The organism is Streptomyces sp. NPDC091377 (assembly GCF_044757045.1).
In the GTDB taxonomy this organism is placed as follows: Bacteria; Actinomycetota; Actinomycetes; order Streptomycetales; family Streptomycetaceae; genus Streptomyces.
The window spans coordinates 1-109,410 of the sequence record NZ_JBIVUE010000024.1 but is presented as its reverse complement, the minus strand read 5'-3'; the positions used below and the strand labels follow the sequence as shown (position 1 = coordinate 109,410).

Genomic DNA, 109,410 nt, shown 5'->3' with positions numbered 1-109,410 from the left:
GGGGGGCCCCGGGGCGGGGGGGGGCCGGGGCCCCCCCCCCCCCCCGGGGGGGGGTTCCCGGGGGGGGGGGGGGGGGGGGGCGGCCCCCCCCCCCCGGGGGGGGGCCCCCCCCCCCCACCAGGCCCCCAGCAGGCACGACGCCCTCAAGGCCCACGACGTCCCTCAGAACCGAGCGCAATGGCCCTCAAGAAGACCGAGCGCAAGGGCCTCAAGCAAGCGCGATGAAGTCCGCGCGCCCAGTCTGTGCGACCGCACCCAGGCGCCTGTCGGCACGGCTGAGACCCAGACCATGACGGCGACCCGGCGCACATCACGTCAAGGCGGAGTCAGGAACAGCACAGGGCCCCGGAACCGGCGCAGGGGTCCCGGGGCCCGGTCAGGGAAGCGGGCCGTGTCGTGCCCGCCCGCCGCGATGTTCACACGCGGCGCAGTACGGCCACGACCTTGCCGAGGATGGTCGCGTCGTCGCCCGGGATGGGCTCGTACGCGGCGTTGTGCGGCAGCAGCCACACATGCCCGTCCTCCCGCTTGAAGCGCTTGACGGTCGCCTCGCCGTCGAGCATCGCGGCGACGATGTCACCGTTCTCGGCGACCGGCTGACGGCGGACCGTCACCCAGTCCCCGTCGCAGATCGCGGCCTCGATCATGGAGTCACCCACGACCTTCAGCACGAACAGCTCACCGTCACCGACGAGCTGGCGGGGGAGGGGGAAGACGTCCTCGACCGACTCCTCGGCGAGGATCGGTCCACCGGCGGCGATCCGGCCGACCAGCGGGACGTACGACGCGGCGGGCTTGCCCGCGGTGTCCGTCGGCTGCGCGGACGTGGCCTGGTCGGAGCCACGTACCTCGTACGCGCGCGGGCGGTGCGGGTCGCGGCGCAAGAAGCCCTTGCGCTCCAGGGCCATCAGTTGGTGTGCCACGGACGAGGTGCTGGACAGACCGACCGCCTGGCCGATCTCCCGCATCGACGGCGGGTAGCCGCGGCGCTGCACCGAGTCCCGGATGACCTCGATCACCCGGCGCTGCCGGTCGGTCAGCCCCGAGCTGTCCGCCCGGATGCCTGGAGGTCGGCCAGGCAGGGAGCGCTTTTGCCCCTCGGGATTCGTGGCTTCGTTCATCGCATGCACCGGCTCGAGTCGGCCCTGGGAGCGGTCCTGGGCGGTGATGATGGCACTGTCTGCGGTGGTGGTCACGGCGGCCCCTCTCGATGGTCTCCCTGCTGCACAACGGTAGTTGCTTTCGAAAGGTTGCGCCAAACACACGTTCGAGTGAAAAACGTTGAAGCACCGGACGTGATCTCGCAACGGGGTGTATGGCTGGCGCGTTCACCGGCAGACAAAGAGGTGTATTGCTGTACGCTTCACCGCCGGGTCGTGACCCTTGTGGGATCGCCCCAGTCTGCCAGTCGGCGTCCCGTCGACAGGGCAGGGGCCTCCGCTTGCGCGAGAGTCCCACGCCACCTCCTTGTGGCGCTCACGGTATCTCCCCACCCGCGCCCGGTGGTGCGGGTTCGCGCATCTGTGTCCGCTGTGCCTGTCGTGACGGTGCGCGCGCGAGGCGCGACGGTGCGCACGCGTGGCGGATTGTCGCCACCGCCACGACACACGGTTCGGCGTGTTTGTATGAGCCAATCCCCACATCTAGTGGTTGGATTGCATCAGCGGCCCAGAAGTTGTGGTCCCCCGGGTCTTCGGGCCCCCGGCGATCGCCTATGCTGGTGGCTGCTTCGAGGGGCCCGATGGGCCCCGCGAGGCCAATGAGTCTGCTGTGAGGAGGGTTGGGAGATCATGCACTGTCCCTTCTGCAGGCACTCCGACAGCCGCGTCGTCGACAGTCGTACGACCGACGACGGCACGTCGATCCGCAGGCGCCGCCAGTGCCCTGACTGCTCCCGTCGTTTCACGACCGTGGAGACGTGCTCGCTCATGGTGGTGAAGCGGTCCGGAGTCACCGAACCCTTCAGCCGTACCAAGGTCATCAACGGTGTGCGCAAGGCATGCCAGGGGCGGCCTGTCACGGAGGACGCACTCGCTCAGCTCGGTCAGCGGGTCGAGGAGGCGGTGCGGGCCACCGGAAGCGCCGAGCTGACCACCCACGACGTGGGTCTGGCCATACTCGGCCCCTTGCAGGAGCTCGATCTCGTCGCCTATCTGCGGTTCGCTTCCGTCTACCGGGCCTTCGACTCGCTTGAGGACTTCGAGGCGGCGATCACGGAACTCAGGGAGACGGGCGACTCCGCCGCGGACGACGAGGACCGCGGCAACGGTGAGGACGCTGACGCGGGGGGCCGAGAAGACCACCGCGGGCCCGGCGGGACCGCTGAGGTCCCCGAGCCCGCTCCTGCCGCCGGCTGACAGGCGGGCCGGAACCGGACCGCGGGATACCGAGGCCGGCCGGACGGCGGTAATCGAACATTTGTTGCGGGCGGCAGCGTGAGGGTGCCCCCGCAGAACCAGACAGAACAATGTGTCGCGGGAACATCGTGGCATTTCAGGGCGTTTTTGCCCGTACAGGGAGGCGGCATGACAGAGACGGCGAGCGGTCCGGCACGAGGTTCCCGAGCCAAGGGGGCCAAGGCGAGCAAGGGCCTGCGTATCGAGCGCATCCACACCACCCCGGGCGTGCACCCGTACGACGAGGTGGCCTGGGAGCGCCGTGACGTCGTCATGACCAATTGGCGCGACGGCTCGGTCAATTTCGAGCAGCGTGGCGTCGAGTTCCCCGACTTCTGGTCGGTGAACGCGGTCAACATCGTCACCAGCAAGTACTTCCGGGGTGCCGTCGGCACCCCGCAGCGAGAGACCGGCCTCAAGCAGCTGATCGACCGCATCGTGAAGACGTACCGCAAGGCCGGTGAGGACTACAAGTACTTCGCCTCGCCCGCTGACGCCGAGATCTTCGAGCACGAGCTGGCCTACGCCCTCCTGCACCAGATCTTCAGCTTCAACAGCCCCGTGTGGTTCAACGTGGGCACCGCCCAGCCGCAGCAGGTCTCCGCCTGCTTCATCCTGTCCGTCGACGACTCCATGGAGTCGATCCTCGACTGGTACAAGGAAGAGGGCATGATCTTCAAGGGCGGCTCCGGCGCCGGCCTGAACCTCTCCCGGATCCGCTCCTCCAAGGAACTGCTGTCCTCCGGCGGCAACGCCTCCGGCCCGGTCTCCTTCATGCGTGGCGCCGACGCCTCCGCCGGAACGATCAAGTCCGGTGGCGCCACCCGCCGCGCCGCGAAGATGGTCATCCTCGACGTCGACCACCCCGACATCGAGGACTTCATCCAGACCAAGGTCAAGGAAGAGGAGAAGATCCGCGCCCTGCGCGACGCGGGCTTCGACATGGACCTGGGCGGCGACGACATCACGTCCGTCCAGTACCAGAACGCGAACAACTCGGTCCGGGTGAACGACGAGTTCATGAAGGCCGTGGAGAGCGGCGAGAAGTTCGGCCTGCGCGCCCGTATGACCGGCGAGATCATCGAGGAGGTCGACGCCAAGGCGCTCTTCCGCAAGATGGCCGAGGCCGCCTGGGCCTGCGCCGACCCGGGCATCCAGTACGACGACACCATCAACCACTGGCACACCTGCCCGGAATCGGGCCGGATCAATGGCTCGAACCCCTGCAGCGAGTACATGCACCTGGACAACACGTCCTGCAACCTCGCCTCGCTGAACCTCATGAAGTTCCTCAAGGACGACGGCGAGGGCAGCCAGTCCTTCGAGGCCGAGCGCTTCGCCAAGGTCGTCGAGCTGGTCATCACGGCGATGGACATCTCCATCTGCTTCGCGGACTTCCCGACCCAGAAGATCGGCGAGAACACACGCGCGTTCCGCCAGCTCGGCATCGGCTACGCCAACCTCGGCGCCCTGCTGATGGCGACCGGACACGCCTACGACTCCAACGGCGGCCGTGCCCTCGCCGGTGCCGTCACCTCCCTGATGACCGGCACCGCCTACCGCCGTTCCGCCGAGCTGGCGGCCGTGGTCGGCCCGTACGACGGCTACGCGCGCAATGCCGACGCCCACAACCGCGTCATGAAGCAGCACGCCGACGCCAACGGCAAGGCCGTCCGCGTGGACGACCTCGACACGCCGATCTGGGCCGCCGCCACCGAGGCGTGGCAGGACGTCCAGCGGCTCGGCGAGAGGAACGGGTTCCGCAACTCCCAGGCGTCCGTCATCGCCCCCACCGGCACCATCGGTCTGGCGATGTCCTGCGACACCACCGGCCTGGAGCCCGACCTCGCGCTGGTCAAGTTCAAGAAGCTGGTCGGCGGCGGCTCGATGCAGATCGTCAACGGCACCGTCCCGCAGGCCCTGCGCCGCCTGGGCTACCAGGAGGAGCAGATCGAGGCGATCGTCGCCCACATCGCCGACAACGGCAATGTGATCGACGCCCCCAGCCTCAAGCCCGACCACTACGAGGTCTTCGACTGCGCCATGGGCGAGCGCTCCATCTCCCCGATGGGTCACGTCCGCATGATGGCCGCCATCCAGCCCTGGATCTCCGGCGCCCTGTCCAAGACGGTCAACATGCCGGAGACGGCGACCGTCGAGGAGGTCGAGGAGATCTACTTCGAGGCATGGAAACTGGGCATCAAGGCCCTCGCCATCTACCGCGACAACTGCAAGGTCGGCCAGCCGCTCTCCGCCAAGAAGAAGGAGCCGGCGGAGAAGCCGGCCGAGCAGTCCGCCGCGGAGCCCAAGGTCGAGAAGATCGTGGAGTACCGCCCGGTCCGCAAGCGCCTTCCCAAGGGCCGCCCCGGGATCACGACGTCCTTCACGGTCGGCGGCGCCGAGGGTTACATGACCGCCAATTCCTACCCGGACGACGGTCTCGGCGAGGTCTTCCTCAAGATGTCCAAGCAGGGGTCGACCCTCGCGGGCATGATGGACGCCTTCTCGATCGCCGTGTCGGTGGGCCTGCAGTACGGCGTGCCGCTGGAGACGTACGTCTCGAAGTTCACCAACATGCGCTTCGAGCCGGCCGGTATGACGGACGACCCCGATGTCCGCATGGCCCAGTCGATCGTGGACTACATCTTCCGCCGCCTGGCGCTCGACTTCCTGCCCTTCGAGACGCGTTCCGCCCTCGGTATCCACTCCGCCGAGGAGCGCCAGCGTCACCTGGAGACGGGGTCCTACGAGCCGCTGGACGACGACGTCGACGTCGAGGGCCTCGCCCAGTCGGCACCGCGCGCCCAGGAACTCAAGGCCGTCGCCACGCCCCGGGCCGAGGTCGAGGCACCCAAGCCCGCCCAGCAGCAGGCGCACACCAGCGCCGAACTGGTCGAGATGCAACTCGGCATCCAGGCCGACGCGCCGCTCTGCTTCTCCTGCGGCACGAAGATGCAGCGGGCCGGGTCCTGCTACATCTGCGAGGGCTGCGGCTCGACCAGCGGTTGCAGCTGAGCAGCGGGCACACGGCGCCGGGGCGTGCACCCCGGCGCTCTGTCTGAGCGCAGCTGACCTGCGATTTCCGAGGGGACCGGCCTAGGGTCGGTCCCCTCGGTGCGTGTTCAAGTGCGTCGGCGGGGGCTGGTACAGAGGAGGCAGGGGTAGGGGAAGAACGGTCAGGGGCGTGTGACGGTTCCCATGATCCTGGCGAAGTCCCCGGGGTCGTCCTCGTATCCATGAACGCCCGGGTGGAAGTCCCAGGCCCCCGAGTCGGAACGGAGGAACTCGCCGACTGTCGCCGCCGTGGCACCGAGGACGGCGCCGAATTCGTCGGCGGCCAGGTCGGTGTAGCCCTCACGGATCTGGAGCTTCGGGTTGCCGACGCTGACGAAGGTCCGGCGGCCCGGACGCTGCTGGATGGCGACACCGACCACTACGCGCGCGTAGCGGGCGTCCAGGCGCTCCAGCTCCACCGTCAGCACCTCGTCCCAGCCGAAGCCCTTGCCGTCCTTGCTGTCCCGGCTGAGGGTGATCGTGCCGTCGGGGGAGCGGCTGTCGAAGTGCACGACATAGGCGGGATCGCCCTCGGGAGCGTCGGCGAAGTACGTCGCCGCCACCAGGTCGAGATCGGTCGGCGGCTGCCCTGCCGGACTCGGATCCCACTTCACCGAGATCTCGACCTTGCGGATGCCCTTGGCGAGATTGTTCACCGGCTGTACCCCTTCCCCGCGCTGCCCCGTGCTGTCCGTGCTTCTCGTGCTTCTCGTGCTTCCCGTCCGGGCCCACCCCGAACTGCCCAGGGAACAGGGCCGGTTGTCCATCCTGCCATGCGAAGGCCCCGCCGTGCGCGTGTGCGCTCCCGCTGACCGGGACCGCCGTAGGGCTTCGGGCCGTACGATGGCGCGGTGCTGGTCAAGTGGATTCGCTGCACCGTGGAGGACCGTCGGGGCTTCGAGCGGGGGCAGCGGAAGTGGGCGGGGCTTCTGGGGGAGCCGGGGTTTCGGGGACAGGGCGGAGGCTGGAGCCGGGGACGCACGTCGGTGGCGCACATCTTCTCCTTCTGGGAGACCCGCGCCTTCTACGACTCCTTCATGGCGCGCTCCCACGACCGGCTCGCCTCGGCCCAGTCCGGGACGTTCACGGACGCCCAGGTACGGCTGTTCGACCACCGCTTCGACGTGAAGACCGGCTTCGAGCCGCGGTTCACCGACGCCGACCTGATCCGTGTGGCCCTGGCCCGCATCCATGAAGAGCGCGTCGACAACTTCACGCTCATGCAGGAGAAGGTCTGGAACCCCGCCATGGCCGGCTCCCCGGGAATGGTCAGGGGTCTGTTCGCCGAGGCGCCCGGACATGAGTTCATGGTGCTCTCCATGTGGCAGTCGGCCGCCGAGCACGGCAAATACCGCACCGAGCGGATCGAGCGGCTGGCGCTGCGTGCCCAGATCGAGGCCGACGTCGCCGCCCTCACCGGGGACATCGTGGAGATGGAGCCCTCCTGGACGGTCTGACCGGTCCGACCGTCCAGACCGGTCGCGCCGGACAGCGGCACAGCGGCAACCAGCGGTATCCAGTGGCAACCGGGGGCCCTGCTGCCCACGGGAGTCGTGCGCCGTGTGTGACCGGGGGTGCAGAAAATGTGTGACGTACGCCGTATGGAGCCGGTGGGAGTGCTCGGTACGGCGTGACCCGATCTAGGGTTTCGGCATGGCACGACCACGGCGCATCGTCCTTGTCCGCCACGGAGAGTCAACGGGCAATGTTGATGACACCGTGTACGAGCGCGAGCCCGACCACGCGCTCGCCCTGACCGAGCGAGGCTGGCGGCAGGCCGAGGAGGCGGGCAAAGGGCTGCGTGACGTGCTCGGGAGGGAGCGCGTCAGCGTCTACGTCTCCCCGTACCGGCGCACCCACGAGACCCTGCGCGCCTTCCACCTCGACCCCGGGCTGATACGGGTGCGGGAGGAACCCAGGCTGCGCGAGCAGGACTGGGGCAACTGGCAGGACCGCGACGACGTACGCCTGCAGAAGGCGTACCGGGACGCCTACGGACACTTCTTCTACCGCTTCGCCCAAGGGGAGAGCGGCGCCGACGTGTACGACCGGGTCGGGGGTTTCCTGGAGAGCCTCTACCGCAGCTTCGAGGCGCCCGACCACCCGCCGAACGTGCTGCTGGTGACCCATGGCCTCGCGATGCGGCTGTTCTGCATGCGCTGGTTCCACTGGACGGTCGACGAATTCGAGTCACTGTCCAATCCCGGGAACGGTGAGGTGAGGATGCTCGTTCTCGGAAACGACGGCAAATACACCCTGGACCGCCCTTTCGACCGTTGGCGCGATCCGGAACCATACAAAATGACCGATTAGACGAAATCACTGGATAGAGTGACAGAGCGATGACCGCTGACACCTCCTCCGACGGGCGCTTGGGGCGCGCCCTGGCCAGCCTGCGCGGACTGGCGGTGGGTGACGCGCTGGGCTCCCAGTTCTTCGTCCCGGTGAACCATCCGCTGCTCAAGCGCCGCGAGCTGCCCGACGGAACCTGGCAATGGACCGACGACACGGAGATGGCCTGCTCCGTCGTCACCGTCCTCGCCGCGCACCACCGCATCGACCAGGACGCCCTCGCGGCGTCCTTCGCCCGGCGCCACGACTTCGACCGCGGATACGGCCCCGCCGTCAACCGCCTCCTGCGGCTGGTCAGAGAAGGCGGCGACTGGCGGGAGCTGTCGGCCGCGCTCTTCAACGGGCAGGGGTCGTGGGGCAATGGTGCGGCGATGCGGATCGCGCCGCTCGGCGCCTGGTACGCCGACGACCCCGAGCAGGCCACTCACCAAGCCGAGATCTCCGCCTACCCGACGCACCAGCACCGTGAGGCCGTGGTCGGTGCCATGGCGGTCGCCGCGGCTGCCGCCCTGGCCGCCGCTCCCGACGGTCCGCCCGCTCCCGAGGCACTCCTCGACGGCGTCGTCGCCCTGATCCCCAGAAGCGCGGTGGGCGCCGGACTGCGGCGGGCCCGCGACATGCTCGACTACGCTGACGCGGCCACCGTCGCCGCGGTACTCGGCTGCGGACGGCGTACGACGGCCCACGACACCGTGCCCTTCGCCCTGTGGTCCGCCGCGCGCTCCCTCGGCGATTACGAGCAGGCGTTCTGGACGACCGCCCAGGTCGGGGGCGATGTGGACACGACCTGCGCCATCGTGGGCGGCGTGCTGGCCGCGGGCACGGCGGGCGCCCCACCGGCGGACTGGGCCGGGCGGGTGGAGACGCTGCCCGAGTGGGTCCCGGGGGCGGCCTGACGGGTGTCGGCCTGATGGGGACGGCCTGACGGGTTGCCTCACGGTGTCGGCCTGTCGGGTGTCGGCCTGTCGGCCTGACGGGTGTTGCCTCGCGGGTGTCGGCCTGATGGGTGTTGCCGCACGGTGTCGGCCGCCCGCTCTCCCGGCCGGGTTCGCTCCGCGCCCGGTGATGTACGAATGCGACCCCGGACAGGCCGATCACTTCCCTGCCGTGACTTCGGCGAAGTGGTCGAGCCCGCGATCAAGCTGATGAGGGACGTGATCGCCCGTGGAACGAAGCGGGCGAGGCGCGCCCCCGGACGATGAACGGCCCTGCCCCGGACATCATCCCGGCCAAGGCGATGTGCCGCGCAAAGATTCGTGCGAGCGAACGGCCGGACCGGGATCTCGGCACCACGACCGGCCAGTTGATGATGCCGCCGCCGGGACAAGGCGGCCGGTGAGGCCGGTTTCCGTCGGTCGTACGGGCCGTTGGGGGAGCCGGGGTGTCACACGGTGAGCCGGGCGGCGTACGCTAAGGACGCCATGCCGTACGAACCGCCTACTCACACCGTCGAGCGCTCACTCCGCGCCACGACCGGAGCGAAGATCATTGCCGGTGTCGACGAGGTCGGGCGGGGTGCGTGGGCCGGTCCCGTCACCGTCTGCGCGGCGATCACCGGACTGCGTCGACCGCCCGACGGGCTCACCGACTCCAAGCTGCTCACCGTCAAACGACGCACCGCGCTCGCGCGGGAACTGCACACCTGGGTGCGGTCCTACGCCCTCGGGCACGCCTCTCCCGAGGAGATCGACGAGCGGGGCATGACAGCCGCGCTGCGCCTGGCCGCCGTACGCGCGCTGGAAGCACTGCCCGAGCGGCCCGACGCGGTGATACTCGACGGCAAGCACGACTACCTCGGGACGCCATGGCGGGTGCGCACGGTGATCAAGGGTGACCAGTCGTGTGTGGCCGTCGCGGCGGCCTCGGTGATCGCCAAGGTTCAGCGCGACAAAATGATGGCCGAACTGGGTATCGACCATGCAGACTTCGGTTTTGCGGACAATGCCGGGTATCCCTCACCCGTCCACAAGGCCGCATTGGAGGAGCGGGGACCCACCCCGTACCACCGGTTGTCGTGGGCGTATCTTGATGCGCTGCCCCAGTGGCGGCACCTCAAGAAGGCCCGCGACTGGGCGGAAGGAAGCGTTCCGAGGATCGAAGGTCAGCTCGGCTTCGACTTCTGACGACTCCGCTCGCACATATGTGCCACCCGCCTGTGTGTGCCGTACCAGCGTTTGATAAAAATCAGCTCATGCCTCTCATCCCCGAGGAGCCTCAGATTCACGAGAGTGCCCAGGGTCCCCGCGCCACGCCGGCCACCGGCCGTACCGCGCCGACCCCCCGTCCTGTACCTGGGCCCCGCCCCGCGGCTCCGTCGCGCCCCGGTCGTCCCGGCCCGGTCCGGCCGGCGCCGCCCGTGCAACGCGCGCCGCGTGAGGTGGCCCCCGCCAAGCCCGGAACGTCGGGCCCCGCTGCCCCCGCCGCCCCGTCCCAGACGTCGGCGACCCCGCAGATCCAGCTGATCCCGGCCTCGGTGGAAGGCGCTCTCGACGCCGCCGAGGAGGCCGTGGACCTGCTGCTCGACTCGGGCCGCGCCCCCGGTGACGTCCTGGTGCTCACCACCGGTGAACGCCATCCGTGGGCCACGCACGAGCTGACCTTCGGGGAAGCCTCGTACTGGGCGCAGCACGACGCACGCGACGACGTCTTCTACGCAGACGCCGCCGTGGCGAGTCGTGCCGCGTCCCGCCCCGTCGTCGTGGTCGCCGTCAACGGTGACTCCGACGACACCGCCGCCACCGTGCTGCCGCTGGCGCTCAGCAGGGCGAGTGCCCTTCTGATCGTCTGCGGCGATCTGAAGAAGATCAACACAGTGCTGGGCACGGACGCCTGAGTCCGGCCCGGCACCCCGCGGGGCGCGGAGGCGGCGACTGTCGCCCCCGTGGTGGCGCAAGTGCACGGAGGACGCACCGGCTTTTGCCCTGAACGGGCAGCACAAGGCCGGTGCTTCGGTCTGCCGGAGGACCGGCGCGCGATGCGGTCGTCCGGCCCGGGCCCGCTGGGGACCGGGCGGGCCGAGGCCGTGGTGTGTGGCGTGCCGCAGGTCCTGTGCGGGACGGCACGAGGTCCCGGGAGTCGACCGGGAATCCCGTGCCGTCGGGACTCAGCGGGCCGCCGCGCGGCTCAGGATCTCCGACGCGACTCCTCCGGTGCGCGGCAGCGGAGGGGGTGCCTCGGCGGTGGCGAAGGGCTCGGGCGTCGAGCCGATGCTGGGGCGTCGCCCACCCCGCCCCTCTCCGAGGACCTGCCAGCCGTCCCGGGTCAAGGTGATGTACGCCCCGCAGCGCAGTCCGTGCAGCGTGCAGGCGTCACGCAGCCCCCACATCCAGGCCCCGTCCTCTTCCGTCCAACGGGCGTCGCCCTCCCGGCAGTAGAGCAGCACCGCCGTACGTACCGGGGTGCGGCGGCGCAGGTCGTGCGGGATGACCCGGCGCAGCTGGGAGAGCAGGGAGTTGCGCAGCATCCAGCCGTCCGCCGGCACCGATCGCCGCTTGAACGACGCGCTGGCCAGCAGCCGCTCGTCGGGATCGAGCACCGCCACGACGGCGGTGAGCGGTATCGGGCGGTGGCGGGAGTACAGCCCGCTGACGACTTCCCTCGGACTGCGAAGGAGGGGGATGCCCGCGGCGGCCCACTCCGCCGGTTCCAGTGTGCGGGCCAAGGGGTTGGTGGAGGCGGCGGACAGGTCTGCCGAGGACGACGTAGATGCTGCGGAGGACGGAGCGAATCCGAAGGTCACGATCCTCCCTTCGGCTACGCGCCCGCACTGCGGGCGGGGTCTGGTCGGGGGAGCGCACACCGCAGCGAAGCCCTTCCGGACCACGGCCGGGCCGTGCGGGGAGCGGACTTCAATTCTTCCTGTCGAACTGGGATGCGGCAACGAGCAAATGGGGCCACCGACCCGTATCTGCTGCTGCGTGGCTTATATCCCTACCCAATGGGTCACCTGGTGACGCATGGTGCGGGGGCTCGCTGCCGGGGCCGCCCCCACCGCCCGCGCCGATCACCCGGCGCCCCACAGGCACCGCACCCGCCGCCGTCCCGTCCGCTCGGTCCGCACAGGGCGCGGCAGACCCGCGCGAGGGGCCGTGCAGGCCCCGGTGAGGCCGGTGCCGGACCAGGTGAGGGCCGGTGCAGGCCAGGGTGAGGGTCGGTGTTGGCCCGCGTGAGGCCGGTGCAGGCCAGGGTGAGGTCTGGTGCTGGCCCGCGTGAGGCCGGCACCGGCCTGGCCCGCGCGAGGGCTGAGGCAGACCCGCTGGGTGGCGCCGGTGGGGACGCCGAGCCCACTCCACCCGGAACCGTCCGGAGCCGGACCGCTCGCGGGGGCGCGGGTGGCCGAGTGTCGGTCCCATCGGGTTGCATGGAGGCATGGACGATCTGGAACTCCGCGCCGAAGCCGATGCCATCCTCGCCGAGCTGGTCGGTGACCCCGGCGGCTCGGCGCGGCTGCGGGAGGACCAGTGGCAGGCGGTGGCGGCACTGGTCCGGGAGGGCCGCCGCGCGCTGGTGGTGCAACGCACCGGCTGGGGCAAGTCGGCCGTGTACTTCGTCGCGACCGCGCTGCTGCGCCGGCGCGGTGCCGGTCCTACGGTGATCGTCTCGCCGCTCCTGGCGCTGATGCGCAACCAGGTGGAGTCGGCGGCACGCGCCGGGATCCGCGCGCGCACGATCAACTCGGCCAACCCGGAGGAGTGGGACACGATCCACGAGGAGGTCGGCCGCGGCGAGACCGACGTGCTCCTCGTCAGCCCGGAGCGTCTGAATTCCGTCGACTTCCGGGAGCACATGCTGCCCAAACTCGCGGCCACGACCGGGCTGCTGGTGGTCGACGAGGCGCACTGCATCTCCGACTGGGGACACGACTTCCGCCCCGACTACCGTCGGCTGCGGGCCATGCTCACCGAGCTGGCCCCCGGCGTGCCGGTACTGGCCACGACGGCGACCGCCAACGCGCGCGTCACCGCGGACGTGGCCGAGCAACTGGGGACCGGCGCGGGCGAGGCGCTGGTGCTGCGGGGATCGCTGGACCGCGAGAGCCTCAGGCTCGGTGTGATCGAACTCCCGGACGCCGCTCACCGCCTCGCCTGGCTGGCCGAGCACCTCAACGAACTGCCGGGCTCGGGGATCATCTACACGCTCACCGTGGCGGCGGCCGAGGAGGCCACGGCGTTCCTGCGACAGCGCGGCTTCACGGTCGCGTCGTACACGGGCCGTACGGAGAACGCGGACCGGCTCCAGGCCGAGAACGACCTGCTGGAGAACCGGGTCAAGGCGCTCGTCGCGACCTCCGCACTCGGCATGGGGTTCGACAAGCCCGACCTGGGCTTCGTGGTCCACCTCGGCTCACCTTCCTCACCGATCGCCTACTACCAGCAGGTGGGGCGCGCGGGGCGCGGTGTGCGCCACGCCGACGTCCTGATGCTGCCAGGGAAGGAGGACGAGGCGATCTGGCGCTACTTCGCCGATACCGCCTTCCCGCGCGAGGAACTGGTCCGCCAGACCCTCGCCACCCTCGCCGAGGCGGGCCGACCGCTGTCCGTACCCGCCCTGGAAGCGGCGGTGGACCTGCGGCGCACCCGGCTGGAGACCATGTTGAAGGTGCTCGACGTGGACGGGGCCGTCAAGCGGGTCAAGGGCGGCTGGATCTCCACCGGGGAGGCATGGGCGTACGACTCGGAGCGGTACGCGCGCGTGGCACGGCAGCGGGCGGGTGAGCAGCAGGCCATGCGCGCATACGTGACAACGGACGGGTGCCGGATGGAGTTCCTGCGGCGCCAACTGGACGACCCGGACGCCGCCCCCTGCGGACGCTGCGACATCTGCGCGGGGGCCTGGATCGCCTCCTCCGTCTCCGCGGAGGCGCTGACCGGGGCGGAGAAGGAACTGGACCGGCCGGGCGTGGAGGTCGAGCCCCGCCGGATGTGGCCGACGGGGATGCCCGCGCTCGGCGTCGACCTCAAGGGCCGTATCCCGGCCGGCGAACAGGGCGCCACCGGCCGCGCCCTGGGCCGCCTCTCGGACATCGGCTGGGGCAACCGCCTGCGCCCGCTCCTCGCCGTGAACGCGCCCGACGGACCCGTCCCCGACGACGTCCTACGCGCCGCTGTGGCCGTTCTCGCCGACTGGGCGCGCTCCCCGGGCGGCTGGGCGACCACCGGGCCGGACGCAGCGGCCAGGCCCGTGGGCGTCGTCGCCGTGCCGTCACTGAGCCGCCCGCGCCTGGTGTCGTCCCTCGCCGAGGGCATCGCGCGCGTAGGGCAACTGCCACTGCTGGGCTCCCTGACCTACGTCGGACAGAGCGACGCGCACGTCGTCCGACGCAGCAACTCCGCGCAGCGTCTGAAGGCGCTGTCCGACGCGTTCACCGTCTCCGAGGAACTGGCCGGTGCGCTGGCCCGGGTCCCGGGGCCCGTCCTGCTCGTGGACGACTACACCGAGTCGGGCTGGACCCTCGCAGTCGCGGCCCGGCTGCTGCGTCGGGCGGGCAGCGGGAACGTACTGCCACTCGTGCTCGCTTCATCGGCGTGAGCTGAGCAGAGGGGTGTGACGGCACCGTGGAGGCTCGCTCTACGGCAGCGCCCTACAGGCGGTCACCTCGATCTCGATCATCAGCCCTGGGACGAGAAGCTGGTTGACCTGGACCGTCGTGGAGGTGGGGAAGGGGCCGGCACCGTAGATGCCTCTGCGATACGGCAGGGCCTCGACCAGGGCGGGCATGTCGGTGACGTACATGTTCTCCCGTACGACATGCCGGAAGTCGAGGCCGTACTTGGCGAGGCTCTCCCTGATGCGTCGGTAGACGAAGGCCATCTGGTCGGGCAGGTCGCCCGGCGAGACGGGAGTGAATTCCCTGTCCAGGGCGGCGGTACCCGATATCCAGACCGTGTCGTCGACCCGGACGCCCTGTGAGTAGCCGAGGGATCTCTGCTGGGTCTCCCAGTAGTGGAAGAGGTCGGTGCGCCGCGTGGCCGCCGAGGCTCCGGGCGCGGCGAGTTGGGCGGCCACGGCTGCCGCCCCCGTGGCTCCGGCGCCGGTCAGAAGGCGACGACGGGCCATTCTTCTGCTCTTGGCCTTGCTTGAAGTCAACTCGCTGTGGGTGCTCATCTAACGCGGCCTCCTGCACCGAACTCGAAATCAGCTGGTCGGGGTGGTGGTTCTGGCGCGATGGGGGTGGGAAGAGCCGACGGCCGTGGGACGACGGTTGACGCTGAATGATGTGTCCCTGATCGGAGTTATCCACAGGCCCAAGCGGAAGATTGGAATCCGCGAGATCGTCGAGACATGACGAACCACGGGGAATCCACTGGACCTTTCGACAACCACGACATCAACCACCGGATCAACCACGCACGCAGGCAAGGAGACAACGGCGACATCACCGCGTACATGGGACACGGCTCCTCCCAACAGGTCACCCTTCGCTCGCCCGCCGAACTGGCCGACGCACTGCCGTACCTGCTCGGGTACCGGCCCGAGGACAGCATCGTGCTCGTCGCCCTGCACGACAAGAACGGACGGGGACGGTTCGGCGGCCGGGCCCGGCTCGGCATCCCGACCAACCCCGACGACTGGGCGTCCGTCGCCAAGCAACTGGCCCACGGGCTGATCACGGCCGGCGAACGCCGAGGCGCCCGGCCCGAACAGATCGTCGCCTACGTCTGTCAGGAGCCCGCGCCGGGCGAGACGGGCCAGGAGGTGAGGAACAGGCTGCACGACCTCGCCCAGCACCTGCGTGTGGAGTGCGGCAACCTGGACGTACCGGTCATCGAGGCACTCTGCGTCTCCGACGGCCGATTCTGGTCCTACTGCTGCGAGACACCGCGCTGTTGCCCGCCCGAAGGGACGGCCATGGGGCTGCCGGGCACCTCGGTCCTGGCCGCCGCGGCGACCTACGCGGGGCTCCAGGTGCGCGGCACACTGCGCGAAATGCGGGCCAGGCTCCAACCCCTGGAGTCGGCCGCCGCACTGGCGCAGGAGGCGGCGCTGGACAAGGCCGGCGCGGCCCTGGTCCCCAGGCTCCTCGACAACTCCAGCCGCGCGACCGTGGCGGCCGAGACCCTGCACCGCGCCGAAGACGTCATGCGCCGACTCGCCGAGGCCCCCGGCGTGTCGGGGACGCTCCTGGCCGACCTGCGCGACGACGAACTGCTCACCCACGAGGAAGCCGCAACTCTCATCCTCGGCCTCCAGGACCGCACGACGCGTGACCACGCGGCGGAATGGATGGAGGGCGACGAGGCCGCACCCGCGCTGCGGCTCTGGCGCGCCCTCGCCCGGCGCTGCGTGGGCGCCTACACCGAACACGCCGCCGCCCCCCTCACTCTGGCCGGCTGGGTCGCCTGGTCCACGGGCGACGACCTGGAGGCCCGCGAGGCTTTGGCCATGGCCCTCGGTGCCGACATCGACTACCTGTTCGCCCGCCTGCTGCACCAAGCGATCAGCGAGGAACTCGACCCGGAGGCCATCCGACGCTGCCTGCGCGGTCAGCGCACGGGCCGAACGCTCACGGGGAACACCGAGGCAGCGGCCGATGAAGGAGGGTCTGCCAGTGAGACCGCTGGTGGGCAGGGCGCGGTGATCGTCCCGGCGGCATCTGGAGGTGGCTCGGCTCCGGGCGACGCCGAGGCCGCTGGCCATGGCGAGGCTCGTGGAAATGGCGGAGCCGCTGGCAGTGGCGGGGCTCCTGGCAACGGCGGGGCCTCCCGGCACGCCGGGACTCCTCACAAGGACGAGGATCCCCGCCATGCGGGAACTCCCGGAGACGCGCCGGTGGCCGACCACGCCACGAACTCCGCCGACCTCACCGCACCAGTCGTCGAGCCGGGGCCATCGCCTCATCCGGCCGGTCCGGCTGGCCCGGACCTGTCCGGCCCTTCCGACGCCACATCCGCCCGACGCCGCAGGCGCCCCCGTTCCGTCGGCGGGGCCACCGGCCCCTCGCACACCGCGCGCCCGGACGGCCGTACCGCGGAGCGCGGTGCCCGTCGGCCCCCTGCCGCGGCGAGCCTGACGCGTCCGGCAGCGACGCCGGCACGCGTGACACGGCCCCGCACGTTCACGGGCGGGACCACCCCTGGCACCCGCCCCTGCACCGGCGGCGCCCAGCCCGGAAACGGCGGCACCGATGCCGCGGAGTGAACGGTCTTGGCTGAAGCGCTTACGGAATCTGCTGCTGAGGACCGACCACCGGTCGGCAACCGCGTGTCCCGCGCGAAGTACGCCACCCCATCAGCGCGCATGCACGGCTGCCGCCCTGTCCCACGGCGCCCGACGGGCAGGCGCGTCGAAGACCGACGCGCGTTCGCTCCGATCGGCCTTGCTTTTGGTCAGGTTGTCCGATCACGGGCGTGACCACGGCGACCCCCGCCCCGTTCACCTGAGTGGCGGAGCGCCTGGAGGGGAGGTGCCGCCGCGCCGCCCCTGCCGATCGGCGCTCCGCCACCTGCCGCCGAACCCGAACGAGGCGCACCGCGCGCGGAAGAAGCCGCCCATGCATCGACCGATCCCGCCGTCGGACACCGACGACCACGCCGACTTCTCCGACCCCTCCGGCCTCTCCGACCTCGCCGACGCCCGCCGCCGACCACGGACCCCGGCGGCCTCGCCGCCCCGCAACCCCTTCCCGGTGACACCGCCGGGAAAGGACCGGCTCCCACCACTTCCACGCCAGCTACGGGACTCTCCGGCCGTTCTCCCCGGAGCGCCACGCGCCGTACCGGCACACGAGGCCGCAATGCCGCACGAGGCCGCCACGCCCCATGAGGCCGTACCACCACGACGAGCCGCCCCGTCTCAGCGGGCTGCCCCGTCACAGCGAGCCGCATCACCGCCCGTACAGGCAGCGCCGCCGTCGCAGCCCCGCCGCCCGTTCGGCCTCCCTCCCGCCCACCGCATCCTCACCTGCGTCAGCCTCCCCGGTATGGCGATCTCCACGGAGCACGGGCAGTTGACCGGACACGGCCTGGACGGCTTCTACCTGGCCGGTCGGCGTCTGCTCTCCCGCTGCCGGCTTCGGATCGCGGGCCGTGAACCCCTCGCGGTGCAGGCCAGGATGCTCACCGCCGACAGCGCGCGTTTCACGGGAACCCTGCGGGTCTCACCGGTCCCGGGTCCGCACCCGGGACCGGACCCGGATGTCCTGGTGGAACGGACGCGGCACGCGGACGGCAGAGAGTCGATCACCCTGCGGAGCGCGGCGGCACGACCACTGAAGCTGCCCGTCGAGGTGGCTCTCGCCACGGACCTCGCCACCCTGGGCGCCATAGCGTCAGGCACCTCCGGCCCCGAACTGGCCGCCGCCGTCCACGACTCCGGCCTGCGCTGGTCCTCCACGACAGGGGCCGCCTCCGTCACCGCGGACCCACCACCCTCGGACGCGTTGGCATCCGCCGGACTGCTGCGCTGGGAACTCGTGCTCCCGCCCGGCGCCAGCACCACCCTGGAGCTACGGATACGCCTCGACGGCAAGGGCCCGATACGGCCGGTGGGGCGAGCGCGAGCGGCGACGAGCCCACTGGCCCCGGCGCGGGCGACAGGCGACGACCCCAGGCCGGGTCCGCTTCTGAGGACCAGCGTGGACGACCTCCAGGCCCTGCTCCTGCGCGACCCCGACCATCCCTCGGACGTGTATCTCGCGGCAGGAGCACCCTGGCGCTGCGGACCGGCCCCGGCCGAGGCGCTGGCCGCCGCCAGAATGACGCTGCCCCTCGGCACACGGCTGGCCGTCGGCACCTTGCGCAGCCTCGCCCGCACCCAACTCGCCGGACCGGCACGGCAGTCCGGCATGATCCCGGGCCCGCTTCGCGACGCCGGCGTGCACCTGCCACCCGCCTGCACAGGCACGGAAGCCACCCTCCTCTTCCCCGTCCTCCTCGCGGAGGCCCGCCGCTGGGGCATACCCGAGCAGGACACCGAGGAACTGCTGCCCGCGGCACAGCGCTGTCTGACCTGGCTGCGGACAACCGTCGGCCAGGGCACCTTCCTGCCCGACCCATCACCCGGCGGCCTGCTCCGCTGCGAAACACAGGCCCACGCCCACCGGGCCGCGACACTCGGCGCGGATCTGCTCGACTCCTACGGGAGACCGGGCGGAGGCGAGCTACGCGAATGGGCCCACCGGCTGCGCACGGAATTCAGGGAACGGTTCTGGATCGATGACATGGGCAGCGGACGTCCAGCGGTCGCGGCCACGGCCCGTACGGCGGGGCCCATCCCGGACGGAAGCCCCGTCCCGCACCCACGGTCCGTCCCGCACCCACGGCCCGTCCCGCGCCCACGGTCCGTCCCGCGCCCATGGCCCGCCCCGCACCCACGGCCCGGCCCGCACTTGAGCGCGGCATTCGCGCACCTGCTCGACACCGGCCTGCTCGGCGGGGGAGAGCAGGCGCCGGGGCTGCTGGACAAGGTGCGGACGCAGCAGGTCGCACGGCTCCTGGGCAGCCCGGTCATGGACTCCGGGTGGGGACTGCGCGGGCTCGGCACCAAGGACGTCGGCTACAACCCGTTCGGGCACCGCAGCGGGGCCGTACGCGTCCATGAGACGGCGGTCGCCGTCGCGGGCCTGGCCGCCGCGGGCCACGAGAAGGAGGCGACAGCGCTGCTCAGAGGCGTACTGTCCGCCGCCGAGTCCTTCGACCACCGGCTGCCCGAGATGTACGCCGGGGAGCAGCGCACGGAAGGGAGCGCGCCCCTGCCGCACCCGGCGGCGTGCCGACCCGCCGCCACCGCGGGCGCGGCCGTGGTCCTGCTCCTGACCACGCTCGCCGGAATCCGCCCCGACGCCCCCGCCGGGACGGTGCGGCTGCGCCCGCTGCGCGGCGCACCCCTGGGCGAGATCGTCCTCACCGACCTCCGGGTGGCGGGCGCCCCGTTCTCCCTACGCGTCAGCCGCCTCGGCCTCGCCATGGTCGAAGCGGCGGCCGACGGCCTCCAACTGGGGGTGTGACCCCGTACGACTCGATCGCTCCCACGCGGAGCGGAAGGACGGAGCCGCAGGTGCGACCCCTTGCGAAGACAGTACGACCCCTTGCGGAAGGAACCGGGCCGGCCGGTGATGCGGCCGACGAAGGGCGTGTTTATCGTCAGGCAGACGACTATGATCACCGCATGTCCTACGACCCGTCAGCGTTTCCGCCGTTCGCCGTCACCGTGGACCTGGTCGTACTGACCGTACGACGTCATGCCCTCTGTGCGCTGGCGGTACGCAGGGGCGAGGCGCCGTTCCGAGGACGGTGGGCGCTGCCCGGCGGATTCGTACGGGCCGACGAGGACCTGGCACAGGCGGCCGCGCGCGAACTGTCCGAGGAGACAGGGCTGTGCGTGCACGACCCGGACGTCCCGGCCACAGAGACCGGCGCCCACCTGGAGCAGCTCGCCACCTACGGCGACCCCGGGCGTGACCCCCGGATGCGGGTGGTCAGCGTCGCGCACCTCGCCCTCGCCCCCGACCTTCCCGCGCCACGAGCGGGCGGCGACGCCAGCAACGCACGCTGGGCCCCGGTCGGGGAACTGCTCCAACAGGGCGGCTTCGGACGCGACGACGACCCGGTCGCGCCGCTCGCCTTCGACCACGCCCAGATCCTCTCGGACGGGGTGGAGCGGGCCCGGTCGAAGATCGAGTACTCGTCGCTGGCCACAGCCTTCTGCACACCCGAATTCACGGTCGGTGAGCTGCGACGGGTGTACGAGGCGGTGTGGGGCGTAGCCCTCGACCCGCGCAATTTCCACCGGAAGGTCACCGGCACCCCCGGGTTCCTGGTCCCGACCGGAGGCACGACCACCCGCCAGGGCGGACGCCCGGCCCAGTTGTTCCGAGCGGGCGGTGCCACGCTGCTCAATCCGCCGATGCTGCGCCCCGAGGTGTGACGCACTGCCGCCCCGATCCCTGACGCACCTCCACCCCGATGCCTGACGGCGAGCCGGGCGCTGGCGGTCACCGCTCGGCGGAGCGAGCCTCCCAGTGCCCAAAAAAACGGACATAGCGCGCTATCTTGCTTCGGGTGATCCAGGCGTTCGGACTGACCAGCATTCCCCGCAAGGGCCTTCCGCCCACCGTCGACGACGTCTCCCTTGAGGCGCGGGCGGGCCGGGTCACCGCGCTGCTCGGAGGAGAGGGCGCGGGCAAGACGACGGTGCTCCGGCTGATGCTCGCACTTCAACACGGACGCGGAGCCACCTACTTCCGAGGCCGACCACTGCACCGCCTCACCCATCCCTCGCGCGAGGTCGGCGTCCTGCTCGGCGATGTCCCCGGGCACCCCGCCCGGACCGTGCGCGGTCATCTGCGGATGCTGTGCGCCGCGGCGGGAGTACCGGTCCGACGGGCCGACGAGGTACTGGAGGCGGTCGGCCTGATCAGCCTGCGCGACGAGCGGCTCGGCATGCTCGCCCGCGGCATGGACCGTCGGCTCGGCCTGGCCTGCGCCCTCCTCTCCGACCCGCACACCCTCCTCCTGGACGAACCCGCCGCCGGGCTCTCCGGCCGCGAGAACCGCTGGTTGTACGGCGCGCTGCGGGCCCACGCCCGCCAGGGCGGCACGGTCCTGCTCACCGTCGCCGACCCGAAAGAGGCCGCGGCACAGGCCGACCGGGTCGTCACCCTGGAGCGGGGACGGGTCGTCGCCGACCAGACCGCGACCGAGTTCGCCCGCACCCGGCTCCGCCCCCGCGTCGCCGTCCGCAGCCCGCACGCGGGCCGTCTCGCCGCGCTGCTGACCAGAGAGGCCCGCACCGCCCACCGCTCCGTCGAGGTCGTACGGGAAGGCGGCAGCCGCCTCTCGGTGTACGGCAGCACCTGCGCCGACGTCGGAGAGGCCGCCTTCCGGCACGGCATCCTCGTACACCAACTCGCCGACGAGATCGGCGACATGGGGCCAGGGACGGGCGCTCATGCCTTGCCGGGGGCCGATACGCCGAACGGGGAGAGCGGGCCGCCCCCGGCGGTGGTGGCAACGCGGCAGGAGCCCCCCTCCGAGGCGACGAGGACGCCCTCCGAGGAGGAGACCTCGCACGCAGCGGCGGAGGACTCGCACTCCGCGCCGGACGGCAAGCCGTCAACGACCCCCGCCCCGACCTCGGCGAGGGCCATGCCGGTCGGCCACGACCCCGCCCCCGCCGACCCGAACGGCGTAGCCCTGAGCGAAGGCCCGCCCGCCCCACAGGGTGCCGACGAGCACCCCCCGCCCCCCGTCGAGCCGTCCTCCAGCGCCGCCCAGACCCCTCCGTGTTCCGCAGAAACGCCCTCCGCCCCCGACGAGCCCTCTCCCACCGGTACGGCACCTCCCCCCCTCCGCCCCCCCTCCCCCCACCCCCTCCCCGACCTCCCGCCCCCCATCTCCGTGCGCCCCGCCCCCAGCCCCCTGCGCCCCCTCCGCTACGAACTGCGGCGGGCCGCCGGGATCGGTACGGGGTTTCTCACTGCCGCCGCCGTGCTCGTGCTGTCGGCGCTGACCGCTGTCGTGCTGGCCCGCATCGGGCACACCCCGTACGCGCGGCTGCTGGTGGCCTGGCCGCGCGAGCTGCCGCTGCCCCCGGCCGCCCTCGGCGCCGGGCTGCTGGGCGCGCTCGCGTTCGGCGACGAGTTCCGCCACCCCGCCCTGGCGGCGGACCGCGGCACCGTGCCCCGCCGCCTGGGGCTGCTCGCGGCCAAGCTCCTCGTCTCCGCCGCCACCGCGCTGGCCCTGGCCGCCCTCACGGTCGGTGTCGACGCCGAAGTGCTGTATCTCGTATACGGACCGGAGCTGGCACAAGTTCCCACGGACTGGGTGTCGCTGGGCGCGAGTTGGTTCGGGCTCGTGATCGGCTGCGCCTGGGCCGGGGTGCTCGCCGCCGGAGTCTTCAGGTCGACGACCGCGGGGCTCGCCGCCGTGCTCGCCGTGCCGGTGGTGGTCGTACCGCTCGTACAGAAAGTCTTCGAGGGACCGTCCGTGCGAACGGCCGCCGGGTTCCCGATGAGGGTGCGGGAGGTGCTCCTGACGCAGTGGCCCTTGGGCGGGGAGCGCTATCTGACCGCCGCGGCGAAGGTGATCGCCCAACCTGTCGGCAGCGCGCTGGCGTTGTCCCTCACCGCGCTGCTCTGCGCGTATCTGCTCACGACGATGCGCAGCCGGGTCCGATGACGACCGTGCGAGCCCTTCCAGGACCGGGATGTGCACAACTCCCCGAGGAAAGCCCATTTCTTTCCGATAAGGCGTCAATTGCGACGGGGTGAGCGATCACCCTTTCGTGTGCTTTTCACCAAAGCCCTCAAGGCAGTTGGAGCCAACGCCGACAAAGGATCCGTGAGTACCCTTGCGCACACCATGATGACCTCCGCCCGTTCCGTGGACTCCGCTCTGTCCGGTCCGGGCGACCTCGACCGCTACCCGTACGCGGAGGCCCCCGCCGCCGACCGCGTCGTGGCCCCCTCCTGGGAGAGCGCGGAACCTGAGCTGGGCCGTGTGGGCCGACGTGCCGCGGGCAGCCGCGGACGCGGCCTGCACGGCCAACTCGTCCAACAACTCGGCCAGATGATCGTCTCCGGCGACCTGGGCGCCGACCGCCCGCTGGTCCCCGAGGAGATCGGCCAGCGATTCGAGGTCTCCCGCACCGTCGTCCGCGAGTCCCTTCGCGTCCTTGAGGCCAAGGGCCTGGTCAGCGCGCGGCCGAATGTCGGCACCCGCGTACGCCCGGTCAGCGACTGGAACCTTCTGGATCCCGACATCATCGAATGGCGCGCCTTCGGGCCACAGCGCGACGACCAGCGTCGCGAGCTGAGCGAGCTGCGCTGGACGATCGAGCCGCTCGCCGCGCGGCTCGCCGCCGGACACGGCCGGGAGGACGTGCAGCAGCGCCTCGGCGACATGGTCGAGATCATGGGTCACGCCATGAGCCAGGGTGACGCGCTGACGTTCTCGCGCGCGGACGCCGAGTTCCACTCGCTGCTCATCCAGGTCGCCGGCAACCGCATGCTGGAGCACCTCTCCGGGATCGTCTCCGCCGCGCTCCAGGTGTCCGGGAGCCCCGTCACCGGGTGCGACCGGCCGAACGACGCCTCCCTGGCGCACCACGCCCGGATCGCCGAGGCGCTCGCCGCGGGCGACGGTACGGCCGCCGAGACGGCCATGCGCCAACTGCTCACCGTCCACCCCGAGGTGGAGCGCGTGGTGCCCGCCCCGCGCGAGCACTGAGGCGCTCCGCGCGGGCGGGGCGGCCTGGGGACGCGCCCGCCCTCCGTGTGGCACCGCCCGGCCGGGAGACCCGGCGCCCGTCGGACCCCGTGGGATCCCACCCGGATCCGCGGGGTCCGACGGCAAAACGGCCCGGCTGACCGAATCGGCCTGCCGCCGAGCGGCTGAGACGGATCGGCCTCCCGCCGAGCGGCTGACACAGATCGGTCCGCCTCCGAGCGACAGACACCGATCGGCCCGTCTCCGAACGGGCTGACACGGATCGGCCCGTCCCGAACGGCTGGCACCGATCGGCCTGGCTTCGAGCGGCTGATCCGAATCGGTTCGGCGCCGAGCGGCTGACGCGTATCGGTTCGCCGCCGAGTGGCTGACGTGGATCCGTCCGTCGTCCAGCGACTGACCCCGATCGCTCCGTCGTCCAGCGGTTGACCCCGATCGCTCCGTCGCCCAGCGGTTGACGCCGATCGCTCCGTCGTCCAGCGGTTGACGCCGATCGCTCCGTCGTCCAGCGGTTGACGCCGATCGCTCCGTCGTCCAGCGGTTGACGCCGATCGCTCCGTCGCCCGGCGACTGACACGGATTGGTCCGTCGCCCGGCGACTGGCTCCGATCGGTCCGTCCAGCCGCCGTGATCCGGATCGCCCCGTCTCCGAACGGCTGATCCGGAATCGACCCGGAGGCCACCGGTTGCCCCGAATCGGCCCGGAGTCGACCGGTCGATGACCTCCTCTGCACACGTCTGACCTCTTTTGCGCGTGTACGGGGTGTGACTCGGGCCACGCAGATTGGGCGTAACGCTCGCGGTAACAGCGCGATGACCTAAGAGGTGACAGCCGCGGAGGGAATACGGACGCCGTTCATGGCGCTGTGCATCTCCCCGGCACCCGCCCGCGCCGTCGGCCCACTCCCAAGCCGGTGGTCGGCTCCTGTCCGTCGTGGACGGGGCCGGAAGCCGTTTTCCAACGTTCCGAGAGGTTGTTCGTGTCGGCCAGCACATCCCGTACGCTCCCGCCGGAGATCGCCGAGTCCGTCTCTGTCATGGCGCTCATTGAGCGGGGAAAGGCTGAGGGGCAGATCGCCGGCGATGACGTGCGTCGGGCCTTCGAAGCTGACCAGATTCCGGCCACTCAGTGGAAGAACGTACTGCGCAGCCTCAACCAGATCCTCGAGGAAGAGGGTGTGACGCTGATGGTCAGTGCCGCAGAGCCCAAGCGCACCCGCAAGAGCGTCGCAGCGAAGAGCCCGGCCAAGCGCACCGCCACCAAGACGGTCGCGGCCAAGACGGTGACCACCCGGAAGGCATCCGCCACCACGGCCGCCGCTCCGGCGGCGACCGCCGACGCCTCCGTGTCCGCCGAGGAGGCCGCGCCCGCCAAGAAGGCCGCTGCGAAGAAGGCGACGACCGCCAAGAAGGCAGCCGCGAAGAAGGCGACGACCGCCAAGAAGACGGCGGCGAAGAAGACCACGGCCAAGAAGGACGACGCCGAGCTGGTCGAGGACGAGGCGCTCGAAGAGGCCAAGGGCGGTACGGAGGAGCCCGAGGGCGCCGAGAGCGCGGGCTTCGTCCTCTCCGACGAGGACGAGGACGACGCGCCCGCCCAGCAGGTCGCCGCCGCCGGTGCCACCGCCGACCCGGTCAAGGACTACCTCAAGCAGATCGGCAAGGTCCCCCTGCTCAACGCCGAGCAGGAGGTGGAGCTGGCCAAGCGCATCGAGGCGGGTCTGTTCGCCGAGGACAAGCTGGCCAACGCCGACAAGCTGGCGCCCAAGCTCAAGCGCGAGCTGGAGATCATCGCCGAGGACGGCCGCCGCGCCAAGAACCACCTCCTGGAGGCCAACCTCCGACTGGTGGTCTCCCTGGCCAAGCGCTACACCGGCCGCGGCATGCTCTTCCTGGACCTGATCCAGGAGGGCAACCTCGGTCTGATCCGCGCGGTGGAGAAGTTCGACTACACCAAGGGCTACAAGTTCTCCACGTACGCCACCTGGTGGATCCGGCAGGCGATCACCCGCGCGATGGCCGACCAGGCCCGCACCATCCGTATCCCGGTGCACATGGTCGAGGTCATCAACAAGCTCGCGCGCGTACAGCGCCAGATGCTCCAGGACCTGGGCCGCGAGCCCACCCCGGAGGAGCTGGCCAAGGAACTCGACATGACCCCGGAGAAGGTCATCGAGGTCCAGAAGTACGGCCGTGAGCCCATCTCGCTGCACACGCCGCTCGGTGAGGACGGCGACAGCGAGTTCGGTGACCTCATCGAGGACTCCGAGGCCGTGGTCCCCGCCGATGCGGTCAGCTTCACGCTTCTGCAGGAGCAGCTGCACTCGGTCCTCGACACGCTGTCCGAGCGCGAGGCGGGCGTCGTCTCCATGCGGTTCGGTCTCACCGACGGTCAGCCGAAGACCCTGGACGAGATCGGCAAGGTCTACGGCGTCACGCGCGAGCGCATCCGCCAGATCGAGTCGAAGACCATGTCGAAGCTCCGCCACCCGTCCCGCTCCCAGGTTCTGCGCGACTACCTCGACTAGGTCACGCCACCGGCCCGCCGGCCGCCGTCGGCAGTCCGCCACGGACACCGGTCGTACGCCACGCAAGGCCCGGTTCCACGCTCAGGGAACCGGGCCTTCGTGCTGCCCGCGCGCATGCGGGGTGCCTCGTGGTGGATCACTCTGGGTGTTCCACCCGACCCCGAGAGTGAGGTGCGCACATGCGTCGTCCCGTTGTCCGGGCACTGGCCCGGCCGCTGGTACTGATGGCCGCCGCGACCGCGATACCGCTGATGTCCGCCGCCCCCGTCTCCGCCGACAGCGTGGTGATCGGCGGCTTCCCTGTCGACGCGGCGGACAGTCCCTGGACGGTGGCGGTGTCCAGCCGTGACCGGTTCGGAGGTACCCGCTCGGGCCAGTTCTGCGGGGGTGTCGCGGTCGGCCGTACGACCGTGCTCACGGCCGCCCACTGCCTGGGCGAGGAGGTTCTGGGGGCACCTCCGGACCAGATCCCGGATCTCAAGGTCATCGCGGGCCGTACGGATCTGCGTTCGACCGAGGGGGAGGAGGTTCCGGTCAGCGACACCTGGGTGAATCCCGACTACGACGCCGCCGACAACGCCGGTGACTTCGCCGTCCTGACCCTGGCCGAGCCGCTCGCCGACCGCGCGGTCGTCGGCATGGCCGGAACAGGAGACTCCGCCTACGACGCCGGCACCGCGGCCCTGGTCTACGGCTGGGGCGATGTCACCGGTGCCGGGGACTACGCCACCGCGCTGCGCGCCTCGCGGGTGCACGTACTGGCCGACGCCGAGTGTGAGGACGCGTATCCGGGGGGTGCGGTCGGCACGTACCGCGCGAAGAGCATGCTGTGCGCGGGGGAGCGGCGGGGCGGACGGGACGCCTGTCAGGGCGACAGCGGAGGGCCGCTGATCGCCGAGGGGCGGCTGATCGGCCTGGTGTCCTGGGGTAGTGGCTGCGGCCGGGCGGGAAGCCCCGGTGTCTACACCCGGGTCTCCGACCTCGTGCAGCGACTCGGCTGGGGCGAGGTGGCCACCGGGAGCGCCCAGGAGGCCGCACCGCGGGCCCCGGAGGCGGGCTGACGGCAGGAGCCCGCCGGTCGGCGACAGGCGGGCCTACGGGCGGTGAGAGGGACTGAGGGCCCTCTCGGAAGGCTGTCTACGGGTGTACGGGTTGTGGGGGCCCTCTCAGGGGGCCTGAACGGGCCCAGAGGGCCTGAACGGACCCAGAGGGCCTGAACCGGCCCAGAGGGCCTGAACGGGCCCGGAAGTCCTCCCGGGGGTCCTCCCGAAGGGTTTGTGCGCCCCCGGAGTCCTCCGGAGGCGTCGGAGGAAGGCTCGGGCGGCTGTACGGCTGTATGGCCCCGTCAGCGGCCCTCTGCGGGCCCGGCTGGGACGCCCACGAGTACGGGCGACCGACCCTCCTGGGTGAGGGTCGGTCGCCCGTGGGCCGGCCTGTGCCGGCACTGGCTCGTCGTGGGACGCGAGGTCTCAGCGCTCTTCTTCGGAGGCGGTCTCGGGAACGGACGTGAGCCGCTCCGTCTCATCCTGTATTTCAGCGGCGATCTTCTTGAGTTCCGGCTCGAACTTGCGACCGTGATGGGCGCAGAAGAGCAGTTCTCCACCGCTCAGCAGGACGACGCGCACGTACGCCTGGGCGCCGCACCGGTCGCAGCGATCAGCCGCCGTCAGCGGGCTCGCGGGGGTCAGAACAGTAGTCACGTCGCCTCTTCTCTAGCTCGACGAGCTGTCGTACCAGGGTCAACATCCAACCAGCCCGAAAACGTTCCCGCTCGTGGCTTCTCCTCGAAAAAATCTTCCGAGGCGGCTGTTTGCTGCCGGTTTGGCGGCGAATGTGCCGTAGTGCGTGGTGCTCATGTCTTACGGTTTCGCGCTGTCGGTCAGGGGTCGGTCCTCCCGGCTGGGTTGCCGGTTTGTTCATGAGGACGTGCCCGGAGCCTAAATGGTTCATGCCTGGAAGGGAACGTGATATGTACTTCACTCCATCGAGGGATCGAACACGTATGCGACCCTCGACTAGTCTGAGATGAGGAGAGGGTGGCGTTACAACGGCTCTATCTGGCCTCGGTACCCTCTGAGCGGCAACAGAAGCCGCGCCCTTACCCACTTGGGCATCATCTGAAATTCAGCGAGGAGCGAACCGCGTGACCGCCGACACGTCCGTGCCGTCCACAGCGCTGCTGGCAGGAGCAGACCGGGACGGTTCCAACTACACCGCGCGGCACCTGCTCGTCCTCGAAGGGCTTGAGGCCGTACGCAAGCGCCCTGGCATGTACATCGGCTCGACGGACAGTCGTGGCCTGATGCACTGCCTCTGGGAGATCATCGACAACTCCGTGGACGAGGCCCTGGGGGGGTACTGCGACCACATCGAAGTGATCCTCCACGACGACGGGTCCGTGGAAGTCCGTGACAACGGCCGCGGCATCCCGGTCGACGTCGAGCCCAAGACGGGTCTGTCCGGCATCGAGGTCGTGATGACCAAGCTGCACGCCGGCGGCAAGTTCGGCGGCGGCTCCTACGCCGCGTCCGGCGGCCTGCACGGCGTGGGTGCCTCCGTGGTGAACGCCCTGTCCGCGCGCCTGGACGTCGAGGTCGACCGCGGCGGCCACACCCACGCGATCAGCTTCCGGCGCGGTGTCCCCGGAGCCTTCGCCGCCGCCGGGCCGGACGCCAAGTTCGAGGCCAAGAGCGGACTGCGCAAGACGAAGAAGGTCCCCAAGACGCGCAGCGGCGCGCGCGTGCGCTACTGGGCCGACCGCCAGATCTTCCTCAAGGACGCCCGGCTCTCCCTGGAGAACCTGCACCAGCGCGCCCGCCAGACCGCCTTCCTGGTGCCCGGCCTGACCATCGTCGTACGCGACGAGTTCGGCCTCGGCGAGGGCGGCAGCAAGGGCGAGGAGTCGTTCCGCTTCGACGGCGGCATCAGTGAGTTCTGCGAGTACCTGGCCACCGACAAGGCCATCTGCGACACCCTCCGCTTCACCGGACAGGGCACCTTCAAGGAGACCGTCCCCGTCCTGGACGAGCACGGCCAGATGACCCCCACCGAGGTCACCCGCGAACTCGGCGTCGACGTGGCCCTGCGCTGGGGCACCGGCTACGACACCACGCTCCGGTCGTTCGTCAACATCATCGCCACGCCCAAGGGCGGCACCCACATGGCCGGCTTCGAGCAGGCCGTCGCCAAGACCATGAACGAGGCGCTGCGGGCCAAGAAGCTCCTGCGCGTCGCCGAGGGCGACGTCGTCAAGGACGACGCCCTGGAGGGCCTCACCGCGGTCGTCACGGTCCGACTCGCCGAGCCGCAGTTCGAGGGGCAGACCAAGGAGGTGCTCGGCACCTCGGCGGCCCGCCGCATTGTGAACAACGTGATCACCAAGGAGCTGAAGGCGTTCCTGACCGCCACCAAGCGGGACGCCGCCCAGCAGGCCCGCGTGGTCATGGAGAAGGTCGTCGCCGCCGCGCGGACGCGGATCGCGGCCCGCCAGCACAAGGACGCGCAGCGCCGGAAGACGGCGCTGGAGTCCTCGTCCCTGCCCGCCAAACTGGCCGACTGCCGCAGCGACGACGTCGACCGCAGCGAGTTGTTCATCGTCGAGGGGGACTCCGCGCTCGGCACCGCCAAGCTCGCCCGGAACTCCGAGTTCCAGGCGCTGCTGCCGATCCGCGGCAAGATCCTCAATGTGCAGAAGTCGTCCGTGACGGACATGCTCAAGAACGCCGAGTGCGGTGCGATCATCCAGGTGATAGGAGCTGGATCCGGGCGTACGTTCGATATCGACACCGCCCGCTACGGCAAGATCATCATGATGACCGACGCCGACGTGGACGGCTCCCACATCAGGACCCTGCTGCTGACGCTCTTCCACCGCTACATGCGGCCCATGGTCGAGGCCGGTCGGGTGTTCGCCGCGGTGCCGCCGCTGCACCGGGTGGAACTCGTCCAGCCCAAGAAGGGCCAGGACAAGTACGTGTACACCTACTCCGACCGGGAGCTGCGGGACACACTCATGGAGTTCCAGAGCAAGGGCGTCCGCTACAAGGACGCCATCCAGCGCTACAAGGGCCTCGGCGAGATGGACGCCGACCAGCTGGCCGAGACCACGATGGACCCGCGCCACCGCACCCTGCGCCGGATCAACCTCTCCGACCTGGAGAGCGCCGAAGGGGTCTTCGACCTCCTGATGGGCAACGACGTGGCCCCGCGCAAGGAGTTCATCTCCAGCAGCGCGGCCACGCTGGACCGGTCACGGATCGACGCGTAGGCGCTGCGCGCCGGCTTGGATCGCCTCGGCGTTGCTCGGTGTGCCTCCGGGGGTCCCCGGAGGTCCTGGGGGTCCCCGGTGGTTCCGGGGATCTCGGGTGATCCTGGTGGTCCCTGGATGGTCCCCCGGGGTCCCCGGGGAGCGTGATGGCGGTCCGGGTCAGGTGCGGGTCGCCCAGACGTAGCGGTGTTCGGGGCGGCCCGCGTCGCCGTACTTGAGGGTCAGGGTGGCGCGTCCGGTGCGTTCCAGGAGCTTGAGATAGCGCTGGGCGGTCTGGCGGCTTACGCCGGTGCGCTCGGCGATCTCCTGGGCCGACAGGGGGCCCTCGGCGTGCATCAGGGACTGGCGGACCAGTTCGGCGGTGGTGGGGGAGTGGCCCTTGGGGAGGTCGGATTCGGACCCGGCCGACAGGGCGCCGAAGATCCGGTCGACCTGGGCCTGCTCGGCCTCGCCGCCGCCGTCCAGAGTGCGGCGCAGTTGCGCGTACGCCTCCAGCTTGGCGCGCAGGCCCGCGAAGGCGAACGGCTTGACCAGGTACTGCAGCGCCCCGTGCCGCATCGCCTCCTGCACCGTCGAGATGTCCCGCGCCGCCGTCACCATGATCACGTCGGTCTGGTGGCCGCGGCGGCGCATCTCCCGTACGACCGCGAGACCCGTGTCGTCGGGCAGGTAGTGGTCCATCAGGACCAGATCCAGCCGGGGCAGCGCCTCCAGTCGGCTCAGCGCCTCGGCCGCGCTGTGCGCCTCGCCGGCCACATGGAAGCCCGGCACCTTCTCCACGTACGCGGCGTTGACCCGCGCGACCCGCGTGTCGTCGTCCACGACCAGGACCTCGATCATCGCGACTCCTCCTCGGCGGGGACCGGCGGGACAGCCGTCCGCACGGCGGCGTTCGGTACGGCGGCGTTCGGCACAGTGGTGCTCGGTCCAGTGGCCAGGGCCTGCTCCGGCCCCCGCCCCGGTCCCAGGTCCGGTCCCGGTTCCGGTCCCAGGTGCGGTCTCGGTTCTGGTTCGGCCAGGGCCTCGGGCAGGACGACGGTGAACTCCGCTCCGCCGCCGTGGGCCTGCGCCACGGTCGCGGTGCCACCCTGCCGTTCGGCCAGCTTACGGACCACGGACAGCCCGATACCGCGTTCGCGGTGGGCGGGCGGCTGCTTGGTCGACCAGCCGTCCTCGAAGATCAACTCCCGTTGCTCCGCCGGAACCCCCGGACCCGTGTCCCGCACCTTGAGGACGACCGTACGGCCCTCGGCGAGCAGTTCGATCTCCACGCGCGCGTCACGGGTGCCGGCCGTGGCGTCGAGCGCGTTGTCCACCAGGTTGCCCACGACGGTGACCAGACCCCGCGGATCGATCAACCGGTCCGTCAGCCAGGTGCGGTCCGAGATGCCGAGGGCCACCCCGCGCTCGGCGGCGACGGTCGCCTTGCCGACCAGCAATGCCGACAGCAGCGGGTCCCGTACCTTCTCGGTCACCTGCTCCGACGTGGCCCGGTGACCGCCGACCACCTCACCGACGAATTCCACGGCATCGTCGTACATCTCCAGCTCCAGCAGCCCCAGAAGGGTGTGCATCCGGTTGGCGTGCTCGTGGTCCTGCGCGCGTAGGGCGTCGATGAGGCCGCGTGTGGAGTCGAGTTCCCGGCCGAGCTGATCCAGCTCCGTACGGTCACGCAGCGTGGCGACCGCGCCACCGTCGTCCGTGGGCATCCGGTTGGCGACCAGCACCCGGTGGCCGCGCACCGTGAGCAGATCGGTGCCGTCCACCCGCCCCGCCAGCACATCGGCCGTACGTCCCCTGCCGAGCGCCTCGTCCGGCGAACGGCCCACGGCCTCCTCACCGATGCCCAGCAGCCGCTGCGCCTCGTCGTTCAGCAGCCGGACCCGTCCCGAGCGGTCCAGCGCGACCACGCCCTCACGGATGCCGTGCAGCATCGCCTCACGCTCCGACAGCAGTGCCGAGATATCGGAGAACGCCAGGTCACGCGTCTGCCGCTGCACCCGGCGGGAGATCACCCAGGCGGCCAGCGCGCCGACCGCCAGCGCGCCGCCCGCGTACGCGAGCAGGCCCGGGATCGCGTGGATCAACCGCGCCCGCACACTGTCGTACGCGATACCGACCGACACCGCGCCCACGATCGTGCCGTCGTCGGCCCTCAGCGGCACCTTGCCGCGCGCGGAACGGCCCAGTGTGCCCTCGTCGATCTCCATGACGTCCCGGCCCGCCAGCGCGTCACTGGGGTCCGTGGACACGACGTGGCCGATCTCCGCGGGATCCGTGTGCGACCAGCGCACGCCCCGCCGGTCCATCACCACGACGTACTCGGCCTTCGTCGCCTTCCGGATCCGTTCCGTCTCCTGCTGGACCGGCCCGTCGACCGTCGGAGCGGTGTCCGTGACCTGTGCGGCGAGCTGCGGCTGGGCGGCCGTGGTCTGGGCGATCGCCAGCGCGCGGCGCATCGCCTGGTCGTCGAGCTGGTCGCTGAGCGGCGCGAGGAACAGTCCGGTCGCCAGCACCGCGACCCCCGCGGCGATCGCCACCTGCATCAGCAGCACCTGCGAGAACGCCCTACGGGGCAGTCCCAGGCGCATGCGACGGGAGGGGGGAGTGGGGCTCATGCCCCAGACGTTACGTTGCGTACGGAGCACGGCGTAGGGCGTGCGCCACGCTGAGGGCGGTCGGCCTGCGGCGGGACCAAGGGGCGGGGCGGGTGGTCAGCGGGCCAGGGCGGGGGCCGGGGTCAGTTCGCGCACCGACACGACGTCCATCCGGGCGGGTGTGCCCAGGACCGAGCCGCAGCTCTCCGGGCGGGGTGGCAGCGAGGCGCCCTGGGCGACCACGACCCGCCAATGACGGCCGTCCGTGTGGGCGACGGTGATCTCCCAGCGGGGTGCGGAACCGATCACGCGTACGACGTCCAGGGCGCCGGCGCCGTACTCGCGGGCCGCTGTCCTCACGGCCAGCTCGGCGGCCTGGCCGGGCCGGTCCCAGGCCGACCGGCCCCGGCAGCCCTCCACGACCACACGGCCCTCCTGGACACGGTGGAGTACCTCCTTGACGGTGTGGGCCTGGACACGGCCGTAGGCGTAGCCGTACGGCAGGACCAGGACCGTCGGAGAGAAGCGGTGGCCACCCAGATGGGTGACCTCCCAGGCGCCCTCCACCCCCGACGCGGCCAGCTCGGCGGCGAGCGGGCGGCCCAGGAGGGCGCAGCAGCGGTCACGCTTGCCGTTCGTGCAGACCAGCGCGAGGGGGTCGCCGGTGTGCGGCCGTCCCTGGAGGGCGGTGTCGAAGGTGTGGTGATCGCCTCTGCCCAGAGCGGTGAAATCAATGTTGAGCAGTTGACTCGGGTCGGTCGTGGTCGCGTGGTGCAGCCATACACCGCCCGGCAGTGTGTGGGCGGCGTACACCTGCCGCACCATGGGCCTCCCGAAATCGGCGTGGCGCCCCGGGCGGCGGATGAGCGCGACGCGTACGCCCGTGTCCTGGGCGGCGGCCTCCAAGGCGCGTCCGAGGGCGGGGTCCAGGTGGCTCGATGTGAGCGCGCGGGCACCCCAGGGGCCGGGCTGTTCCAGCAGCAGCCAGGTCCTGGCCGTGGCCGCGGTGCCGGAAACGGGCTCGTCGAGGTCCCGGGAGACGGTCGTGCACGTACTCACACAGGTGAGCCTAACCTGACTTCCCCGTAGGCGACTTCCGGCCGGGGCCTCTCCTGTTCCCGTCCTGCTCCGGTCAGGCTCCGGTGCCTCCTGCGGTCCTACTCCGGCAAGGGCTGGGGCGGTCGCGGACCCACGTACTGTCCTTCCGGTCGCATACGCAAAGGCCGCTCCTTGTACTCCTCCAACGCGTGGGCGATCCAGCCCGCGGTGCGGGCGACGGCGAAGATCGCCTCGCCCGCGGTGGCCTGCATGCCGCCGGCCACGGTGAACACGGCGAGCGCGAGGTCGACGTTGGCGTGCAGCGGGGTGTGGCGGGCGGTGATGTCCACGATGTCGCGGGCGGCGGCGAGCGCGGGCTCGGCGTGGGGGAGTGCCTCCAGGCGCGCGAAGAGGGCACGCGCGCGCGGGTCCTCGCCGCGGTAGAGCCGGTGGCCCAGGCCGGGGATCCGGCGCCCGGCCCGTAGCTCGCCGGCGATCACCGGCGCCGCGTCGTCCTCCTCCAGCACCTGTTTGATGAGCCGGTGGGCCAGCCCGCTCGCGGCACCGTGCAGCGGGCCCTCCAGCACGCCGAGGCCCGCGGAGACGGCCGCGTAGGCGTGGGAACGGGCCGAGGCGGCGACGCGGACCGCGAGGGTGGACGCGGCGAGGTCGTGGTCCACGAGCAGCCCGAGAGCGTTGTCCAGGACGCTCAGTGACGCCTCGTCGGCCTCGCGCACGCTGAGCCTGGTCCAGAGCCGGTGGGCGATGGGCCCGTCGTCCTGGGGCGCGTACATCGCGGCCGGCAGGGCGCCGACCAAGGTGGGGATGAGGGTCCGCGCGGTGCCGAGCACCGCCTCCTCCGACAGGTCGAAACGCAGCGGGTCGGCCGTGGCGGCGGCGATCGCGGCGACCCGGAGCCGATCGGTGGGGTCCGTGTGCTCGGGCAAAGCGTTGACCGCTCGGCGGGCGAGGTCGATCACGCTCTCGGGCGCGGTGAAGGTGACGCCGGGGTGCAGCCGTCCGGTCCAGAGCCAGTCGGCGATCTCCTCGTAGGAGTGCCGCGCGGCCAGCTCGGTGGCGTCGACGCCGCGGAAGTAGTACCGGTCGTCCTCGATGAGTGTGATGCGGGTCCGTACGGAGAGTTCGCCGCCGCCGGATGCCGAACTCCCCGCGCTCTCCCGTCTGTTGCGCCGGGCCAGCGACGCCACCTCCTGCGCGTCGAAGGTGCTGCCGCGTCCGCCCTCGGCACGGCGACTGCTGAGCTGGCCGCGGCTGACGTAGGCGTAGACCGTCTCGGGCTTCACGCCGAGGAGTTCGGCGGCCTCTTTGGTGGTCAGTCGCCGTTCGGGGTGGGCGGGGCCGGGTTCTTGATCGGGCATGGCGTCACCGTATCCGGCGGCGGGGACGTGTTGATTGATATTGATTCAATCAATATTGACAGGTGAAGAGTCAATCATGGACATTCGAATCAAGTCCAGGGAGGAAACCATGCCCGTCAACAGGTCCACCGCCACCCTCATCAACGCACCCCGGGGGCTCGCCGGTGTCGTCGTCGCCGACACCGAGATCGGAGACGTACGGGGGCTCGAAGGCTTCTACCACTACCGCCAGTACTCGGCCGTCGACCTCGCGCAGACCCGCGGCTTCGAGGACGTCTGGCACCTGCTGGTCCATGGTGAACTGCCCGACGCCGAGCGGAGCGTCGAGTTCGCCGCCGAGACGGCGGGGCTGCGACGGCTGCCCGACGAGGTCAGCGCCGCGCTGCCCGCGATCGCCGCGGCCGGGCGGGGATCGGGGCCGCTCGCCGGGATGCGGACCGCGTTGTCGTTGCTGGGGGCGGCCAAGGGGTTCCGCCCTGTGTACGACATGGACGTGGAGCAGCGTCGGGTTGACTCCGTCGTGGCTGCGGCGGCTGTGCCGACCCTGTTGACGGCACTGCACAGGCTGGGGCGGGGTGTTGATCCGATCGAGCCGCGGCAGGATCTGTCGTACGCGGCCAACTACTTGTACATGTTGACCGGGAACGAGCCGGACGAGCGGCGGGCGCGGGCGATCGAGCAATACTTGATCTCCACCATTGATCACGGGTTCAACGCGTCAACGTTCACGGCTCGGGTCATCGCGTCCACCGGCGCGGACGTGGCGGCCTGTCTCGTCGGAGCGGTCGGCGCGCTGTCCGGTCCCCTGCACGGCGGGGCCCCGAGCCGCGCCCTGGACACCCTTGACGCGATCGGTACACCGGACCGGATCGACCCTTGGATCCGGGAGCGGGTGCTCGACGGGGACCGCATCATGGGCTTCGGCCATGCCGTCTACCGCACCCAGGACCCGCGGTCGCGGATGCTGCGGGAGATCGCGGAGGGGTTCGGGGGACCGCGGGTGGAGTTCGCCGTGGAGGTCGAGCGGCAGGTGGAGGCGATTCTGGCGGAGTTGAAGCCGGGGCGCGAACTGCACACCAACGTCGAGTTCTACGCCGGTGTGGTCATGGAGTTGTGCGGGCTGCCCCGTGAGATGTTCACGCCGACGTTCGCTGCCGCGCGGACGGTCGGCTGGAGCGCCAACCTTCTGGAGCAGGCGCAGGACTCGAAGATCATCCGTCCGGTGGCGCGGTATGTGGGACCGGGGGCACCTGTGGAGGTGCCTGCCTGGGGGTGACGTGTGTCTGCTTGGGGGCGAGGTGCCGTGACCTGGGGCAGGGCGCTGGCTGTGGGGTGGGGTTGCTGCCTGGAGTCAGTGCCGGTGTGGGAGCGAGGGGCCCTGGTGGCGGTGCGAGACGGTGGTGCGCGGGTGGGGCGGCGCTGATCGCTGTAACTGCCGTTCCCGGAGTGCGTGCCGGTCCCTCTGATTCGGGTTCTGTGCCTGCAAAGATGCCATCGCGCACCGCGCGGCAGCGTGCGCAGGCGCAGTGCCTTGAGAACAGAGGGAAATCAACAGTGAGTCAGATCATTCGTCGCCTGGGCGTCTCGCCACGCCTCCGCGGCAGCACCAACGGGGCCACGTGCCCCGACATCTTCGAACTGGCGGACGGCGACTTCGCGATCATCGGCACCGATGTCACCGACTCACTGGACTCTGAACTGCCGCCGGACGCCGGGCGGGCCGCCCACGAGCGCATCGTGAGGATCACCAGGGAGACGTTGGTGAAGGCGAAGGCCGACATTCCGGATGCCTGAGTCGTCCGGTGCCGTGGAGGGCCGGCCCTGATCGTGCGGCCCTGATCGTCCGGATGTGATGGTCCGGCCCTGATCGCACGGACCGACGGCGGCCATTGAGGCGACCCGGCCGGCGGGCGGCACTCCAGGCGCCGGACCCACCCCGGCCGTTGACCCGGCCCCCAACAGCGCCTCAGGCCCCAGGCGCCAGGCGCCGGACCCAGGAGGATCCCCCTCCGCGGCGGTCCGGCGCCTTCGTTGTCCCCGAAACTGATTCGTCTGCTGATTCGTCTTAGCCAGCACGATCAAGCAGATGGGAAGCCATGACGGAGCGTGGCCGGTGGTGCCGGTGGAACCAGTGGGACCCGTGGTGTCGGCGGGACCGGCGGGACCGGTCGGTGTGGGCGCCGGGGCGGATGTCGGCCGTGCTCGCGCTGCTGACGGCCGGGCTGCTGGCCTTCCACGGGGCGGTGCCCAACTCCGTCGGCCGTCTGGGGAGCCTGCTGGAGGTGTTCCTTCCCTGGCTCGGACTGGTGGTCGTCGTACTGTTCGTCCTGGCCCTGGCGCGCCGTTCGGCGGTCGCGCTGCTGGCGCTGTTGCTGCCGGTGGCGGTCTGGACGTATCTCTTCGGTGGGCTCATGTTGCCGGCGGAAGCGGAATCCGGCTCGCGGGATCTGGTGGTCGTACAGCACAACGTCAGTGACGAGAACGCCGATCCGGCCGGTACGGCGCGCGCTCTGGCGGATGCCGGGCCCGATCTCATCGCGTTGCAGGAACTGGTGCCTCCGGCGCTGGCCGAGTACGAGCGGAGCCTCGCCGCGAGCCATCCGCACCACGTCGTCCAGGGCACGGTGGGGTTGTGGTCGAAGCACCCGCTGACCGGGGTCCGGGCGGTGGACATCAAACCTCAGGGGATCCAGGAGGACTGGAACCGCGCGGTGCGGACCGTGGTGGAGACGCCGTACGGCGATGTCGCGGTCTACGTCGCACACCTGCCCTCGGTCCGTGTCGGGTCGAGCGGCCTCGCGTCCGCGTGGCGGGACGAGAGCGCGGCTCTGCTGGGCAAGGCCCTCACCGCCGAGGAACGGGAGACCGTCGTCCTGCTCGGTGATCTCAACGGCACCGTCGACGACCGTGGGCTGGCCCCCCTGACCTCGCGGATGAACACGGCGGAGCGGGGTTTCGCCTTCAGCTTCCCCGCGTCCTTCCCCGTCGCTCGTATCGACCAGGTCATGGCCCGCTCGGCGACCGTCGGCCACATCCGCGCCCTGCCCGCCACCGGCAGCGACCACCTGCCGGTCATCGCCCGGATCACACCGGACCGACCGGGCCCGGACCGTGGCGGCGCGCCCGCCGGATGACCCGGCCCGGGGATACGGGCACGAGCCCGCCCTCCCCGGACTTCTAAGCCTCCTCACCCGGAGGGATCCCCACCACCCACCACTCCTCGTCGGTGTCTTCCAGCGCACGCAAGAGGTCGTCCACGATCTGGCCCAGTTCGGCCTCTTCGGTGTCGGTGATGCTGGCGCGCTGATGCCGGCCCGCGGTCCAGTACTCGCGGACGACAGGGTTCTGGAGCATGCCGCGGACGTGCTGGAAGAACTCGTCCTTGGTGAGGTTGCCTATGCGGTAGTAGAAGAGCAGGTTGGTGTAGAGGGCGTTGGCGAAGAGGTACTGGCGCCGCTGTTTCGCCGTGAGGGACCCGTCGTAGTGGTCCAGGACCTCGGCCAGTTCGGGGTCGTCCATGGCCTTGCTCAGCAGTTCCCAGTGCTGGTGCTGCTGCCGTGCCAGGTTGGCGTGGGACGGGCTCGGGGTCCGCTGTTCCAGCTGGTCCAGACGGAGGTGCAGCGCCTGCAGCGCACGGCGCTGTGCGGTGAGTGCGATCAGGACGCCGGTCGTGAGACCGGCCGCGGCGACCACGCCCAGCGCACGCGCCTCAAAAGTCCGTTTGGCCATGTCAATCCCCGAATCAGGCGGCCGGCCGCCGGTCGTCGGGTGCGGGTCGACTGAAGGGGACCGGCGAGCGGAGGGCGGCGCTTGCCGTCTCCCAGGGTGCCGAGCGGCTCTGGTCGGCGGGGAGGCGGAGAGGAGGCGCACGGAAGGAAGACGGGTCGCACGAACCGGCGCCTTGACAGACGTCTGCCCCCTGCGTGGTGTGAACAATCGTTCACTGCGGGGGCGTATCGGGCGCCGCGGGGGCGCATCCGACCACTCGTATCCTGGGGCGGCATTCCAACCAGGGGTGGTGCGCACCCTCCGCGAACCCGGGGACGGCCGCGAGCCGGTGCGCGTACAGGCGTGAGAGAGGTCGCACAGTGCGTCGCAGCCGGGAGGGCCGGGAGGGCCGAGAGGGCCGGGACAACCGGGAGAGCCAGGACAACCGGGAGAACCGGGAGAACCGGGAGAATCGGGAGAACCGGGGGAACCGGGGGAGCCAGGACAACCGGGAGAGCCAGGAAGATTGCGAGTACCGGGAGAGCCACAGCAGCCACGGCAACCACAGTAACCACGAGGGCCATGAAGGCCGTCGTGGTCCGGGTGCGCGCCAGATCCCCGTCGTCGTCCTCGCCGGATTCCTGGGTTCAGGCAAGACGACGCTGCTCAACCACCTCCTCCACCACAGCGGCGGCAGCCGGATCGGCGCCGTCGTCAATGACTTCGGGGCGATCGAGATCGACGCCATGGCGGTGGCGGGCGCGCTCGGCGACTCCACCGTCTCACTCGGCAACGGATGCCTGTGCTGTGCCGTCGACGCGAGCGAACTCGACCTGTATCTGGAACGGCTCGCCGCTCCTGAGGCCGGTATCGACGTCATCGTCATCGAGGCCAGCGGGCTCGCCGAACCGCAGGAACTGGTGCGGATGCTGCTCGCGAGCGATCTGCCGGACATCGTCTACGGCGGTCTGGTCGAGGTTGTCGACGCCGTCGAGTTCGACGCCACGCGCGCCAAGCACCCCGAGATCGACCGGCATCTCGCCCTCGCCGACCTGGTCGTCGTCAACAAGTGCGCAGGCACCGCCGCCGACCGCGTCCTCGCGCTCGTCCGTACCCTCACCGATCGCGCCGCCGTCGTCCCCGCGCGCTACGGCCGTATCGACCCCCGGTTCCTCTTCGACTGCCGGCCCAGCGAGGAACGGATCGGCCAGCTGACTTTCGACGACGTGCACGTGACCGACCACGAGGACGGCGAGGACCACCACGAATCCGACCACGCGGACAGCCACGCCGCCCACCTGCACGCCGCCTACGACACCCTCTCCTTCACCGCCGACACCCCCATGGACCCCCGGCGCCTGATGGCGTTCCTCGACAGTCGTCCCGAGGGCCTGTACCGGATCAAGGGATACGTCGACTTCGGCCCGCACGATCCTCGCAACCGGTACGCCGTGCACTCCGTAGGACGCTTCCTGCGTTTCTACCCGGAGCCCTGGCCCGCGGCGGAGCCCCGCCGTACACAGCTCGTCCTCATCGGCTCCGGCGTCGACCGGGCGGCGCTCGGCAAGGAGCTGGAGGCGGCGACGAGCGACACCCCGCACGCCGACGAGCACGGCATGTGGGGCGTCCTGCGCTACGTACCCGAGCCGTCACAGGAGGAGGCCCAGAGCGGCACCGGCACCGGCACCGCTACTGGCACCGGCACCGGCACTCGCACCGGCACCGGCACCGCGACCGACATCGCGGAACCCGCTCTCTAGACCGGTCCCGCCACCACCGCCACCGTCTTCGCCAGCGACACCCCCGACCCGTCCCGCCGCGGATCCGGCTCCGGCAGTTCCGCCGGGGTGCCGTTCTTCTGCGCCGCGAGGGCGGGGGAGGGGCCCGCCCAGCCCAGGGAGAGACAGTCCTCGCCCTTGAGGAACCGCTGGCAGCGCACCCCGCCCGTGGCGCGGCCCTTGCGCGGGTACTGGTCGAACGGGGTCAGCTTCGCCGTCGTCTGGACCGAGTCGTCCAGCGTGCCGCGCGAGCCCGCGACGGTGAAGACGATCGCGTCGACCGCCGGGTCGACGGCCGTGAAGGAGATCACCTTCGCGCCGTCCGTGAGCTTGATGCCCGCCATACCGCCCGCGGCTCTGCCCTGCGGGCGGACCTGGGACGCCTGGTAGCGCAGCAGTTGCGCGTCGTCCGTGATGAAGACCAGGTCCTCCTCGCCGGTGCGCAGCTCGACCGCGCCGACGATCCGGTCGCCGTCCTTGAGGGTGACGACCTCCAGCTCGTCCTTGTTGGACGGGTAGTCGGGGACCACCCGTTTGACGACGCCCTGTTCCGTGCCGAGGGCCAGGCCCGGCGACGACTCGTCCAGGGTGGTCAGGCAGACCACCGTCTCGTCGTCCTCCAGGGAGACGAACTCCGCGAGCGGGGCGCCGCCCGCGAGGTTGGGCGCCGCCATGGTGTCCGGGAGCTGCGGCAGGTCGACCACGTTGATCCGCAGCAGCCGGCCCGCGGAGGTGACGGCGCCGATCTCGCCCCGCGCGGTGGCCGGCACCGCGGAGACGATCACATCGTGCTTGACGCGGCGGGAGTCCTCGTCCGTGTGGAGGGGCTCGCCGTTCGCCGTACGGGCCAGCAGTCCCGTCGAGGACAGCAGCACCCGGCACGGGTCGTCAGCGACCTGGAGCGGCACCGCGCTCACCGTGGCACCCGCGGACTCCAGCAGGACCGTACGCCGCTCGGTGCCGAACTTCTTCGAGACCGCGGCCAGTTCCGCGGAGACCAGCTTGCGCAGCTCCGCGTCGGAGTCCAGGATCCGGGTCAGCTCCTCGATCTCCGCCAGGAGCTTCTCCTTCTCCGACTCCAGCTCGATCCGGTCGAACTTGGTGAGCCGGCGCAGCGGCGTGTCCAGGATGTACTGCGTCTGTACCTCGCTGAGCGAGAACCGGTCCATCAGGCGCTGCTTGGCCTGCGCCGAATTCTCGCTGGAGCGGATCAGACGGATGACCTCGTCGATGTCGACCAGGGCCGTGATGAGGCCCTCGACCAGGTGCAGCCGGTCGCGCCTTTTGGTCCGCCGGAACTCCGAGCGGCGCCGTACGACGGTGAAGCGGTGGTCGAGATAGACCTCCAGCAGCTCCTTGAGGCCCAGGGTGAGCGGCTGCCCGTCGACCAGCGCGACGTTGTTGATGCCGAAGGACTCCTCCATCGGCGTCAGCTTGTAGAGCTGCTCCAGGACCGCCTCCGGCACGAAGCCGTTCTTGATCTCGATGACCAGGCGCAGCCCGTGCGCCCGGTCGGTGAGGTCCTTGACGTCGGCGATGCCCTGGAGCTTCTTCGAGCCGACCAGGTCCTTGATCTTGGCGATCACCTTCTCCGGACCGACCGTGAACGGCAGCTCGGTGACCACCAGCCCCTTGCGGCGGGCGGTGACGGTCTCCACCGCGACCGTGGCACGGATCTTGAACGTGCCGCGGCCCGTCTCGTACGCGTCGCGGACACCGGCGAGACCGACGATCCGGCCGCCCGTGGGCAGGTCGGGGCCCGGGACGTGCTTCATCAGCGTGTCCAGGTCCGCGTTGGGGTGGCGGATCAGATGGCGGGCCGCCGCGACGACCTCGGACAGATTGTGCGGCGGCATGTTGGTGGCCATGCCGACCGCGATGCCCGAGGCGCCGTTGACCAGCAGGTTGGGGAAGGCCGCCGGAAGCGCGGCCGGCTCCTGCTCCTGCCCGTCGTAGTTGGGGACGAAGTCGACCGTGTCCTCGTCGATGGACTCGGTCATCAGTCCGGTCGCGGCGGCCATCCGGCACTCGGTGTACCGCATGGCGGCCGGCGGGTCGTCGTTGCCCAGCGAGCCGAAGTTGCCGTGGCCGTCGACCAGCGGCACGCGCATGGAGAACGGCTGGGCCATGCGCACCAGCGCGTCGTAGATGGACGAGTCCCCGTGCGGGTGGAGCTTGCCCATGACCTCGCCGACGACCCGCGCACACTTGACGTAGCCGCGCTCGGGGCGCAGACCCATCTCGTTCATCTGGTAGACGATGCGGCGGTGCACCGGCTTGAGGCCGTCGCGGGCGTCGGGCAGGGCGCGGGAGTAGATGACCGAGTAGGCGTACTCCAGGAAGGAACCCTGCATCTCGTCGACGACGTCGATGTCGAGGATGCGCTCCTCGTACGAGTCGTCCGGCGGCGGGGTCTTCGTACTGCGGCGGGCCATCGCTGCCTGGCTCCTCTTTTCTGGTCGCTCGCCCGGGGGTGGGGGAGCCGGTGTCGGCAGGACGCCGGGCGCGGCACGCCCGCTCGTCCTGCCGACACCGGCCCGCCCCCGCGGCTCACTCTTGCTGAAGCGTGGACGTGCTGAAGCGTGGAACGGGATCTGACGCGGACCATTGTGGACCGCGGCACTGACAACGCGGGCCGCACACCCGGATCGCGCTCCGGATCGGCGGTTCCGCTCAGAGCTGACAGCCACCGCTGCGCCCCGCGTCCGCCCGCGCCGACCTGCGGCACGGCTGCCCGCAGGCTACGCGATGCGCCGCCGGTATCCGCTGTCGGCGTACGGCGTCCGGGAACTTCGCCGGTGCCGCGCACACTTGCATACAGTGGCAGGACCGGCACGAAGACCGCGGTTCGAACGACCGCGTCCGCGATCGAAGGGACGTACATGCCCATGGGTCACACGGCCACAGCCGAGGCAGGCTCCGGCGGCCTGACAGCGACCGAGCACCGCCTGGCCAACGGTCTGCGCGTGGTGCTCTCCGAGGACCATCTGACCCCGGTCGCCGCGGTGTGCCTCTGGTACGACGTCGGCTCGCGCCACGAGGTCAAGGGGCGCACCGGCCTGGCTCACCTTTTCGAGCACCTGATGTTCCAGGGCTCCGCCCAGGTCAAGGGGAACGGGCATTTCGAGCTGGTGCAGGGGGCCGGCGGCTCACTCAACGGCACCACCAGCTTCGAGCGCACCAACTACTTCGAGACCATGCCCACCCACCAGCTGGAGCTGGCGCTCTGGCTGGAGGCCGACCGGATGGGCTCGCTGCTGACCGCCCTGGACGAGGAGTCCATGGAGAACCAGCGGGACGTCGTCAAGAACGAGCGCCGCCAGCGCTACGACAACGTTCCCTACGGCACCGCTTTCGAGAAGCTCACCGCCCTCGCCTACCCGGAGGGCCACCCCTACCACCACACGCCGATCGGCTCCATGGCCGACCTGGACGCGGCGACCCTGGACGACGCGCGCGCGTTCTTCCGGACGTACTACGCGCCCAACAACGCGGTGCTGTCCGTGGTCGGTGACATCGATCCCGAGCAGACGCTCGCCTGGATCGAGAAGTACTTCGGCTCCATCCCCGGGCACGACGGCAAGGCCGCCCCGCGGGACGGGGCGCTGCCGCAGATCATCGGCGAGCAGCTCCGCGAGGTCATCGAGGAGGAGGTCCCCGCGCGCGCCCTGATGGCCGCCTACCGCCTCCCCGAGGACGGCACGCGCGCGTGTGACGCGGTCGACCTGGCGCTGACCGTCCTGGGCGGCGGCGAGTCGTCCCGGCTGTACAACCGTCTCGTACGCCGTGACCGTACGGCCGTGGCGGCGGGCTTCGGTCTGCTGCGGCTGGCCGGGGCGCCCTCCCTGGGCTGGCTGGACGTGAAGACGTCCGGGGACGTCGAGGTGCCCGTCATCGAGGCCGCCATCGACGAGGAGCTGGCCCGCTTCGCCGCGGAGGGCCCCACGGCCGAGGAGATGGAGCGCGCCCAGGCCCAGCTGGAACGCGAGTGGCTGGACCGGCTCGGCACGGTCGCGGGCCGCGCCGACGAACTGTGCCGTTACGCGGTCCTGTTCGGCGACCCGCAGCTCGCCCTGACCGCCGTGCAGCGCGTCCTGGAGGTGACCGCCGAGGACGTCCAGAAGGTCGCCAAGGAGCGGCTGCGGCCCGACAACCGCGCGGTGCTCGTCTACGAGCCCACCGCCCCGGAGGCGGACCAGACCGACGGCGCGGAAGCCGCCGCCAGCGACGACACCGAGGAGGCGGCCCAGTGAGCGCGCCGGCCCAGATGGAGTTCCACCCCCAGCCGCAGGCCGGTGACGCCCGCCCCTGGGCTTTCCCCGCGCCCGCGCGCGGAGCGCTCGGCAACGGTCTTACGGTGCTGCGCTGTCACCGCCCCGGCCAGCAGGTCGTCGCCGTCGAGGTGCTGCTGGACGCCCCGCTGGACGCCGAGCCGGCCGGTCTGGACGGGGTGGCCACGATCATGGCCCGCGCGTTCTCCGAGGGCACCGACAAGCACTCCGCCGAGGAGTTCGCCGCCGAGCTGGAGCGCTGCGGCGCCACCCTGGACGCGCACGCCGACCACCCCGGCGTACGCCTCAGCCTGGAAGTCCCGGCCTCCCGGCTGGCGAAGGCCCTCGCGCTGCTCGCCGACGCCCTGCGCGCGCCCGCGTTCGCGGACAGCGAGGTCGAGCGGCTGGTGCGCAACCGCCTGGACGAGATCCCGCACGAGCTGGCCAACCCCTCGCGCCGGGCGGCCAAGGAGCTGTCCAAGGAGCTGTTCCCGCCCACCTCGCGCATGTCCCGCCCGCGCCAGGGCACCGAGGACACGGTTTCCGGCATCGACTCCGCCGCCGTACGCGCCTTCTACGAGAAGCATGTGCGTCCCGCGACCGGCACCGTCGTGGTCGTCGGCGATCTGACCGGTGTCGACCTCGACACGCTGCTCGGGGACACGCTGGGCGCCTGGACGGGCTCCTCTGCCGCGCCGCGCCCGGTGCCGTCGGTCGGCGCCGACGACACCGGCCGGATCGTCATCGTGGACCGGCCCGGGGCCGTGCAGACCCAGCTGCTCATCGGCCGCGTCGGATCCGACCGGCACGACCGTGTCTGGCCCGCCCAAGTGCTCGGCACGTACTGCCTGGGCGGCACGCTCACCTCGCGCCTGGACCGGGTCCTGCGCGAGGAGAAGGGCTACACGTACGGGATCCGGGCGTTCGGGCAGGTCCTGCGGTCCGCTCCCGACGGCACGGGCGTCTCCATGCTCGCCATCAGCGGCTCGGTCGACACGCCGAACACCGGACCGGCCCTGGACGACCTGTGGACGGTGCTGCGCACGCTCGCGGCGGAGGGCCTGACCGACGCCGAGCGGGACGTCGCCGTGCAGAACCTGGTGGGTGTGGCGCCGCTCAAGTACGAGACCGCAGCGGCGGTCGCGGGCACGCTGGCGGACCAGGTCGAGCAGCACCTGCCCGACGACTTCCAGGCGACGCTCTATCAGCAGCTCGCGGCCACCGGCACGGTGGAGGCCACGGCGGCCGTGGTCAACGCCTTCCCCGTGGACCGTCTGGTGACGATCCTCGTGGGTGACGCCGCTCAGATCAAGGAGCCCGTCGAGGCTCTCGGGATCGGTCAAGTCACCGTCGTGGCCGCCGAGTAGGCGACCGGGCGGGCCGCCCGGCAGGGCGGTCGCTCGGACGGCGGCCGACATGCCGTACGCGCGTGCGAGGGCCCCGGGTGGCGGGAGACGCCACCCGGGGCCCTCGCGTCGTACTCCGAAGCGTCCTGAGGCGCCCAGAGGCGTTCTGAGGCGTCCAGAGACGAGCCCGAGAGGAGCCCGAGAGGAACCTGGCACGTGCCTGAGAGGAGCCCGGGAACGAGCCCGGGAACGAGCCCGGGACGAGCATGAGTCGGGCGCGAGTCGAACCCGAGTCGAACGCGAACCGGGCCCGAAGCGGCCCGCGAGGTGTCCGAATTGGGGGAGAGGTTGCCTGTCTGCACTGTGGCGTACGCAACAAAAACGCGGATCTGTTTGGGGTTCGAATGATCGCCGCCTTAGCGTCATCCCGGCTGTTCGTCATGCAGCGCGCCGCATCCGCGGCACCGGACAGCCATCGCCGAGTCCCTGAGGCGCGAGCCAAAGGGGAGCCGGGGACCCATCGCAGTCCCTGGGGTGAATCGGACGCCCGCGCGTGAGCGAGGGGGTCCGTAGGAGACCTTCCTGCTCCGAACCCGTCAGCTAACCCGGTAGGCGAGAGGGAAGGAAAGGACCAGCCACTTCATGGCGTTCACTCGCGCCACCGGGAAGCACCGGCGACCCACCCGTCTGCAGAGCACCACCGCCCGCGCGGCCGGGGTCGCGGCCCTCACCACCACCGGGGTCGTCGGCACCTTCGCCGCCCCGGCACTGGCCGCGGGACAGCCCGCCCAGCAGCCCGGTCTGTCGCCCGTCATCAGCATCGACGACTCGGTCGCCGAGCAGATCGACGCCCAGGCGTCGGCCCAGATGGAAGCCGCCCGGGTGAAAGCCGAGGCCGAGGCCCGCAAGAAGGCCCAGGCCGAGGCCAAGAAGCGGGCCGTGGAGCAGGCCGAGAGGGAGCGCGAGGCCGAGGAGCGCGCCGCCCGCGAGGCCGAGCGCGAGCGCCTGAACCGTTTCGTCTCCCCGGTCGGCGGCTCGTACGTGTCGACCAGCTACCAGGCCAACAGCGGCCTGTGGTCCTCCGGCAGCCACACCGGCATCGACTTCCACGCCTCCGTGGGCACCGTCATCCAGTCCGTCGGCTCCGGCACCGTGGTCGAGGCCGGCTGGGGCAACGCGTACGGCAATCAAGTCGTGATCAAGATGAATGACGGCACGTACACCCAGTACGCGCACCTCTCCTCGATCAGCGTGTCGGCCGGGCAGGTCGTCGAGCCGGGCCAGCAGATCGGCCTGGCCGGTGACACCGGCAACGTCACCGGGGCGCACCTGCACTTCGAGGCCCGCAGCACCTCCGAGTACGGCTCCGACATCGACCCGCTGTCCTACCTCCGCGCGCGCGGCGTCTCCCTCTGACGGCCTCGGCCCTCTGACGGCGTGGCGTTCTGACGTTCCACCTCTTCGCGCGCCTGCACGGTGTGACAAAAGCCCCGGCTCCCCGAGCCGGGGCTTTTGCCGTTTCGGACAGCCGCCCTGTCCAAAAAATATCCCCGGAATCCGGCCCGCCATCGGAAATTCCGGCTCATTGCAATAGAGTCACTGTCCACACGTCGATCGTGGGAGTTTTCGCGGTGATTAAGGCGGAGGTCGGTCATGCGTATTCCGGCGCACTCGGTGTGCACGGCGATCCGGGACGACATCATCGCCGGTGTCTACGAACGCGGCGCCCGGCTCACCGAGGAAGTCCTCGCCCGCCGCTACGGCGTCTCCCGCGTCCCCGTCCGTGAGGCCCTGCGCACCCTGGAGGCCGAGGGCTTCGTCGTCACCCGGCGCCACGCGGGCGCGTGCGTGGCGGAACCCACCGAGCAGGAGGCCGCCGACCTGCTGGAGATGCGGGCGCTCCTGGAGCCCCTCGCCGCCGCGCGGGCCGCACAGCGGCGTACGGAGGCCCATCTGAAGGTGCTGCGCGGCTTGGTCCGGCTCGGCCAGGAACGGACCCGCAGGGGCAGCAGTGACGATCTGCGCTCCCTGGGGAGCTGGTTCCACGAGACCCTGGCCCAGTCGTCCGGCAGCCCCTCCCTGGTCGCGATGCTCACCCAGCTCCGGCACAAGATCGCCTGGATGTACGCCGTGGAGGTGCCGGCCGCGCCCCACGAGTCCTGGGCCGAGCACGGCGCCATCGTGGACGCCGTCACGCGCGGGGACGCCGAACGCGCGCGGGCCCTCACCGCGCTGCACGCCGAGCGCACCACGTCCGCCCACCGCCTCCGCTTCCCCGGCGGCAGCCAGGACCGTGTGAGGACTTCGCAACCTCCCGTAAACATGACGGGCCAGCGGCTTTAACAAAAGCGCCGTATACAAAGAAGAGGGAATTCGAGGGCGGCTATTTCGGTTGCCCTTTTCCGGCGTGCCGTGACCTTGCTTATGCGCGGCGCGGACTTTATGACGCGAGCCGTGGATCGGTAGGGGCGGGAAACCCGGCCGACGCGTGCCGGGTGAATACACAACAAAGCCGCGTCGCCGGCTGGGGCGACGCGGCTTCGGCGTCCGCTGCCGCCGCCCGTCGTGCGCGGGGGCGGACGTGCGGACCGTTTCAGACGGTCTCGGGAAGCTCCTCAAGCCCTTCCGAGACCAGCTTGGCCAGGCGGTCGAGGGCCGCGTCGGCGCCCTCGGCGGCGGAGGCCAGGACGACCTCCTCGCCACCCTTGGCGCCCAGGCCGAGCACGGCCAGCATGGAGGCCGCGTTGACGGGGTCGCCGTCGGCCTTGGCGATCGTCACGGGAACCCCGGAAGCCGTGGCGGCCCGGACGAAGATGGAGGCGGGGCGGGCGTGGAGACCCTCGGCCCAGCCGACGTTGACGCGGCGCTCAGCCATGCGATGCTGCCCTTCAGTGTGCTCGGGTTGTCTAGACCAGTGTTCCATATCGTGGGGCGTGCCAGGAGCGTACGTCCGGGGGCCCCGGCGACCCCCCGGACCACGGCCCGCTCGGCCCCATCGCTCCCTGGCCCTGCCCCCCGGCATCGGCACCGACACCACCCCCCGCCCACGAACCCCACAGGCCCGCCGCCGTCCCCCCGGACGGCCTCGCGCCGTTGTCGTAGGCGAGCCGTACTCTGGGGCCCATGCAGACGTCGGCGGACCGGCAGGACCGGCACGAGTACCCCGCCCACTGGGAGGCGGACGTCGTGCTGCGCGACGGCGGCACCGCGCGCGTCAGGCCCATCACCGTCGATGACGCCGACCGCCTGGTCAGCTTCTACGAGCAGGTCTCGGACGAGTCGAAGTACTACCGCTTCTTCGCGCCTTACCCGAGGCTCTCCGCCAAGGACGTCCACCGCTTCACCCACCACGACTTCGTGGACCGGGTGGGGCTCGCGGCCACCGTCGGCGGCGAGTTCATCGCCACCGTCCGCTACGACCGTGTCGGCGCCGACGGGATGCCCGCCTCCGCCCCCGCCGACGAGGCCGAGGTCGCCTTCCTGGTGCAGGACGCGCACCAGGGCCGGGGGGTCGCCTCCGCGCTCCTCGAACACATCGCCGCCGTCGCGCGCGAGCGCGGCATCCGCCGGTTCACCGCCGAGGTGCTGCCCGCCAACACCAAGATGATCAAGGTGTTCACGGACGCCGGGTACACCCAGAAGCGCAGCTTCGAGGACGGCGTCGTACGCCTGGAGTTCGATCTCGAACCCACCGACCGCTCCCTCGCGGTGCAACGCGCGCGGGAGCAGCGCGCCGAGGCCCGCTCGGTACGGCGGCTGCTGGGGCCCGGGTCGGTCGCCGTCATCGGCGTCGGGCGGGCGCCCGGGGGAGTGGGCCGCAGCATCCTCGCCAACCTCCGCGAGGCCGGCTTCACCGGCCGTCTGCACGCCGTCAACCGGGCCTTCCCCGAAGGGCAGGAGCGCATCGACGGCGTCCCCGCCCACCGCTCGGTGCGGGAGATCGACGGCGACGTCGACCTCGCCGTGGTGACCGTGCCCGCCGAGCAGGTGCCCGAGGTCGTCACCGAGTGCGGCGAGCACGGCGTGCAGGGGCTCGTGGTGATCTCCGCCGGGTACGCGGAGAGCGGACCGGACGGCAAGGCCCGTCAGCGTGAACTCGTCCGGCACGCGCGCGTGTACGGCATGCGGCTCATCGGCCCCAACGCGTTCGGGATCGTCAACACCTCACCCGACGTCCGGCTGAACGCCTCCCTGGCACCCGAGATGCCGCGCCCCGGCCGCATCGGGCTGTTCGCCCAGTCCGGCGCCATCGGCATCGCCCTGCTCTCCCGGCTGCAACGGCGCGGCGGCGGCGTCACCGGCGACACGGGCGTGTCCACCTTCGTGTCGTCGGGCAACCGCGCGGACGTCTCCGGCAACGACGTCCTCCAGTACTGGTACGACGACCCCGACACCGACGTCGCCCTCATGTACCTGGAGTCCATCGGCAATCCGCGCAAGTTCACCCGCCTCGCGCGCCGTACCGCCGCGGCCAAGCCGCTCGTGGTGGTGCAGGGCACCCGGCACGGGGGCGCCGCGCCCCAGGGCCATGCCGTACGGGCCACCCGGCTGCCCCACGACACGGTGTCCGCGCTGCTGCGGCAGGCCGGGGTGATCCGGGTCGACACGATCACCGAACTGGTCGACACCGGTCTGCTCCTCGCGCGCCAGCCGCTGCCCGCCGGGCCGCGCGTGGCGATCCTCGGCAACTCCGAGTCCCTCGGTCTGCTCACGTACGACGCCTGCCTCTCCGAGGGGCTGCGCCCGATGCCGCCCCTCGACCTCACGACGGCCGCGTCCCCGGACGACTTCCGCCGGGCCTTGGCCCACGCCCTGGCCGACGACACCTGCGACGCGGTCGTGGTCACGGCGATCCCGGCGATCGGCGAGAGCGCCCCGGCGGGCGACACGGCCCTCGCCCAGGCGCTGCGCACGGCCGCCGCCGGAGCCCCGGCCAAGCCGGTGCTCGTGGTCCATGTGGAGCTGGGCGGCCTCGCGGAGGCCCTGTCGGCGGCCACCAGCACCGCCCCGCGAGCGGACACACCACCCGCACCCCACCGGAAGCCCTCCACCACGCCCCTGCCCGACCCCCAGAGCCCCGACCCCCAGAGCCCCGGCCCGCAAAGCCCCGGCCCCCAGAGCCCCAGCCCCGCCCCGAAGAGCCCCGCCCCACAGGCCCCCGCCCCACAGCCGCCCGCCGGCGAACCACCCTCAGACGAACCACCCTCAGACGAACCACTCTCCGAAGAACCACCCTCCGAAGAACGACCCCCCGCCACCGACCACCCCATCCCCGCCTACCCCGCCGCAGAACGCGCGGTCCGCGCGCTCGCCGAAGCCGTGCGCTACGGGCAGTGGCGGCGGGAGGCGGCCGATCCCGGCCGGGTGCCCGAGTACGAGGACATCGAGGAGAAGCCCGCCGCCCGGCTGATCGACGGGCTCCTCGCGCGCGGACAGGGCCTTACGATCGGCCCGGAGGAGACGGGCGAGCTGCTCGGGAAGTACGGCATAGCGGTGCAGCGCGCCCTGCCCGCGCCCACCGCCGAGCAGGCCGTCGCCGCCGCGCGCACCCTCGGTTACCCGGTCGCCCTCAAGGCCACCGCCCCGCATCTGCGGCACCGTGCCGACCTGGGCGGCGTACGCCTGGACCTCGCGGACGAGGAGCAGCTGCTGAGGGCGTACACCGAGCTGAGCGAGCTGTTCGGGAAGCCGGAGCAGCTACGGCCGGTGGTGCAGGGCATGGCACCGCGCGGGGTGGACACGGTCGTGCGGGCGGTCATCGACCCGGCCGCGGGCGCGGTGCTGTCGTTCGGGCTGGCCGGGGCGGCCTCGCAGCTCCTCGGCGACACCGCGCACCGGCTGATCCCGGTCACCGACCGCGAGGCGACCTCCCTGATCCGCTCGATCCGCACCGCCCCCCTCCTGTTCGGCTGGCGCGGCTCGGCCCCGGTGGACACCCCGGCCCTGGAGGAACTGCTGCTCCGCGTCTCCCGTCTGGTGGACGACCACCCCGAGGTCGTCGCGGTCACCCTGGAACCCGTCGTCGTCGCCCCCACCGGCCTCACCGTCCTCGGCGCCTCGGTCCGCCTGGCCCCGCCCCCCGCCCGGGACGACCTGGGGCCCCGGACCCTGCCGGTGTACTGACCGACGCGCACCCCCCGTGTTCGAACCCCTGCCTTCGGCCTGACTGGGCCGGACCGGCTCCACCCGGGGATTAGGATGGACGGCATGGCCAAGACCAGTACGACGACCCAGGGGCTGCGAGCGGCGATCGAGCGCAGCGGCTACTACCCGGCCCTCGTGGCCGAGGCGGTGGAGGCCGCCGTGGGCGGCGAGCCCGTCCGGTCGTACCTGGTCCACCAGGAGACGACGTTCGATCAGAACGAGGTCCGCCGGCACGTCACCGTGCTGGTCCTCACGGACAACCGCTTCATCGTCAGCCACACCGACGAGCAGGCCGCCGACACCACCTCCCCGACCCCCTACGCCACCACCTCGACCGAGTCGGTCAAGCTCGGCCGGATCTCATCGGTCGTGGTCAGCCGGGTCGTCGCCAACCCGGAGTCGTACGCGCCCGGGACCCTGCCGCGCGAGATCGTGCTCACCATCGGCTGGGGCGCCGTCTCCCGTATCGACCTGGAGCCCGCCGCCTGCGGCGACCCGAACTGCGAGGCGGACCACGGCTACAGGGGCAGCTCCACCGCCGACGACCTCAGCCTCCGGGTCAGCGAGGCCGGTGACGGCCCGGAGACCGTCCGTGAGGCCCTCGCCTTCGCCCAGGCCATCTCCGAGGCGACCGCGGGCGTCACCCGCTGATGGCGGCGCCCGTCGGCTGGGACGACCCCATCGAGCCCCTCGCGGTCGACTCCGCCCCCCGCCCCGCCTACGGCACCGGCTCCCTCGCCGATCTGCTGCCGACCCTCGCCGCCGGTCTGGGCGTCCCCGGCATGACCGCGACGATCAGCGAGCTGACCCCCGCCGACCGGGTCTGCGTCTTCCTGATCGACGGCCTCGGCTGGGAGCAGCTCAGGGCCCACCCCGACGAGGCCCCGTACCTCACCTCGCTCCTCGGCAGCTCCCGCGGCGGCACCGGCACCCCCCTCACCACCGGCTACCCCGCGACCACCGCCACCTCCCTGGCCTCCGTCGGCACCGGCCTGCCGCCCGGCGCACACGGACTGCCCGGCTACGTCGTACGCAATCCGGCCACCGGCGACCTGATGAACCAGCTGCGCTGGCAGCCCTGGACCGAGCCCGCCGTCTGGCAGCCGTACCCCACCGTCTTCGAGCGGGCCTCCGCCGCGGGTGTGCACGCCGCGCAGGTCTCCGCGCCCGCCTTCCAGAACACCCCGCTGACGAAGGTCGCCCTCAGCGGCGGCACCTTCCACGGCCGGCTGACCGGCGAGGAGCGCATGGACCTCGCGGCCCGGCAACTGGCCGCAGGCGACCGCTCCCTGGTCTACACGTACTACGCCGAACTCGACGGCGCCGGCCACCGCTACGGAGTCGCCTCCGACACCTGGCGCGGACAGCTCATGTACGTCGACCGGCTCGTCCAGCGCCTCGCCGAGCAACTCCCGCCGCGCAGCGCCCTCTACGTCACCGCCGACCACGGCATGCTCGACATCCCCTTCGACGACGAGCACCGCTTCGACTTCGACCTCGACTGGGAACTGCGCGCCGGAGTCGCCCTGCTCGGCGGCGAGGGCCGCGCCCGCCACGTCTACGCGGTCCCGGGCGCGGAGAACGACGTACTCACCTGCTGGCGCGAGGTCCTCGGCGAGCACTTCTGGGTCGCCTCGCGCGCGGAGGCCGTCGACGCGGGCTGGTTCGGCCCGCGGATCGACCCGCGCGTCCACGACCGGCTCGGCGATGTGATCGCCGCCGCCCGCGACGACGTCCTGATCATCGCCTCGGAACGCGAGCCCAAGGAGTCGGCCATGGTCGGCAACCATGGCTCGATGACCCCCGCCGAGCAGTTCGTCCCCCTGCTCGAAGTACGCTCCTGACCGGCCCGCGGCCCCGCAGCCCGACCCCCGCCGCAGACGAACCCCCTGTCCGAAAGGTGCGCGACTCTCCATGCCCGAGCTGGTCTTCTTCTCCGGAACGATGGACTGCGGGAAGTCGACGCTCGCCCTCCAGATCGAGCACAACCGCTCCGCGCGCGGACTCCAGGGCATGATCTTCACCCGGGACGACCGCGCGGGCGAGGGCAAGCTCTCCTCCCGCCTCGGCCTGGTCACCGACGCCGTCGAGGTCCCCGACGGCCTGGACCTGTACGCGTATCTGGTCGACCACCTCTCCCAGGGCGGACGCGCGGACTATGTCATCGCCGACGAGGCGCAGTTCCTCGCCCCCGACCAGATCGACCAACTCGCCCGCGCGGTGGACGATCTCGGCCTGGACGTCTACGCCTTCGGCATCACCACCGACTTCCGCAGCAAGCTCTTCCCCGGCTCCCAGCGGCTGGTGGAACTCGCCGACCGGGTGGAGGTGCTCCAGGTCGAGGCCCTGTGCTGGTGCGGTGCGCGCGCCACCCACAACGCGCGCACCATAGGCGGCGAGATGGTCGTCGAGGGCGCCCAGGTCGTCGTGGGCGACGTCAACCCGGCGGCCGAGGTCGGCTACGAGGTGCTGTGCCGCCGTCACCATCGGCGCCGGATGACCGCCGCGTCGGCCCACGCGGCGGCCCTGTCCCCGGACGTCCTGCCGGTCCCGTCGAACTGACCGCGCGACGCCGTCACACCACTGCCCACCACCGGCTCAGCGCGCGCTCCGCACCAGCGAGAACCGCGCCCCCTCCGGATCCGACACCTGCGCGACCCGCCCGTGCTCGGCGTCCCGCGCGGGCGTCAGCACCTGACCGCCCAGTTCCAGGACCCGCTCGGCCGCCGCGTCCGGGTCGGCGACCTCGAAGTACGTCATCCAGTGCGGCCCCCGGTCCCGCGGCAGCGCGCTGCCCACCCCCCGGATCCCGGCCACCGGCCGCCCCTCGACCAGCAGCGTCACATAGTCGCCATTGCCCTCGCCCTCGCCCTTGCCCTCGTCCCCACCGGCCGCCGCGGGCTGCGGCTCGTAACCGAAGGCCGTCGCGTAGAACTTGACGACCCCCACCGAGTCGTAGGTCCGCAGTTCGTTCCACGCGGGCGTCCCCGGCACCCCGGCGAGCGCCGCGCCCGGGTGGGCCGCGCCCTGCCAGATACCGAAGACGGCCCCGGCCGGGTCCGAGCCGATCGCCATCCGGCCCGCGTCCGCCGCGTCCAGCGGCCCCACCGCGATCGTGCCGCCCGACAGCCGCACCACATGGGCCGTGCTGTCCACGTCGTCCGACGCCAGATACGGCGTCCAGGCGACCGGCAGCCTGCGGTCCGCGGGCAGCCGGCCGATGCCCGCCACCTCACGCCCGTCCAGCAGCGCCCGTACATAGGCGCCGAGATGCTGGGGGCCCTGACGGAACTCCCAGCCGAACAGCCCCTGGTAGAAGTCCTGGGTCGCCTCAAGGCCGTGCACCATCAGACTCACCCAGCAGGGCGTGCCGGGCGCGTACCGGGCGTGCGCCTGCCCGGCCGAGCCCCGTGCCTCGGTCATCGTCACTCTCTCCTCGGCCCCTCTTGGTGGCCGCGTCTCATCCGTGCTCCGGATCCCGTGCCGATGCTCGCACCCCGCGCGAGCCCGGATGTCCTGGGCTCGCCGCCCCCCGTTCCGGGCGCCCGTCCGGTACGTATCCGCCGCGCGGTGTCCGGTCCGTTGTCCCATCATGACCCAGGGGTGTCGATCGACTGCACGGCATGTGCCCGATCCCATACGTGAAGTGACCGGTCCTGCCCGGCGGAGCAGAGTAGTCGGACCCGCCCGCCACGGCCACCCCGTACGCGAGGATGGGGACCATGAACGCCATCATCTCCGCATCCGAACTCGCCGACGAACTGGCGGGCGGCGCACCGCCGGTGCTGCTCGACGTCCGCTGGCAGCTCAGCGTCGCCAAGGCCGCCGGCGAACCGCCCTTCGACGGCCGCGCCGCGTACGCCGCGGGTCACATCCCGGGCGCCGTCTACGTCGATCTGGACCGGGCCCTGGCGTCGGCGCCCGGCGAGGGCGGCCGGCATCCGCTGCCGGACCTGGCCGTGTTCGGCGCGGCCATGCGGGCGGCGGGCGTCTCCGCGCGGACCCCGGTGGTCGTGTACGACGGCGGCCAGGGCTGGGCGGCGGCCCGCGCGTGGTGGCTGCTCGGCTGGACGGGTCACCCGAGCGTGCGGGTGCTCGACGGCGGGTTGCCCACGTGGGAAGGCCCTCTTTCGACGGATGTTCGGCAGCCCGCCGAGGGCGATTTCCAGCCGGTCGGGGGAACGCCGGGGCTGCTGGACGCGGACGGGGCGGCGGCGCTGGCCCGTTCCGGGGTGCTGTTCGACGCCCGCGCGGGGGAGCGGTACCGGGGCGAGGTCGAGCCGATCGACCGGGTCGGCGGCCACATCCCCGGCGCGGTGTCCGCGCCGACCACCCAGAACGTCGCCGAGGACGGCCGTTTCCTGCCCGCCGACCAGTTGAAGGAGCGCTTCCGCTCGCTGGGCGCGGCCGAGGGCACCGACGTTGGCGTGTACTGCGGCTCCGGTGTCTCCGGCGCCCACGAGGTGCTGGCCCTGGCGGTCGCGGGCATCCCGTCCGCGCTGTACGTCGGCTCCTGGTCGCAGTGGTCCTCGGACCCGGACCGCCCGGTCGCCGTGGGCCCCGACCCGCAGTAGCCGCGCCCACCACCACATGACGAGGGCCCGCACCTGATCACGGCACGGGCCCTCACCCATCATGTACGGACTGATGCGCACTCAACTGCGTACTCAACTGTGTACTCAACGCCTGGTGCTCCATGAGCACCGCTCAACGCACATTGACTCATACACATTGATTCATGCGCATCGATTCATACGTGTCGACGTGTGGTCAGTCCTGTTGACGTGTGGTCAGTCCTGTTTCTTGCGGCGGGTGCCGAACACGATCTCGTCCCAGCTCGGGACCGCGGCGCGGCGGCCGGGGCGGACGCCGTCGGCCTCGGCCTGGCGGTCGGTCGCGCCGACCAGCCGGTCCCGGTGGCTGCCCACCGAACGCGGCATGAGCACATCGGCGTAGGCCGAGCCGGCCGAGGCGGCGGGTGCCGGGGGCTCCTCGGTCTCCGCGGGGTCCGTGGGTTCCTCGACGGGCTCCGTCGGCCGCTCCGGCACCACCAGGTCGCCCCGAAAGCTCGGCACGGCCTCCAACAGGCTGGTCAGCGAGTCCCGTTCACCGACCGGCTCCTCCACGGGCTCGGGCGGCGGCGGGGGCAGGCTCGGGCGCTCGCGGTCGGTGCCCCGGTCCAGGGGCCGGTCGCGCGGCAGCCGGGCGATCCGCGGGACGAACGGGAAGCTGGGCTCGGGCGTACCGAGGTCGTCGGACTCGCCGATCAGCGCGCGGGCCTCGTCGTCCACGGCCTGCACCAGACGGCGCGGCGGGTCGTAGGTCCAGCTCGCCGAGTGGGGTTCGCCCGCGACCAGGTAGACGAGCAGCACTTCCCAGGTGCCGTCGTCGCGGCGCCAGGAGTCCCACTGGACGGTGTCCTTGTCGGCACCGCGCAGCGTCAGCCGCTCCTGCACGGCCTCGCCGAGCAGCGGTCCGGAGTTCTCGCCGGGACGGCGTACGGGCGTCTTGCGGGCGCGTTCGGCCATGAAGGCGCGCTCGGCCAGGACAGGGCCCTCGAACCGCCGTACGCGGTCGACGGGGATGCCTGCCATCTGCGCGACTTCTTCCGCGGTCGCGCCGGCTCGTATACGCGCCTGGATGTCGCGGGGGCGGAGGTGGCTCTCCACCTCGATCTCGATCTGGCCGAGCCGGGGGCGGTCGCCGCGCACGGCGGCACGCAGCCGCTCGTCGATCGGAAGGGTGTACTCCGTCGCGTCGGCAGCCTTGAGCACCAGTCGTGTGCCGTCATTGGAGACGGCCACGACACGCAGTTCGGGCATGGGGACCTCCCGGGTGGTGCCTGCCGACGTCACCTGCGTCGCTGCTTCCGCTAGTCGAGTGTGGCCTGCCCGGGTGCAGCCTGCCACAACCTTGCCGAGTTGCCCGGCGTGTCGGGCACGGGCCCTGGGCCGCCGTTATGGCACGGTTGCCTTTTTGCAACGCTAAGTGACCAACTCCGTCACCCTGTGCAACAAGTCCCCTCCCGGCGGTCCTTGACGGTCCCGGGCACCCCGAAGGGAGTCCGGTCCCAGGGCTCGCAACAGTACTCCATTTGGACCATGTGCGTGGATGGGCACGCCGCCCGACTTCCGGCGACGGGTGCCCGATCGGTCGCCGCGCGGCGGTTCGGGCCGCCACGGCACGGCGTTGACGATCATGAACGTGGCGAACCTCACGGAAGCGCAGGAAACGGAACTATCGGTTTCGCCGGGACGTCCCCCACTCGTACAACTGACCGACCAGGTACGGGAAAGGCAGGCAAGATCCCGGAATGCGTGAGAGGCCCGACGCCGTGCAGGAGCCGGAGAACCGGGGGAGCCCGCAGGACCCGGAGAACCCGGAGAACCCGGAGAACCCGGAGAACCCGGAGAACCGGGGGAACCGGGAGGACCCCGAGGACGCGGGGGAGGTGAAGCGGAAGCGGATCGATCTGAGCGTGCCCCAGGTCGCGGGCAGTGCCATCGCCGCGGTGCTGGCCGCCAAACTCGCCTCGTCCTTCGGGGTGTACGGCACCATCCTCGGCGCCGGTCTCGTCAGCGTGGTCGCCACCTGTGGCGGCTCGGTCTTCCAGCACTTCTTCACCCGCACCGGCGAACAGATCCGCGTGGTGGCGGCCCCGGTCCCGCCGGTCGGCCCCGCCGGCCCCGTGGACCCCACCGACCCGGCGGCCCCCGCCGTACCTGCCGTTTCCCCCACCCCTGCCGCCTCTGCCGCCTCCGCTGTCCCTGCGGTCCCGCAGCCCCCCTCCCCGCCAGGGGAGTTCAGCGCGGGGACCGTCTATCGCGCGCGGGTGAAGGTGAAGCGGACGAGCTGGCGGGGCCCGCTGATCGCGGCGGCCGTGGTCTTCGGAATCACCATGGGCGGCATCACCGCCTACGAGGTGGCCTCGGGCGAGAACCTCAGCGGCGGAACCAGCACGACCGTCGGCGACGCCTTCACCGGCGGAGGCAAGTCCTCAGGGGAAGGGGACTCCGGGGACTCCAGGGATCCCGACGACCCCGAGGCCCCCGGGGAGTCCGGCGATTCCCGTCCCGGCGACGACGACTCCGGTACGTCCCCGGAGCCCGGCGCGAGCCAGGACCGGCCCGGCGGCTCCGGCACCGCCCCGTCCGACGGCGCCACCCCGGGCGGCGACGGCGAGACCCCCGGCGGCAGCCCCGCCCCCACCCCCAGCACCTCGCAGGACGACCCCACCGGCAGCCAGAGCCCCGACCCCGGCACTCCCGGCCGGACGCCTCCCGGCACGCCGCCTACGGCCCCAGGACCCTCCGGAGATAGTCGTTCTGGAACAGCCGGTCAGGGTCAAGACGGTCCCGCAGCGCCGTGAACTCCCCGAACCGCGGATAGACCCCGGAGAGGTACGCGGCGTCGCGGGTGTGGATCTTGCCCCAGTGCGGCCGGCCCTCGTACGCGGTGAAGATCCGCTCGGCGGCCGTGAAGTACGACCGGTAGGGCGTGCCCCGGAACATGTGCACGGCGAGGTAGGCGGTGTCCCGCCCCGACGCGGTCGACAGGGCGATGTCGTCGGCGGGGGCGGTACGCACCTCGACCGGGAAACTCACCCGCAGGCGCGAGCGCTCCACCATGGCCTTCAGCTCGCGCAGCGCCTCCACGGCGGCCTCGCGCGGAAGGGCGTACTCCATCTCCACGAACCGCACCCGGCGCGGGGAGGTATAGACCTTGTAGGGGATGTCCGTGTAAGTGCGCGCGGACAGGGCCTTGCTGGCGACCTTGGCGAGGGCGGGGACGGTCGCGGGGGCGGTGCGGCCGATCCACTGGGCGACCTGGAAGAGGCCGTTGGAGAGCAGTTCGTCCTCCACCCAGCCCGGCACGGCACCCACGGGGCGCGAGGGGCCCGCGCTGCGGTTGTTGCGCTTGGTGTTGGTGTTGCCGGTGTGCGGGAACCAGTAGAACTCGAAGTGCTCGTTCTCGGCCCACAACTGGTCGAACTCGCCCAGCACGCGCGCGAGGGGCATCGGTTCCTCGCGCGCGGTGAGCAGGAAGATCGGCTCCACGGCGAAGGTGATCGCGGTCACGACACCCAGTGCGCCGAGCCCGGTCCGGGCGGCGGCGAAGACGTCGGGGTTCTCCTTCGCGGAGCAGGTGAGCACCGAGCCGTCGGCGGTCACCAGTTCCAGGGCGGTGATCTGGGCGGCTATGGAAGCCGACTCGCGGCCGGTGCCGTGGGTGCCGGTGCTGGTGGCGCCGGAGACCGTCTGCTCCATGATGTCGCCCATGTTGGTCAGCGACAGCCCCTCACGGGCCAGCGCCAGGTTGAGCCTCTTGAGCGGAGTGCCCGCCTCCACCGTGACCGTCCCGGCGGCCCGATCAATATTGCGTATGCCGGTCAACAGTTGAGGGCGGATCAACAATCCATGGGTCGCGGCGATCGAAGTGAAGGAGTGCCCGTTCCCCACCGCCTTCACCGTCAGGCCGTCCTCGGCGGCCTGACGCACGGCAGCGACCAGTTCGTCCACCGAGGCCGGTGAGACCTCCCGCGCGGGCCGGGCGACGACGTTGCCGCCCCAGTTACGCCATGTGCCGTTCTTCGTGCTCGCTGTGCTGCCCAAGGGAGCCTCCCCGACCCGGAGCCGGCCGCTTGAGCCGGCGGTACCCGAGGAAACCGACCGCGACCGCGACGGCCCCGGACACCGCCGGAACCACGTACCCGGTGCGCGCGCCGGCGGCGTCGATCACCCAGCCGCCCGCGGAGGAGCCGAGCGCGACACCCACCGCGAGCCCCGTGCTCGTCCAGGTCATGCCCTCGGTCAACTGCGCACGAGGTACGTGCTGCTCGATGAGGGCCATCGTCGTGATCATCGTCGGAGCGATGGACAGACCCGCGAAGAACAGCGCCACGGCCAGGAACGGCAAGTTTCCGACCAGTAGGAGGGGGATCATACTCACGGCCATCGCGCAGACACCCAGCAGCCAGCGGGGCTCGGGCGCCCCCTTGAAGTGCATCAGGCCGAAGACGACACCGGCGAGACAGGACCCGGCCGCGTACACCGCGAGCACCAGGCTCGCCGCGCTCTTGTGCCCCTGCTCCTCGGCGAAGGCCACGCTGACCACGTCCACCGAGCCGAAGATCGCACCCGTCGCCACGAAGGTGATCACCAGCACCTGAAGCCCGTGGGAGCGCATGGCCGTGCGCCCGGTGTGCTGTTCGCGCGGGTGCGGCTTGGGCTCGGTGGCCTGCTGCGCGGTCAGCCAGAACACCCCGATCGCCAGGAAGCAGGCGGCGAACAGCGGCCCGGCCTCCGGGAACCAGGCCGTGGACAGCCCGATGGAGATGATCGGGCCGAAGATGAAGCACATCTCGTCGATGACGGACTCGAACGAGTACGCGGTGTGCAACTGCGGTGTCCCCCGGTACAGCGCCGCCCAGCGGGCCCGCACCATCGCGCCGAGGCTCGGCACGCATCCGATGCCCACACAGGCCACGAAGAGCGTCCAGTCCGGCCAGGTGAAGTGCGCCGCGAACAGCAGCAGCGCCGCCGAGCCGAGCGCGATCAGCGTGGCCGGGCGCAGCACCCGGCGCTGCCCGTGCAGATCGACCAGCCGCGACACCTGCGGCCCGGCCACCGCCGCCGACAGCGCGATGGTCGCCGACAGCGCGCCCGCGAGCCCGTAGCGCCCGGTGAGCTGCGACACCATCGTGACCACGCCGATGCCCATCATCGACAGCGGCATCCGGCCGAGGAACCCGGCCGCGGAGAAACTCTTGGTGCCTGGGGCGGCGAAGAGGGCGCTGTAGGGGCTGGGCACGTGTGTCTCCGGCGGTCGACAAGGGCGGCGGCCCACCGGACGCGTCCCTCCCGCCGGGCACGGCTCCGCCCCGGCCGGGCGACGCCTCTCGGCCGGGTCAGGGGCAAAGATGGCCCATACAGCTTACGAGCGCAATCACCCCACCCGCACCACCGATCCCCGAGGCAGGAGTGTGTGTTGGCCCACCCCCCGGGGCAGCCGGTGAGGCTCCACCGAGGAGGTGCCCCCGGCGACGGCCGCTGGTTCGGGCCCGGCCCCCTTGGACCGGGGACCACCGGTGGTTCGGATGTCGGTCCCGGATGGCAGGATCGGAGGTATGCCAGACGCGCCAGACGCCACCCCCTACGACGCCCTGCTCCTGCTCTCGTTCGGCGGCCCCGAGGGGCCGGACGACGTCGTTCCGTTCCTGGAGAACGTGACGCGTGGTCGAGGCATCCCGAAGGAGCGCCTCGAAGAGGTCGGGCAGCACTACTTCCTCTTCGGCGGGGTCAGCCCGATCAACGACCAGAACCGCGCCCTCCTGGACGCCCTGCGCAAGGACTTCGCGGAGCACGGGCTCGACCTGCCGGTGTACTGGGGCAACCGCAACTGGGCGCCCTACCTCACCGACACCCTGCGCGATCTGGTCCGGGACGGCCGCCGCCGCGTCCTGGTCCTGGCCACCAGCGCCTACACCTCGTACTCGGGCTGCCGCCAGTACCGCGAGAACCTCGCCGACGCGCTGGCCGCGCTGGAGGCGGAGGGTCTTGACCTGCCCCGGGTCGACAAACTGCGCCAGTACTTCAACCACCCCGGTTTCGTGGAGCCCATGGTCGACGGGGTGCTCCGCTCCCTGGCCGACCTGCCCGACGACGTCCGCGACGGCGCGCACCTCGCCTTCTCCACCCACTCCGTCCCCGACTCCGCCGCCGACACCTCCGGCCCGGTCGAGGGCCACGGCGACGGCGGGGCGTACGTCCGCCAGCACCTGGACGTGGCGCGCCTGATCGCCGACGCCGTCCGCGAGCGCACCGGCGTCGACCGCCCCTGGAAGCTCGTCTACCAGTCCCGCTCGGGCGCCCCGCACATCCCCTGGCTGGAGCCCGACATCTGCGACCACCTGGAGGACCTGCACGGCGCGGGCGCCCCGGCCGTCGTCGTGGCCCCCATCGGCTTCGTCTCCGACCACATGGAGGTCCTCTACGACCTCGACACCGAGGCCGAGGCGAAGGCGGCGGACCTGGGCCTCCCCTTCCGCCGCTCGGCGACGGTCGGCGCCGACCCCCGCTTCGCCGCCGCGATCCGCGACCTGATCACGGAACGCGCCGCCACGGAACGCGGCCAGAAGGTCACCCGGTGCGCCCTGGGCGCCCTGGGCCCCAGTCACGACCTCTGCCCCGTGGGCTGCTGCCCGGCCCGCGCCCCCCGCCCCGCCGCCGCGGGCGCGGACAGCCCCTACGCGTGAGGACCCCCGTGACAGCCCCCCGGCACCCAGCCCACCCGGACCACCCCGACCACTCCGACCTGCTTGCGTTGGCCCGGCAGGCCGCCACGCACGCGGGCACCCTGCTGCGCGACGGCCGCCCCGCGGACCTGGCGGTCGCCGCCACCAAGTCCAGCCCGATCGATGTCGTCACCGAGATGGACATCGCGGCCGAGAAGCTGATCACCGACACGATCTCCGCCGTCCGCCCCGACGACGGCTTCCTCGGCGAGGAGGGCGCCTCCGCCGAAGGCACGTCCGGCATCCGCTGGGTGATCGACCCCCTGGACGGCACGGTCAACTACCTCTACGGCCTCCCCACCTGGTCCGTCTCCATCGCCGCCGAACACCACGGCGAGACGGTGGTGGGCGTGGTGGCGATCCCCATGCGCGGCGAACTGTTCCACGCGGTCCGCGGCGAAGGCGCCCACGCCACCGGCGCCTGGACCGGCGAACGCCGTCTGACGTGCCGCCCCTCCCCACCCCTGGACCAGGCCCTGGTCTCCACCGGCTTCAACTACGTCGCCGAGGTCCGCGCCCACCAGGCCGAGGTGGCCGCCCGCCTCATCCCGCTCCTCCGCGACATCCGCCGCGGCGGCTCGGCGGCCGTGGACCTGTGCGACCTGGCCGCCGGCCGCCTGGACGGCTACTACGAGCGCGGCCTGAACCCCTGGGACGTGGCGGCGGGCGACCTCATCGCCCGAGAAGCGGGCGCCCACACCGGTGGACGCCCCGGAGAGCCCCCTTCACCCGCCCTGACGGTAGCGGCCACCCCCGGCGTCTTCCAGCCCCTCCAGACCCTCCTGGACGACTTCGGCGCCTGGCACGACTAGGCCGCCCGAGAAACGCCCAGGGCCCACCCACCCGCGCCGCTCCCGACGCCACCGGCCGTGAGGGAGCCGTAGGGGCGCGTCGGTGTCGGGACGGCGAACGCGCGGAGGCGCGCAGCGCTGAGCACGATCGCCGTCCCGACACCGACTGAGGCGCCCCGAAGGCGCCCGAACAAAAGGTCGGCACAGCACAGCAGGGGTTTTGAACCGCACCCGACCGCACGGGCCCGAACCGCACCCAACTGCGCAGGCTGGAACCGCCCCCAAAGACAAAACCCCGGTGCTGAACCCACCGGGGTCGTGTCGCTGTGCGTAGCTGCCCGGAGGTCTCGAAGAACCCGGACGGCCCAAAGGGAATCAAGAAGCCCGGGACAGCTGGGAAAAGAATCGGAGAAAGATCAAACGCCGGGCAGACCAGGCGCCGGAGATCAGACGCCGAGATCAGACGCCGGACAAGCCGACTTCCACGCCGTGCTCCGCGGCGAGCCGCCGCAGGTCGTCAAGTTCGCCCTGCTCGACCTCGACGAGGAAGTCGTCGCCTTCGTCCTGTGCCCGCGTCAGGTCGGACTCGGTCGTCCTTATGCGCTGCAGAAGTCCTGCGGTGAATGCGTCCATGCTGCGCCCCCTCGTCCTGGGTCGTGGGTCGGTGGCACGGGGGTGTGCCGTTCGGGAGGGGCGATCACGTCTCCGTGAGCGCCCGGCACAGCCGTGCCGGGCGGGCGACGGTGCCGGACACCCACGCCCGCTCTGCGGATCTTCGGAAGCGGTTCGCGGAGCACCGCACGGGGGTACGGCGGCGCGAGCAGAGCGTGATCGCGGGGTGTAAAGCCGTCCTCCCCCTGCCGTCTTCCGTGGAAACCTCAACCGGAACAGAAAATCCGGCATTCCCGCGTGACGTCCGGAATCCTCCGCTCCCCGCCCCGCACCCCGCGTGATCTTCCTGCGCCCACCGTCACCCCCCGCTCGCGCCGCTCACCCTCACCCCCGTCCCCGCCCCCTCCACGCGCCTTCCCCCGCCCCCTTGACCGCCCCGTTCCCGCCCCCTCCACCGCCCCTGTCCTCGGCTTACCGCCGACTTATGGCCGAAAAGGGCAGGATGGACCTCAACACTCCCAAGAGACCCCTGCCCGGGTGCGCCCTTTCGGCGCCCGGGCGGACACAGGAAGGAAAGCGACGTGCGCGTACTCGTCGTCGAGGACGAGCAACTGCTCGCCGATGCGGTGGCCACCGGACTGCGCCGGGAGGCCATGGCCGTCGACGTCGTGTACGACGGTGCGGCCGCCCTGGAGCGCATCGGCGTCAACGACTACGACGTGGTCGTCCTCGACCGTGACCTCCCGCTGGTGCACGGCGACGACGTCTGCCGCAGGATCGTCGAGCTGGGCATGCCCACGCGCGTGCTGATGCTGACGGCGTCCGGCGACGTCAGCGACCGGGTGGAGGGCCTGGAGATCGGCGCCGACGACTATCTCCCGAAGCCCTTCGCGTTCAGTGAGCTGATCGCGCGCGTGCGGGCGCTGGGGCGGCGTACGAGCGTCCCGCTGCCCCCGGTCCTGGAGCGCGCGGGCATCAAGCTCGACCCCAACCGGCGCGAGGTGTTCCGCGACGGCCGGGAGATCCAGCTCGCCCCCAAGGAGTTCGCGGTGCTGGAGGTGCTGATGCGCAGTGAGGGCGCGGTGGTCTCGGCGGAGCAGCTCCTGGAGAAGGCGTGGGACGAGAACACGGACCCGTTCACCAATGTGGTCCGGGTGACCGTCATGACGTTGCGCCGCAAGCTCGGCGAGCCCCCGGTCATCGTCACCGTGCCCGGCTCCGGCTACCGGATCTGATCGCGCGTGGCCGCCACCCCCGCGCCGCCCCAGGCGCCTCCCAAACCCACCTGGGACCCTCGTAGGCCCGCGCCGCCCCTTCCCTGGCTGCGTCCGACCATCCGGATACGGCTCACGCTGTTGTACGGCGGCATGTTCCTGATCGCCGGCATCGTGCTGCTGTCGATCATCTATCTGCTGGCGGCGCAGGCGCTGAACGTGGGCAGCGAGCTGCCGTTCAAGATCGTCTCGGGTCGGGTCTCCAGCGGAATCTGCAATTTCCCGCCGGAGAGCTCGGCGGACCAGGTCAACCAGGCCATGAACGCCTGCGTCAACCAGCAGCGTCAGCACGCCCTGGACAATCTCCTCAGCCGTTCTCTTCTCGCCCTGCTCGGTCTCGCCGTGATCGCCTTCGCCTTCGGGTACGCGATGGCGGGCCGGGTGCTCTCGCCGCTCGGCCGGATCACCCGCACCGCGCGCGCGGTGGCCGGGTCGGATCTGTCGCGCCGGATCGAGCTGGACGGTCCGGACGACGAGCTGAAGGAGTTGGCCGACACCTTCGACGACATGCTGGAGCGCTTGCAGCGCGCGTTCACGGCCCAGCAGCGCTTCGTCGGCAACGCCTCCCACGAGCTGCGCACGCCGCTGGCGATCAACCGCACGCTCCTGGAGGTGCATCTGTCCGACTCGCACGCGCCGGTGGAGCTGCAACAGCTCGGCAAGACCCTGCTGGCCACCAACGAGCGCAGTGAGCAGCTCGTGGAGGGGCTGCTGCTGCTCGCCCGCAGTGACAACCAGATCGTGGAGCGCAAGCCGGTGGACCTGGCGGAGGTGGCCTCGCAGGCCATCGACCAGGTCCATGCCGAGGCGGAGTCCAAGGGTGTGGTGATCCGTGGTGTCCGCGAGGCGGCGGTGGTCCAGGGCAACGGTGTGCTGCTGGAGCGGATCGCGCTGAACCTCATACAGAACGCGGTCCGGTACAACGTGCCCGAGGGTGGCTGGGTCGAGGCGATGACGGGGATCCAGCACGGTCACGCGGTGCTGGTGGTGTCCAATACCGGCCCGGTGGTGCCGGCGTACGAGGTCGACAATCTCTTCGAGCCGTTCAGGCGGCTGCGGACCGAGCGGACGGGCAGCGACAAGGGGGTGGGCCTCGGTCTGTCCATCGCGCGGTCCGTGGCGCGGGCGCACGGCGGGCATATCGCGGCCCAGCCGCGTGAAGGGGGTGGGCTGGTGATGAGAGTGACCCTGCCGATCTGAGATCATGACGCCGACACACACGGGCTTGTTCGCTTTGCGCGGAATTTTCACGCCGCGATTGGAGCAGACCAGTGTGTGATCGATCACAGGGGCGACATTCTGGCCATCTACTCTCCGTGATTGTTTCGGCCCTGGGTAAGCCGGGAAAATCCTGGTTTTCCAGGGGTCTGATCACGGGAAGTACACGGTGAGACGCCTTTGAACTGCGATATCCGGACCGTGTACGGTCCCGTTCGCCATCCAAGCCGATCACTCTTGAGGAGTCCGCTTGGGTGTCGATTGAGTAACAGACCTTGATGTGAGGCAAAATCTCCGCCTCGGGTCGGGCACAAGTCCGGCCTCTCACGCGTTACGTGCGCTGGAGACACCCACAGACACCCGGAGGGGGAGAGCGACATGGCAACCGATTACGACACCCCACGCAAGACGGACGACGACGTCGACTCGGACAGTCTCGAAGAGCTGAAGGCCAGGCGGAACGACAAGTCCGCCTCGGCCGTCGACGTCGACGAGTTCGAGGCCGCGGAAGGACTGGAGCTGCCCGGCGCAGACCTCTCGAACGAGGAACTGGCCGTTCGCGTGCTTCCGAAGCAACAGGACGAGTTCACCTGCATGAGCTGCTTCCTGGTGCACCACCGCAGCCAGCTGGCCCGCGAGAAGAACGGCCAGCCGATCTGCCGCGACTGCGACTGAGGAGGGGTCGGGCATGACTGGCTCGACCTCTCCCTGGAAGCGCCGTTTTCCCGCCGGGAAAGCGGACTCGGGGCCGTCGCGCGGCCCGAACGGCATGAATGACGATGAGCGAGGCTTCTCCGACGTGGGACTTTCCGGCAGTACGGAAGAACCTTCCGGCCAGGGATCGACCGGCCCGGGTTCTTCCGGCGCGGATTCCGTCCCCGCGGAGTCGGCCTCGCTCGAACGTGTGGACGACCGGGCTGACCTCCCGGCGCCGCTGGAGGCTCCCGCACCCGTCGCCCGTCGCAAGGTGGCGGTGATCCGGGACCGGGCCAGGGACCTGGCCAAGGAAGGCGCCCGCAAGGGCGGCAACCGGGCCAGGGCGTCCCTGGCCGTGCTCGCGGACCGCCTCATCGACCTGGCCCCGCGGATCCCCGTACGGGATCTGGCGACCCTGCGCAGGCAGTTCCCGGGACTCGATCCGGAACAGATCGCCGACAAACTGGTGGCCGGCGCGGCCAACGCCTCGGCGACCGTGGGCGCCGGAGTGGGCGCGGCGGCGATGATGCCGGTACCGCCCGCGATGCCCGCCGAACTGGCCGCGGAGGTGACCGGGGTCGCCGCGATCGAGCTGAAGCTGATCGCCGAGCTGCACGAGGTCTACGGCCTCCGGCCGCCCGGCGGCCTCAAGGACCGCAGCACCGCCTATCTGCGGTCGTGGTCCGGGGAACGCGGCATCGACGTGATGAAGCCGATGTCGATCAACGCCGCCCTCGGCGGCCAGATGAAGCGCGAACTGCGCCAGCAGATCATGAAGCGCATGGTGCGCAACATGCCGAACCTGATGCCGTTCATGGTGGGCGCCGCCGTCGGCGCGGTCATGAACCGGCGCGACACCAAGAAACTCGCGCAGCGCATCCGTACCGATCTGCGCAAGATGCAGGTCCCCTGGGACCGGCTCGGCGAACTGCCGACGCTGGAGCAGCCGGCCGAGCCGCTGCCCCTGGACGAGGACCCCAAGAAGCAACTGGGCCGCTGACGGCCGACCGGGCGACCTGATGGTCGGACCGGGCCGTGGACGACGCCCTCCGGGCCGCTGACGACGCCTCCTGGGCCGTGCCGGGCGGCCTGGCCGCCGCCGAGTGGGCCCGACCCCTCACACCCTCACGCCACGGCCGCGCGGGCCTCCCGTACCGCCTCCAGCAGCCGCTCCGGCTGCCGTGTCGACAGGTACAGGTACGGCGTCGGGTCCTGCGGGTCGGTGACCTCGATCCGCACCGCCGTCGGGATGTAGGAGCGCAGCAGCATGAAGGCCCGGGTGTCGGCCTTGTACGTGCGCCAGGCGCCCGCCTCCTCGCGGTCCAGCACCTCGCCCTCGCCCAGCGCGGCGACCGGGATCTTCGCGTCGTCCGCGATCAGCGCGCCGCCCACGACGCGGATCCGGACCGAGCCGTACGCGCTCGCGGCGACGGCCGCGACGGCGGTGCCGCCGGCCAGCCCGCCGAGCATCGGCAGAATGCCGAACGGCAGCAGGGTCAGCGCCAGGCCGACCCCGACCAGCAGGGAAATGCCCCACCAGGACTTGGGGGCGGTGAGGCGTTCTTCGTACGGGGTCCCGGAAAGCTCCATGCGCTCAAGCTTGGCACGCGACCCGACACGCACCGTCGGCAGGGCGCCGCGCCGGGGAGACGGCTGGGGTGTCCGTCGGGCGCCCACCGGGGCGACGGCTGGGGTGCCGCCCCGGAGCACCCGCTGACGTCCTCTGCGGCGACCACGCTGGGAGCCCGCCGGGCCGCCCACCGGTGCGTCACCCGAGCGTCCGGCTGGGGTCGGTCGAGGTGCCCCGGCCGGGGCGTCGCCGGAACGCCCCCGTGAGGCGATTGCCGGGTGTGCGCCGGGCGTCGCGTCGGGGTGGCTGTCGGGGTGTGCGCCGGGCGTCGCGTCGGGGTGGCTGTCGGGGTGTGCGCCGGGCGTCGCGTCGGGGTGGCTGTCGGGTGTTCGGCGGGATGTCCTCGCCGGGGGACTGCCGGGCGTCGTCGGAGCCCCGTGAGGCGATTGCTGGGTGTCCGCCGAGGCCGTCCCGGCGGGGTGGCTGTCGGGCGTCCGGCGGGGGCGTCCCGCCGGGGCGTCGCTGGGCGTCATGTGAGGTGACTGTCGGGTGTCCGGCGGGGGTTGTCCCACCGGGGGATTGCCGGGCGTCGTCGGAGTGCTTCGTGAGGCGGGGTGTCCGCCGGGCGTCCGAGGCGACTGTCCGGCGTCCGCCGAGGTGGCCGGGCGGTGTTCGGCGGGGTGGAGGGACGGTGCTCGGCGAGGTGGCCGGGGGGTGTTCGGTGGGGTGGGTGGTGGGGTGTTGGGGTGGGGGAGTCTGTGGTGGGTGGGGTGGGGAGTCGGGGGGATCCGGGCAGCGGAGTCATGGGGTAAAGCCCCGGCGGGTAAGGTCTGCGGCTGTGAGTGGTACTTCCGCGGTTCTGCAGCCCCCGGCCGACGCCCTGCCGCCGGTGCGGCATCCCGACGCTCCCGCCCCAGGTGAGCTGCTCGGCGCCCACTACGGCCAGTGTTTCGGCTGTGGCGAGGAGCAGCCGCACGGACTGCATCTGGCCGTCCGGGCCGGTGAGGGGGTCTCCCTCACCGCCGAGTTCACCGTGCGGCCCGCCCACCAGGGCGCCCCGGGCCTCGCGCACGGCGGGGTGCTGGCCTCGGCCCTGGACGAGACGCTCGGCTCCCTGAACTGGCTGCTGCGCACCATCGCGGTGACCGGCCGCCTGGAGACCGACTTCGTGCGGCCGGTGCCGGTCGGTACCGATCTCCACCTCCAGGCCGAGGTCGTCGCGGTGGCCGGGCGGAAGATCTACTCCACGGCCACCGGCCGGATCGGCGGTCCCGACGGGCCGGTCGCCGTCCGCGCGGACGCCCTCTTCATCGAGGTCAAGGTCGACCACTTCGTCGACAACGGCCGCGCCGAGGAGATCAAGGCCGCCATGAGCGACCCCGACCAGATCCGGCGTGCCCGCGCCTTCGAGGTGAACCCGTGAGCCGCGACCCGATCGGCGTCCTCATCCGCCGTGTCGACCCCGACGTACCCCTGCCGTCGTACGCGCACCCCGGGGACGCCGGGGCCGACCTGCGGACCACCGAGGGGTGCGAGCTGAAGCCGGGGGAGCGGGCCGTGCTGCCCACCGGGGTGGCGGTGGCGCTGCCCGAGGGGTACGCCGCCTTCGTACACCCCCGGTCCGGGCTGGCCGCCCGCTGCGGTGTCGCTCTCGTGAATGCCCCAGGGACGGTTGATGCCGGGTACCGTGGGGAGATCAAGGTGATCGTGGTGAATCTCGACCCGCGCGAGTCCGTGCGGTTCGAGCGCTTCGACCGGATCGCCCAGTTGATCGTCCAGCAGGTCGAGAGGGTCCGCTTCCAGGAGGTGGCGGAACTTCCCGGCTCGGCGCGGGCCGAAGGGGGCTTCGGGTCCACCGGAGGCCATGCCGCCGTGGACGGTGCAAGCGGCACCAGCGGTCATGCCGCCACGGGCGGCACGACGGGTGGGAATCGATACGCTTCGGTCGTATCCGACCGGGAAGGACAGTGACGTGTTCGGACGTCGCAAGAAGAAGGATGCCGCCGAGGACGCGGCCGGCGAGGCCGAGCAGGTCGTCGACAGCGTCGACACCGAGGCGGACGACAAGAGCGGGGGCGAAGGCGAAGGCGAGCGCGAGCGCGTCCGTCTCGAACCCGAGCCCCGGCCCGACGGACCCTGGGACAGCACCGAGGTGAGCGACCCCGCCGAGGGCCGCGTCGACCTGGGCGGCATCTTCGTACCGGGCGTCGACGGCATGGAGCTGCGGGTGGAGGTCGCGGGCGACGCGATCGTCGCGGCCACCGTCGTGCTGCGGGACAGCGCCGTACAGCTCCAGGCGTTCGCGGCGCCCAAGCGCGAGGGCATCTGGGGCGAGGTCCGCGAGGAGATCGCGACCGGCATCACCCAGCAGGGCGGCATCGTCGACGAGGTCGAGGGGCCGCTGGGCTGGGAGCTGCGGGCCCAGGTCCCGGTGCAGCTGCCGGACGGCACGAGCGGCTTCCAGGTCGTGCGGTTCGTCGGTGTGGACGGTCCCCGCTGGTTCCTGCGCGGGGTGATCTCGGGCCAGGGCGCGGTGCAGCCGCAGGCGGCCGGGCTGCTGGAGCAGATCTTCCGCGACACGGTCGTGGTGCGCGGCGAGGGCCCGATGGCGCCCCGTGACCCGATCGTCCTGAAGCTGCCGAACGACGCGCAGATGGTCCCCGAGGGCGTGCAGCAGGAGGACCAGGCCGGCTCCCGCTTCTCCGGCGGCATGGGCCAGCTCCAGCGCGGGCCGGAGATCACCGAGGTCCGCTGAGTCCGTCGTACGAGACCGATGGGCCGCGCTCCCGAGAGGGAGCGCGGCCCATCGGCGTTCTGTGCTCTTCCCTCGCCATCTCGGCCATCTCTGCCAGCTCTGACATGTCTGCCATCTCTCCCATCTCCGACGGCCCTCACCCACGGCGACCACCCGAACTGATCCCGCGCGCCCGTTGATCGGCCGGGCGACCACGGCGATACTGGCGCCCGGCCCACGGGGGGAGAAGATCATGAGCCAGGTGGTCACCGAGACCATGGTCGGCGTCGCGGACGTCCACAAGTCGTTCGGCGAGGGCGCCGCCGCCGTACACGCGCTGCGCGGGGTGTCGTTCACGATCCCGCGCGGCGAACTCGTCGCCCTCAAGGGCCGGTCCGGCTCCGGGAAGACCACCCTGCTCAACCTCGTCGGCGGGCTCGACGCGCCCGACCGGGGCCGGATCGCCGTGGACGGCCGGGAGCTGACCGGACTCGGCGAGACCGGGCTGCTGGAACTGCGCCGGGACCGGATCGGCTTCGTCTTCCAGTCCTTCGGGCTGATCCCGATCCTCACCGCCGCCGAGAACGTCGGCGTCCCCCTCAGGCTGCGCAAGGCCGACCCGCGTGAGCGTGAGGAGCGTGTGGCGCTGCTGCTCGCGCTCGTCGGACTCGCCGACCACGCCGCCCAGCGGCCCGGAGAACTCTCCGGCGGCCAGCAGCAGCGGGTGGCCATCGCCCGCGCCCTCGCCAACAACCCGGCGCTGATCATCGCCGACGAGCCCACCGCCCAGCTCGACGTGGAGACCGGGCACGCCGTGATGGAGCTGCTCAAGGCGGTGGTCCGCAGCGAGGGGGTGACCGCGCTGGTCGCCACGCACGACGCGACGCTGCTGGACCTGGCCGACCGGGTGCTGGAGCTGAGCGACGGGGAGATCATGGAGGCGTGAGCACGGACGGGCACCTTTCGTCATCGCCGGCGCGCGGGCACCTCTCGTCACCACCCGCTCGCGCGCACCTTCCGTCACCGCCCGGCCCTCGCCGGTGACGCCTGGTGCGGAGGGGGCGTGCGAGGTCAGGATCGGTATGCGCCCGGCGCATCAGGGTTCTGTCAAAGACGTCCCCCGACCGATATCTCGTCCCTTTTGTCGGCATCGTTGGCCGTAAGGTCTACGCTGCGTACGCGGCAGTGACGGGAAGACAATAGGGACATGGCACGCGGCAAGCTTCGGATCTACCTCGGTGCGGCACCGGGCGTCGGCAAGACGTACGCCATGCTCTCCGAGGCCCATCGACGGGTGGAGCGGGGTACGGACTGTGTGGTGGCCTTCGTGGAGCACCACCACCGCCCCCGCACCGAGGTGATGCTCCACGGCCTGGAGCAGATCCCGCGCCGGGAGCTGGGCTACCGGGGCGGCTCGTTCACCGAGATGGACGTGGACGCCGTCCTCGCCCGCCGCCCCAAAGTGGCACTGGTGGACGAACTGGCCCACACCAACGTCCCCGGCTCCCGCAACCCCAAGCGCTGGCAGGACGTCGAGGAACTGCTGGCCGCGGGCATCGACGTCGTGTCGACCGTCAACATCCAGCACCTGGAGTCCCTCGGCGACGTCGTCGAGTCCATCACCGGCGTACGGCAGCAGGAGACCGTACCGGACGAGGTGGTGCGCCGGGCCGACCAGATAGAGCTGGTCGACATGTCGCCGGAGGCGCTGCGCCGCCGCATGGCGCACGGCAACATCTACAAACCGGACAAGGTCGACGCGGCCCTGTCGAACTACTTCCGCCCCGGCAACCTCACCGCGCTGCGCGAACTGGCGCTGCTGTGGGTGGCGGACCGGGTGGACGAGTACCTCACCGAGTACCGCAGCGAACACCGCGTCTCCAAGATCTGGGGCTCCCGGGAGCGGATCGTCGTAGGACTGACCGGCGGCCCGGAGGGGCGCACGCTCATCCGGCGGGCCGCGCGGCTGGCCGAGAAGGGCGCGGGCGGCGAGGTCCTGGCCGTCTACATAGCCCGCAGCGACGGGCTCACCGCCGCCTCCCCGAAGGAACTGGCCGTCCAGCGGACCCTGGCCGAGGACCTCGGCGGCACGTTCCACCATGTCGTCGGCGACGACATCCCCGCGGCGCTGCTGGACTTCGCGCGCGGGGTGAACGCCACCCAGATCGTGCTGGGGTCCTCGCGCCGCAAGAGCTGGCAGTACGTCTTCGGCCCCGGCGTCGGCGCCACCGTCGCCCGGGAGTCCGGGCCCGACCTCGACGTGCACATCGTCACCCACGAGGAGGCCGCCAAGGGACGCGGGCTGCCCGTGGCGCGCGGCGCGCGGCTGGGCCGGGGGCGGATCATCTGCGGCTGGCTCGTCGGCCTCGTCGGACCGCCCGTGCTGACGCTGCTGCTCAGCAGTGTCTCCATCGGCCTCGCCAACGACATGCTGCTGTTCCTCGCCCTGACGGTGGCGGCGGCGCTGCTCGGCGGGCTCTACCCGGCGCTCGCCTCGGCCGCCTTCGGATCGCTCCTGCTGAACTGGTTCTTCACCTCGCCGCTGCACCGGCTGACCATCGCCGACCCCAAGAACATCGTCGCCCTCGCGATCTTCGTGGGGGTCGCGGTGGCCGTCGCGTCCGTCGTGGACACCGCCGCCCGGCGCACCCATCAGGCGGCCCGGCTGAGAGTGGAGTCGGAGATACTCTCCTTCCTCGCGGGCAACGTCCTGCGCGGGGAGACCAGCCTGGAGGAACTGCTGGAGCGGGTCCGGGAGACCTTCGCGATGGACTCCGCGGCCCTGCTGGAGCGGGCCGGCGACGTCGACCCCTGGTCCTGCGCGGGGTGGGCCGGCAGCGGGGAGGCGCCCAAGCGGCCCGAGGACGCCGACGTGGACGTGCCCATCGGCGACCACATGGCACTCGCCCTGACCGGACGGGTGCTGCCCGCCTCCGACCGCCGGGTGCTCGCCGCGTTCGCCGCGCAGGCGGCCGTCGTGCTCGACCGGCGCCGGCTGCGCGAGGAGGCCGACCAGGCCCGCACCCTCGCCGAGGGCAACCGCATCCGTACGGCGCTGCTGGCCGCCGTCAGCCACGATCTGCGCACCCCGCTCGCCGGGATCAAGGCGTCCGTCTCCAGTCTGCGCTCGGACGACGTGGCCTGGTCGGAGGAGGACCAGGCCGAACTCCTGGAGGGCATCGAGGAGGGCGCCGACCGGCTCGACCACCTCGTGGGCAACCTGCTGGACATGTCCCGCCTCCAGACCGGCACCGTCACCCCGATCGTCCGCGACATCGACGTGGACGAGGTGGTGCCGATGGCACTGGGCGGGGTCCCCGAGGACAGCGTCGACCTGGACATCCCGGAGACCCTGCCGATGGTCTCCGTGGACGCCGGGCTGCTGGAGCGGTCGGTGGCCAACCTGGTGGAGAACGCCGTCAAGTACAGTCCGCCCGACCGGCGCGTCCTGGTGTCCGGCAGCGCGATCGCCGACCGGGTCGAGGTGCGGGTGGTCGACCGGGGGCCCGGCGTCCCGGACGAGGCGAAGGAACGCATCTTCGAGCCCTTCCAGCGCCATGGCGATGTGCCGCGCGGCGCGGGCGTCGGCCTCGGGCTCGCCGTCGCCCGCGGCTTCACCGAGGCCATGGGCGGCACGCTCACGGCCGAGGACACCCCGGGGGGCGGGCTCACCATGGTGCTCTCGCTGCGCGCGGCGGCCCCCAGAGCGCCCGCCGAGGCGGCGGAGGGCTCTGGGGCCGACGGGGTGGCCGGGGCCAATGGGGCGGTCGGGGCCAATGGGGCGGTCGGGGCCAACAGGGCCAACGGGGCCAATGGTGTCAATGGGGCCACCGGGGTCCCTGAGACCTCTGAGGCGGCCGGGGCGGCCGAGGCCACCAGGGCCCCTGAGACTCCTGAGACTCCTGAGGCGGCCGGGGCGGCCGGCGGTCCCGTGGGGCGGGTGGACAGCTCGGGCACCGGGCCGGAGAGTTCCGGGGACGGTGCACAGACGCGGGCCGACGGCTCGCACCCAGGGGCCGGGAGCCCCGTACGACCCGAAAGGCAGGCTTCATGACCCGGGTGCTCGTGATCGACGACGAGCCGCAGATCGTGCGCGCCCTCGTGATCAACCTCAAGGCCCGCAAGTACGAGGTGGACGCGGCGCACGACGGCGCCACCGCCCTCCAGCTCGCGGCGGCCCGCCACCCCGACGTCGTCGTGCTCGACCTCGGCCTGCCCGACATGGACGGCGTCGAGGTGATCAAGGGGCTGCGCGGCTGGACCCGGGTGCCGATCCTGGTGCTCTCCGCCCGGCACTCCTCGGACGAGAAGGTCGAGGCGCTCGACGCGGGCGCCGACGACTACGTCACCAAGCCCTTCGGCATGGACGAGCTGCTCGCCCGGCTCCGGGCCGCCGTGCGCCGCGCCGAGCCCACCGGGGCGGGGGAGGACGACTCGACGGTGGAGACGGAGGGCTTCACCGTCGACCTGGCCGCGAAGAAGGTCAACCGCGCGGGCAAGGACGTACGGCTCACCCCGACCGAGTGGCATCTGCTGGAGGTGCTGGTCCGCAACACGGGCCGGCTGGTCAGCCAGAAACAGCTGCTCCAGGAGGTGTGGGGGCCCTCCTACGGCACCGAGACCAACTATCTGCGGGTGTACATGGCCCAGCTCCGGCGGAAGCTGGAGGCGGATCCTTCGCACCCGAGGCACTTCATCACCGAGCCGGGGATGGGGTACCGCTTCGAGCGGTGAGCCTGGCCCCAGGGGCCGGGGGCGTATGCCGTGGGCTGCCGTGCGCCCTGGTCTGCCGTGCCCCTGGCCTGCGGGGGTTCTGGGGTGTCGGGGTGCGCCGGTACGCTTCATTCATGAGTGGTGTTCCTCGTTCCGAAAAGCCGGTGGGCCGGTTCCGGCGCATGCTCGACCGGCTCTCCTCCTCGCAGGAGGACCTGGAGTCCGAGGAGCTGCGGGAGGACGCCGCGATCACCGGCTGTACCCGCATCGGCGACTGCCACGACCGGCAGATAGTGACGGTTACTGGTACCTTGCGCACGGTCACGCTACGTCCACGGGCGGGCGTCCCGGCCCTGGAGGCCGAGCTGTTCGACGGCTCCGCCGCGCTGGACGTGGTGTGGCTGGGCCGGCGCTCCATCGTCGGGATAGAGCCGGGCCGCAAGATGATCGCATCGGGCCGGATCTCGATGAGCCGGGGCCGCCGGGTGCTGTTCAACCCCAAGTACGAACTGAGACCCCTCGGACGGGAGTAGCCGGTGACGTCGCTCGACAAGCCGACCGAAGAAACCCATACCGAAGAGGCCCCCACCGAAGCGGCCCGGACGGAAGCGGCGGCCGGGACGGAAGCGGCCGGGACGGAAGGGGCCGGGACGGATTCACGGACGGTCACGGAAGCGGCTCTGTTCGAAGCCTTCGGCGGAGTCCGGGGCATGGTCGAGACGGTCGTCCCCGGCCTGCTGTTCGTGTCCATCTACACGATCAACAAGGACCTGCACCTGTCGGCCATCGCCGCGCTCGCCGTGTCCCTGGTGCTCGTGGTGGTCCGGCTGGCCATGAAGGACACCGTCAAGCACGCGTTCAGCGGTGTCTTCGGCGTGGTCTTCGGTGTCGTCTTCGCGATGATGACGGGCAACGCCAAGGACTTCTACCTGCCGGGCATGCTGTACACGCTGGGCCTCGGCCTCGCGTACATCATCACCACGCTGTGCGGAGTGCCGCTGATCGGGCTGGTGCTGGGCCCGGTGTTCAAGGAGAACCTCTCCTGGCGGACCCGGAACCCCGGGCGCAAGACGGCGTACGCCAAGGCGAGCTGGGCATGGGGGCTGATCCTGCTCGGCAAGAGCGCGATCCTGTTCCCGCTGTACTGGTGGGCCGACACGACGCAGCTCGGCTGGGTGCTCGTCTCCCTGAAGATCCCGCCGTTCCTGCTGGCGGTCTGGCTGACCTGGGTGTTCCTGGCGAAGGCGCCCGCGCCGATCGATGTGTTCGCCGAGATGGAAGAGGCGGAGCGGCGGGAGAAGGAGCGGGAGGCCGCGGCGCGGGGCGTCGAGTAGCACGCTCCCCGGGGCTCGGGTCGGGACAAGCCAGCCTCGTTGCCGGTCGGCCGAGAGACACCCCCGGGTCGAGAAACGCCGAAGGGCGCCCCACGGCCGTCGTGGGGCGCCCCTCGTCGCAGTAGGGAACGTTGCGGGCGGGCCTACTCCGCCGGCTCCCGGCGTACCGACAGCAGATCCTCCAGCTGCTCCTCCCTCGCCTGGGCCGCGACGAAGAGGAGTTCGTCGCCCGCCTCCAGGGAGTCCTCGCGGGTCGGGGTGAGCACCCGGTTGCCGCGGATGATGGTGACCAGGGAGGTGTCCTCCGGCCAGTCGACATCGCCGACCTGCGTGCCGGCCAGGGCCGACTCCTCGGGGAGCGTCAGCTCCACCAGGTTGGCGTCGCCGTGGCTGAAGCGCAGCAGCCGGACCAGGTCGCCGACGCTCACCGCCTCCTCGACCAGCGCCGACATCAGCCGCGGGGTGGAGACGGCGACGTCGACGCCCCACGCCTCGTTGAAGAGCCACTCGTTCTTCGGGTTGTTCACCCGGGCGACGACGCGCGGGACGCCGTACTCCGTCTTCGCGAGCAGCGAGACGACCAGGTTGACCTTGTCGTCGCCGGTGGCGGCGATGACGACGTTGCAGCGCTGGAGCGCCGCCTCGTCCAGGGACGTGATCTCACAGGCGTCGGCGAGCAGCCACTCCGCCTGCGGCACCCGCTCGACCGAGATCGCGGTGGGCGCCTTGTCGATCAGCAGCACCTCGTGGCCGTTCTCCAGCAGTTCGGCCGCGATCGAACGGCCCACCGCGCCGGCACCGGCAATGGCGACCCTCATCAGTGACCGCCCTCCTTCGGGCCCTCGGCGAACGCCGCCTCGACCTTCTCGATCTCGTCGGTGCGCATCATGACGTGTACCAGGTCGCCCTCCTGGAGGACCGTCTGCGAGCTGGGCAGGATCGCCTCGCCGAGACGGGTCAGGAACGCCACGCGGACGCCCGTCTCCTCCTGGAGCCTGCTGATCCGGTGACCGACCCACGAGTGGGCGGCGTGCACCTCGGCGAGCTGGACCCCACCGGTGGCATCCCGCCACAGCGGTTCGGAGCCGGACGGCAGCAGCCGGCGCAGCATCTGGTCCGCGGTCCAGCGGACGGTGGCCACGGTGGGGATGCCGAGGCGCTGGTAGACCTCGGCGCGGCGGGGGTCGTAGATCCGGGCGGCGACGTTCTCGACGCCGAACATCTCGCGGGCCACCCGGGCGGCGATGATGTTGGAGTTGTCGCCGCTGGACACGGCGGCGAAGGCGCCCGCCTCCTCGATACCGGCCTCGCGCAGGGTGTCCTGGTCGAAGCCGACGCCGGTGACCCGGCGGCCACCGAAGGAGGAACCGAGGCGTCGGAAGGCGGTGGGGTCCTGGTCGATGACGGCGACCGTGTGCCCCTGTTGCTCCAGGGTCTGGGCGAGAGCGGACCCCACTCTGCCGCAGCCCATGATGACGATGTGCACGACCGTCCTTCCGAGATCAGGGGGTGTTGACTTTGGCTTGTTCAGGGTCTCAGACCGTCGCCCAAGCTACACACGCACGGTCGGCGGACGGCACCCCCGTGCGCGGTTCGCGCCAAGGGGTCGGCGGCGGTGGACGCCGAGGGGTCGACGGCGGCCGGTGCCGAGGGGTCAGCGGCGGCCGGTGCCGCGGGGTCAGCGGCGGCTGATCCGGCGCACGCTGAGCAGGGTGAGGATGCCGAGGCCGATGAGTGCGGCGGTCGCGCCGATCAGCTCTGCGGTCGCGGGCATGGGACCTCCTTGGGTAGGGGGGCGGGTACGGACTCGATGCCCGTGCGGACGCGGGGTCGTCGTACTGACTCAGACGCCGGTTCGGGCCCGGTACCTGTGCCGATGTGAGGGGATCGTCGTACAGGCGGGCTGTCGTACCGGTGCGGGGCGCGGATCGGGGGGTGTGTTTCACCCGGGGGGCAGAGTGGTGCCGCCCTGACGGTCGTCTTGACGGAACCTTGACGCGCGCCTGCCCGGTATCGGCGTCCGTGTGGGGCGGATCTCGTTCCGGCGGGGGGCGAGTGGGCGTTCGAAGCCGTACGATCCTCAGTCGTGTCCAAACTGACCGACGTGCCCAAACGGATTCTCATCGGGCGCGCACTGCGCAGTGACCGGCTCGGCGAGACGCTCCTTCCGAAGCGCATCGCCCTCCCCGTCTTCGCGTCCGACCCGCTGTCCTCCGTGGCGTACGCGCCGGGCGAGGTGCTGCTGGTCCTGTCCATCGCGGGTGTGTCGGCGTACCACTTCAGCCCCTGGATCGCGCTCGCGGTCGTGGTGCTGATGTTCACGGTGGTCGCCTCCTACCGGCAGAACGTGCACGCCTACCCCAGCGGTGGCGGCGACTACGAGGTGGCCAACACCAACCTCGGCCCCAAGGCGGGCCTGACGGTCGCCAGCGCCCTGCTCGTGGACTATGTGCTGACGGTGGCCGTCTCCATCTCCTCCGGCATCGAGAACCTCGGCTCGGCGATCCCGTTCGTGGTCGAGAACAAGGTGGCCTGCGCGATCGGTGTGATCGTGCTGCTGACGGTGATGAATCTGCGCGGGGTCAGGGAGTCCGGGTCGCTGTTCGCGATCCCGACGTACGTCTTCGTCGCGGGCGTCTTCATCATGATCGCGTGGGGGGCGTACCGGGGGCTGGTGCTGGACGACACCATGCGGGCACCCACCGCGGACTTCGAGATCAAGGCGGAGCACCAGGGGCTGGCCGGTTTCGCGCTGGTCTTCCTGCTGCTACGGGCCTTCTCCTCGGGCTGTGCCGCGCTCACCGGTGTCGAGGCGATCTCCAACGGCGTACCGGCGTTCCGCAAGCCGAAGTCGCGCAACGCGGCGTCGACGCTGGCCCTGATGGGGCTGCTGGCCGTGACCATGTTCTGCGGGATCATCGGCCTGGCGATGGCCAGCAAGGTGCGGATGGCCGAGAACCCGGCGCACGATCTGCTGCTGGGCGGTGTCCCGGTCGGCGCGGACTATGTCCAGAACCCGGTGATCTCGCAGGTCGCCGAGGCGGTCTTCGGCAAGGGCAGCTTCCTGTTCCTGGTGCTGGCGGCGGCGACGGCGCTGGTGCTGTTCCTGGCGGCGAACACCGCGTACAACGGCTTCCCGGTGCTCGGGTCGATCCTCGCCCAGGACCGCTATCTGCCGCGTCAGCTGCACACCCGCGGCGACCGGCTCGCGTTCTCCAACGGCATCGTGGTGCTCGCGGGCGCGGCGGGGCTGCTGGTCTGGATCTACGGCGCGGACTCCACCCGCCTGATCCAGCTCTACATCGTCGGTGTCTTCGTCTCCTTCACCCTCAGCCAGACCGGCATGGTCCGGCACTGGAACCGCCATCTGGCGGTCGAGAAGGACCCCGCCAAGCGCCGCCACATGGTCCGCTCGCGGGCGATCAACGCGTTCGGCGCCTTCTTCACCGGCATGGTCCTGGTCATCGTCCTGGTCACCAAGTTCACCCACGGCGCGTGGGTGGCCCTGCTCGGCATGGTGATCTTCTACGTCACCATGAGCGCGATCCGGCGCCACTACGACCGGGTCTCCGAGGAACTGGCGGCCTCGGACGGGCCGAGCGACGACACGGTGCGGCCGTCGCGGGTGCACTCGGTCGTGCTGATCTCGAAGATCCACCGTCCGACGCTCCGCGCGCTGGCCTACGCCAAGCTGATGCGCTCGGACACTCTGGAGGCGCTCAGCGTCAATGTGGACCCGGCCGAGACCAAGGTGCTGCGGGAGGAGTGGGAGCGGCGCGGGATCGACGTACCGCTGAAGATCCTCGACTCGCCGTACCGGGAGATCACCCGGCCGGTGATCGAGTACGTCAAGGGCCTGCGGCGGGAGTCGCCGCGGGACGCCGTGTCCGTGATCATCCCCGAGTATGTGGTCGGGCACTGGTACGAGCATCTGCTGCACAACCAGAGCGCGCTGCGGCTGAAGGGGCGGCTGCTGTTCACGCCGGGCGTGATGGTGACGTCGGTGCCGTACCAGCTCCAGTCGTCGGAGGTGGCCCGGCAGCGGGCCCGCAAGCGGCAGGAGTGGGCGGCGCCCGGGGCGGTGCGCAGGGGGCCTGCGGGGGCGGGGCGAGGGGCCGGGGGCACCGGCGGGACGACGGAGAGCGAGAGGGAGGCCGGTCGGGAGGTCGCTCGGAAGTCCGGTCGGGGGGTCGGTCGGGAGTCCGGTGGGGACGCAGCCGGTCGGGAGTCCGGTGGGGAGTCCGGTGGGGACGCAGCCGGTCGGGATTCCGGTCGGGGCTGAGGGAGCCCCGGGGGACGTAGACTGGTGGGCTGTTGTCCGGCCCCTTCCCCTTTGACGTACTGGAGTCACCCCGCCATGCAGGCAGAACCGAAGAACTCGCTGGTCGGGGAGGAGTACGAGGTCGAGGTGGGGCCCGTCGCACATGGGGGGCACTGCATCGCCCGTACGTCCGAGGGCCAGGTGCTGTTCGTCCGGCACACGCTGCCCGGGGAGCGGGTGGTCGCGCGGGTGACGGACGGCGAGGAGGGGGCGCGCTTTCTGCGGGCCGACGCGGTCGAGGTGCTGACGGCGTCGAAGGACCGGATCGAGGCGCCCTGTCCGTACGCGGGTCCGGGCCGGTGCGGGGGCTGCGACTGGCAGCACGCGAAGCCCGGTGCGCAGCGGCGGCTGAAGGGCGAGGTGCTCACGGAGCAGTTGCGGCGACTGGCCGGGCTGACGCCGGAGGAGGCCGGCTGGGACGGCACCGTGATGCCGGCCGAGGGCGACAAGCTGCCGGCCGGGCAGGTGCCGCAGTGGCGGACGCGGGTGCAGTACGCGGTGGACGCGGAGACGGGGCGGGCGGGGTTGCGCCGGCACCGTTCGCACGAGGTGGAGCCGGTCGACCACTGCATGATCGCCGCCGAGGGCGTCAGCGAGCTGGGCATCGAGAAGCGGGACTGGACCGGCATGGAGTCGGTCGAGGCGATCACGGCGACGGGCTCCCAGGACCGGCAGGTGATCCTGACGCCCCGGGAGGGCGCGCGGCTGCCGCTGGTCGAACTGGACCGGCCGGTGTCGGTGATGCGGGTGGAGGAGAAGGACGGCGGGGTGCATCGCGTCCACGGCCGCCCCTTCGTCCGGGAGCGCGCGGACGGCCGTACCTACCGGGTCGGCAGCGGCGGTTTCTGGCAGGTCCACCCGAAGGCGGCGGACACCCTGGTGACGGCGGTCATGCAGGGCCTGCTGCCGCGCAAGGGCGACATGGCCCTCGACCTCTACTGCGGAGTCGGCCTGTTCGCGGGCGCGCTGGCCGATCGGGTCGGCGACCAGGGCGCGGTCCTCGGCATCGAGTCGGGCAAGCGGGCGGTGGAGGACGCGCGCCACAACCTGGCCGGCTTCGACCGCGTCCGCATCGAGCAGGGCAAGGTGGAGGCGGTCCTGCCGCGCACCGGGATCACCGAGGCCGACCTGATCGTCCTGGACCCGCCCCGAGCGGGCGCGGGCCGCAAGACGGTCGAGCACCTGGTGTCGCTGGGCGCCCGGCGGATCGCGTACGTGGCGTGCGATCCGGCCGCGTTGGCCCGGGACCTGGGGTACTTCGGGGACGGGGGGTATCGGGTGCGGACGCTCCGGGCGTTCGATCTGTTTCCGATGACGCATCACGTGGAGTGCGTGGCGATTCTTGAACCTGCGGCCAAGCGCTCCTGACCTGCGGTTTTGTCTGTGCGTATTATGTGCGGTGTGGGCGTTACGGGCGATATCTTGACGCCGAAATGACGCTCGTGACGCTCGTTCTGATGGGGTGTCAGGCGCCTTGCGGTGTAGGTCAGATTCACCAGAATTAACAGTTCCAGTGGGGCGGCTGCTGAAAAATCATGCTGCCGGGCCCTATGGGGGCCCAGTGCGCACAAGGCCCTTCTGGTCGCCCGGAGTTCGCGTCCACCGCTTCGATGACGCCTCTAACGAGCTCGTGCGTGGTTGGCGGTGGCGCGTCGAGACCTTGATCGTCGATCATGATCCATGTGGTGGGGAACAGGGCTCGTGCAGCGATCATCCGTAGTCAGCGGATCACGGGGCTGTCGTGGTGATCAGGCTGTCGAGCCAGCCGTGGCCGCGGGCGGAGTCGTCCAGCGCGCAGAGTACGCGAAACGCCGCCGTGTGCGCGGCCTCGACCGGGCCGCCCGCACCGCGTGGTGGAGATCGTCGGCGGCGTGGGCGCGCCTCGCCAGCGCGACGAGTTCAGGGACTCACTGATGGCTGGTCCGAGTGTCCGGGTGCCGGACGTGCGCAGCCGCGGACTGGAACTATTGATGCGCCCCCCCGCTGCGGCGAGGCGGGGGGCGCTCTGGATTTATTGGGAACGTGAGCGCGTGATGGCACTTGACTGCACTTCTCGTCCTGGCTACTCTTTGAGACTCAATGGGCGCGTGAGCGCGTGATGGAGAGATTGTCTTGGACGCGAGAACCTACCTCAGCAGCCTCGGGATCGACGTAACCGACGCTACGCAGCCGGTCATCGGACGGCTGGCCCTCGCTGGGGAGTTCATGCTCGGCGGCGAGCGCGGTGTGCTGCTTCGCCCCAAGCGCGGTGATGTGTCCGACCGCTACCTCGAGCTCCTCGCGGGCGAGGGCTACGCATTCGTGATCGTCGACGGCGGCAGCTATCCATCGTTCTACGCTCGCGAGCAGGAGGGGCTCGTCCCCGTGCGGGCACTGCCCGTCGCCGACCGCAGCCACTTTCCGTCGGCAGGAATCCTCGGCGCCTGGGGGCAGTTGATTCACGCGGCCGCCGGTCACGGTGATGCGACGAAGCTGGGCGTCGCCCAGATGGTCGCTCGGCTGGATGGCGATGAGGTGTTTGGGCCGGACCTCGTCCGCCCCACGAGCGGCGTGCCCGTGTCGCGTCTCGGTGGTGACGAGTCGGTCGCAGTAGAACCGCTCCGCACGGCGGCTGCGCTCCTGGCCGGCTTTCGACTCCGCCCGAACGCGCCCGATGAGTTGGTCCGTCTCGTCGTCGCGGTGTCCTCACTGCTTCCCGATAAGGGCCAGTTCTCCGGGCTGACCGAGAGCGTGGCGCCCTTGGTGCGCGGACATCAGCTCGGCGCTCGTCGTCTCCTGGTCTCAGGCGGAGCGGGGGCGGAGATCGCCGCACTCCTCGGCGCGGAGGGCACGATCTTTCTTCCGGCCGAGCTTCGCCTGCTCGAGCCGCTGCTGGAGCGCCTGCTTCCGAGCGTCGAGCGTGTGTTCGCTGACTTCCTGCAGTCGAACCTCGATGGGTCTTACGACGGCGTGATCGTCGTCCCGCCGATCGGCCTCCAACTGAGCGGAGCCCAGCCGGCCAGGTTTGAGCTGTCGAAGCGCGGGGGCAAGGTGCGCAGCCGCGTGCCTGTAGAGCTGCTGTTCGTCGAGCACGCGCTCGCGGCGATGGCCGATGGCGCTCTCCTCGTCACCGTCTTGCCCGAAGGGCTGCTCTCGAGCGCCGGGCATGCGGGCTTCCGTGAGTGGCTGCTCGAACACGCACGTCTACTGGCGGTCGTCAGCCTGCCTGCCGGAACCTGCTTCCGCGGCACGGGGGTGAAGTGCTCCGTCGTGATACTCCGCAAGCCGGCGCCGGCCGACGACTACCCGATCCTCATGGTCGACGTGGAGGCGCACGACCTGCGTGGCGACATCGGCGCGGCACGGTCGAAGCTCGACGACTTCCTCGAACGGGAGGTAGCCGCATGCGTGTAGCCACGCTCTCCCGCGCCGACCTCGGCAAGCGGCACGTTCGCCTCGACCCGGCCTTCTACCTCGGGCGCGAGTTGGTGCGGTCGACGATGAGCTCGGAGGGCAGTCGACACGTTAGCCTCGAGGATATCGTCGAGTCCATCCACGACGGGGCTCGCCTGCCTTCGGTCGCATCGGGGATCCCGATGCTTCGCTTGAACAACGTGCGGCCCTGCGAGCTGGACTTGGGCGGCATGGCCCACGTCGACGGCACCGCCGCCAAGTGGATCAACGTCCAGGAGAACGACGTCCTGTTCACGCGGGCAGCCCAGCCGTTTCGTGCGGCCGCGGTCCAGTCGGGGATGCCTGCAGAGCTCGCCGTGTCGTCGGAGCTGACCATCATCCGGCCCCGGCCGGCGGTCTTGCCCGAGTACCTGGCCGCCGTGTTCTGCACGCCGACGCTGAACCGGATCCTGCGTGACCTCGCGTACCGCGGTGGCTCGTCGGCGCTGCCGCGCCTTCGCCTCTCGGACATCGCGCGCCTCCCGATCCCGCTGCCCCCGCGCAGCCTGCAGGAGTCGCTCGGGCTGCAGTACCAGCGGGCCGTCAACCTGACAGGGAGCGCCCGCGCCGAGTTCAACGCGGTGGTGACGGCGATCTACACCGAGATCTACCACCGTGTCTCCGGGGTCAAGCCCCCCAGCAGCGCCATCGAGGTTCTCCGATCGCAGCTGGCAGACCGGTGGGACGTCCCGTTCAACCGCGGGCGCGTGTTCCGCCATTCTTCGGCAGCATCGTCGGCCATGCGGCCGTTGCTCCAGCTTGCGAAGCCCGCCGGCACGAGCCTTCGTGGCCTCGCCGATGACGAGGAGGTCTTCGCCGTTCAGGCCAACGACGTGAACGAGAGCACCTTCCTTGTCGAGGGCGGCGAGGTTCGGCCCCTGTCCGACCTGTCCTCGCGCATGCGGCAGCGGCTCGAGGTGGGTGATGTCCTGCTGTGCACGACAGGCTCGGGCGACCAGGTCGCTTACCTCGACGAAGAGCTCGGACCCGAGGAGCGGCCGCTCCTCGGGAGCGCCACCTTCACCGCCCTTCGCTTCCACGAGACGGCCCGCGTCTTCGCCGTCGCGCTTTCCCATCCCCTCGTCCGCACGCAGCTCCGGCTGCTCTCCTCCGGGTCCGTGCAGCGATTTGTCAACAAGCGCGACCTCGACGAGTTGCTCGTCCCGGTGCTGGGTCAAGTCTGGCGAGAGGACTTCGAGACCCGGCTCACCCGAGCGATGCAGCGTCGCCGCGAGGCATTGCTGGCGCGGACCGCGCTCATCGAAGCTGCCGACGACTACCTTCGGAAGGCGACGCTGTGAACGCCGCGGCGACGAGCATGAGCTCTCCTGGGAGCTGGAGTCGCCTTGTGCGGCGTGATGTGCTCACGCGGGCACTCGGGTCGGCGCCCCGCTTTGCCGTCGTACCGAGGGACAACATGTCGTCACTCGATCGGGTCGTACGACAAGCCACGCAACTGGCCCCGCTGAACCGCATAGTCGAGATGGTCGTGCTCGGCGAGGACGACCCGATGTGGCTCCAGCACAAGATCGCATTCAAGAACCTCCGCAACGTCCACTACTACCTGGCGGCCGCGCGCCGGGCCCGGCCATTCAAGGAGGATGCGATCCGCCCGACCAGTCTCGGTCGCCGCTACGTCAGCTCTCGCTTCGAGCCTCGGGTGATCCTCGAAGGGGTTCGTGGCCGCGCGATCTTTGAGGAGGTCAGGCGCGTGGCTGGCGAGGACGTGCCGACCCCGGACGTCGTCGCTAGCGTCCTGCGGCGTTGGAGCTTCCGTTACAGCAAGGGCACGGTCACGCGACGCGCCCGCGACTTCTGCGCGGACCTTGGCCGTATCATCGGCGAGGCCGCGAACTCGAAGGAGCGCAAGCTCGTTGGTCACTCGGCGTGGTTGGAGCCGCCGGACCTGCTGGCCATCAACGGCATCGCCGCGATCTGGCCAGCCCCGCAGCTCACGCCGGTCAAGGGCATCCGGCGTTCGGAAAATACTTCGCGGGGCGAGGCGACCGACGCCCAGCTGCGCCTCCCGCTCAAGGAGGAAGCATGACCGGCCCAATCACCTCGAAGATCCGCGACTTCCTGATCGGCCGCGGTCCCGCGACGCCCGAGCGCGTTGCGGAGGCCGTCCCCGAGCTCACGGAGGTGGGAGGTGCCGAGCGGGCCCTCTTGCTGATGAGACTCGATCCGACGCTCGAACGGACAGGTAACGAAATGTGGGCTGCGCGGGGAACGGCGATCACCGACGACAGCCGCGTGCGAAAGGCCGTCGAGAGGTTCTTCGACGGCCGCCCTGGTGCTCCGCTGGCAAGTACGGTGCGGGCGGTAGCGAACGAAACCAGCTTGCCAGAGCACCAGGTACGTGAGTTTCTTACCGAGCAGTTCGTCGTGGCGGGCACCAACATTTTCAACCGGCGACGGTAGCGAGAGGACCCATGGCCAAGAGGAAGAACACCACAGACGCGCTCCGCGATGGGGCGCGGGAGAAGCTCGCGCAGCTCGGCTACCAGCAGATCAAGGACGACTTCGCGCTCTTCGATCCGCTCGGCGACGGATCCATGTCGGCGACCGCCGAGCTCGTCGCGCTCGACGAGGACGAACCCGTCATCCTCTTCGCCAGCGGCGAGCCCGGCGATGCCTCGCGGCCTGCCGTGCAGGACGACGCGAAGTTCAAGGCCGGCCTCGGCGCCGCCGCCGGTAAGCCGTTTCGCTTCGTCTGGGTATGGGACGACGAGAACGACTTCATCTTCGACGTCGAGAAGGACGCGCAGGTCTCGGCGCTGCCGGCCCGGGACGAGTGGAAGACCGTCGCCCGGCCGATCTCCGAGTCCCGCACCCGGCTCGTGCAGGAGGTCTCGGCCGAGTACCACCGTGGCGACTTCCGGGCAATCCAGCGCAAGTTTGATCAGCTGCACGAGGTCATCTACTCGCGCGGCGGCGTCAAGCCCACCAATGCCGCTATCGACGAGCTCGGCAAGCTGCTCTTCCTCAAGGTCCACCTCGAGAAGGCGCCCGGTTACGTGCTCACGAGCGGCGCCGCGAAGGGCAAGCGGTTCGCTGACATCTACTCGGCCGACCACGTGCGGGAGCACAAGAAGGATGCCGTCATCCAGCTCAAGGACGCTTTCCGCGAGATCAACAACCTGCCGCAGTACAAGGCGACCGACATCACCGGCGAAGTGCACACGATCTTCTCGTATGATGAACCGCTGCGTCTCGAGAATCCTGACGTCCTCGCGCTCGCTATCGAGGCCCTCGAGCTGCGCGACCGCGAGGGCAAGCCCATCCGGCTCTCGGTGCCGGACCGCGAGCTCCTCGGCAGCGGCGAGAAGGCCCGCGAGATGCGGGCGCACCTGATCCACGAGGACCTGCTCGGCTGGGCCTTCGACGTGTTCCTTCGCGGCAAGTACGCGAGCGACGAAGGGCTCGCGACCTACCTGACGCCCAGCCAGGTCGTGGAATGCATGGCACGCATGGTCTTCCACGACGTCCCCGACGCAGACCTCTGGGCCCGACGAGGCGACGATGGGCAGCGCGAGCGATGGAACCCCCAAACCGACGAGGAAGCCGCGCTCCCCGCCTTCCTCGTCGGCGATATCTGTTGCGGTACCGGGCGTTTTCCCATCGGCGCGCTGCGCGAGGTGAAGCGGCGCGTGCTCGACGACCGGCACGTCGGTCATTCCGACGACGACAAGCTGCGCTGGCTCTCGCAGATGAAGCGGCATTGCTTCTTCGGCGCTGACCAGGCCGCGGGATCGATCCAGAAGGCTCGCATCAACATGCTGCTGTACGGCGAGGACCACAGCCAGCTGCTGAAGGTCGACGACTCTCTGGTCGACCCGCATCTCGATCGGCTCACCGGGAAGTTCGACGTCATCCTGACCAACCCGCCGTTCGGCTCTGGCAAATACGATGATCCCCGCGGGATGGCGCGCATGCGCGACGAGGAGCGCGGCCTCGAGCTCGGCTGGTCGTGGACTCCCGGGAACCGGGCGAAGCGAAAGGAGCTCAAAAAGACCGACCCAGCCTCGCTGTTCATCGACCGCAACCTGCAGCTCCTGAAGCCCGGCGGGCGGCTCCTGATTGTCTTGCCTGACGGCATCCTCTCCAATTCGGGGGACGCCTACATCCGCGAGTACTTCATGGGGACGAAGGACGAGGAGACGGGTGAGTTTCTCGGCGGAAAGGCGATTGTGCGCGCCGTCGTGAGCCTGCCCACCGAGACCTTCTCCATCGCGGGCACGGGCGCCAAGACCAGCTTCCTCTACCTGCAGAAGAAGCGGCATCCGGCCGAGAAGCAGGGGCCGGTCTTCATGGCTGTCGCTGAGCACGTCGGGTACCTGAAAAAGGGCAAGGCCGAGGTTCCTGACCCGCTTGGCAACGACCTGGTCGAGATTACGTCGGGTTATCTCAAGCGAGGTTCCGCGTGAGCGACATCGCCTCTTGGGTCACTGCAAAGGACCTGCGACATCGTCTCGACGCGGACTTCTACCGACCCGAGTACCTGGAATTCGAGCACCGCGCTGAGGCGCGTGGGCTGAAGGTGCGGCAGGTGGTCGAGATTTCCTCGCTTGTTACGGACGGGACGCACAAGACGCCGAGCTACGTCGATTCGGGCGTCCCGTTTCTTAGCGCCAAGAACATTCGGAACGGGTTCGTCGACGCGGGTAGCGGTCACAAGTACGTCAGCGCCGCGGAATTCGATCAGCTTGAACGATGGAACTGTGTGCCTCGACCCGACGACGTGCTCGTGGCGAAGAGCGGATCCATCGGTTCTGCTGGCCTGGCAAAGGGAGCGTACGATCGGTTCGCCGTATTCGAGAGCGCCGCAATCATTCGCCCGAGCGGGGTCAGCCCGGCGTACCTCTCGGCTTACCTCAATTCGCGCTTGGGGCAGCTCCAGATCCGACGCAACAGCAAGGGCGCTGTCATCCGCCATCTCCACCTCGAGGACCTCAGAGAAGTCGAGGTGCCGCTCCCCGACCGTCGCATCCAGGACTACATCGGCGCGAAGGTCGAGTTGGCGGAGCGCTGTCGCGCTGTCGCCTCTCGGGAGCGTGAGCAACTTGTCACGGAACTAGCGACGCTCTATGAGGGCTGTCCTCATGACGCGCTGTCGTCGCTCACTACGATGGTCGTGACCGCGGATATCGACGGCTCGCGGCTGGATGCTTGGTACCACCAGCGCCACTTCATCTCGCTCACGGAATGGCTGCACCGGAATCCTGCTTTCGTTGAACTCGGCAAGGTCGCGAGTCTATCCTCGGACCGGTGGTCACCGGGAGCCCATGGCCAGAGCACGTTCCGCTACATCGAGATCTCCAACGTTGACTCCTCGACGGGCCACGTGTCCCACTCCGAAGTACCGGTCGAGAACGCACCGAGCCGCGCGCGCAAGCTCGTTCGAGGCTTCGACGTGCTCGCCTCGACCGTGAGGCCGAACCGGGGTGCGGTAGGACTCGTGCCGGACTCGCTCGATGGCGCGGTCGCTACGACCGGCTTCGCAGTTGTGCGGCCCGTCAGCAAGACGGACGCATTCTTCCTGTTGGCGGTGCTCCGGCACCCGGCCTCCACGGCTCAACTGATGCGGTGCAACACCGGTTCGGCGTATCCGGCCATCGAGGAATCTGTGTTGCCGCAGATCTGGATCCCCGGGGCGACGCCGGGGACCCGCAAGAGCCTGGGAGCGCGGGAACTCAGGCGCACGACCTTGTTGCAGACCGCGGCCGATCTGGTCAACCAGGCCAAGGCCGACGTCGAAGCGCTAATCGAGGGCACCCTCGACGTGCAGGCGATCCTCGCCGGAACGCTCAAGGCGCCGACGGCGAATGACGTCCCGGAGCTGGCGGAGGACGGCGCATGAAGGTTCTCGGCATCGCTCCTAGCTCGACCGATTTCAAGTGGGCTCTCCTCGATGGCAGCCGCGCTCAACCCCGCGTTCTGCCGCTCCCGTCTACGTCGCAGAAGCTGCCCGCCGACGCGTGTGAGGGGCACGCGCTGGTGAGCCTTCGAAGGCTGCTCTCGACCTTTCTGGCGGAGCAGGGAGTAGAGCGAATCTGCGTCCTGCAGGCCGGCTCCTCGCAGTTTCGAGGGCCGTCGGCCTCGCGCGTCAAGGCAGAGGGGATCGTCCAGCTGGTGGGCGCTGAGCTCGAGCTGACCGTCGACCTTGTCGCGCCGCAATCTCTCCGCGCGCAGGAGAAGCGCTTCGCGTCTATCGCGTCTGCCTCTCCCGAGAACGTTTTGAACGGCGGCGCGGACTTCAAGCCGAAGACCTGGCGAGACGCGGTGCTCGTCGCGTGGTGGGGGCTCGACGAATGAGCACGACCCTTCAGGACGTCCAGCAGCTCATCGCTGCGACCGGGAAGTACAGGCTCGAGGCGGAGAACACCGAGGGCGCGAACGCGTACGCTTTTCGTGCGCATCACGTACCCCTCGACCTGCCGGTGTTCCTGAAGGTCCTCTACCCCGATCCGAGCGGTGACCTCTTCGCGGAGCCGCGCCTGCTCGTGGAGGCGACCAGGACCGAGGGCAACGAGAGCAACCTCGTGCGGGTCCACGACGCGCAGCGCCTCGGCGACGACTTCGTCCTCGTCGCCATGGAGTATGTCGGCGGCGGCAGCATCCTCTCGCGCCTGAGCGGTGGCCCGCTCCCGATGATGGAGGCCGTCCGCGCGGCGATTGGACTCCTCCACGGGCTCGCGCAACTTCACCAGGCACTCCTCGTTCACCGGGACATCAAGCCCGCGAACGTGCTGATCTCGCAGCGTCACGGGCGCATCTGGCCGAAGATCACCGACTTCGGCTCGGTCGCACGACTCGCTCATGCGAGTGCGAGTGTGACCGCCTCGCGCCACAGCGCGCTCTACGTGCCGGCCGAGGGATGGGCGACGCCGAACCGCTACGACGTGCGGTCGGACCTCTACCAGGTGGGCCTGGTGCTCTTCGAGATGGTGCATGGCGCTCTGCCGTACAACGACGACGCCTACCTGGACCGCGAGGCGAGGAAGGAGCTTCGCGAGTTGGCAGCGGCATCGGGCGGCTGCGTCGACGATTTCTACAGGCAGAAGGTGGTCGACCGTGCGCTGGCCCGGGCCGGGTCCGGCAAAGGCGTGATCTCCTTCGGGCGGATGCAGCCATACGTGCCCAAAAGCCTGGCGCGCATCATCAACAAGGCGGTCGCGCCCGACCCCGCCGCCCGATACCAGACGCCGTCCGAGATGATCGGCGATCTCGAGGCGCTCCGGCTGCCTGACTGGAGGCTGGCTCCCTACGGTGAGCAGTACGCCGCCAACGGATGGTCGGGCTGGGACTGGAGCATCGGGAAGGATCCGAAGAAGCCGGAGCAGTGGACCGTCCTGCGCTCCCGTAAGGCGGCGACGAACTTCCGCCGGTGGGCCGCGGCCGACAGCGCGCGAGCGGCCTGTCAACTCGTCATGGAGGCTGCGGCATGAGTCTCCCCGCCCGCCCGAGCGACGCGGTCCCGCTCTTCGAGTATCTTGCCCACTGGGGCGAGGTGTCGGCCTACGAGGCCGAGCACCTCGGCGCTGGGCCGTGGGTCTCGGTGTTCGAGAACGCAGGCGCCCTCAAGGCGGTTGACGACGAGCACGATCGTCCGGTGGCCTGGCACCTGACGCCACCCTTCGTGCACCTCCTCGAGTGCGACGCGCAACAGGTCGGGCGTCGTCTGTGCTTCGCGGTCCCCGAGTACCGCGCCTACCTGCTCAGCATCCTCGTCGAGGGGCTGGTCGATGCCGGCCGCGGGGGCATGACCGTGGAGCTCGAGGAGTGGACGAAAGGCGAGCTCGCGCCGCTGCTGGCCGAGCTCAACGTCGTCCTCGCGCAGCTGGAGGGCGGCAAGCGTCTGGTCGATCTCGCGTCGGCGGAGCTCGAGTCCCGCATGGCCGACCTCCCCGAGCGCTCGCGGCCGTTCGCCGCCTGGGACAGCTACGCACTCGGACACTCCGCACGTCCCAAGGGGCTCTTCGAGTTCGCGCTGCGGCGCTTCGGTCCCGCCTGCGTGGCGCTGCCCGTCGCTGTCGAGAGCGCTGCGGTGCTGCGCCCGCTGCCGCTCAATCGAGAGGACGGGTTCGGCCTTGGCAGCGCCTTTATTCCGCAGCCGTGGAACATGCAGCGCTTCGGCGTGCTGAGTGGCGCCCCGATCGTCGATGCGCGTGGCCAGCGCACGTTCGACGAGGACGCGCTCAACGAAGTGCTCCTCGAACATCTCCGTGATGCCGTAGTGGAGCACCCGTTCTACGCCGCGGTGATCCACCTGGGCATCTGCGCCTGGCGCTCGCCAGCGTCGACGATGCCGACCGTGGAACTCTACGTGCCCGCGTCTGGCGGCCTGCACGACGTCTCGGTGCTCGTGGGCTCCCGCGGGGTCGGCCGCGTGGCCGAGCTGCTCGGCGACCTCGTTCGCGTGCAGGGCTACGCACCCTTCGGCCTCGTCGACGGCCGAGTCTCCGACGAGCTCATGGGCAACCTGCTCCGGAACCTCCTCGAGCTTCGAATCCTGCGCCGCCAGGACGAGCTCCTGGTGCTCGGCGACGACTACCAGTCGTCACTGATGGCGGCGCGCCTGCGCACCGTGTTCCGGCCCGGCAAGGAGCTGCAGAAGCGCATCGTCGAGGAGCTCGCGCTGCGGGCGTCGGAGGGAGGTGCCGCATGAGGCCTCGCAAGGTCGACATGGCATTCGACTGGATGCGCAGCCAGCCGCGGCGGCCCTTCCACTACCGGGACGGGGTATGGGCGGCGCTGGCGGAGCTCCATTCGGACGAGTTCGCCGTGAGTGACGATCGCAAGACGCCGTGGGTTTCGCTGCATCGAGACATGACCGAGGACGCCCGTTTCCTTCGAGGTGACAAGGGGATGTTCAAGCTCGTCGAAGGCGCCATCGCTGAGGTCACCTCGGCCGAGGTCGCTGCCGTGCCCGACGTGAAGGAACCAAGGGTCTGGATCTTCCAGGCCAATCCCATGCTCTACCGGATCCTCGAGGCCCTCCAGCACCTCGACCGGATGCAGTTCCTGACCAACCGATACAAGGACCGCATCCACATCGGCGACATCGTCCTGCTCTGGATGTCGGGCAATTACGCGGGCATCTACGCCCAGGCTCGTGTCGTGGAGGGCGTCGCGGATCGGAAGTCCGATGGCGACGATGCAGCATTCTGGGCGGACCCGAGCAGCGGAGCCACGACCAAGCCCCGCGTCGTGCTCGCGATCGAGAGGCGGTTCCTCGGCAACCCACTCCTCAAGACCACCATCGCGGCCAGGAAAGGGCTGGCCAACCTGATGATCCTCCGGCAGCCGAACGGCACCAACTTCCCTGTCGACGCTGACGCGTGGGAGCTGTTGCGACCGCTCCTGTCTGTCGAGGAGACCCACGAGCCGGCGCGTGAGGTCCTCACGTGGGCGATGAAGCGGTCCAGGGCCGGCAAGATCTACGACGAGAGCTGCAACGAGCTGCTCGAGCGCTTCGTCGCCGAGACGTTCGCCGATGGAGACGAACACTCCCGGGACGAGATCACAAGCTGGTTCGCAGCGAACTACCCGCTCTTCAAACCGATCACCGTTCAGTGCCACATCGAGAAGTACACGACTAACTTCCGCAGTCGCGTCCACTACAACGTGACGCCAGAGCACGACCTCCTCTTCCGCGTCGATGACGACTGGGCTCGCCTTCGCCTCTACCGACCGGGCGACGATCCCCCGCCGATCCACGACAAGCCTGACGCACCGAAGCGCTCGAAGGCCAAGACGTCGACGAAGGCGACGCAGGTCTCACCCCTCGACCGCAATCGCCGGCTGCTCGCGCATCTCGCCACCCTCGGCGAGCTCACGCCGGGTGATCTGGAAGACCTCGGGCTGCATGAGGCGCACCTGATCGACTGGCTCGACTCGCTGCTGGCGCGTCGTCCCGAGGCACACGTGGTCACCCCGTTCTTCCTTCACCTCATCGACGGAGACGCGGGCCCGTCCGCGTTCACCACCCGGCTCGCGGCGCACTTCATGGGCGAGCACCTTCGGCGACACGCCCCGGAGCCGATTCCGGAGCTCGAGGAGTACGTCTGGGCACGGTTCGGACGTTGGCACCTGACGCAGCCCCACGGCGGCGATCAGAAGACGCACGCCTACCTGAGCGTGCCCACCCGCGAGCCGCGCGACGTGGCGGCCTCGGAGCGACTCGACCTGTTCGCTCAGCTTCCGCCGAAGGTGATCGGGGACCTGATTCGAGAGCCCGAGTTCCTTTCGGAGCAGCAGTCCTGGAACGCCGACGCGGCGTCGAGGTCGTCGGAGGGGCCGCTCAGCACGCAGCTCCGTCGAAGCTGGAAGCGCCCGTTGCTCCTCAGCACCGTGGAACTGCTCGTGGCCGACGACGGCCAGGTGCTGATCGGCGAGATGGAGCGCACCGACGTGATGGCCCGGAGATACGTCGCCGCCGGCCTACCGCTCTGTCGTCACGGCGAGTGGGAGCCTGCCGCCACGCTCGGTCGCGAGGCCGCCGCAGAGCGACTCTTCCAGCACCCCGTCGCGGCGGCGCTCCTTCAGCTCGAGGTTCACCGCCTGTTCGCCGGCCTGGCGGGCGATGTGACGGCGCTGATCCACGTCGATGGGGGTGTGGCGCATCTCGAGCTCGACGGCGCCGGGCGGGGCCCTCTGTGGCGCCACGTCCGCTCGATGCTCGAGCAGGTCGGCTACTGGCCGGCGGGGGCCAGCACCCAGGATTCGCTCTGGGAGAGCGCCGTCCACGTGATGCTGAAGAACCTCGAGCTGCTCGATGTGTTCGAGCGCGACGGCGACGTGCTGCGTCTGACCGACGACTACCAATCCAAGATCAAGGCTCATCCGGGACACCTGCAGAACCGGGGCGAAAAGCCCTACCGCGTTCGCCTGTCGCAGTTCCTGGCGACTTTCCACGGAGGACAGGCATGAACACGCCGTTGGTGCGCATCGCGCTCCCCAAGCTGTTTCTATGGAGCGAGGCGGCTCGCATCCAGGAGTACCCGGAGGCGGCGGCCCGTGCCGAGCCAGGCCGCGTCTATTCACGGGCCGATCTCGAGCGCGTGGTCTTCGACATCGCTCCCACGATGCAGTTCAGGGGCGGGGCGCCGCGCGGCAAGGGGACCGACGGCGTCATCAACACGTACGGGATGGAGCGCAGCGGCGCCCGCTACCGCATCAACGGGATCAGCCTCTTCGAGCGGGTCGACAAGGGCCTCCTGGCCACCGCGGAAGGCGTCGCGCTGGGGAAGGCGTTTCGCGAGGCGGACGCTGACGTCGACTGGGCTCGCGCCCTGGCGAAGCAGCTGCTTCGACGTGAGCCTCGCACGCGCTTGGTGATCGGGCTTTGCCTTGCGGGCTGGCAGCTGGCAGTCGAGGCGCCGGGCGGTATCCCCACGGGCGCGTTGTCGCTCACGTCGCCCGAGGGCGATGTCCTCGAGATCGCACAGCGCAACTGCGACGGCTTCAACACGCTGCTGCGCGACAAGGCCGAGCTCGCCCTCGGGCCGCGTTGGCGTGCTGACCTTTCGGCTCTGGGCGAAACTGCGGCGGTCGTGTGGGAGGGCGTCCAGGGTGGAACACCCTCGACGAACGACCTCCCGACCGCGCTCAAGAAGGCCCTGGCCGTGTTCTTCCACATCCGAGCCTTCGATGGTGGTCCCTCGACCTGGGGCCTGGACGCCGGTGGACTCGCTGGTGCGCTGGCGGTGGAGAACCTCGTCGAGCTCGGATTCGAGGACGCAGCGCCTGCGCGGCTGACCGACGACGAGGCGTTCGCCCGGGCGCTTCGCGATTGCGCGGACGCCGAGGGCTTTCTCATCGTGAGTCAGCTCGGCGAGCGCTTCGGCGAGCTCCTTCAGGTGCCGGACGAGGATCGAGCCGTCGTCCTCGACAGCTACATCCGGACGGCGATGTACCACGAGCAGCTGCGATTGCTCGACCGCCACCCAGGACAGCCCCGCATGGGACGAGGGCTGTTCGGCGAGCCCGGCGCACGTCGCGTCCGCATCGACTTCACGCCCCTCTACAAGACCATGAACGTCGAGACTGCGGAGCAGACCCCCACGGGTTCCTCCAGGGAGATGCAGGGAGAAGACCGATGACCATCATCAAACCGTGGGCCGCCAAGGGCGTCGCACTCTATCCGCCTTCTTTCTCCATGGTGGGCCAGAACCAGGTGTTCAACGCACTCCACCAATTCCGCCGATCCTTCTGGGACGGTGCCGCGAACGACATCGCCGGCTTCTTCATCGCGTTCGGCGACTGGGGTCTGGGCAAGACACGGCTTGGCTACGAGCTCATCGCGGAAGCGACGGGCCGCGTCGACCGGTGGCTACTCAACAAGAACGAGTACGTCATCCCGCCCTTCCATCAGCCAGACAAGAAGCCGCGTGTGCTCGAGCCGGCGCTGCAGGATGGCATCCTGCCGCTCTACATCCGCTACAGCACCGTGTGCGACGACGCGCTTGACGCTGCGACGTGGGTTGCTCGCCTGGCGGTCGAAGCCCTGCGGCACACGTTGCGCGCCGACCCTGCCGCTGGCGGGCCGCGGGACCTCTACGAGGATCTTAAGGCGGCGATGCAGGCCAAGGGCGTGAACCTGAAGGCGCTCTCGCTCGTCGACGACGACACGCGATCGTTCGAAGACCGGCTTCGCGATGCGAAGAAGGTCTTGGGTGATGCTGGCCTGAACCACCTCTGGATCATCGTCGACGAGGTCGAGACGCCCGGTGACCTGAAACGGGGCCTTCGCGAGGACACGCAGACCAAGGTCGACGACGAGTACCTCCTGATGGTCTCGGAGGTCATCAAGCACGAGAACTGGCGAAACCAGCATCCGGACGTGAACTTTCTGCTGCTGTGCAGCGTGGGCATGCGCGACCAGATCCATATCGGTCCGAACCTGCGCCGAGCGAGCTCGGTCACGATCGAGCCGAACCAACTGACCGACGTGCAGAGCTACGTCGACCACATCAAGGGCGGCCTGGTCGACCCGCACGCCGTCGAGTACCCGGTGGGGACGCTCGAGGGCGCGTTCCTTTCGGCCAACCGGAACTTCGGCTGGCTGAACGTGATCATGTCGTCCATCCACGAGACGTACGCCCGGCACATGGAGCGCGGCTACCGCTCGAGCGCGTGGGAGCTCCTGAAGGACTTCGCCAAGACCGATGCCCGGGCCAAGCATATCTTCAACGACGACGCCGTCCTCCCCCTGCTCGGCAAGGTAACCGGGGTCCCCAAGCAGGAGCTGGAGCGGCTCGTGTACGGCCAGCTGCCGGCTCCGGTCGGCGGGGCGGCGAAGGCGGCGTTGACCGAGGAGATGGCCGATGCGCTGCTCGCTCACGAGGTCGCGGGCCGCGGACACGCCTTCGCGGAGCTCTTTCAGGTTCACATCGACGAGCGCGCGCTCGCGAACGAGCTGACCCGCCCCGAGTTCGGCTTCAAGGCAAAGGAAGGGAAGACGGACACGTACTTCACCCCGACCTGCGAGGTGTCCGTCGTCGGACTGCTCGAGGCATTGCGAGCGTTCTCCGTTGCGGTCGGGGGAGCCCCGGGCGCCGCTGGTGACTTCGTCGTCTACGCCGACCTGGAGCAATGGGGCGAGCAGCTGGCGGCGCTCTACCCGCGAGAGGGCATCGAGTTCGCGGCCGAGTCGCTCCACCGCATCTTCTCGAAGCCGGAGTACCGGGTCGACGGGACCCGGTTCATCGGGATGTCGTTCCGGCTCTGGCGCGAGTTCAACAAGCTCCTGGTCTCGGCGGCTGAGAGCGTTCGCTTCTTCAGGGACGGCAAGTACGAGGCTTCGCTCGACGAGTACGTCCGCGGCATCAGTCAGACGAAGGCGAAGCGCGGGACGGCGATCTGCCTTGGCCTCGCGAAGCTCCTCGACGACCACCTCAAGGATGAGGCCACCAAGCACATCTCGGGGCTCAAGGACGTTCCGCACAAGGCGCTCACCTCCGCGTTCGGCTCGCCGTCGCTCGACGGGCTTCGGGTCACGCCGGATGGTCGGTGCACGGTCGTGTACTGCCTGGACGCGCAGCAGACCCTCGACAAGCTACGCGCCTACATCGGCCTCGAGCGGGTCCACCCGATCCTCGTCCTGTTCCCGGCAGGCGCGGACGTGGCCTCGTTCGAGCAGCAGCTCGATGCGTCGCCGGCCCTTCGCCGCTGCGTACTGACGCGGCGCCTCGTGTCGCAGGAGGAGGAGTTCCTTCTCAAGTACTCGGGCCGGGGCTCCGCCTACAACGCCCACGAGGCACGCCTGAGCAAAGTCGCGAAGGGGCTCGAGGGTTCCTACCGCGACGAGTGGCAAGCGAAGAGCCGGGAGTGGGCGAACGGCCTCCGCAAGACCGGCTACCTCCTCGCTCCCATCTGGAGCCGCAAGACCGGCAGTAACACAGCCGATTTCGCGAAGGGCTACCGCTACATGTTGGCGAACGACTGCTCGCTCGATGCAGCCGTCGACACGGCCGGCGGACCCCTGAATAACGTGGAGTTCGAAAACTGCAGGCAGGCGGCGAAGAAGAACATCGATCCACCTGTGGCGTGGAAGTACGGCGACCTCCTTGGCGTGCTGACGACCGACGGCGGCCTGCTTCCGAAGGTGCCCCGGTGCTTCTTCGCGCTCCTCCAAGAGCTCAAGACGCAGTCGGCGGTGAGCAAGCTCGCCAACAGCTTCTTTTTCGCGGTGCCCGACAGCGAGATGAAGGCACCGCAGCAGCTCGAGCAGATCCTCGAAGTGCTCATCGGCATCGGGCTCGTCCGTAAGAAGAACGACCTCTACAAGGCCGTCGACCGGACGATGCTCGAGAGCCGCCGCCAGTCGGCGTCGACCTGGCTCGAGGGGGAGTGCAAGGACTCGGTCAAGACGCTCACCGACCTGTTCCCGACGCAGGCCAGCATTCTGCTGAACAACAACTACCCCACGGCCAAGCAGCAGCTGGTGACGGCGGAAAAGAAGATCCAGCAGGTGAGCTCGGACCACCTGACCGCTGACATCGACAGCCTGACCGAGAGATCGCTCAAGACGGTCGTCGCTCAGGTCCTCGACATCGAGGAGCGCATCCTCGGTGTGTGCCCGCTTGAGATAGGCGAGACGACGCTCCACTTCGACTGCTCGCCGGCGCGAATCCCGTCCTACGAGACCCGGTATTCGACGCTCTCGCTGTGGGAGCGCGTCACCTTCCTGGCGTGGCTGAAGAAGACGTTCCTGGCGACTCGGGACGAGATGATCGAGGAGATCGACCATCTGCTAGGCGAGGCGGCCACGCTCGATGAGGCCGAGGGCCACCCGTTCCCCATCGCCCCGGTCACGCTGCCGCTCAAGGCCATCAAGTCCGAGCTCGAGAACGCAGTGAAAGGGCCCGCCGCGGCAGGCACGCAGACGCGGATGGCGACGATCCCGGTCGCGTCGTACACGCTGATGATCGACCAGTACCTGGTCAACTCGCAGTACGAACACTCGTGGAAGCGCATGGACGCGCTGAAGGACCTGATCAGCAAGGAGCAGCCCGGTAGCTTCTTCGCGCAGTTCAAGAAGCTACATGAGCAGTGGGCGAAGGCGGTCAAGGACTACAAGGCCGCCGCCTCCGCGTGGCAGTCGCTGGGCGACTTCACGGCCGACGCTCCGCAACCGGTGCAGGCCTCGCTCAACCCTCTCAAGCTCGAGGTCCAGAAGTTCCGCGGCCTCGTGGAGGGAGGCCTGAAGCAGCAGGTGCAATCGCTGATCGATCAAGTGGCAGAGACCGAGCTCTTGAAGAGCCTGGAGACCGAGGTCGTCGCGACCGCGCAAGCGGTCCAGGGGCTCCCGCAGCAGGTCACAGAGAAGCTCGACGAGCTCAAGACGGAACTCCGGCAGGTGATCCGGCAGAAGGAACTGCGCGCGCTCAACCGGGTCCTGAAGTCGAACCGGAAGCCGGCCAAGGCGGAGCCGACGCCGGCTGCGACCTTCGGGACCACGAAGGCGCGCTACGAGGCGTTCAACAGCGAGGTCTCCCAGGAGGGCGCAGGCTTCTTTGAGGGCGCTGGCAAGAACGTCCACTTCGGTCTGTGGGTCGATATCTCCGGCGACCTGGAGGCCGGCTCCTACGACGAAGACCAGCACCCGGACCACGCCGACGCGATTCGCGAGCTCAAGGAGATGAAGCTCATCCGCTCGAAGCTGGAGCTCCGATGAAAGCGCGCATCGTCGAAGCACAGGCTGACCTGTTCGAGATCGGCGTCCTCTCGCAGACGGCAGAGGTCGAGAGCGTTCCCATGGAACGGCTCCTGGCTGATCCGTCGGGGCCTCCCGTCGTCGTCGTCGGTGGGTTGCTGGATGCCGAGCGCCTCGTCGACATGCGCAAGCTATCGTCCGCGCTCGCGCGGTCGCGGGTCGCCGTCATCGTCGTGCCGCCGTTCACGGATCTGGACCTCGGCCGCTACTTCGAGACGCCGGTCCAGCTGGGAGCCCGACGCCGCGCCGCGGATTCGGCTGCTCGCATCACCGACGGTGCGCTCGAGGAGGTCCTCGGCGGAGAGGTGAAGGTCCGGTCGGACCACTTCTTCGACACAGTGCTCGGTGCAGGCGTGCTCGCCGTGGAAGCCCAGAACAAGCCCGTGCTCCTGCGGTACCAGGCGACCAACAACGCGGGTCCGGTGTTCTTCTCCGCGCTCCAGCTGCTTACCTACACGGCGCTGACCGACGAGGCGCATCGCCAGAGCCTGCTTGGGCACCTCTTGTCGTGGACTCCGTCGATCACGGCGGAGGCCAGGGAGATCGCACGGCAGCCGTCGAGCCCGCCGAAGGCCGAGGCAGTCGGCGAAGGGGTACTCGTCCCCGTTGTGCTGCTCCTTGCGGCCGGCGGCCCACAGACAGCAGAGCTCCTGCGATCTCGAGCCGGAGCGCTCCTTGGGGTGGACCTGAGCGCCAATGACGTCGGTCGAGCCCTCGACGAGCTCACGCGTCAGGGGCTCGCGGCCTCCGGCGCGTCGGCACCGAGCGATCGCGGGGCTCTCGTCCGGTTTCTCGAGCAGCGCGGGATGCACGCGTACCTGCGTGAGCTCGGGGCCCTGCTTGCCTCAGAGGAGACGACGACATGAAGAGCATCGAGCTGGCTCGCGCACTCGCCGCGGCAATGAGCCTGCGGCTTCCCGGCACCGCCGGGAAGATCGCCAACAAGATGCGGTACATCGACTCGAAGGCTCCGCTCTTCGTGCGTGGCGGCATCATCCGCAGCGTCGAGTCGCGCCGGTTCGATCGCGTCTACGCCGTCGGAGTTTCCTCCAAGAGCCGGAGCATGCCCGCCCTGGGCGGCATTCTCTATGGAGCTGCAGCGCTCCGTCACGACATCGTCGTGTCTGGCAACCAGGTGACGGAGGGCTTCCAGGACAGCCGCGTCGACATCAATGACATGAACTTCCTGGACGCGTCCGAGCGACTTGCATGGAAGGAGTACATCCTCGTCTACCAGCTCCTGACGGACCTGCTGGATTCGGATACGAAACCGGATGTCATCTTCGTCGACATCCCGCTCCTTGTCCCGCGTGCCGAGCAGAGTCTCAGCCTCGCCGAGCCCGACGTCGAGGAGGAGTGGCGCGAGCTGATCGAGGTGATGGAGGCATTCTGGCAGCGGTTCCTGCCTTCGATCTATCCGAACGACCTGAACGGTCCGTTCCTCGTCTCGCTTCAGTCGCGCCGCGACCTCAACGCCGCCGTCTTGAATGCGCTCCGTGAGAAGGGACCGGCGGGTTCCCCCGAGGTGATCGGCAGCGAAGCGCTGGACCTCGTGCAAAGCGAGTGGGTGCAGCTGCGGCGAGTCGGTGTTCTCCGCTTCCTCCGTGGTGCCCTGCGCGCAGGGCACCGGACGGCCGCCTACTACTACGAAGCGCTGGGGCGCCAGATGAAGCGCTTCGAGCCTCGGACGGTCGCGAACCACGGGCTCATCGGCTTCCACATCCAGGTCGGCCTCAGAACGCCGATCTGGAAGATCGAGACCGTCGGTGCTCCGGGGCAGTGGGACTCCGAGGCCCTCGACAGGCTGGCTAGCATCACCGCCTTCCTGACGCTGAACGACAACCCGCGGATGAAGCCGCTGCCGCTCTGGTACGCCGAACAGCTCGTGATGATGCCACGCGAGGTCCTGTCCAACTACCTTCGTTCGACCCTGGGCATGCTCAAGGACCGTGCCGTTGATCGAGCCTGGCTCGAGGGCGTCGACACCATGGATGAGGAGTGAGCATGTTCCGAGACGACGACAACTACATTGGCAAGCTGGTCGGCAACACCGGGGAACCCGACAAGCTGACGATCGCGCTGCGTACGAGCTTCTCGGCGCGGCGTGGGGAGTTCGTGCGGGTCGCGCACCAGGAGCGCGAGTCGGAATCGCAGCTCGACGTGCTGGGCCGCATCGTGGGGCTGTCGCGGTCGAACATCCTGTTCAGCCCAGCGCTCGGCGAAGGGATCAGTGAAGTCGAGCTGCTGCCGCAGTCGCGGCTCTCGGGCGAGACTGTGTACGCGACGCTCGAGCTGGTCGGCTACAAGGATCCGTTCACCGGCGAGATCCGGATACCCCGACGGCCTCTGACGCCGGGGACGAAGGTCTACGGAGTCGACTACGCGTTCCTCACGAGCTTCTACGAATTTTCCGAGGACACCAGCATCCATCTGGGCAACCTCGTCGGCTACGAGAAGGGCGAGAACATTGTCCCGGTCTTCCTCGACGCGAACACCTTGGTGACCGAGCACCTCGCCGTGCTTGCGATGACCGGCTCGGGGAAGAGCTACACCGTCGGGCGCGTCATCGAGCGGCTGGTCTCGCAGCTCAACGCGTCGGTCGTGGTCTTCGACCCGCACGGCGAGTACGGCAAGGCCTTCCGAACCGGCAAGCTCAACTTCAACGACCGGCTCGACAAGGTCGAGGATCCTCGGGACCGGCAGAAGCTCGCGGAGATCCAAGATGCCCTCCAGCAGCTGCAGGACCGCGGGGGCGGCATCAAGGTCTACACGCCGCAGCTGCGGAGCTTCGACGAGAAGTACGCGGGGAAGAACATGCGCCTTGCTCTTCAGCTCGACCACTTCGACGTGGACGAGTTCTCTGGTGTGCTCCCTGGACTGACGGAGCCGCAGCAGCGCGTGCTCGACGTCGCGCTCCGCTACTGGAAGGAGAACATCGACGAGCCTCGCGACATCCAGGAGCTCTTCGCGGTCCTCGATGATCTCGACCGCCTGAAGGAGTGGGTGACGGAGTCCGGCAGCCAGGGTGAGGCCAACGCACTCCGCGGGGGGAGCGCCAACATCGCCGCCATCCGCCTTCGGCGCATGATCAACGAGGCCCAGAGCTTCTACTCGCGCGCGGCCGGTGATCCGTTCGACGTCTACGAGATGGTCGGCGACGACAATGCCGAGGCCGGACGGCTCTGCATCATCGACCTCCAAGGGCTCTCGAACACGGCGCGGCAGGTCATCGTCGCGCTCATCTCGAGTGAGCTGATGAAGGCGGCGGCCGACAAGCAGCGCCCGACCCGACCGGTGTTCATTGTCTACGAGGAGGGGCATAACTTCGCGCCCGCCAGCGAGGCTGCGATCTCGAAGAACATCATCAAGCGCATCGCGGCCGAGGGCCGGAAGTTCGGCGTGGGCTTCGCCATCGTCAGCCAGCGCCCGAGCAAGCTCGACTCCGACGTGACGAGTCAGTGCAACACCATCGTTGCGATGCGCATCAAGAACCCGGACGACCAGCGGTTCATTCAGAAGACCTCCGACTACTTCTCTGCAGCGGACCTGGCGGAGCTCCCGACGCTGTCGACCGGTGAGGCGCTGATCTGCGGACGGGCGATCATCGCGCCGCTCGTCGTGAAGGTCGGCACCAAGGCGCTCGTCCACGGCGGTGAGTCACCGCGCGTGTGCGAGCGCTGGGGGAGGTCGGGAGGATGATGGATGACCGCTCCACATCACCGGCGGACCTGGTGTTCGACGGGCTCACCAACCGCGAACTGCTGGTCGAGCACTTCCCGATGCTGCTGTCGGGGATCCCGGACATCGGGCTCACGGTGCACTCGCACTTCCTCACGGTCCTGGCCACCGCAGGGCAGTCGCAGGGCTACTCCGCCGTGGCGGAGTGCCCGATCTGGTGGGCCCGCGACAACGGCCTCGGGGACGTGCGCGCGGACTCCGTGTGGTTCGAGAAGCACTCGGGCGAAGCCTCGCTCGCGTTCGAATTCGAGAGGTTCGAGCGCGGTGACGAGGGGAAGCTGCGGGGCAAGGTCGAGAACCTCGCGATCGCGTCGACCGTGTCCCCGAACTTGAAGCTGTGTGTCCTGATCTACTGGGTGCGCAGCGGCTCGGCTCCACGCAGCATGGACGCCATCATTGCAACTTACCGCGAAGGGTTCAGGCGTCGTGGCAGTGACGTGGATCCGGCACGGACACCGTTGATGATCATCAAGTGTGTGATGCGCCCCGCTCCCGATTCTGGACGTCTCGTGTTCGGCGAGTTCCTGCGCGACGAGCGCAATGAGCGGCTCGCCTTGGGGAGGGCGTAGTCGTGGCGCTGATCGTGTTCCGCGGCGAACCCAGCGAGGAGCTGGGCGATCGGTTTCGCTTGCTAGCCGAGCTCGGCAAAGGGAGCTTCGGCGAGGTGTGGCAGGCGCGGAGACTGAAGGATGGTGCCACGGTCGCGATCAAGATTCCGAAAGATCAGGAGAAGGGTGAGGAGGTGCTTCGCAAGGAGTCAGACATCATCAGGGAAATCCGTCACCCGAACATCGTTCGCGTCCACGGCTTCCACAACATCAGCGAGCTCTTCGTGATCGAGATGGAGTTCGTCGATGGCTACGACCTGGCGAAGGTCCTCGACAGCGTCAGCACGCGGGCGCCGCTCACCTTCGAACAGATACTGGAGTGGACGATGCAGATCCTTGACGGTCTTGCTGCCGTCCACGCCGCGAACATCTCGCACAACGACCTGAAGCCGCAGAACATCCTCGTCGACAAGGCGTCCGGGGCAGCGAAGATCACCGACTTCGGGTCGAGCCGCCGGCTCGAGGATGTGTGGGTTTGGACCAAGCGCCACGGCACGGAGGCGTACATGGCCCCGGAGGTGGCGCTCGAGGGGAAGCGTGCCCGGGACGTCAGCGACATCTACTCGATCGGCGTTCTCCTCTACGAGATGGCCACGGGACGGTTGCCCTACTCGAGCCCGCATCAGCTGCTGACCGGCGTGCAGATCGCCAAGCCTCGTGAGGTGAACCGCGATGTGCCTGCCGATCTCGAGGACGTAATCCTTCGCGCGATGGCGTGGCGGCCCGAGAACCGTTTTCAGAACTGCGGGTCGATGCGCGCCGCCGTGCAAGCATGCCTTGACCGGTTGCGCGCCGAGGCGGCGACGGCGGCCGTGCCGGCTCGCTCGGAGCCCAGCCAGCTCGGCTTCCAGCCGCCCTCGTCGAGTCCGCTCTACTACCTCGAACTGGCCAAGCAGCGGCTCGCCGAGGGCGATGCTCAAGGTGCCCTGGAGGCGGCGGAGGCCGCTGTCGATCGGAGCGACGGCCATCCTCAGTACCTGCGGATGCTTGGCGGCATCTGTATGCGACTGGGGTACGACCGCAAAGCGGCCGAAGCGTACGAGCAGCTGCTCGTTGCCTTCGATCGTGGCTACCCGGTCGAGGGACAGCAGCGACGCGACGTGCTCGAGCGACTCGGTCAGCTGTACACCAGCCTCCAGCGGTACGGCGACGCGGTGGCGATCTACGAGCGCCTTGTGGACGCCGTCAACCGGCCGTACTCGCGATTCCGGCTCGCCGTCGCGGCGGGACTTGATGGCGATTACGGGCGCGCGATCCGGCTGCTCGAGACCGTTCGAGCGGAGCGGCAGGATGCCGTCGTCGTCTACTCCAAGCTCGGGTGGGCGCACGCCCTCAACGGGAACGATCGCCTCGCTCTCAGCTTCTACAACCAGGCCCTGGCACTTGACGCCTTCGACCTGTTCAGTCTCTTCGAGCTCGGGAAGTACTACTTCATGGTCGGTGATCGGCGACGCGCCCGCGAGTATTTTGAGCGAGTCATGGACGCGGACAAACAGGGCTTCTACGGCGACCGCGTCCGCGAGCTCACGAGCCCGACAACCTGAGCTCCGCCCACAGATCGCGCTGGTCCTGTGCCTGGCGGCTGATCGAACGGCAGAAAGGGGCTGGATGAGGTTCCCCTCGTAGCGTGAAGGCCGTAGTTGCAGGGGAAGTTGGGTCTGGCAGAGAAGGCCAGCGGTACGACGCGGAGTTCCGCGACGGGACCGTGCGGATTGTCTCCGAGACCGGGAAGACGGTCGCCTAGGAGTTGTCTTCAAATGTCACGCCCACATCAGGAGTGATGCGAGGGTGACGGCTGCTTGGTAGGACTCGGCGGTCTTCTCGTAACGGGTG

At 70.3% G+C, this 109,410-nt stretch carries 83 protein-coding genes and 1 riboswitch; of the genes, 63 read left to right on the top strand and 20 right to left on the bottom strand.

The genetic code is table 11. The features are described 5' to 3' along the window. Positions 1 to 416: 416 nt before the first annotated feature. A complete protein-coding gene (gene lexA, locus ACIQNG_RS34705) occupies positions 417 to 1,196 on the bottom strand; it encodes a transcriptional repressor LexA (protein WP_401425324.1) in 780 nt (259 codons plus the stop codon). 594 nt (positions 1,197 to 1,790) lie between these two features. Here lexA and nrdR point away from each other — a divergent pair. Next, positions 1,791 to 2,357 (top strand): transcriptional regulator NrdR, encoded by a 567-nt coding sequence (gene nrdR / locus ACIQNG_RS34700; RefSeq protein WP_401425326.1) that lies wholly within the window; start codon positions 1,791 to 1,793, stop codon positions 2,355 to 2,357. Positions 2,358 to 2,525: 168 nt separating this feature from the next. Continuing rightward, on the top strand, positions 2,526 to 5,411 hold the full coding sequence (locus tag ACIQNG_RS34695; RefSeq protein WP_401425329.1) for a vitamin B12-dependent ribonucleotide reductase: 2,886 nt from the start codon (positions 2,526 to 2,528) through the stop codon (positions 5,409 to 5,411). A 161-nt stretch (positions 5,412 to 5,572) separates the two neighbouring features. On the opposite strand, the gene ACIQNG_RS34690 is transcribed toward ACIQNG_RS34695, so the two are convergent. Then, positions 5,573 to 6,106, bottom strand: a complete 534-nt coding sequence (locus ACIQNG_RS34690) for a TerD family protein (RefSeq protein ID WP_401425332.1) — start codon at positions 6,104 to 6,106, stop codon at positions 5,573 to 5,575. A gap of 195 nt (positions 6,107 to 6,301) precedes the next feature. Here ACIQNG_RS34690 and ACIQNG_RS34685 point away from each other — a divergent pair, with 195 nt between their 5' ends. The 5 genes from ACIQNG_RS34685 to ACIQNG_RS34665 all read left to right on the top strand — a co-directional run bounded on the left by ACIQNG_RS34685 (position 6,302) and on the right by ACIQNG_RS34665 (position 10,635). Next, positions 6,302 to 6,907 carry a YdbC family protein gene (locus tag ACIQNG_RS34685; protein WP_401425335.1) on the top strand — a complete coding sequence of 202 codons (606 nt, stop codon included), beginning with the start codon at positions 6,302 to 6,304 and terminating at the stop codon, positions 6,905 to 6,907. 196 nt (positions 6,908 to 7,103) lie between these two features. Then, positions 7,104 to 7,763, top strand: a complete 660-nt coding sequence (locus ACIQNG_RS34680; protein ID WP_401425337.1) for a histidine phosphatase family protein — start codon at positions 7,104 to 7,106, stop codon at positions 7,761 to 7,763. A 29-nt stretch (positions 7,764 to 7,792) separates the two neighbouring features. After that, on the top strand, positions 7,793 to 8,698 hold the full coding sequence (locus ACIQNG_RS34675; protein ID WP_401490675.1) for an ADP-ribosylglycohydrolase family protein: 906 nt from the start codon (positions 7,793 to 7,795) through the stop codon (positions 8,696 to 8,698). A gap of 525 nt (positions 8,699 to 9,223) precedes the next feature. Beyond that, positions 9,224 to 9,925 carry a ribonuclease HII gene (locus ACIQNG_RS34670; RefSeq protein WP_401425341.1) on the top strand — a complete coding sequence of 234 codons (702 nt, stop codon included), beginning with the start codon at positions 9,224 to 9,226 and terminating at the stop codon, positions 9,923 to 9,925. A 68-nt stretch (positions 9,926 to 9,993) separates the two neighbouring features. Beyond that, positions 9,994 to 10,635, top strand: a complete 642-nt coding sequence (locus ACIQNG_RS34665; RefSeq protein ID WP_401425343.1) for a hypothetical protein — start codon at positions 9,994 to 9,996, stop codon at positions 10,633 to 10,635. A 270-nt stretch (positions 10,636 to 10,905) separates the two neighbouring features. On the opposite strand, the gene ACIQNG_RS34660 is transcribed toward ACIQNG_RS34665, so the two are convergent. Beyond that, entirely contained in the window at positions 10,906 to 11,541 is a 636-nt protein-coding gene (locus ACIQNG_RS34660) for a hypothetical protein (protein WP_401490673.1), read from the bottom strand. A gap of 629 nt (positions 11,542 to 12,170) precedes the next feature. On the opposite strand from ACIQNG_RS34660, the gene ACIQNG_RS34655 reads away from it, so the two are divergent. Then, positions 12,171 to 14,330, top strand: coding sequence for a RecQ family ATP-dependent DNA helicase (locus tag ACIQNG_RS34655; protein WP_401490672.1), 2,160 nt, complete (start codon positions 12,171 to 12,173; stop codon positions 14,328 to 14,330). 39 nt (positions 14,331 to 14,369) lie between these two features. On the opposite strand, the gene ACIQNG_RS34650 is transcribed toward ACIQNG_RS34655, so the two are convergent. Beyond that, on the bottom strand, positions 14,370 to 14,906 hold the full coding sequence (locus ACIQNG_RS34650) for a RidA family protein (protein WP_401490670.1): 537 nt from the start codon (positions 14,904 to 14,906) through the stop codon (positions 14,370 to 14,372). Positions 14,907 to 15,083: 177 nt separating this feature from the next. Here ACIQNG_RS34650 and ACIQNG_RS34645 point away from each other — a divergent pair, with 177 nt between their 5' ends. From ACIQNG_RS34645 to ACIQNG_RS34615, 7 genes are all read left to right on the top strand, one after another. Further along, the gene (locus ACIQNG_RS34645) at positions 15,084 to 16,940 is read left to right on the top strand and encodes a DUF4192 family protein (protein ID WP_401490668.1); all 1,857 of its coding nucleotides are present in this window, start codon (positions 15,084 to 15,086) and stop codon (positions 16,938 to 16,940) included. A gap of 781 nt (positions 16,941 to 17,721) precedes the next feature. Beyond that, the gene (locus ACIQNG_RS34640) at positions 17,722 to 19,746 is read left to right on the top strand and encodes a glycogen debranching N-terminal domain-containing protein (protein WP_401490666.1); all 2,025 of its coding nucleotides are present in this window, start codon (positions 17,722 to 17,724) and stop codon (positions 19,744 to 19,746) included. A 161-nt stretch (positions 19,747 to 19,907) separates the two neighbouring features. Continuing rightward, positions 19,908 to 20,666, top strand: a complete 759-nt coding sequence (locus ACIQNG_RS34635; RefSeq protein WP_401490664.1) for an NUDIX domain-containing protein — start codon at positions 19,908 to 19,910, stop codon at positions 20,664 to 20,666. Positions 20,667 to 20,800: 134 nt separating this feature from the next. Beyond that, a complete protein-coding gene (locus ACIQNG_RS34630; protein WP_401490662.1) occupies positions 20,801 to 22,918 on the top strand; it encodes an ATP-binding cassette domain-containing protein in 2,118 nt (705 codons plus the stop codon). A 162-nt stretch (positions 22,919 to 23,080) separates the two neighbouring features. After that, positions 23,081 to 23,968, top strand: a complete 888-nt coding sequence (locus ACIQNG_RS34625) for a FadR/GntR family transcriptional regulator (RefSeq protein ID WP_401425362.1) — start codon at positions 23,081 to 23,083, stop codon at positions 23,966 to 23,968. A gap of 980 nt (positions 23,969 to 24,948) precedes the next feature. Beyond that, positions 24,949 to 26,496 (top strand): RNA polymerase sigma factor, encoded by a 1,548-nt coding sequence (locus ACIQNG_RS34620; protein ID WP_401490660.1) that lies wholly within the window; start codon positions 24,949 to 24,951, stop codon positions 26,494 to 26,496. Positions 26,497 to 26,675: 179 nt separating this feature from the next. Continuing rightward, the gene (locus ACIQNG_RS34615; protein ID WP_401490658.1) at positions 26,676 to 27,557 is read left to right on the top strand and encodes a S1 family peptidase; all 882 of its coding nucleotides are present in this window, start codon (positions 26,676 to 26,678) and stop codon (positions 27,555 to 27,557) included. Positions 27,558 to 27,965: 408 nt separating this feature from the next. Here the strand turns inward: ACIQNG_RS34615 and ACIQNG_RS34610 are convergent, their stop codons facing one another. After that, positions 27,966 to 28,196 carry a hypothetical protein gene (locus ACIQNG_RS34610; protein WP_401425369.1) on the bottom strand — a complete coding sequence of 77 codons (231 nt, stop codon included), beginning with the start codon at positions 28,194 to 28,196 and terminating at the stop codon, positions 27,966 to 27,968. Positions 28,197 to 28,639: 443 nt separating this feature from the next. On the opposite strand from ACIQNG_RS34610, the gene ACIQNG_RS34605 reads away from it, so the two are divergent. Continuing rightward, the gene (locus ACIQNG_RS34605) at positions 28,640 to 30,763 is read left to right on the top strand and encodes a type IIA DNA topoisomerase subunit B (protein WP_401490656.1); all 2,124 of its coding nucleotides are present in this window, start codon (positions 28,640 to 28,642) and stop codon (positions 30,761 to 30,763) included. Positions 30,764 to 30,922: 159 nt separating this feature from the next. Here the strand turns inward: ACIQNG_RS34605 and ACIQNG_RS34600 are convergent, their stop codons facing one another. From ACIQNG_RS34600 to ACIQNG_RS34585, 4 genes are all read right to left on the bottom strand, one after another. Then, entirely contained in the window at positions 30,923 to 31,603 is a 681-nt protein-coding gene (locus tag ACIQNG_RS34600) for a response regulator (RefSeq protein ID WP_401425374.1), read from the bottom strand. Next, positions 31,600 to 33,381, bottom strand: a complete 1,782-nt coding sequence (locus ACIQNG_RS34595; protein ID WP_401490654.1) for an ATP-binding protein — start codon at positions 33,379 to 33,381, stop codon at positions 31,600 to 31,602. The genes ACIQNG_RS34600 and ACIQNG_RS34595 overlap by 4 nt, the downstream gene beginning before the upstream one ends. A gap of 96 nt (positions 33,382 to 33,477) precedes the next feature. Continuing rightward, positions 33,478 to 34,419 (bottom strand): sucrase ferredoxin, encoded by a 942-nt coding sequence (locus tag ACIQNG_RS34590; protein WP_401490652.1) that lies wholly within the window; start codon positions 34,417 to 34,419, stop codon positions 33,478 to 33,480. Positions 34,420 to 34,517: 98 nt separating this feature from the next. After that, entirely contained in the window at positions 34,518 to 35,777 is a 1,260-nt protein-coding gene (locus ACIQNG_RS34585) for a citrate synthase family protein (protein WP_401490650.1), read from the bottom strand. A 109-nt stretch (positions 35,778 to 35,886) separates the two neighbouring features. Here ACIQNG_RS34585 and ACIQNG_RS34580 point away from each other — a divergent pair, with 109 nt between their 5' ends. The 3 genes from ACIQNG_RS34580 to ACIQNG_RS34570 all read left to right on the top strand — a co-directional run bounded on the left by ACIQNG_RS34580 (position 35,887) and on the right by ACIQNG_RS34570 (position 38,911). Further along, positions 35,887 to 37,053 (top strand): citrate synthase/methylcitrate synthase, encoded by a 1,167-nt coding sequence (locus ACIQNG_RS34580; RefSeq protein ID WP_401490648.1) that lies wholly within the window; start codon positions 35,887 to 35,889, stop codon positions 37,051 to 37,053. A 278-nt stretch (positions 37,054 to 37,331) separates the two neighbouring features. Continuing rightward, positions 37,332 to 37,571 carry a hypothetical protein gene (locus ACIQNG_RS34575; RefSeq protein WP_401425382.1) on the top strand — a complete coding sequence of 80 codons (240 nt, stop codon included), beginning with the start codon at positions 37,332 to 37,334 and terminating at the stop codon, positions 37,569 to 37,571. Positions 37,572 to 37,966: 395 nt separating this feature from the next. After that, the gene (locus ACIQNG_RS34570) at positions 37,967 to 38,911 is read left to right on the top strand and encodes an endonuclease/exonuclease/phosphatase family protein (RefSeq protein ID WP_401490685.1); all 945 of its coding nucleotides are present in this window, start codon (positions 37,967 to 37,969) and stop codon (positions 38,909 to 38,911) included. Positions 38,912 to 38,954: 43 nt separating this feature from the next. Here the strand turns inward: ACIQNG_RS34570 and ACIQNG_RS34565 are convergent, their stop codons facing one another. Beyond that, positions 38,955 to 39,506 carry a DUF6082 family protein gene (locus ACIQNG_RS34565; RefSeq protein WP_401425384.1) on the bottom strand — a complete coding sequence of 184 codons (552 nt, stop codon included), beginning with the start codon at positions 39,504 to 39,506 and terminating at the stop codon, positions 38,955 to 38,957. A 593-nt stretch (positions 39,507 to 40,099) separates the two neighbouring features. On the opposite strand from ACIQNG_RS34565, the gene ACIQNG_RS34560 reads away from it, so the two are divergent. Next, entirely contained in the window at positions 40,100 to 41,245 is a 1,146-nt protein-coding gene (locus ACIQNG_RS34560; RefSeq protein ID WP_401490683.1) for a CobW family GTP-binding protein, read from the top strand. On the opposite strand, the gene ACIQNG_RS34555 is transcribed toward ACIQNG_RS34560, so the two are convergent. Then, positions 41,242 to 43,698, bottom strand: a complete 2,457-nt coding sequence (locus ACIQNG_RS34555) for a DNA topoisomerase (ATP-hydrolyzing) subunit A (RefSeq protein ID WP_401425387.1) — start codon at positions 43,696 to 43,698, stop codon at positions 41,242 to 41,244. The two genes, ACIQNG_RS34560 and ACIQNG_RS34555, sit on opposite strands and share 4 nt — an antisense overlap. A gap of 447 nt (positions 43,699 to 44,145) precedes the next feature. Between ACIQNG_RS34555 and ACIQNG_RS34550 the strand changes: the two genes are divergently transcribed. The 4 genes from ACIQNG_RS34550 to ACIQNG_RS34535 all read left to right on the top strand — a co-directional run bounded on the left by ACIQNG_RS34550 (position 44,146) and on the right by ACIQNG_RS34535 (position 49,223). Further along, positions 44,146 to 45,516: a M16 family metallopeptidase gene (locus ACIQNG_RS34550; protein WP_401425389.1), complete on the top strand. Its 1,371-nt coding sequence runs from the start codon at positions 44,146 to 44,148 to the stop codon at positions 45,514 to 45,516. A 14-nt stretch (positions 45,517 to 45,530) separates the two neighbouring features. Next, positions 45,531 to 46,901: a M16 family metallopeptidase gene (locus tag ACIQNG_RS34545; RefSeq protein WP_401490681.1), complete on the top strand. Its 1,371-nt coding sequence runs from the start codon at positions 45,531 to 45,533 to the stop codon at positions 46,899 to 46,901. 445 nt (positions 46,902 to 47,346) lie between these two features. Then, positions 47,347 to 47,510: riboswitch (cyclic di-AMP (ydaO/yuaA leader) on the top strand. Positions 47,511 to 47,522: 12 nt separating this feature from the next. Continuing rightward, complete coding sequence (locus ACIQNG_RS34540) at positions 47,523 to 48,296, top strand: M23 family metallopeptidase (RefSeq protein ID WP_401425392.1); 774 nt, start codon at positions 47,523 to 47,525, stop codon at positions 48,294 to 48,296. Between the two features lie 237 nt (positions 48,297 to 48,533). Continuing rightward, positions 48,534 to 49,223 (top strand): GntR family transcriptional regulator, encoded by a 690-nt coding sequence (locus ACIQNG_RS34535; RefSeq protein WP_401490645.1) that lies wholly within the window; start codon positions 48,534 to 48,536, stop codon positions 49,221 to 49,223. Between the two features lie 250 nt (positions 49,224 to 49,473). On the opposite strand, the gene ACIQNG_RS34530 is transcribed toward ACIQNG_RS34535, so the two are convergent. After that, positions 49,474 to 49,755: an HPr family phosphocarrier protein gene (locus tag ACIQNG_RS34530; protein WP_401425396.1), complete on the bottom strand. Its 282-nt coding sequence runs from the start codon at positions 49,753 to 49,755 to the stop codon at positions 49,474 to 49,476. 248 nt (positions 49,756 to 50,003) lie between these two features. Between ACIQNG_RS34530 and ACIQNG_RS34525 the strand changes: the two genes are divergently transcribed. The 4 genes from ACIQNG_RS34525 (at position 50,004) to ACIQNG_RS34510 (ending at position 55,586) form a co-directional block, all read left to right on the top strand. Then, the gene (locus tag ACIQNG_RS34525) at positions 50,004 to 53,003 is read left to right on the top strand and encodes a GNAT family N-acetyltransferase (RefSeq protein WP_401490643.1); all 3,000 of its coding nucleotides are present in this window, start codon (positions 50,004 to 50,006) and stop codon (positions 53,001 to 53,003) included. A gap of 75 nt (positions 53,004 to 53,078) precedes the next feature. Further along, a complete protein-coding gene (locus tag ACIQNG_RS34520) occupies positions 53,079 to 53,675 on the top strand; it encodes a DUF5998 family protein (protein WP_401490641.1) in 597 nt (198 codons plus the stop codon). Continuing rightward, on the top strand, positions 53,675 to 54,868 hold the full coding sequence (locus tag ACIQNG_RS34515; protein ID WP_401490639.1) for an alkaline phosphatase family protein: 1,194 nt from the start codon (positions 53,675 to 53,677) through the stop codon (positions 54,866 to 54,868). The genes ACIQNG_RS34520 and ACIQNG_RS34515 overlap by 1 nt, the downstream gene beginning before the upstream one ends. Positions 54,869 to 54,938: 70 nt before the next feature. Beyond that, the gene (locus tag ACIQNG_RS34510; protein WP_401425404.1) at positions 54,939 to 55,586 is read left to right on the top strand and encodes a thymidine kinase; all 648 of its coding nucleotides are present in this window, start codon (positions 54,939 to 54,941) and stop codon (positions 55,584 to 55,586) included. 36 nt (positions 55,587 to 55,622) lie between these two features. Here ACIQNG_RS34510 and ACIQNG_RS34505 read toward each other — a convergent pair whose 3' ends face one another. Beyond that, the gene (locus tag ACIQNG_RS34505; protein WP_401490637.1) at positions 55,623 to 56,447 is read right to left on the bottom strand and encodes a VOC family protein; all 825 of its coding nucleotides are present in this window, start codon (positions 56,445 to 56,447) and stop codon (positions 55,623 to 55,625) included. A gap of 299 nt (positions 56,448 to 56,746) precedes the next feature. On the opposite strand from ACIQNG_RS34505, the gene ACIQNG_RS34500 reads away from it, so the two are divergent. After that, entirely contained in the window at positions 56,747 to 57,598 is an 852-nt protein-coding gene (locus ACIQNG_RS34500; protein WP_401490635.1) for a sulfurtransferase, read from the top strand. Positions 57,599 to 57,814: 216 nt separating this feature from the next. On the opposite strand, the gene sepH is transcribed toward ACIQNG_RS34500, so the two are convergent. Next, positions 57,815 to 58,846 (bottom strand): septation protein SepH, encoded by a 1,032-nt coding sequence (gene sepH / locus ACIQNG_RS34495; protein WP_401490633.1) that lies wholly within the window; start codon positions 58,844 to 58,846, stop codon positions 57,815 to 57,817. Between the two features lie 656 nt (positions 58,847 to 59,502). On the opposite strand from sepH, the gene ACIQNG_RS34490 reads away from it, so the two are divergent. Next, the gene (locus ACIQNG_RS34490) at positions 59,503 to 60,393 is read left to right on the top strand and encodes a hypothetical protein (protein WP_401490679.1); all 891 of its coding nucleotides are present in this window, start codon (positions 59,503 to 59,505) and stop codon (positions 60,391 to 60,393) included. On the opposite strand, the gene ACIQNG_RS34485 is transcribed toward ACIQNG_RS34490, so the two are convergent. Both ACIQNG_RS34485 and ACIQNG_RS34480 read right to left on the bottom strand, forming a co-directional pair. Then, a complete protein-coding gene (locus ACIQNG_RS34485; RefSeq protein WP_401490631.1) occupies positions 60,317 to 61,636 on the bottom strand; it encodes a D-arabinono-1,4-lactone oxidase in 1,320 nt (439 codons plus the stop codon). The genes ACIQNG_RS34490 and ACIQNG_RS34485 overlap by 77 nt on opposite strands. Continuing rightward, positions 61,596 to 62,834 carry an MFS transporter gene (locus ACIQNG_RS34480; protein WP_401425416.1) on the bottom strand — a complete coding sequence of 413 codons (1,239 nt, stop codon included), beginning with the start codon at positions 62,832 to 62,834 and terminating at the stop codon, positions 61,596 to 61,598. The genes ACIQNG_RS34485 and ACIQNG_RS34480 overlap by 41 nt, the downstream gene beginning before the upstream one ends. Before the next feature lie 316 nt (positions 62,835 to 63,150). Here ACIQNG_RS34480 and ACIQNG_RS34475 point away from each other — a divergent pair, with 316 nt between their 5' ends. Together ACIQNG_RS34475 and ACIQNG_RS34470 are read left to right on the top strand one after the other, a co-directional pair. Then, entirely contained in the window at positions 63,151 to 64,278 is a 1,128-nt protein-coding gene (locus ACIQNG_RS34475) for a ferrochelatase (protein ID WP_401490629.1), read from the top strand. An 8-nt stretch (positions 64,279 to 64,286) separates the two neighbouring features. Beyond that, the gene (locus ACIQNG_RS34470) at positions 64,287 to 65,129 is read left to right on the top strand and encodes an inositol monophosphatase family protein (RefSeq protein WP_401490627.1); all 843 of its coding nucleotides are present in this window, start codon (positions 64,287 to 64,289) and stop codon (positions 65,127 to 65,129) included. Between the two features lie 438 nt (positions 65,130 to 65,567). Here ACIQNG_RS34470 and ACIQNG_RS34465 read toward each other — a convergent pair whose 3' ends face one another. After that, complete coding sequence (locus ACIQNG_RS34465; protein WP_401425421.1) at positions 65,568 to 65,741, bottom strand: hypothetical protein; 174 nt, start codon at positions 65,739 to 65,741, stop codon at positions 65,568 to 65,570. 560 nt (positions 65,742 to 66,301) lie between these two features. Here ACIQNG_RS34465 and ACIQNG_RS34460 point away from each other — a divergent pair. From ACIQNG_RS34460 to ACIQNG_RS34445, 4 genes are all read left to right on the top strand, one after another. Further along, a complete protein-coding gene (locus tag ACIQNG_RS34460; RefSeq protein ID WP_301971961.1) occupies positions 66,302 to 66,955 on the top strand; it encodes a response regulator transcription factor in 654 nt (217 codons plus the stop codon). A gap of 6 nt (positions 66,956 to 66,961) precedes the next feature. After that, complete coding sequence (locus ACIQNG_RS34455) at positions 66,962 to 68,194, top strand: sensor histidine kinase (RefSeq protein WP_401425424.1); 1,233 nt, start codon at positions 66,962 to 66,964, stop codon at positions 68,192 to 68,194. 396 nt (positions 68,195 to 68,590) lie between these two features. Beyond that, positions 68,591 to 68,887, top strand: coding sequence for a DUF4193 domain-containing protein (locus ACIQNG_RS34450; protein ID WP_003993510.1), 297 nt, complete (start codon positions 68,591 to 68,593; stop codon positions 68,885 to 68,887). A gap of 13 nt (positions 68,888 to 68,900) precedes the next feature. Further along, entirely contained in the window at positions 68,901 to 69,908 is a 1,008-nt protein-coding gene (locus ACIQNG_RS34445; protein ID WP_401425426.1) for a hypothetical protein, read from the top strand. A gap of 125 nt (positions 69,909 to 70,033) precedes the next feature. Here the strand turns inward: ACIQNG_RS34445 and ACIQNG_RS34440 are convergent, their stop codons facing one another. After that, positions 70,034 to 70,498 (bottom strand): DUF3093 domain-containing protein, encoded by a 465-nt coding sequence (locus ACIQNG_RS34440; protein ID WP_401425428.1) that lies wholly within the window; start codon positions 70,496 to 70,498, stop codon positions 70,034 to 70,036. An 818-nt stretch (positions 70,499 to 71,316) separates the two neighbouring features. Between ACIQNG_RS34440 and ACIQNG_RS34435 the strand changes: the two genes are divergently transcribed. The 8 genes from ACIQNG_RS34435 (at position 71,317) to ACIQNG_RS34400 (ending at position 79,259) form a co-directional block, all read left to right on the top strand. After that, positions 71,317 to 71,901 carry a PaaI family thioesterase gene (locus ACIQNG_RS34435; protein WP_401490623.1) on the top strand — a complete coding sequence of 195 codons (585 nt, stop codon included), beginning with the start codon at positions 71,317 to 71,319 and terminating at the stop codon, positions 71,899 to 71,901. Further along, entirely contained in the window at positions 71,898 to 72,449 is a 552-nt protein-coding gene (gene dut, locus ACIQNG_RS34430) for a dUTP diphosphatase (protein WP_401425432.1), read from the top strand. The genes ACIQNG_RS34435 and dut overlap by 4 nt, the downstream gene beginning before the upstream one ends. Before the next feature lies 1 nt (position 72,450). Beyond that, positions 72,451 to 73,233 carry a DUF3710 domain-containing protein gene (locus tag ACIQNG_RS34425; RefSeq protein WP_401425434.1) on the top strand — a complete coding sequence of 261 codons (783 nt, stop codon included), beginning with the start codon at positions 72,451 to 72,453 and terminating at the stop codon, positions 73,231 to 73,233. 232 nt (positions 73,234 to 73,465) lie between these two features. Next, entirely contained in the window at positions 73,466 to 74,158 is a 693-nt protein-coding gene (locus tag ACIQNG_RS34420; protein WP_401490621.1) for an ABC transporter ATP-binding protein, read from the top strand. Positions 74,159 to 74,419: 261 nt separating this feature from the next. Beyond that, entirely contained in the window at positions 74,420 to 77,266 is a 2,847-nt protein-coding gene (locus ACIQNG_RS34415; protein ID WP_401490619.1) for an ATP-binding protein, read from the top strand. Continuing rightward, a complete protein-coding gene (locus tag ACIQNG_RS34410) occupies positions 77,263 to 77,946 on the top strand; it encodes a response regulator (protein WP_401425440.1) in 684 nt (227 codons plus the stop codon). The genes ACIQNG_RS34415 and ACIQNG_RS34410 overlap by 4 nt, the downstream gene beginning before the upstream one ends. 113 nt (positions 77,947 to 78,059) lie before the next feature. Then, positions 78,060 to 78,458 carry an OB-fold nucleic acid binding domain-containing protein gene (locus ACIQNG_RS34405; RefSeq protein ID WP_401425442.1) on the top strand — a complete coding sequence of 133 codons (399 nt, stop codon included), beginning with the start codon at positions 78,060 to 78,062 and terminating at the stop codon, positions 78,456 to 78,458. Positions 78,459 to 78,461: 3 nt separating this feature from the next. Next, complete coding sequence (locus tag ACIQNG_RS34400; protein WP_401490616.1) at positions 78,462 to 79,259, top strand: DUF3159 domain-containing protein; 798 nt, start codon at positions 78,462 to 78,464, stop codon at positions 79,257 to 79,259. Between the two features lie 143 nt (positions 79,260 to 79,402). Here ACIQNG_RS34400 and ACIQNG_RS34395 read toward each other — a convergent pair whose 3' ends face one another. Beyond that, the gene (locus ACIQNG_RS34395) at positions 79,403 to 80,077 is read right to left on the bottom strand and encodes a potassium channel family protein (protein WP_401425448.1); all 675 of its coding nucleotides are present in this window, start codon (positions 80,075 to 80,077) and stop codon (positions 79,403 to 79,405) included. Continuing rightward, complete coding sequence (locus ACIQNG_RS34390) at positions 80,077 to 80,745, bottom strand: potassium channel family protein (protein WP_401425450.1); 669 nt, start codon at positions 80,743 to 80,745, stop codon at positions 80,077 to 80,079. Before ACIQNG_RS34390 ends, ACIQNG_RS34395 begins: the two co-directional genes overlap by 1 nt. 600 nt (positions 80,746 to 81,345) lie before the next feature. Here ACIQNG_RS34390 and ACIQNG_RS34385 point away from each other — a divergent pair. From ACIQNG_RS34385 to ACIQNG_RS34295, 19 genes are all read left to right on the top strand, one after another. Next, positions 81,346 to 83,541: an APC family permease gene (locus tag ACIQNG_RS34385; RefSeq protein ID WP_401490614.1), complete on the top strand. Its 2,196-nt coding sequence runs from the start codon at positions 81,346 to 81,348 to the stop codon at positions 83,539 to 83,541. A gap of 75 nt (positions 83,542 to 83,616) precedes the next feature. Further along, positions 83,617 to 84,948, top strand: coding sequence for a class I SAM-dependent RNA methyltransferase (locus tag ACIQNG_RS34380; protein ID WP_401490612.1), 1,332 nt, complete (start codon positions 83,617 to 83,619; stop codon positions 84,946 to 84,948). 744 nt (positions 84,949 to 85,692) lie between these two features. Next, positions 85,693 to 86,973, top strand: a complete 1,281-nt coding sequence (locus ACIQNG_RS34375) for an N-6 DNA methylase (RefSeq protein ID WP_401490610.1) — start codon at positions 85,693 to 85,695, stop codon at positions 86,971 to 86,973. Further along, positions 86,964 to 88,313 (top strand): hypothetical protein, encoded by a 1,350-nt coding sequence (locus ACIQNG_RS34370; RefSeq protein ID WP_401490608.1) that lies wholly within the window; start codon positions 86,964 to 86,966, stop codon positions 88,311 to 88,313. Before ACIQNG_RS34375 ends, ACIQNG_RS34370 begins: the two co-directional genes overlap by 10 nt. A gap of 116 nt (positions 88,314 to 88,429) precedes the next feature. Further along, positions 88,430 to 89,059 carry a hypothetical protein gene (locus ACIQNG_RS34365; RefSeq protein ID WP_401490606.1) on the top strand — a complete coding sequence of 210 codons (630 nt, stop codon included), beginning with the start codon at positions 88,430 to 88,432 and terminating at the stop codon, positions 89,057 to 89,059. Further along, positions 89,056 to 89,433 (top strand): hypothetical protein, encoded by a 378-nt coding sequence (locus tag ACIQNG_RS34360; RefSeq protein ID WP_401490604.1) that lies wholly within the window; start codon positions 89,056 to 89,058, stop codon positions 89,431 to 89,433. Before ACIQNG_RS34365 ends, ACIQNG_RS34360 begins: the two co-directional genes overlap by 4 nt. An 11-nt stretch (positions 89,434 to 89,444) precedes the next feature. After that, positions 89,445 to 91,439: a class I SAM-dependent DNA methyltransferase gene (locus ACIQNG_RS34355; RefSeq protein ID WP_401490603.1), complete on the top strand. Its 1,995-nt coding sequence runs from the start codon at positions 89,445 to 89,447 to the stop codon at positions 91,437 to 91,439. Beyond that, the gene (locus ACIQNG_RS34350) at positions 91,436 to 92,872 is read left to right on the top strand and encodes a hypothetical protein (RefSeq protein WP_401490601.1); all 1,437 of its coding nucleotides are present in this window, start codon (positions 91,436 to 91,438) and stop codon (positions 92,870 to 92,872) included. The genes ACIQNG_RS34355 and ACIQNG_RS34350 overlap by 4 nt, the downstream gene beginning before the upstream one ends. After that, complete coding sequence (locus ACIQNG_RS34345) at positions 92,869 to 93,327, top strand: hypothetical protein (protein ID WP_401490599.1); 459 nt, start codon at positions 92,869 to 92,871, stop codon at positions 93,325 to 93,327. Before ACIQNG_RS34350 ends, ACIQNG_RS34345 begins: the two co-directional genes overlap by 4 nt. Beyond that, positions 93,324 to 94,460 carry a serine/threonine-protein kinase gene (locus tag ACIQNG_RS34340; protein WP_401490597.1) on the top strand — a complete coding sequence of 379 codons (1,137 nt, stop codon included), beginning with the start codon at positions 93,324 to 93,326 and terminating at the stop codon, positions 94,458 to 94,460. Before ACIQNG_RS34345 ends, ACIQNG_RS34340 begins: the two co-directional genes overlap by 4 nt. Next, positions 94,457 to 95,680, top strand: coding sequence for a hypothetical protein (locus ACIQNG_RS34335; RefSeq protein ID WP_401490595.1), 1,224 nt, complete (start codon positions 94,457 to 94,459; stop codon positions 95,678 to 95,680). Before ACIQNG_RS34340 ends, ACIQNG_RS34335 begins: the two co-directional genes overlap by 4 nt. Next, the gene (locus ACIQNG_RS34330; protein WP_401490593.1) at positions 95,677 to 97,944 is read left to right on the top strand and encodes an EVE domain-containing protein; all 2,268 of its coding nucleotides are present in this window, start codon (positions 95,677 to 95,679) and stop codon (positions 97,942 to 97,944) included. Before ACIQNG_RS34335 ends, ACIQNG_RS34330 begins: the two co-directional genes overlap by 4 nt. Further along, positions 97,941 to 99,116, top strand: a complete 1,176-nt coding sequence (locus tag ACIQNG_RS34325) for a hypothetical protein (RefSeq protein WP_401490591.1) — start codon at positions 97,941 to 97,943, stop codon at positions 99,114 to 99,116. The genes ACIQNG_RS34330 and ACIQNG_RS34325 overlap by 4 nt, the downstream gene beginning before the upstream one ends. Next, the gene (locus ACIQNG_RS34320; RefSeq protein ID WP_401490590.1) at positions 99,113 to 103,192 is read left to right on the top strand and encodes a hypothetical protein; all 4,080 of its coding nucleotides are present in this window, start codon (positions 99,113 to 99,115) and stop codon (positions 103,190 to 103,192) included. The genes ACIQNG_RS34325 and ACIQNG_RS34320 overlap by 4 nt, the downstream gene beginning before the upstream one ends. Next, positions 103,189 to 104,097, top strand: a complete 909-nt coding sequence (locus tag ACIQNG_RS34315) for a hypothetical protein (RefSeq protein WP_401490588.1) — start codon at positions 103,189 to 103,191, stop codon at positions 104,095 to 104,097. Before ACIQNG_RS34320 ends, ACIQNG_RS34315 begins: the two co-directional genes overlap by 4 nt. Next, positions 104,094 to 105,233 (top strand): hypothetical protein, encoded by a 1,140-nt coding sequence (locus tag ACIQNG_RS34310; RefSeq protein ID WP_401490586.1) that lies wholly within the window; start codon positions 104,094 to 104,096, stop codon positions 105,231 to 105,233. Before ACIQNG_RS34315 ends, ACIQNG_RS34310 begins: the two co-directional genes overlap by 4 nt. Before the next feature lie 2 nt (positions 105,234 to 105,235). Beyond that, positions 105,236 to 106,930: an ATP-binding protein gene (locus ACIQNG_RS34305; RefSeq protein WP_401490585.1), complete on the top strand. Its 1,695-nt coding sequence runs from the start codon at positions 105,236 to 105,238 to the stop codon at positions 106,928 to 106,930. Further along, a complete protein-coding gene (locus tag ACIQNG_RS34300; RefSeq protein ID WP_401490583.1) occupies positions 106,927 to 107,538 on the top strand; it encodes a hypothetical protein in 612 nt (203 codons plus the stop codon). Before ACIQNG_RS34305 ends, ACIQNG_RS34300 begins: the two co-directional genes overlap by 4 nt. A 2-nt stretch (positions 107,539 to 107,540) precedes the next feature. Then, positions 107,541 to 109,121 (top strand): protein kinase, encoded by a 1,581-nt coding sequence (locus tag ACIQNG_RS34295; RefSeq protein WP_401490581.1) that lies wholly within the window; start codon positions 107,541 to 107,543, stop codon positions 109,119 to 109,121. Positions 109,122 to 109,410 lie beyond the last annotated feature (289 nt).

Excerpts from the sequence above, each read along its gene's own strand:
- nrdR (WP_401425326.1), top strand. The coding sequence starts at position 1,791 with ATGCACTGTCCCTTCTGCAGGCACTCCGACAGCCGCGTCGTCGACAGT.
- ACIQNG_RS34695 (WP_401425329.1), top strand. The coding sequence starts at position 2,526 with ATGACAGAGACGGCGAGCGGTCCGGCACGAGGTTCCCGAGCCAAGGGG.
- ACIQNG_RS34680 (WP_401425337.1), top strand. The coding sequence starts at position 7,104 with ATGGCACGACCACGGCGCATCGTCCTTGTCCGCCACGGAGAGTCAACG.
- ACIQNG_RS34675 (WP_401490675.1), top strand. The coding sequence starts at position 7,793 with ATGACCGCTGACACCTCCTCCGACGGGCGCTTGGGGCGCGCCCTGGCC.
- ACIQNG_RS34670 (WP_401425341.1), top strand. The coding sequence starts at position 9,224 with ATGCCGTACGAACCGCCTACTCACACCGTCGAGCGCTCACTCCGCGCC.
- ACIQNG_RS34665 (WP_401425343.1), top strand. The coding sequence starts at position 9,994 with ATGCCTCTCATCCCCGAGGAGCCTCAGATTCACGAGAGTGCCCAGGGT.
- ACIQNG_RS34655 (WP_401490672.1), top strand. The coding sequence starts at position 12,171 with ATGGACGATCTGGAACTCCGCGCCGAAGCCGATGCCATCCTCGCCGAG.
- ACIQNG_RS34650 (WP_401490670.1), bottom strand. The coding sequence starts at position 14,906 with ATGAGCACCCACAGCGAGTTGACTTCAAGCAAGGCCAAGAGCAGAAGA.
- ACIQNG_RS34645 (WP_401490668.1), top strand. The coding sequence starts at position 15,084 with ATGACGAACCACGGGGAATCCACTGGACCTTTCGACAACCACGACATC.
- ACIQNG_RS34640 (WP_401490666.1), top strand. The coding sequence starts at position 17,722 with ATGGCGATCTCCACGGAGCACGGGCAGTTGACCGGACACGGCCTGGAC.
- ACIQNG_RS34635 (WP_401490664.1), top strand. The coding sequence starts at position 19,908 with ATGTCCTACGACCCGTCAGCGTTTCCGCCGTTCGCCGTCACCGTGGAC.
- ACIQNG_RS34615 (WP_401490658.1), top strand. The coding sequence starts at position 26,676 with ATGCGTCGTCCCGTTGTCCGGGCACTGGCCCGGCCGCTGGTACTGATG.
- ACIQNG_RS34600 (WP_401425374.1), bottom strand. The coding sequence starts at position 31,603 with ATGATCGAGGTCCTGGTCGTGGACGACGACACGCGGGTCGCGCGGGTC.
- ACIQNG_RS34595 (WP_401490654.1), bottom strand. The coding sequence starts at position 33,381 with ATGAGCCCCACTCCCCCCTCCCGTCGCATGCGCCTGGGACTGCCCCGT.
- ACIQNG_RS34585 (WP_401490650.1), bottom strand. The coding sequence starts at position 35,777 with ATGCCCGATCAAGAACCCGGCCCCGCCCACCCCGAACGGCGACTGACC.
- ACIQNG_RS34580 (WP_401490648.1), top strand. The coding sequence starts at position 35,887 with ATGCCCGTCAACAGGTCCACCGCCACCCTCATCAACGCACCCCGGGGG.
- ACIQNG_RS34570 (WP_401490685.1), top strand. The coding sequence starts at position 37,967 with ATGTCGGCCGTGCTCGCGCTGCTGACGGCCGGGCTGCTGGCCTTCCAC.
- ACIQNG_RS34565 (WP_401425384.1), bottom strand. The coding sequence starts at position 39,506 with ATGGCCAAACGGACTTTTGAGGCGCGTGCGCTGGGCGTGGTCGCCGCG.
- ACIQNG_RS34555 (WP_401425387.1), bottom strand. The coding sequence starts at position 43,698 with ATGGCCCGCCGCAGTACGAAGACCCCGCCGCCGGACGACTCGTACGAG.
- ACIQNG_RS34550 (WP_401425389.1), top strand. The coding sequence starts at position 44,146 with ATGCCCATGGGTCACACGGCCACAGCCGAGGCAGGCTCCGGCGGCCTG.
- ACIQNG_RS34545 (WP_401490681.1), top strand. The coding sequence starts at position 45,531 with ATGGAGTTCCACCCCCAGCCGCAGGCCGGTGACGCCCGCCCCTGGGCT.
- ACIQNG_RS34540 (WP_401425392.1), top strand. The coding sequence starts at position 47,523 with ATGGCGTTCACTCGCGCCACCGGGAAGCACCGGCGACCCACCCGTCTG.
- ACIQNG_RS34535 (WP_401490645.1), top strand. The coding sequence starts at position 48,534 with ATGCGTATTCCGGCGCACTCGGTGTGCACGGCGATCCGGGACGACATC.
- ACIQNG_RS34530 (WP_401425396.1), bottom strand. The coding sequence starts at position 49,755 with ATGGCTGAGCGCCGCGTCAACGTCGGCTGGGCCGAGGGTCTCCACGCC.
- ACIQNG_RS34525 (WP_401490643.1), top strand. The coding sequence starts at position 50,004 with ATGCAGACGTCGGCGGACCGGCAGGACCGGCACGAGTACCCCGCCCAC.
- ACIQNG_RS34520 (WP_401490641.1), top strand. The coding sequence starts at position 53,079 with ATGGACGGCATGGCCAAGACCAGTACGACGACCCAGGGGCTGCGAGCG.
- ACIQNG_RS34515 (WP_401490639.1), top strand. The coding sequence starts at position 53,675 with ATGGCGGCGCCCGTCGGCTGGGACGACCCCATCGAGCCCCTCGCGGTC.
- ACIQNG_RS34510 (WP_401425404.1), top strand. The coding sequence starts at position 54,939 with ATGCCCGAGCTGGTCTTCTTCTCCGGAACGATGGACTGCGGGAAGTCG.
- ACIQNG_RS34505 (WP_401490637.1), bottom strand. The coding sequence starts at position 56,447 with ATGACCGAGGCACGGGGCTCGGCCGGGCAGGCGCACGCCCGGTACGCG.
- ACIQNG_RS34500 (WP_401490635.1), top strand. The coding sequence starts at position 56,747 with ATGAACGCCATCATCTCCGCATCCGAACTCGCCGACGAACTGGCGGGC.
- sepH (WP_401490633.1), bottom strand. The coding sequence starts at position 58,846 with ATGCCCGAACTGCGTGTCGTGGCCGTCTCCAATGACGGCACACGACTG.
- ACIQNG_RS34475 (WP_401490629.1), top strand. The coding sequence starts at position 63,151 with ATGCCAGACGCGCCAGACGCCACCCCCTACGACGCCCTGCTCCTGCTC.
- ACIQNG_RS34465 (WP_401425421.1), bottom strand. The coding sequence starts at position 65,741 with ATGGACGCATTCACCGCAGGACTTCTGCAGCGCATAAGGACGACCGAG.
- ACIQNG_RS34450 (WP_003993510.1), top strand. The coding sequence starts at position 68,591 with ATGGCAACCGATTACGACACCCCACGCAAGACGGACGACGACGTCGAC.
- ACIQNG_RS34445 (WP_401425426.1), top strand. The coding sequence starts at position 68,901 with ATGACTGGCTCGACCTCTCCCTGGAAGCGCCGTTTTCCCGCCGGGAAA.
- ACIQNG_RS34440 (WP_401425428.1), bottom strand. The coding sequence starts at position 70,498 with ATGGAGCTTTCCGGGACCCCGTACGAAGAACGCCTCACCGCCCCCAAG.
- ACIQNG_RS34420 (WP_401490621.1), top strand. The coding sequence starts at position 73,466 with ATGAGCCAGGTGGTCACCGAGACCATGGTCGGCGTCGCGGACGTCCAC.
- ACIQNG_RS34415 (WP_401490619.1), top strand. The coding sequence starts at position 74,420 with ATGGCACGCGGCAAGCTTCGGATCTACCTCGGTGCGGCACCGGGCGTC.
- ACIQNG_RS34410 (WP_401425440.1), top strand. The coding sequence starts at position 77,263 with ATGACCCGGGTGCTCGTGATCGACGACGAGCCGCAGATCGTGCGCGCC.
- ACIQNG_RS34405 (WP_401425442.1), top strand. The coding sequence starts at position 78,060 with ATGAGTGGTGTTCCTCGTTCCGAAAAGCCGGTGGGCCGGTTCCGGCGC.
- ACIQNG_RS34395 (WP_401425448.1), bottom strand. The coding sequence starts at position 80,077 with ATGAGGGTCGCCATTGCCGGTGCCGGCGCGGTGGGCCGTTCGATCGCG.
- ACIQNG_RS34380 (WP_401490612.1), top strand. The coding sequence starts at position 83,617 with ATGCAGGCAGAACCGAAGAACTCGCTGGTCGGGGAGGAGTACGAGGTC.
- ACIQNG_RS34370 (WP_401490608.1), top strand. The coding sequence starts at position 86,964 with ATGCGTGTAGCCACGCTCTCCCGCGCCGACCTCGGCAAGCGGCACGTT.
- ACIQNG_RS34365 (WP_401490606.1), top strand. The coding sequence starts at position 88,430 with ATGTCGTCACTCGATCGGGTCGTACGACAAGCCACGCAACTGGCCCCG.
- ACIQNG_RS34360 (WP_401490604.1), top strand. The coding sequence starts at position 89,056 with ATGACCGGCCCAATCACCTCGAAGATCCGCGACTTCCTGATCGGCCGC.
- ACIQNG_RS34355 (WP_401490603.1), top strand. The coding sequence starts at position 89,445 with ATGGCCAAGAGGAAGAACACCACAGACGCGCTCCGCGATGGGGCGCGG.
- ACIQNG_RS34345 (WP_401490599.1), top strand. The coding sequence starts at position 92,869 with ATGAAGGTTCTCGGCATCGCTCCTAGCTCGACCGATTTCAAGTGGGCT.
- ACIQNG_RS34340 (WP_401490597.1), top strand. The coding sequence starts at position 93,324 with ATGAGCACGACCCTTCAGGACGTCCAGCAGCTCATCGCTGCGACCGGG.
- ACIQNG_RS34335 (WP_401490595.1), top strand. The coding sequence starts at position 94,457 with ATGAGTCTCCCCGCCCGCCCGAGCGACGCGGTCCCGCTCTTCGAGTAT.
- ACIQNG_RS34330 (WP_401490593.1), top strand. The coding sequence starts at position 95,677 with ATGAGGCCTCGCAAGGTCGACATGGCATTCGACTGGATGCGCAGCCAG.
- ACIQNG_RS34325 (WP_401490591.1), top strand. The coding sequence starts at position 97,941 with ATGAACACGCCGTTGGTGCGCATCGCGCTCCCCAAGCTGTTTCTATGG.
- ACIQNG_RS34320 (WP_401490590.1), top strand. The coding sequence starts at position 99,113 with ATGACCATCATCAAACCGTGGGCCGCCAAGGGCGTCGCACTCTATCCG.
- ACIQNG_RS34315 (WP_401490588.1), top strand. The coding sequence starts at position 103,189 with ATGAAAGCGCGCATCGTCGAAGCACAGGCTGACCTGTTCGAGATCGGC.
- ACIQNG_RS34310 (WP_401490586.1), top strand. The coding sequence starts at position 104,094 with ATGAAGAGCATCGAGCTGGCTCGCGCACTCGCCGCGGCAATGAGCCTG.
- ACIQNG_RS34305 (WP_401490585.1), top strand. The coding sequence starts at position 105,236 with ATGTTCCGAGACGACGACAACTACATTGGCAAGCTGGTCGGCAACACC.
- ACIQNG_RS34300 (WP_401490583.1), top strand. The coding sequence starts at position 106,927 with ATGATGGATGACCGCTCCACATCACCGGCGGACCTGGTGTTCGACGGG.